Genomic DNA, 101,535 nt, shown 5'->3' with positions numbered 1-101,535 from the left:
TCCTGGGTCAAGCTGATCTGCCCAGGGTAAGTCGGGACCTAAGGCGAGGCCGACAGGCGTAGTCGATGGATAACCGGTTGATATTCCGGTACCCGCTGTGAAGCGTCAAACATCGAGCCCATTAATGCTAAGGCCGTGAAGCTGTTCCGGACCCTTCGGGGAAAGGAAAGTGGTGGAGCCGCCAGCCCAAGGTGGTAGTAGGTGAGTGATGGGGTGACGCAGGAAGGTAGTCCAGCCCGGGCGGTGGTTGTCCCGGGGTAAGGGTGTAGCCCGTCATCTAGGCAAATCCGGATGACATGAGGGTGAGACCTGATGCCGAGCCGATTGTGGTGAAGTGGATGATCCTATGCTGTCGAGAAAAGCCTCTAGCGAGTTTCATGGCGGCCCGTACCCTAAACCGACTCAGGTGGTCAGGTAGAGAATACCGAGGCGTTCGGGTGAACTATGGTTAAGGAACTCGGCAAAATGCCCCCGTAACTTCGGGAGAAGGGGGGCCATCACCGGTGATGAGTCTTGCACTCTGAGCTGGGGGTGGCCGCAGAGACCAGCGAGAAGCGACTGTTTACTAAAAACACAGGTCCGTGCGAAGCCGTAAGGCGATGTATACGGACTGACGCCTGCCCGGTGCTGGAACGTTAAGGGGACCGGTTAGTGCACTTTCGGGTGTGCGAAGCTGAGAACTTAAGCGCCAGTAAACGGCGGTGGTAACTATAACCATCCTAAGGTAGCGAAATTCCTTGTCGGGTAAGTTCCGACCTGCACGAATGGCGTAACGACTTCTCGACTGTCTCAACCATAGGCCCGGTGAAATTGCACTACGAGTAAAGATGCTCGTTTCGCGCAGAAGGACGGAAAGACCCCGGGACCTTTACTACAGTTTGATATTGGTGTTCGGTTCGGCTTGTGTAGGATAGGTGGGAGACTGTGAAGCATGCACGCCAGTGTGTGGAGTCGCCGTTGAAATACCACTCTGGTCGTGCTGGATGTCTAACCTCGGTCCGTGATCCGGATCAGGGACAGTGTCTGATGGGTAGTTTAACTGGGGCGGTTGCCTCCCAAAGAGTAACGGAGGCGCCCAAAGGTTCCCTCAGCCTGGTTGGTAATCAGGTGTTGAGTGTAAGTGCACAAGGGAGCTTGACTGTGAGACCGACGGGTCGAGCAGGGACGAAAGTCGGGACTAGTGATCCGGCGGTGGCTTGTGGAAGCGCCGTCGCTCAACGGATAAAAGGTACCCCGGGATAACAGGCTGATCTTCCCAAGAGTCCATATCGACGGGATGGTTTGGCACCTCGATGTCGGCTCGTCGCATCCTGGGGCTGGAGTCGGTCCCAAGGGTTGGGCTGTTCGCCCATTAAAGCGGTACGCGAGCTGGGTTTAGAACGTCGTGAGACAGTTCGGTCCCTATCCTCTGTGCGCGTAGGAATATTGAGAAGGGCTGTCCCTAGTACGAGAGGACCGGGACGGACGAACCTCTGGTGTGCCAGTTGTCCTGCCAAGGGCATGGCTGGTTGGCTACGTTCGGAAAGGATAACCGCTGAAAGCATCTAAGCGGGAAGCCTGCTTCGAGATGAGTATTCCACCCCTTTGAGGGTTAAGGCTCCCAGTAGACGACTGGGTTGATAGGCCAGATCTGGAAGCCCGGTAACGGGTGGAGGTGACTGGTACTAATAGGCCGAGGGCTTGTCCTCAGTTGCTCGCGTCCACTGTGTTGGTTCTGAAACCACGAACAACCCCATGTGTGGTCACGCATGGTGCGGTTGACAGTTTCATAGTGTTTCGGTGGTCATAGCGTGAGGGAAACGCCCGGTTACATTCCGAACCCGGAAGCTAAGCCTCACAGCGCCGATGGTACTGCAGGGGGGACCCTGTGGGAGAGTAGGACGCCGCCGAACTAATTTTGATAAAAGCCTCAGTCCCCGGACAATGTCCGGGGACTGAGGCTTTTTTGCGTTTGCCCCCCTGCTGTTTCCTTAAAGACGGCCTGCGGCTTTGAGGGAAAGGTAGGCGTCTGCCAGGGCGGGGGCCAAGTCATTTGGGGTCGCGTCCACGACTGTGACTCCGCGGCGTGTGAGTTGCTCCGCCGTATGCCGGCGTTCCGACTGGGACTGGGCGGCTGCTGCCGCTTCGTATACAGCCTCCACTGTTCCGCGGCCGGTCGTCATCTTTTCGATGTGCGGGTCGGCTACTGATGCGACCAAGACCTTGTGGCGCTTCGTGAGTCGAGAAAGCACGGGAAGCAGGCCTTCTTCGACGGGAGCCTTGTCGAGGCTGGTGAGCAACACGATCAGGGAACTGCGTGGCGCCGTGCGCAGGGCCGTCGATGTCAGGCCTCGTGCGTCCGTCTCGATGAGTTCGGGCTCCAGGGTCGCCAAGGCGTTGACCAGGGAGGGCAGGACGTCACCCGCTGACCGGCCTTGAACCAGGGCTCGTACTCGACGGTCGTACGCGAGGAGGTCCACGCGGTCGCCGGCGCGGGAAGCCAGGGCGGCGAGGAGCAGGGCGGCGTCCATGGAGGCGTCGAGGCGCGGGGTGTCGCCGACGCGGCCGGCTGAGGTCCGGCCGGTGTCGAGCACCACGAGGATGTGCCGGTCGCGTTCCGGACGCCAGGTGCGGATCGCGACGGTGGACCGGCGGGCCGTGGCTCGCCAGTCGATGGAGCGGGTGTCGTCGCCGGGTACGTAGTCGCGGAGGCTGTCGAACTCGGTGCCCTGGCCGCGTGTCAGGACGCTGGTGCGGCCGTCGAGTTCGCGCAGGCGGGCCAGTTTGGAGGGGAGGTGCTTTCGGCTGGCGAAGGGCGGCAGGACTCGTACGGTCCAGGGGACTCTGTGGGTGCCCTGGCGGGCGAAGAGGCGCAGGGGGCCGTACGAGCGGATGGTCACGCGGTCCGAGTGGTGGTCGCCGCGGCGGGTGGGGCGCAGGCGCGTCGTGAGCCGACGGCGTTCGCCGGGCGGGATCGTCAGGTGGTGGCGGGAGGCGGCCGTCTCGGTGCCGCGCTGCCAGCTGCTGGGCGGCCAGGCGTCGCGGAGGTCGGCGCGCAGGGGGCGGCCGGAGGGGTTGGTGACGGTGACCTCGACATCGGCGGTTTCTCCGAGGCGTACGGAGGTTTCGCCGGAGCGGGTCAGGCCGAGGCGGCGTACCGGCGCGGCCAGGGCGAAGTCGCAGGCGCAGGCCAGGGCCAGCGGGGTGTTGACGGCGAGGATGCCGGTCCAGCTGGGGTCCCAGAGGCCCACGGGGAGGGTGCCCAGGGCTGCCAGGAGGGCGGCGCGTCCGGTCAGGGCCATCAGCGGGGGACCGGGACGTGGGCGAGGATCGCGTTGATCACGGCGTCCGCCGTGACGCCTTCCATCTCGGCCTCCGGGCGGAGCTGGACGCGGTGGCGGAGTGTGGGGAGCGCCAGGGCTTTGACGTCGTCGGGGATGACGTAGTCGCGGCCGGTGAGCCAGGCCCAGGCGCGTGCGGTGGAGAGCAGCGCCGTGGCGCCTCGGGGGGAGACGCCCAGGGTGAGGGAGGGCGATTCGCGCGTGGCGCGGCATACGTCGACCACGTAGGCGGTGATCTCGGGGGAGATGGAGGTCTTGGCGACCGCGGCACGGGCGGCTTCGAGATCGGTGGGGCCCGCTACGGGGCGTACGCCGACGGCGCGCAGGTCGCGGGGGTTGAAGCCCTCGGCGTGGCGGGTGAGGACGTCGATCTCGTCCTGGCGGGAGGGGAGAGGGACCGTCAGCTTGAGGAGGAAGCGGTCCAGTTGGGCCTCGGGGAGGGGATAGGTGCCCTCGTACTCGACGGGGTTCTGGGTGGCCGCCACCAGGAAGGGCTCGGGGAGCGGGCGGGGCGTGCCGTCCACCGTGACCTGGCGTTCCTCCATTGCTTCGAGGAGGGAGGACTGGGTCTTGGGCGGGGTGCGGTTGATCTCGTCGGCGAGGAGGAGGTTCGTGAAGACCGGGCCGGGCTGGAAGGAGAACTCCGTGGTGCGGGCGTCGTAGACAAGGGAGCCCGTGACGTCGCTCGGCATGAGGTCGGGGGTGAACTGGACGCGTTTGGTGTCGAGTTCGAGACTCGCGGCGAGGGCTCGGACAAGCAGTGTCTTGGCCACGCCGGGGACGCCTTCCAGCAGGACATGGCCGCGGCAGAGGAGGGCGACGACGAGGCCGGTGACGGCGGGGTCTTGGCCGACCACGGCCTTGGAGATCTCGGCGCGCAGGGCTTCGAGGGAAGCGCGCGAGCTTCGGGGATCTCCGGTGGGCCCGTTGTCAGTGGTCGGGTCCATCATGAGTGGCGTACCTCTCTTTCGAGGGCGTCGAGTTGGTCGGCTAGGGCGATGAGCGCTGCGTCGTTGCCCGGGGGCGGCCCGAAGAGGAGGAGGTGCGGGTCTTGGCCGGGGGAGCGAAGTCTCGTGGACAGGGCGGGGATCAGGGTCTCGGGCGCGTGCGCCTGGGACGGGGGGACGCCGACGAGGGGGGCGAGGCGGTTGCGGGCGGCGGTGCGCAGGGCGGTGGCGGCGCGGTCGCGGGCGTTCGCCCTGCGATAGAGGCGGGCACGGCCCTCGACTGTCTCTGAGGCGCGGATGACCACGGGGAGACGTTCGGCTACGAGGGGGCCGAGGCGGCGGGCGCGCCACAGGGCGGCGAGCACGGCGGCGACGGCGAGTTGCAGCGTGCCCCATCGCCAGCCCGAGGGGATGAGGTCGAAGAAGCTGCGGCGCTCGGAGTCGGTTGCCGCTTGGTCGTCGGAGAGTGAGGGGAGGTACCAGACCAAGTGGGGGCGGGAGCCCAGGAGGTGCAGGGCGAGCGAGGCGTTGCCCTGCTTGTCGAGGCGGTCGTTGTAAAGGATGTCGGGGGCGCCGAGGACGACGGTGTCGCCTTTTCCGCGGGGGGCGGGGAGATGCAGAAGGCTGGGCAGGCCGGCGCTGAGGTAACAGGCCTCGGCGTCGGGAGCGAGGGTGTCGTAGCGGATGCCGCCCATGTCGGCGGTGCCGGCTCGTCGGGCGGCCGGGAGCGAGCAGGACGGGGAGAGCGCCGAGTCCGTGCTGGGGGTGGCGTCCGCGGTGACCCCTGGGGCGAGGTCGCCGACCGACGGGGTGCCGGGGGCGACGAGGACGGTGCGGCCCCCGGAGTCCTTGGCGACCGCGCGGAGGCGGGAGCGCTGGCCGTCGGTGAGCAGGTCGGGGTTGGCCACCAGGAGGGTGGTGTCGGTGCCGGCCGCGGAGCGGGCTTGTTCGGTGGTGGTCACCACACGGGTGGACACCCCTCGGTCGGCGAGGAGTTCGGCCACGGCGCGGCTGCCCTGAGGGTCGGCGGAGCGGGGGTCCAGGCGGCCGTGTTGGGCGCCGGTCCGGAGCGCGGCGATGGCGACGGCCGCCGCGAGCAGGACGACCACGGCGAGGGTGATGCCCCGGGAGCGGGTCCACAGCTGTCCGGGCGTCGGGGATACCGAAGTCGAGAGGGGCGGCGTGTCGGGCCGGCGCGTGGGGGAGGGCGGCGTGGGCTGGGGGGTCTTGCCCGGGCGGGGGGAGCCGGTCACTCGGCGGCTCCCTGGTGGCTGCTGCTGGGGGTGGTGTGGGCGGTGCTGGTCAGGACCGGTTTGGTGCGTTCCAGGTCGCGGTCGAGCTCGGCCAGGCGGAGGTATGCGGCTTCGTCCGCTGTGCGGCCGCCGTATGTGACGTCGTCGAAGTCGTGGGCGGCGGCGCGGAGTCGGCCGGTATGGGCGGGGAGGGTCCGGCCTGCCTCCGCCGCGGCTTCGTCGGCGGTGCGGCCGGGGCGGGGGTCCAGGAGCGCGCGTTCCTCCAGGGCGCGGACGACGGCACGCATGCGTTCCTGGACGGCTTGGTTCCAGTGGGCCTGGGCGGCGTGGGCCTCGGAGGCCGCGCGGTGCTCGGCGGCGCTGCGGGGGCGGTCGTCGAAGAGGGCCGGCGCCGATGCCAGGGTGCGCTGCGGGGTGCCCAGGCGCCACCAGAGGGCGACGCCCAGCAGTACTACGGCCAGGACGATGACGAGGAGTCCGAACCCGCCGCCGGGGGTGGCGCCCGCGGCGGCGGAGAACAGGTCGTCGACCCAGTCCCAGAAGCTGTTCAGGGCGCGCTGGAGGAGGCTGGGGTCGTGCTCGTGGTACATCGGCTTGGAGAGTTCGCGCTCGGCCGCCTCACGTGCCGGGTCGCGCGAGATCGTCACCGGTGGGTCGTCACCGGTCGGCGGCAGGAGCGGTGCCGCCCCGAACCCCACCATGAGCACTGCCCCCGCCGCGGTCACCGCATCAGCTCCCCGGCGTACCGGGCGGGTTGGACCCCTGGCCGGGGATACCGGCGGCGCGGGTGAGTTCGAGGTCGAGGGCCTCGCGCCGGATCCGCTGGTCGATGTAGAGGAGCACGGTGACCCCGGCCGTGATCGGGAACGTCAGCATGGAGCCGATCACCGATCCGACGCCGCTGACGATCAGGAATGTCCAGCCCAGGTCGCCGGAGCCGTTGAGGAAGCCGCTCACCCCTTCGCCGCTGAGCGCGCCGGCGAGGAAGGTGAACGGGATGACGATGATCGACGCCACGACGTTCGCGATGATCGCGGCGAGCAGCTGGATGCCGAAGACCCGCCACCAGGAGCCGTGGACCAGCTTGGCGGAGCGGGTCAGGGACTTCTTGACGCCCTGCTTCTCCAGCATGAGCGCGGGGGACGCGAGCGAGAAGCGGATCACGATCCAGATGGCGGCGATGCTCGCGGCGAGTCCGCCGAGTACGGCGAGGCTCGCGCCCGCGTCGGACGCGCCCCCCACCGCGACCAGGACGCCGGGCAGGATGCCGACGGCGATGACCGCGGCGCCGATGAGCGGGATGAGCAGGGTGAGGCCGAACAGCTTCGCCAGCCGGGGGCGGGAGTCGCGCCAGGCCTCGGTGATGGTCACCGGCTTGCCGAGCACCGCGCGGCTGGTGACCATCGTCAGCAGAGCCGTGGCGACGATCGTGCCGAGCAGGGTGATCACGAGGACCACTCCGGAGTTCAGCATGGTGTCGCCCAGGGCGCGGGTCAGCTCGCCGACGGTCGCGCTCGGGTCGTTGAGGGCATCGGTGTCCACGGACTCGTTCAGGACGAGCCCCTGAAGGAGGACGATGACGATTTCGGTGAGCACGGCCACGGTCAGGGAGATACCGAGGACGGTGCGCCAGTGGGTGCGCATCGTCGACACCGCGCCGTCGAGGATCTCGCCGATGCCGAGCGGGCGCAGCGGGATGACGCCGGGCTTGGCGGCGGGCGGCGGGCCCTGCCAGGCGCCCCAGCCGCGGTAGCCGCCGGGGCCGCCTGGGCCGCCGGGTCCCGGGGCTGGGCCGGGTGGTCCGCCCCAGCCCCAGCCGCCGCCCTGACTGGGCGGAGGGGGCGGCGGAGGCGGGGTCCGGCCGGGGTCCGAGAGGCCGGGCGGGGACCATTGGGCGGGCGGCGGCTGCTCCTTGGACCACTTGGACGGGCCGCCCTGGCGGCCGGCGTCCGCGGGCTCTGGGGCGTCCGGCTTGCCGGAGTCCTGTCCGTCGGAGGGGGCAGATCCGGGCGAAGCCCAGCCCGGAGTGTCGTTCATCGTCGCTCCTTCACGGTGCCCGTCCGCGGGTGCGGCGGCAGGTTGCCAGCCATCGTGCCACGGGGCACCGGCCGAGTGACCGGGTGCCGTAGAGGCAGGACACCTTCAATTGTCCGCCGGGTACGGGGCAGACTGGACGGATGGCTGATCAGTACGCGCAATCCAGCGAGGACATACGGCCGACCGGGATCCCGGCGATCCCCGCTATCCGTTGGGACGAGCCACCCGAAGGCCCCGTACTGGTCCTCCTCGACCAGACCAGGCTGCCGGGCGAGGAGAGCGAGCTGGTGTGCACCGACGCACAGGCTCTGGTGGAGGCGATTCGTACGCTCGCGGTGCGCGGGGCACCGCTCCTGGGCATCGCGGGGGCGTACGGCGTCGCGCTCGCCGCAGCCCGTGGGTTCGACGTGGACGAGGCGGCGGACTCGCTGGCGGGGGCGCGGCCCACCGCGGTCAACCTCGCGTACGGCGCGCGTCGGGCTCAGGCGGCGTACCGCACCGCGGTGGTGGACGGTGCGGGTCCCGAGCGGGCGGCCGGTGCCGCGCTTGAGGCGGCGCGGGCGCTGCACGCCGAGGACGCCAGGGCCAGCGCCAAGATGGCGGCGCACGGCCTGGCCCTGCTCGAGGAGCTGCTGCCCGGCGGTGGACACCGCATCCTGACGCACTGCAACACGGGGGCGCTGGTGTCCGGCGGGGAGGGCACGGCGTTCGCGGTGGCGCTCAAGTCCCATCGGGCGGGAAGTCTGCGCAGGCTGTGGGTGGACGAGACGCGGCCGCTGTTGCAGGGGGCAAGGCTCACCGCGTACGAGGCGGCGCGGAACGGTATGGCGTACACGCTGCTCACGGACAACGCGGCGGGGTCGCTCTTCGCGGCCGGGGAGGTGGACGCCGTGCTCATCGGCGCCGACCGCATCGCGGCCGACGGGTCGGTGGCGAACAAGGTGGGGAGCTATCCGCTCGCGGTGCTCGCCCGGTATCACCACGTGCCGTTCATCGTGGTGGCGCCGGTGACAACCGTGGACCTCGACACCCCGGACGGGGCGTCCATCGAGGTGGAGCAGCGGGCCAGTCATGAGGTCACGGAGGTCACGGCGCCGCATGTGCCGGTGCTCGGGATGGAGGCGGGGGGCGGTATCCCGGTGGCGCCTCTGGGGACGCAGGCGTACAACCCCGCGTTCGATGTGACGCCGCCGGAATTGGTGACGGCGATCGTGACGGAGGAGGGGGTGCTGTCGCCGGTGACGGCCGAGGGGGTCGCCGGACTGTGTGCCGAGTCCCGGGGCGGTCGAGTGCCTATTGACTGAGGCGGGTGCTCTGCGGCTGAGGCTGCGGGGTCGGGGATGAGGCCGGTGGGTGGTGCCGGCGGGCCGGGGCGGGGGGTGTCGTATGCGCGTGCCCCCGGTCCGGCTCCGGATCTGGGCTGAGGTGCTGGCGGTGTCCGGGTGGCCTGTACGGTGCAGCCGACGGAGGGGGAGCGGGGCGGGGGAGTGGGATCGGGGCCGGGACGACGACTCCGCGTATCTCCGGTCTCCGGGCATTCGAAGAGTGCTGTCAGTCGTCTCGGAGTGACGTGTCATGGGTGTCACCGCTCGGTGTCCGTTACCGCTGGGGGTCGGCGGTGGCCGCTGGGGATCACCGCAGACAGTGATGGCCCGATACGACTATCGTCACAGGTCAGTGACCTCTCTCACCAGCAGCCCAGTCACTGTTACGAGAATGGGATGATGTCAGGCATGAAGGGACGAGTCCTTGTCGTCGACGACGACACCGCACTGGCCGAGATGCTCGGGATTGTGCTGCGTGGTGAAGGTTTTGAGCCGTCGTTCGTAGCTGATGGCGACAAGGCGCTGGCCGCTTTCCGGGAGGCGAAGCCGGATCTTGTGCTGCTCGATTTGATGCTGCCCGGACGCGACGGCATCGAGGTGTGCCGCCTGATCAGGGCGGAGTCCGGGGTGCCGATCGTCATGCTCACCGCCAAGAGCGACACCGTGGATGTGGTGGTCGGTCTGGAGTCGGGAGCCGACGACTACATCGTCAAGCCGTTCAAGCCGAAGGAGCTCGTGGCCCGGATCAGGGCGCGGCTGCGGAGGTCGGAGGAGCCCGCGCCGGAGCAGCTGGCCATAGGTGACCTGGTCATCGATGTGGCAGGGCACTCCGTGAAGCGGGACGGGCAGTCGATCGCGCTGACGCCGCTGGAGTTCGATCTGCTGGTGGCGCTGGCGCGCAAGCCGTGGCAGGTGTTCACGCGTGAGGTGCTCCTGGAGCAGGTCTGGGGCTACCGGCACGCGGCGGACACCCGGCTGGTGAACGTGCACGTCCAGCGGCTGCGTTCCAAGGTCGAGCGGGACCCGGAGCGACCGGAGATCGTGGTGACCGTCCGAGGTGTCGGTTACAAGGCCGGACCGAGCTGACGTGTCCCGGGACAGTTCCTCCACGGCGTCCGGGGATCCGGGGGCTCGCTCGGGGCGGACTGGACCGGCGCGGCGCGCGTCCCGGTTCGGGCGGCTCGTCGACGGCGGGCTGCTGTTGCAGGGCGGCGTCCAAGGCAGCCCTGTGCTGCGTCTCTTCGTGCGCTGGGTGCGGCGGCCGCTGCTGCCCGCCGTGCGGTTGTGGCGGCGCAACATCCAGTTGAAGGTCGTGGTCACGACCTTGCTGATGTCGCTCGGCGTGGTCCTCATGCTGGGCTTCGCCGTCATGAGTTCGGTGAACAACGGCCTGCTCAAGGCCAAGGTGAAGGCGTCGCAGAGCCAGGCCGACGGAGGTTTCCGGGCGGCGCAGGACAGTGTCAACGCCGCGCGGCAGAGTACCGAGCAGGGTCAGGGGCAGGACGGCGGTGCCCTCGACGGGCGGAACGCCGCCGTGTGGATGTCGGACCTCGTCGAGCAGCTCTCCAGCGGCGGTCAGAACGCGTTCGCCGTGGTGACCCTTACGTCCACGAGCGACGCGGGGAGCGTGCGTGGTTCGCGGGCCTCGGGTGGCGTGGAGCCCATTCTGAGCGTGCCGGAGGAGCTGCGCGGCCGGGTCGACAAGGGCACGGAGGTCCTCCAGGCCAATACGCGCATCGTCTACGACGACGGACGTGAGCCGCAGCCGGGCCTGGTGATCGGCAAGCGGCTCAACGACCTCAACGGCGATCCGTACCAGCTCTACTACCTCTTCCCGCTGACGCAGGAGGAGGAGTCGCTCAACTTCGTCAGGACCACCCTCGCGACCGCCGGGCTCTTCGTCGTGGTGCTCCTGGGTGCCATCGCCTGGTTGGTGGTGCGCCAGGTGGTCACGCCCGTGCGCATGGCGGCGGGCATCGCCGAGCGGTTGTCCGCCGGGCGCCTTCAGGAACGTATGAAGGTGACCGGAGAGGACGACATCGCGCGCCTCGGTGAGGCCTTCAACAAGATGGCGCAGAACCTCCAGCTGAAGATCCAGCAGTTGGAGGAGCTGTCGCGGATGCAGCGGCGGTTCGTGTCCGACGTCTCGCACGAGCTGCGCACTCCGCTCACGACGGTGCGGATGGCCGCCGACGTCATCCATGAGGCGCGGGTGGACTTCGATCCGGTGACCGCGCGGTCGGCGGAGCTGCTCGCCGACCAGCTGGACCGGTTCGAGTCGCTGCTCGCGGACCTGCTGGAGATCAGCCGCTTCGACGCGGGGGCGGCGGCGCTGGAGGCGGAGGCGATAGATCTCCGTGAGGTCGTCCGCAGGGTCGTCGGCGGTGCGGAGATGCTCGCGGAGCGCAAGGGAACGCACATACGGGTCGTCGGGGACCAGCAGCCGGTGGTCGCCGAGGCCGATGCCCGGCGGGTGGAGCGGGTGCTGCGCAACCTCGTGGTCAACGCCGTGGAGCACGGTGAGGGCAAGGATGTCGTGGTGCGGCTCGCCGCCGCCGGTGGCGCGGTGGCCGTCGCGGTGCGGGACTACGGAGTGGGGCTCAAGCCCGGCGAGGCGACCCGGGTGTTCAGCCGCTTCTGGCGGGCGGACCCGGCACGCGCGCGTACGACGGGTGGTACGGGGCTCGGCCTCTCCATCGCCCTGGAGGACGCGCGGCTGCACGGCGGCTGGCTCCAGGCGTGGGGTGAGCCGGGGGGCGGCTCACAGTTCAGGCTTACGTTGCCGAGGACGGCGGACGAGCCGCTTCGGGGGTCGCCGATCCCCCTGGAGCCGGACGACTCCCGGCGTCACCGCGGGCTGAACGACGCGGGGCTGCCGGTCGGCGGCGGGAACAAGCTGGCGACGGTGCCCGCGCAGATGTCCGCGGGGTCCGAGAGGGTGCCGCCGCCCGTGCCGGCGAAGGGGCCGATAGCGCCGCGGCTGGCGCAGGCCGGGGCCGTGGATCCGGCGGCGTTGCCGGGCAGCGGGTCGCGGGTCGTGTCGCGCCGGCCGCTGGACGAGGAGCCGGAGAGTGACGTGGCGCTGCGTGGCGACGAGGTGCCGGGGGCCGGGCAGCCGGGCCCGGAGGCGCACACCCGGAGCGGGCCGCAGGCGCGGCTTTCGGAGGACGGGCACCCATCGGCGCGGGTCGAGTCAGCGGCTGGGGCGGAGGCTGGGTCTGCGGCTGAGCCGGTGGCTGGGGCGAGGGCCGGTTCGGAGGTCCGTCCAGAGGCGCGTTCCCGGGCAGGTTCAAAGGCGCGCCCGGAGGGCCGTTCGGAGGCCGGATCGGCGAGGGAAGGGGAGAGCACTCGTGGGCGCTGACCGGGAGGGACGCGGCCGTCGTGCGCGCCGTGGGCGTCCGCTGCGTACCGGACTGCTGCTGGGCGGGTGCGGGGCCCTCCTGGCCGGCTGCGCCTCGATGCCCGACAGCGGGAACCTGAAGACCGTCGACGCCTCGCAGCGGCCGGACTCGCAGTCACAGGTCCGGGTCTACGCGATGCCGCCGCGCGAGGGCGCGCGGCCCGTGGAGATCGTGCAGGGCTTCCTTGAGGCGCTGACCAGTGATGATCCGCAGTTCGCGATGGCCCGCAAGTATCTGACGAAGAGCGCGTCGAAGGCGTGGGAACCGGAAGCGTCCACGACCGTCCTGGCGGACGGCCCGAACACGGACGCGGGCAACGCCGGGAACGAGGTGGACGGCAGCCGCCGCTTCTCCCTGACGGGCCAGCAGGTCGCCACGGTCGACAGGCAGCACGCGTACCGGCCCCAAGAGGCGACCTACAGCCAGTCCGTGCACCTGAGCCTGGTGGGCGGCCCGGGCCGCAAGGAGTGGCGCATCGACAGGCCGCCGCCGGGCGTGGTGCTCGGCGAATCGGACTTCCAGCGCATCTACCGGTCCGTCAACAAGTACTACTACGCCGGGCCGTCGGGGGCGGGCGCGAGCGGCCGGGCGGGGCTCGTCGCCGATCCCATCTACATACGTCAGCGGATCGACCCGATGACGCAGACGGTGAAGGCGCTCCTGGAAGGGCCGACCAACTGGCTCGACCAGGTGGTCGATTCGAGGTTCGACAGCGGTACGCGGCTCAAGGACCCCGGCAAGTCGCTGACGCCGGACGACCAGAACCGGCTGACCGTGCAGCTCAACAGCCGGGCCGACGGCGCCAGCCAGACGCGGTGCCGGGAGATGGCGGCGCAACTGCTCTTCACGCTGCAGGACCTGACGCCTTCGGGGGTCGAGCAGGTGACGTTGCAGCGGTCCAACGGTTCGATGCTCTGCGTCCTGAGCCAGAGCCATGCCGAGAGTGTCGCGGTGCACCGCAATGCGGAGCGGCCCGGCTACCAGTACTTCATCGACGAGAAGCACCGGCTGGTGCGGATGCCGGCCAACGCCGGGAGCACCGCCGCCCCGGAGCCGGTGAACGGCATCCTGGGCACGGGGGACCAGCAGCTGCGCTCGGCGGCGGTCTCCCGGGACGAGAAGCGTGCGGCCGGGGTGTCGCGCGACGGGAAGTCGCTGTACACGGCGTCGCTGTTCGTGGAGGACACGCTCGGCAAGGCGCAGGTGCGCAGCAGGGCGAAGGCGGAGGAGGACCGTCTCTCCACGCCCAGTTGGGACGGCAGGGGTGACCTGTGGGTGGCCGACCGCGACCCGAAGCGGCCGCGGCTGCTCTGGCTCGACCAGGGCGAGGGCGAACCGGTCGAGGTCGAGGTGCCCGGTCTCGACGGGCGCATCGAGGCGGTGCGGGTGTCGGCCGACGGGGTCCGTATCGCGCTGCTGGTGAAGAAGGACGACAAGACGTCTCTGTGGATCGGCCGGGTCGAGCGGGGCGAGCGGGGCGAGCGGGGTGTGCAGGGCGAGCGGGAGCAGCCGCGGATCTCGGTGCTCGACCCCACCCAGGCGGCCCCGCGCATGGAGGAGGTCACCGCCATGTCGTGGGCGGGCGGCAGCCGCCTCGTGGTGGTCGGGCGCGAGTCCGGCGGGGTGCAGCAGATGCGGTACGTGCAGTGCGACGGCTCGGTGCTCTCGGGCACCACGCTGCCGGGGCTGACGGGCGTCAAGGAGATCGCGGCGTCCGAGAGCGAGCAGCAGCCGCTGGTGGCGCACTCGGACGACGGGATCGTGCGGCTGCCGACGGGTTCGCAGTGGCAGGCGGTGGTGAAGGAGGGGTCGTCCCCGGTCTATCCGGGGTGAGGCCGGGTCCCCTGCGGGCACCAGACCGTCGGTCTACGCCTCCCCACCGGTGACCTGGGGCGATGGCACGGGTCACGGCGCCGGGACCGGTTGTCCACAGGGGGTTTTCCACAGGGGTGGCCGCGCTGCCCGTGGCTTGGCACAGTGGGGGCATGCGGGGGTGGTGGCAGGACCTCACCGACCTGGTGCTGCCGGCCGAGTGCGGAGGCTGCGGGCGGCCTCGGGCGACGCTCTGTGCCGCGTGCCGGGCAGCCCTGTGCGGAAGCGCGCCACGCCGGGTGCGGCCGGTGCCCGAGCCGCCGGGGCTGCCGGTGGTGCATGCGGCGGCGCCGTACGAGGACGCGGTGCGGGCCGTGCTGCTCGCGCACAAGGAGCGGGGCGCCCTGGGGCTCGCCGGGCCGCTGGGGGCGGCGCTCGCCGAAGCCGTGCGTGCCGGTCTGCGGGGCGGGACGCCGGAAACGCCGCAGTGGGGTGATACGCGGGCCCGATCGTGGGTAGACGGCACACACGGCGGATCACAGGGGCGCACGGTGCCGTTGTCGCTCGTCCCCGTTCCGTCGTCGCGTGCCTCTGTGCGGGCGCGTGGTCAGGACCCGGCGCGGCGGATCGCGCTCGCCGCCGCGGGTGAGCTGCGGCGAGCGGGGATCCCGGCGCGGGTGCTCGCGGTGCTGCGTCAACGGCGTGCGGTGGCCGATCAGTCGGGGCTCGACTCCCGGCAGCGGCAGGCCAACCTGGCAGGCGCCCTGGAGGTGACCGCCGGGGGCGGCCGACTGCTGGCGGGAGCGGGCGCGGGCCGGATCGTGGTCGTGGACGACCTCATGACCACCGGCGCGTCGATGGTGGAGGCCGTGCGCGCGATACATGACGTAGACATGCAAGAGAAGACCCGCTCGGAGGCTGTGCGGGGCCGGGGAACGGATGCTGTGCGAAGGCGGCTATTGGGCCGCGAGAACGCGATCAGCGCGGCCGTTGTCGCCGCCCCACCGGATTCTTTCGAAATAAACCGGAACTGATGGAGAACTTGCGTCGTTGCAGGTGATGAGAGGGTTGATAGACCTGAATGGAGGTACGTCGCAGTAGAGGGTGACGACATCCGCCCGGGCGAGATATGTTCGGTTGTGAGGAATGGCGAACGCCGCGCCTCGCATATCGGAATTGAGGTTTTCCACAATCACCCGGGCCGGTGGGGTGGAGATCTTGCCCTCGGGGGAGGAGGAGGTGGAAGTCACCGAGTCCGAGGCTCCGGGAGTCACCGGGGTCTGGTGCAAAAGGGAGATGCTCCGCCACCGAAGCGGAGTGATCCGGGAACGGAGTTCTGCGTGGACATCGTCGTCAAGGGCCGCAAGACCGAGGTGCCCGAGCGGTTCCGCAAGCACGTGGCCGAGAAGCTGAAGCTGGACAAGATCCAGAGGCTCGACGGCAAGGTGATCAGCCTCGACGTCGAGGTGTCCAAGGAGACCAACCCGCGGCAGGCCGACCGTTCCGACCGCGTGGAGATCACTCTCCGCGGCCGTGGGCCCGTGATCCGCGCGGAAGCCTCGGCCGCCGATCCGTACGCGGCGCTCGACCTGGCCACGGCCAAGCTCGACGCCAGCCTGCGCAAGCAGCACGAGAAGCGCCACAACCGGCGCGGCACCGGCAGGCTCTCCGCCGCCGAGGTCGCCGAGCGAGTGCCGGACGCGGCGTACCTCAACGGAGACGGCACCATCGCGCGTGACGAAGAGCGCGACGGCGTACCGGTCAAGAAGATCGGCTCGCTGGAGATCCAGGGCGAAGGCCCCCTCGTGGTCCGCGAAAAGACGCACGTCGCGGCGCCCATGTCGCTCGACCAGGCCCTCTACGAGATGGAACTGGTCGGACACGACTTCTACTTGTTCGTCGACTCCGAATCCAAGGAACCGAGCGTCGTCTACCGGAGGCACGCCTACGACTACGGCGTCATCCGCCTCAACACCGACCCCATGGTCGCCAACGCCGAGACGGGTGGCGCGGGCGGGGCTCTCGGCGGCTGAGCGCCCGCCGGTCCCCCCCCGACCGCCGTAATGGTGCCCCTGGAGCGCGTGTGCGCCCCCAGGGGCACCATCGTGCGACCAGTGCGCGCACCGGAGCGGCGCCAGGCATGAAATCATGGGCGGGCCGGGCCAACCGGCGTGCTGCCGCCTCGGGTTGGCGCAGCAGAGGCACAACAGGCCACGGCCTTCATGGGGGAGGAACGATGGCGGACAGCTTCGGACCGATGCGTCACCAGGGTGCCGACGACGGCATCGGCATCGGCACGGACGCGGGCGCCCCACGCAAGGAGCCCATCCGGGTGCTTGTGGTGGATGACCACGCCCTTTTCCGCCGCGGCCTGGAGATCGTCCTCGCCGCCGAAGAGGACATCCAGGTCGTGGGTGAGGCGGGCGACGGCGCCGAGGCGGTGGACAAGGCCGCCGACCTGCTGCCCGACATCGTGCTCATGGACGTACGCATGCCCAAGCGCGGCGGCATCGAGGCGTGCACCTCCATCAAGGAGGTGGCGCCCAGCGCCAAGATCATCATGCTGACGATCAGCGACGAGGAGGCCGACCTCTACGACGCGATCAAGGCCGGCGCCACCGGATATCTCCTCAAGGAGATCTCCACGGACGAGGTGGCCACCGCGATTCGCGCGGTGGCCGACGGCCAGTCGCAGATCAGCCCCTCGATGGCCTCCAAGCTGCTCACGGAGTTCAAGTCGATGATCCAGCGCACCGACGAGCGCAGGCTGGTGCCCGCGCCCCGGCTGACGGATCGCGAGCTGGAAGTGCTGAAGCTGGTCGCCACCGGGATGAACAACCGCGATATCGCCAAGGAGTTGTTCATCTCCGAGAACACCGTGAAGAACCACGTGCGCAACATCCTGGAGAAGCTCCAGCTGCATTCCCGGATGGAAGCCGTGGTCTACGCGATGCGGGAGAAGATCCTGGAGATCAGGTAAGGGCGCGCACCAGGGCGGCCGTCAGCTCCGGGCGGTTCACCCGCTCCACCCGTACGGAGTCGCAGCCGACCCAGGACGCCGCCTCCATCAGCGCCCGGGCCATCGGCTCGACCGCCTTCGGGGTGTCGAGCGTGACCTGCTTGGCCACCAGCGTGGCGCCCTCGCGCGCGGGGTCGACCCGGCCGAGGAGCCGGCCGCCGGCGAGCAGCGGCATCGCGAAATAGCCGTGTATCCGCTTCGGCTTGGGCACGTACGCCTCCAGGCGGTGGGTGAAGCCGAAGATCCGCTCCGTGCGCGCCCGCTCCCAGATCAGGGAGTCGAACGGGGACAACAGCGTCGTGCGGTGCCGGCCGCGCGGCGTCGTCTCCAGGGCCTTCGGGTCCGCCCAGGCGGGCTTGTCCCAGCCCTGGACCGTCACCGGCACCAGGCCCGAGTCCGCGACCACCGCGTCGAACTGCTCGCCCTTGAGGCGGTGGTAGTCGGCGATGTCCGCGCGCGTGCCGACGCCCAGCGCCTCACCGGCCAGGCGCACCAGGCGGCGCAGGCACTCCGCGTCGCTCAGGTCGTCGTGGAGCAGCACGTCCGGGATGGCGCGCTCCGCCAGGTCGTACACCCGCTTCCAGGAGCGGCGCTCGGTGCAGACCACCTCGCCGTACATCAGCGCGCGCTCTACGGCGATCTTCGACTCGGACCAGTCCCACCACTCGCCCTTGTTCTTCGCGCCGCCCAACTCCGTGGCCGTGAGCGGGCCTTCGGCGCGCAGCTGCTTGATGACCTGGTCGTACGCGCCGTCGGGCAGGTCGTGGTGCCAGTGCGGGCGGGAGCGGTAGGCGCGGCGGCGGAAGGCGAAGTGCGGCCACTCCTCGACGGGCAGGATGCACGCGGCGTGCGACCAGTATTCAAAGGCGTGGGTCTCGGTCCAGTACGCGGCCTCGACGGTGTCGCGGCCCACCGCGCCCAGGCGTGCGTACGGAATGAGTTCGTGCGAGCGGGCCAGCACCGAGATGGTGTCGAGCTGGACCGCGCCGAGGTGCCGCAGGACGCCCCGCACACCGGATCTGCGGTCCGGAGCGCCGAGGAAACCCTGGGCCCGCAGCGCGATGCGGCGGGCCTCGTCGGCGGAGAGTTCGATGGCGGGGCGCGGCAGGCTCGTCATGGTCGAAACGATAGGTGGCGGCACTGACAGCGGGGGCGCAATCGCCTTGGCCTCAGGGCCGCGCGGGCAGGTACGGCAGCGGTGACTCCATGCCGATATCGGAGGGCAACAGGGCGCCCACCCAGCAGTCACGGAGGGTGCCCTTGTTCAGCAGGCCCGCGCGGTGCACGCCCTCCACCCTGAAGCCGGCCTTCTCCGCGACCGCCCGGGAGCCCGTGTTGCCGACCTCCGCGCGCCACTCCAGGCGGGTGCAGCGCAGGTCCGTGAACGCCCAGCGGGCGAGGCCGAGCACGGTCTCCGTCATATAGCCGCGGCCCCTCTGCTCCTTGGCCGTCCAGTAACCGACCTCCCAGGTGCCCGAGCGCGGGTGGTGCAGGCTGGCGGCGGCGACCAGGGGGCCGCCGCCGCGCAGACGTACGGCGAAGGTGTACTCGGAGTCGGCCTGCCACTGACTCGGCACGACGCGCGCAATGAAGGTCTCGGCGTCCACGCGCGCGTACGGCGAGGGAATCGAGGTCCAGCGCTGGATGTCGGGGTCCTGACAGGCCTCGTGGACCTCGTCGATGTCCTCGGCCGCGAAGACGCGCAGGCACAGGCGTTCGGTGGTGAGTGTGACGGGCTCCATCAAGCGATGATGCGGGGGCGCTGTTCCGGGGGCCAGTGTTTTTACCGGCCCGTCGCGACCACCTCAAGCGCACGACCCGGCACCTTCGGCGCCCCTCGCCCGTTGACCTCATGGCAGACCTCCCGGCGCAGCCGGGTCCTCGCATACGATGGCCGTTGCCCGACGAGTACAACCGACCATGCCAGGCCCGACCGGCAAGGAGACCAACCCCCGTGTCCGTCCTCTCAAAGATCATGCGTGCAGGCGAAGGCAAGATCCTGCGCAAGCTGCACCGCATCGCGGACCAGGTCAACTCCATCGAAGAGGACTTCGTCAGCCTCTCCGACGCCGAGCTGCGCGCACTGACCCAGGAGTACAAGGAGCGTTACGCCGACGGCGAGACGCTCGACGACCTCCTCCCCGAGGCCTTCGCGACGGTCCGTGAGGCCGCCAAGCGCGTCCTGGGCCAGCGCCACTACGACGTCCAGATGATGGGCGGCGCCGCGCTGCACATGGGCTATGTCGCCGAGATGAAGACCGGTGAGGGCAAGACCCTCGTCGGCACCCTGCCCGCGTATCTGAACGCCCTCTCCGGCAAGGGCGTCCACCTGATCACGGTCAACGACTACCTGGCCGAGCGCGACTCCGAGATGATGGGCCGCGTCCACAAGTTCCTGGGCCTGAGCGTCGGCTGCATCCTGGCCAACATGACGCCGGCCCAGCGCCGCGAGCAGTACAACTGCGACATCACGTACGGCACGAACAACGAGTTCGGCTTCGACTACCTCCGCGACAACATGGCGTGGTCGCAGGACGAGCTCGTGCAGCGCGGCCACAACTTCGCGATCGTCGACGAGGTCGACTCGATCCTCGTCGACGAGGCCCGTACGCCGCTGATCATCTCCGGCCCCGCCGACCAGGCCACCAAGTGGTACGGCGACTTCGCCAAGCTGGTCACCCGCCTCACCAAGGGTGAGCCCGGCAACCCCCTCAAGGGCATCGAGGAGACCGGCGACTACGAGGTCGACGAGAAGAAGCGCACCGTCGCCATCCATGAGTCCGGCGTGAGCAAGGTCGAGGACTGGCTCGGCATCGACAACCTCTACGAGTCGGTGAACACGCCCCTCGTGGGCTACCTCAACAACGCCATCAAGGCCAAGGAACTCTTCAAGAAGGACAAGGACTACGTCGTCATCGACGGCGAAGTCATGATCGTCGACGAGCACACCGGCCGTATCCTCGCCGGCCGCCGCTACAACGAGGGCATGCACCAGGCGATCGAGGCGAAGGAAGGGGTGGACATCAAGGACGAGAACCAGACCCTGGCGACCATCACCCTCCAGAACTTCTTCCGCCTCTACAAGCGCGACGGCTACGACAGTGGCCTCTCCGGCATGACCGGTACGGCCATGACCGAGGCCGCCGAGTTCCACCAGATCTACAAGCTGGGCGTCGTGCCGATCCCGACGAACCGGCCGATGGTCCGCGTCGACCAGTCCGACCTGATCTACCGCACCGAGGTCGCGAAGTTCGCCGCCGTCGTCGACGACATCGCGGAGAAGCACGAGAAGGGGCAGCCGATCCTGGTCGGCACGACTTCCGTGGAGAAGTCCGAGTACCTCTCGCAGCAGCTCTCCAAGCGCGGCATCCAGCACGAGGTGCTCAACGCCAAGCAGCACGACCGTGAGGCGACCATCGTCGCCCAGGCCGGCCGCAAGGGCGCCGTGACGGTGGCCACGAACATGGCCGGTCGTGGTACGGACATCAAGCTCGGCGGCAACCCCGACGACCTCGCCGAGGCGGAGCTGCGCCAGCGCGGTCTCGACCCCGTCGAGCACGTCGAGGAGTGGGCCGCCGCGCTGCCCGCCGCCCTGGAGAAGGCCGAGCGGGCCGTCAAGGAGGAGTTCGAGGAGGTCAAGGCCCTCGGTGGTCTGTACGTCCTCGGCACCGAGCGGCACGAGTCGCGCCGTATCGACAACCAGCTGCGCGGTCGCTCCGGCCGTCAGGGCGACCCGGGCGAGTCCCGCTTCTACCTGTCGCTCGGCGACGACCTGATGCGGCTCTTCAAGGCGCAGATGGTCGAGCGCGTCATGTCGATGGCCAACGTCCCCGACGACGTGCCGATCGAGAACAAGATGGTGACGCGTGCCATCGCCTCCGCCCAGTCGCAGGTGGAGCAGCAGAACTTCGAGACCCGTAAGAACGTCCTCAAGTACGACGAGGTCCTCAACCGGCAGCGCGAGGTCATCTACGGAGAGCGTCGCCGGGTCCTGGAGGGCGAGGATCTGCACGAGCAGATCGCGCACTTCATGGACGACACCATCGACGCGTACATCGCCGCCGAGACCGCCGAGGGCTTCGCCGAGGAGTGGGACCTGGACCGGCTGTGGGGCGCCTTCAAGCAGCTCTACCCCGTCAAGGTCACCATCGAGGAGCTGGAGGACGCGGCGGGCGACCGCGCGGGTCTGACCGCCGAGTTCATCTCCGAGTCCATCAAGGACGACATCCACGAGCAGTACGCGACGCGTGAGGAGCAGCTCGGCTCCGAGATCATGCGTGAGCTGGAGCGGCGGGTCGTCCTGTCGGTGCTCGACCGCAAGTGGCGTGAGCACCTCTACGAGATGGACTACCTCCAGGAGGGCATCGGCCTCCGTGCCATGGCGCAGAAGGACCCGCTGGTCGAGTACCAGCGCGAGGGCTTCGACATGTTCAACGCCATGATGGACGGCATCAAGGAGGAGTCCGTCGGCTACCTGTTCAACCTGGAGGTCCAGGTCGAGCAGCAGGTCGAGGAGGTCCCGGTCGAGGACGCGGCGGCCACCTCGCTCGCCAAGGGCGGCGTGCAGGACGCGGTTCCGGCGGGTGCGGGTGCCGGGTCGCGGCCCGAGATCCGGGCCAAGGGGCTTGAGGCTCCGCAGCGGCCCGACCGGCTGCACTTCCAGGCGCCGAACGCCGAGGGCGGCGTCGACGAGGGTGACTTCACCACGGATGGTTCGGGTGTGCGATCCGAGGCGGACGGCATGACTCGGGCGGAGCGGCGCAAGGCCCAGAAGGGTGGGCGGCGTCGCAAGAAGTAGTTGCGCAGCGCAGCGCGGCGTGGCGGGGCGTTAGGTGTCTCGTGACGTAGGTGGAGGGGCCGGGATTGCTTCCGGCCCCTTTCGCTTGGGTCGGTGCGGTGCGGTGCGGTGCGCGGTCGGGCGCGGTTTGTCAGTGCCTTTTGGGGTCTGTTTCCACCGCCGTGCAGCGCCACTTCCTGTCCGCCCCCAGGGCGAGGCGGAACGCCAGCGCGCGCAGCCTCGGGCCCGTCGCCACGCGGGCGAAGACCTCGTACGCCTCGGGGTGCGGCTGGTAGTGGCCGATGCGGTGGATCGTGGGGCGGTGGCCGCCCGTGCGGAGCGGGCTGAGCTCCGCCAGGCGGGCCAGGTCGTCGTACGCCGTGTTGGCGATGTGGCGGGCCGCCCAGTGCAGGGGGCGTTGGCCGCTGAGGACGAGCAGGAGGCGTTCCGCGAAGACCTCTGTGGGGTGCGGGGGTGGTTGGGCCGGGACCGTCAGTGGGCGGCGGTCCGTGGGGCGGCGTGAGTCCCTGCGGGTCGGTGGGCGGCCCGCGGGTGGGCGGGACGCGGTCGGACGTGGGCGGGGCCTGGTCATCACCTTGCGCATGTGGTGCCTCCTTCGTCGCCTGTGGCGCCGGTTGGTACCGATGAGTAACTTCGTGTTGGGGATCTTGTACGGGGGTGGGGGGTCGGTGCGCAAGGGGTGGAGGACCGGCCGGGGGTGGGGGTCCGGGTTCACCTATCAGGGGGGTGGAGGCCCTTGGGGCGTGGTGTTTCCGGGGGTGTGCCGGGTGAATCCGTGGACGGGGGTGGACGGCTCCGCGGGTGGTGGGGGGACCTCGATCGGGGACTCCCGCACGTATCCTGAAGGTCTTCTACGGCCACGAAGGTCCGTCTCGGCGGACGCGAGCGAAAGCGGTCCCGTATATGCGCGTCTACGTTCCTCTGACCCTGCCCCGGCTCGCTGAGGCGTACAAGGCGGGGGAGGTGGGGCCCGGGCCGCTGGTCGCTTACGCCGTGACCCCCGCTCTGCGGGAGTGGTACGTCTCGGACGACATCGAGGAGCTGGAGTACGCGGCGTTGAACCGGGCGGCGGCGGCGTCGCTGCGGTTGGTGGCGGGGGATCCGTCGGCGGCGCGGCGGCGGGTCGTGCTTGCGGCGGATGTGCCGGATGGGGCGGCTGTGGCGGATCCTGACCGGGGGCTCGATCGAGGGGCGCTCGGGGAGGTGCGGGTTGCCGGGGGGCTGTCCCTGGGGAAGGTGGCGGCGGTGCATGTGGACTCGGGGGACGCGGAGGGGGATGTGGGCGCGGCTGCGGCGGCGTTGGGGGCGGCGGATATGGGGGACGAGGATGCGCGGTTCGTGGTGGACGGGGCGGAGGATCATGAGCTGCTGTGGTTTGCGACGCAGGAGATTCCTGGGTTGATCGGCTGAGGGGGGCTCGCGCGGTGGGTGCGTCTTGGGTGTCCCGGGGTGCGCCTGGGGTCGTCTTGGGGGCGGGGCCGCGGGGGTAGGTCCGTGCTCGCCATCTTGGTGCGGGGCCTTTGTTGCTTCGGGGCCCTGGTGACCACCACTGTGCTCCGCGCGCACCTACCCCCACGTCCCCTCCGGCGCGTGGGCGACTGCGGGCCGTCGTCAGCTGTGCGCCTCCAGGTTTCCGGCCGACGTCCCCTCGCGTGCGCTCGCGGGTGCGGGGGGTGGGCCCTCTGCGTTGGCTCTGTTGTCGGTGGGGGCGGGTACGTTTTGGGGATGGGGAAAACGGGGCGCGGGGCGCACATCGTCTGGGACTGGAATGGGACCCTCCTGCATGACATTCATGCGGTGATCGAGGCCACGAACGCCTCCTTCGCGGAGATCGGGCTCGAGTCGATCACTCTGGAGCGGTACCGCGAGCTGTACTGCGTGCCGATCCCGCGGTTCTACGAGCGGCTCATGGGGCGGCTGCCGAGTGACACGGAGTGGCGGCTCATGGATGCCGTCTTCCACAAGCACTACTGGGCGCGGGCCGAGGCCTGCGGGCTCGCCGAAGGGGCCGCGCGGCTGCTCGCCGAGCGGCGGGCCGACGGGCGTACGCAGTCGTTGCTGTCGCTGGCTCCGCACGAGCACCTCGTGCCGATCGTGCGGCGGCACGGGATCCACGAGCACTTCGTGCGGATCGACGGGCGGACCGACGACTCGCACGCCGGCAAGGCCGAGCGGATGGTGCGGCACCTGGCCGCGCTGGAGGGTGTCGCCGCCGCCGTCGAGCGGGTCGTCGTGATCGGGGACGCCGTCGACGACGCGGTCGCCGCCGCGCACGTGGGCGCGCGGGCCGTCCTCTACACCGGCGGCTCGCACAGCCGGGCGAGCCTGGAGAGCGCCGGGGTGCCCGTCGTGGACAGCCTGGAGGAGGCCGTGGCCGAGGCGGAGCGGCTCGCCGCCTGAGGTGCGGGGGTTGCCGGATTCGCGTTCACCCTCCGCGCCGTTCTGCGTACGCTGAGGTGTGATCCTCGGCGGATGAGCTGTGCCGGACGACGTGACGGGGGCGGTAGCGCGATGGGTTTCGGCTTCGGGCAGCGGCGGGGCGGGCAACTCCCCGCCGAGTTGACCTCGTTCGTCGGACGGGCGGACGAACTGGCGCAGGTACGGGCGGCGTTCGAGTACGCGCGGCTCGTCACGCTGGTCGGGCCGGGAGGTGTCGGCAAGAGCCGCACCGCGCTGAGGGCCGCCGCGGGGCTGGGGGAAAGGTTTCCCGACGGCGTGTGGCTCGCCGAGCTGTCGGCGCTGCGGGACCCCGAGCTGATACCCGCCACGCTCGCCGCCGTCCTCGAACTGCCCGAGCAGTCCGGGATGGCGCCGCTCGACGCGGTCGTGGCGCACCTCCAGGGGCGGCGGCTGCTCATCGTGCTGGACACGTGCGAGCACCTGGTCGACGCCTGCGCGATGCTCTCGGACATCCTGTTGCGCGAGGCCGCCGACGTGAGTGTGCTCGCCACCAGCCGGCAGCCGTTGGACGTGCCCGGGGAGCACTGCTGCCCCGTCTCGCCGCTGGCGCCCGGCGACGCGGTCGAGCTGTTCGCGCAGCGCGCCGCCGGTGTGGTGCCCGGCTTCGCGGTGCACGACGGGAACCGCGAGCAGCTGTTCGCGCTGGCCCACCGGCTCGACTGCATACCGCTGGCGCTGGAGCTCGCCGCGGTGCGGCTGCGGGCCGTGTCGACGGAGGAGCTCGTGGCGCGGCTCGACGACCGTTTCCAGGTGCTGACCGGAGGGCGGCGCACCGCTCTCTCGCGGCACCAGACCCTGCGTACGGCCATCGACTGGTCGCATGAGCTGTGCACTCCGGAGGAGCAGCTGTTGTGGGCGCGGCTGTCCGTGTTCGCCGGGTCCTTCGAGCTGAGCGCCGCCGAACAGGTCTGTGGAGGTGGGCAGTTGCCCGTCGCGGAGGTGCTGGGGCAGCTCATCGGACTCGTCGACAAGTCCGTGGTGCAGCGGATCGGCGAGTCGGGCAGCCGCTACCGGCTGCTCGACACGCTCAGGGAGTACGGGGCCGAGCGGCTAGGCGTGGTCGAGGCGGACGGCGGCGCGGCGCTGCGGGCGCGGCACTTCGCGTACTACCGCGATCTCGGGCGGCGTTTCGAGGAGGGGTTCCTCGGCGCCGGACAGGCGGAGCTGCACCGCACGGTCCGGGCGGAGATCGCCGACCTGCGGGCCGCTCTGGAGTACGCGTACGAGACCGACGGACGGGCGGCGCAGGGGCTGCGGCTCGCGGCCCGGCTGTGGCCGCACTGGCGGGCCTCCGGGGCGCTCTCCGAGGGCGGGTACTGGATCGACAAGGGGCTCGCCCGCGTCCCCGAGGACTGCTCGGCGCGGGCGTGGGGGCTGCTCGGGACCGGTGTCTTCGCGGTGTGGACGGCGGATCTGGCGACGGCCGTCGAGCAGATGGAGCTGGCGCGGGTGTCCGCGGTGGCGGCCGGCGACGAGGAGGTGGCGCAGTTCGCCGAGGGGTACGCCGACGGTCTGGCCGCGCTGTGCGGGGACGAGGAGGGGCTGGCCCGGCTCGCGGACGTGCGGCGGCGGATGCAGGAGAGCGACAACCTCCTCGGCCTGGTGGTGATGGGCTACGAAGCGGCCCTGCTGCGGGCCGTGCTCGGCGACACCGAGGGCGCGCTGGAGCTGTGCGCGCAGGGCCTCGGCCTGCTGGAGGGCACGGGCGAGCGGCAGCTCTACGGCTCCACGCTCATGGCGCAGGGCCTCGTGCGGTGGCTCGCGGGCGACCGGGAGGGCGGCGTCGCGTCGCTGTGCGGGGCCCTGGAGGCGGCCGGCGAGGTCGACGAGATCCTGGTCGCAGCGATGTGCTGCCACGGCCTCGCCTGGGCGGCGGCGCAGGCCGGGCGGCAGGTGCGGGCCGCCTGGCTGCTCGGGTACGCGGAGAACGCGCGGCGGCTCGGCGGCGACCCCATCGCCATGCTGCCCTCGCTCCTGGAGCACCAGGAGGCGGTGCGCGAGGCCGTGCGGGACGCGCTGGGCGGCAAGCAGTTCGACCGGTGGCACGCGGTGGGGGCACGGCTGTCCGGCCGCCAGGTCCTGCACGCGGTGCGCGCCGACGCGGACGTTCCCGGCAGGCCGCCGGCCCAGCGGTCCGGGCGGCGGGCGGCCGGTGACGTACTGACCCGGCGGGAGCGGGAGGTGGCCGCCCTGGTCGGCCAGGGCCTGTCCAACCGGGAGATCGCGGAGCGCCTGGTCATCTCGAAGCGGACCGCGGACGCGCATGTCGAGCACATCCTGGCGAAGCTGGGCGTGGGCTCCCGTACGGAGATCGCGAGCGCCACGGAGGACCGGGGGAGCGGCGTGGCGGGATAGCGGCGCAGGGGCGTGGCGGTGTCCGCGTCCCCGGAGGAGCGGCGCCTGCCCTCGCCGACAAGGGCAGGCGCCGCGTCGGCCGCTTCGCCGGGGCCGCGGGGGCGGGCCGGATGCCTTGCCATGACAGCCGTGGGGGAGATGACCAGGCACTGCCGGGCACCCTGGCGCCCGTTCCCGCATCCTCGGACCAGGCGGCGCACGGAAGAGACTGCCCTTCGCGCCCCCCTCCCGGCATCGGTATCCCCGAGGATCGGCATACCGATGTGGGACGGATACGCGCAGCTCCGTATACCTAACGGATGATCAGCCTCCGCTACCCGGGCCGCCACGGGACCTTCCGCTACCGGCCCCTCACGTCACGGGTGCCTTCGCCCTCAGCACGGTCAGGAACTCCCGCATCCAGCCCGAGTGATCCGTCCACGCGCGGGCCGAGACCAGCGTGCCGTCGACCACCACCTCCGCGTCCTGGAAGGTCGCGCCCGCCGCCTGCATGTCCATCTCCAGGGCCGGGTACGCCGTGACGCGGCGGCCGCTCAGGCCGTCGATCGCGGCGGTGAGGAGCGGGCCGTGGCAGATCTGGGCCACCGGCTTGTCCGCGTCGAAGAAGGACTTGAGGATCTTGCGGAGCTCCGGGTCGTTGCGCAGATACTCCGGGGCCCGGCCGCCCGGGATCACCAGGGCGGCGTACTGGCCGGGTTCCACTTCGGCGAAGGCGAGGTCCGCGGGCCAGGTGTAGCCCGGCTTCTCCGTGTACGTGTCGAAGCCCGGTTCGAAGTCGTGCACCACGAACCGCAGCGTCTTGCGGGCCGGGGCGGCGATGTGGACGTCGTATCCTTCCTCGCGCAGGCGCTGGTAGGGGTAGAGGACCTCCAGCGACTCCGCCGCGTCGCCGGTCACTATCAGGATCTTGGCTGCCATCGGTGCTCGCTTCCCGAGTCCGTCACGCATGTCCGTCGTCCGTCACGCATGTCCGTTGTCCGTCCCGCTCAACGTGCATCCCCGCGTCCGGTTTGCCAAGAGGGCCGACAGCAGGGCCGCGCCCCGGACGCACTGTGCAGACTGTCCAGGTTCTGCCCCCGCTTTTGTACACATACGGCTCATGACGGTTCCCGGGCGCGGAGCGATAGCCTTGACCCGTGATCAGCGCGATAGCCCGCGGAGGCATAGGTGCCTCCGCCCTGCGCCCGGGGAACACGGAGGACATCCGTGCCCGGGCCCTCGCTGACGCTTCTTCGCGGTGCGGCCGACCGGCCCGGGCAAGCCATCTGTCAGTGGAAGCGCTGAAAATGGCGGAAAGCCGACCGCTCTTCCCGCACCGCGGCATAACGTCGACTCCGGCAGGAGACCCCGTGCCGCGGCGTTACGTCACATCACTTCCTTCTACGTCACGCAACGGCGCGCGACAGGAGTCAGAGGACAATGCAGACCAAGCTGGACGAAGCCAAGACCGAGCTGCTCGCGCGGGCCGCCCGGGTAGCTGAGAACAGCCCGGTCGGGGGGCGCCTACCGAGTGGTGCACCGACCGGGACGACGAGCGAGGCCACGCCGGACCAGGCCACGGCACTCGCGTTCCTCCAGCGCTACTACCTGCACACCGCCCCCGAGGACCTGGCCGACCGCGACCCGGTCGACGTCTTCGGCGCCGCCTTCTCCCACTACCGGCTCGCCGAGAACCGCCCCCAGGGGACGGCGAACGTACGGGTCCACACCCCGACGGTCGAGGAGAACGGCTGGACGTGCAGTCACTCCGTCGTCGAGGTGGTCACCGACGACATGCCCTTCCTCGTCGACTCCGTCACCAACGAGCTCTCCCGCCAGGGCCGCGGCATCCACGTGGTGATCCACCCCCAGGTGGTCGTACGCCGTGACGTGACCGGCAAGCTCCTGGAGGTCCTGCCCACGGAGCCGGTCAGCGAGCGCCCGCACGACGCGCTCGTCGAGTCGTGGATCCACGTCGAGATGGACCGCGAGACCGACCGCGCCGACCTGAAGCAGATCACCGCCGATCTGCTCCGGATCCTCTCCGACGTACGCGAGACGGTCGAGGACTGGGAGAAGATGCGCGACGCCGCGCTGCGCATCGCCGACGAGCTGCCCTCCGAGCCCACCGCCGACGACCTGCGCGACCAGGAGGTGGAGGAGGCCCGCGAGCTGCTGCGCTGGCTCGCCGACAACCACTTCACCTTCCTGGGCTTCCGCGAGTACAACCTCACCGAGGACGACTCCCTCGCCGCCGTCCCCGGCACCGGCCTCGGCATCCTGCGCGCCGACCCGCACCACGGCGACGACCACCACCCGGTCAGCCCCTCCTTCAACCGGCTGCCCGCCGACGCGCGCGCCAAGGCCCGCGAGCACAAGCTGCTCGTCCTGACCAAGGCCAACAGCCGCGCGACCGTGCACCGCCCCAGCTACCTCGACTACGTCGGCGTGAAGAAGTTCGACGCCGAGGGCAACGTCGTGGGTGAGCGGCGCTTCCTCGGGCTCTTCTCGTCCGCCGCGTACACCGAGTCCGTGCGGCGCGTGCCGGTCATCCGCCGCAAGGTGGAGGAGGTGCTCAAGGGCGCCGGGTTCTCGGCCAACAGCCACGACGGGCGCGACCTGCTCCAGATCCTGGAGACCTACCCGCGCGACGAGCTGTTCCAGACGCCCGCCGACGAGCTGCGGGCCATCGTCACGAGTGTCCTCTACCTCCAGGAGCGGCGCCGGCTGCGGCTCTACCTGCGCAAGGACGAGTACGGGCGCTACTACTCCGCGCTCGTCTACCTGCCGCGCGACCGCTACACCACCGGCGTCCGGCTGCGGATCATCGACATCCTCAAGGAAGAGCTGAACGGCGCCAGCGTCGACTTCACCGCCTGGAACACCGAGTCGATCCTCTCCCGCATCCACTTCGTGGTGCGCGTTCCCAAGGGCGGCGAGGTCCCCGACCTCTCCGACACCGACGTCGAGCGCATCGAGGCGCGGCTCGTCGACGCCGCCCGCTCCTGGGCCGACGGCTTCGCCGAGGCGCTGACCGCCGAGTGCGGCGAGGAGCGCGCCGCCGAACTCCTGCGCCGGTACGGGACCGCCTTCCCCGAGGGGTACAAGGCCGACCACACGCCGCGCGCCGCCGTCGCCGACCTCCAGCACCTGGAGCAGCTCAGCCAGGGCGACAAGGACTTCGCGCTCTCCCTGTACGAGCCGGTGGGCGCCGCCCCCGGTGAGCGCCGCTTCAAGATCTACCGCTCGGGCGAGCAGGTCTCCCTCTCCGCGGTGCTTCCCGTCCTCCAGCGGCTCGGCGTCGAGGTCACCGACGAGCGTCCGTACGAGCTGCGCTGCTCGGACCGTACGCACGCGTGGATCTACGACTTCGGGCTGCGCATGCCCAAGTCCCCGAACGGCAGCGGCGACTACCTCGCCGACGACGGCCGCGAGCGCTTCCAGGAGGCCTTCGCCGCCGCCTGGACCGGCGCCGCCGAGGTCGACGGCTTCAACTCGCTGGTGCTGCGCGCGGGCCTCAACTGGCGCCAGGCGATGGTCCTGCGGGCCTACGCCAAGTACCTGCGCCAGGCGGGTGCCACCTTCAGCCAGGACTACATGGAGGACACCCTCCGCAACAACGTCCACACCACCCGGCTGCTCGTCTCGCTCTTCGAGGCGCGCATGTCGCCGGACCACCAGCGCGCCGGCACCGAGCTGACCGACGGCCTCCTGGAGGAGTTGGACGGCGCGCTCGACCAGGTCGCGTCGCTGGACGAGGACCGCATCCTGCGGTCGTTCCTCACCGTCATCAAGGCGACCCTGCGGACGAACTTCTTCCAGAAGACGGAGAGCGGCCGGCCGCACACCTACGTCTCCATGAAGTTCGACCCGCAGGCCATCCCCGACCTGCCCGCGCCCCGCCCCGCGTACGAGATCTGGGTGTACTCGCCCCGCGTCGAGGGCGTCCACCTGCGCTTCGGCAAGGTCGCGCGCGGCGGTCTGCGCTGGTCCGACCGGCGCGAGGACTTCCGTACCGAGATCCTCGGCCTGGTCAAGGCGCAGATGGTGAAGAACACCGTCATCGTGCCCGTCGGTGCCAAGGGCGGCTTCGTCGCCAAGCAGCTGCCCGACCCGTCGGTGGACCGCGACGCGTGGCTGGCGGAGGGCGTCGCCTGCTACAAGACGTTCATCTCCGCCCTCCTCGACATCACCGACAACCTGGTCGCCGGTGAGGTCGTGCCGCCCGTGGACGTGGTGCGCCACGACGAGGACGACACCTACCTCGTCGTCGCCGCCGACAAGGGCACGGCGACGTTCTCGGACATCGCCAACAAGGTCGCCGAGGACTACGACTTCTGGCTCGGCGACGCGTTCGCCTCCGGCGGCTCCGCCGGGTACGACCACAAGGGCATGGGCATCACCGCCCGCGGCGCCTGGGAGTCCGTCAAGCGGCACTTCCGTGAGCTGGGCTGCGACACCCAGTCCGAGGACTTCACGGTCGTCGGCGTCGGTGACATGAGCGGTGACGTCTTCGGCAACGGCATGCTGCTCAGTGAGCACATCCGGCTGGTCGCCGCATTCGATCACCGGCACATCTTCATCGACCCGAAGCCGGACGCCGCGACCTCCTACGCCGAGCGCCGCCGCCTCTTCGAGCTGCCGCGCTCCTCGTGGGCCGACTACGACAAGAAGCTCCTCTCCAACGGCGGCGGGATCTTCCCCCGCTCCGCCAAGGCGATCCAGCTCAACGCCCACATCCGCGGGGCCCTCGGCATCGAGACCGGCGTCGCCAAGATGACCCCGGCCGACCTGATGCGGGCCATCCTCCAGGCCCCCGTGGACCTGCTGTGGAACGGCGGCATCGGTACGTACGTGAAGTCGTCCGCCGAGTCGAACGCCGACGTCGGCGACAAGGCGAACGACTCGATCCGCGTCAACGGCTCCGACCTGCGCGTGAAGGTCGTCGGCGAGGGCGGCAACCTCGGCCTGACCCAGCTGGGACGCATCGAGTTCGCGCGCGCCGGCGGCCGCATCAACACCGACGCCATCGACAACAGCGCGGGCGTGGACACCTCCGACCACGAGGTGAACATCAAGATCCTGCTCAACGCGGTCGTCACCGACGGCGACATGACCGTCAAGCAGCGCAACAAGCTGCTCGCCGAGATGACCGACGAGGTCGGGCAGCTCGTGCTGCGCAACAACTACGCGCAGAACACCGCCCTGGGCAACGCGGTGGCCCAGTCGCCGTCCCTGCTCCACGCCCACCAGCGCTTCATGCGCCGCCTCGGCAAGCAGGGCCACCTCGACCGGAGCCTGGAGTTCCTGCCCAACGACCGGCAGATCCGCGAGCTGCTCAACGCCGGGCGTGGCCTGTCCCAGCCCGAGCTTGCCGTCCTCCTCGCCTACACGAAGATCACGGCCGCCGACGAGCTGATCCAGACGACGCTGCCCGACGACCCGTACCTGCGGCGCCTGCTGCACGCGTACTTCCCGAAGGCGCTGCGCGAGAGGTTCCCCGACCAGGTCGACGGGCACGCGCTGCGCCGGGAGATCATCACCACCGTCCTGGTCAACGACACGGTGAACGCCGGTGGTTCGACCTTCCTGCACCGGCTGCGGGAGGAGACGGGCGCCTCGCTGGAGGAGATCGTGCGGGCCCAGCTGGCCGCGCGGGAGATCTTCGGGCTCAGCGAGGTCTGGGACGCCGTCGAAGCGCTCGACAATGTCGTCGCCGCCGACGTCCAGACCCGCGTACGGCTGCACTCGCGCCGTCTCGTCGAGCGCGGCGCGCGTTGGCTGCTCAACAACCGGCCGCAGCCGCTCCAGCTCGCCGAGACCATCGCCTTCTTCGGCGAGGGCGTCGCCCAGGTCTGGGACGAGCTGCCGAACCTGCTGCGCGGCTCGGACCTGGAGTGGTACCAGGGCATCCGCGACGAGCTGACGGCCGCGGGCGTCCCCGACGAACTCGCGCAGCGCGTCGCCGGGTTCTCGTCCGCCTTCCCGACGCTCGACATCGTCGCCGTCGCCGACCGGGTGGGCAAGGATCCGATGGCCGTCTCCGAGGTCTACTACGACCTCGCCGACCGGCTGCGCATCACCCAGCTCATGGACCGCATCATCGAACTGCCGCGGGCCGACCGCTGGCAGTCCATGGCGCGCGCCTCCATCCGCGAGGACCTGTACGCGGCGCACGCCGCGCTGACGGCGGACGTCCTCGCCGCCGGGAACGGCGCGGCCACGCCCGAGGAGCGCTTCAAGGCGTGGGAGGAGAAGAACGCGCCGATCCTGAGCCGGGCGCGGGCGACGCTGGAGGAGATCCAGAGTTCGGACGCGTTCGACCTGGCGAACCTGTCGGTGGCGATGCGGACGATGCGGACTCTGCTGCGTACGCATTCATAGGGGCGTTCATAGGCGTCTTCGGCGGTACGTGAAAGGGGGGCGCCCCGGGCCTTGCGGCTCGGGGCGCCCCCCTTCTGCCTGTGCGGAGTCGGCGGAGTCAGTCGCTGATCTTCCAGAGGGTGACCTTGCCGGTGACCGTGGGGACGTCTGAGTCGTACTTGCCCGGGGTCATGCCGTTGATCTCGTACATGGCGAGGTTGCCGTCCCGGGTGACCGTGCACAGGCGCGTGCCCTTGGTGACGAGGCCGCGCTCGCCGAAGTCGTCGGCGCCGACCTGGGCGGGCAGCGCGTCGGTCTCGGCGCCCGCCCTGCACTGCTCCGCGGTCGTCCCCGCGCTCTTGCCCACCGTGGACTCGAACTCCCACAGGGAGTCCCTGATGATCATGTCCCGCAGGTCGGAGTCCATGGTGGCCCCGGTGTCCGCCTTGGGCTCGTCGAGGTCGACGTACGTCGTGTCGAGTGAGCCGGGCGTGCGGACGGTGAACGGCTTGTCCTTGAAGAGCACGGTGTAGGACGCCTCGGCGGGCGGCGGTGGCGCGGCGCTTCCGGTGGGGTCGCCCGTCGGGTCCACGGGGTCCTTCTGGGTGGGGTCCTCGTGGGGGTCCGCCGACGCCGAGGTCTGCTTGTCGTGGTTCTTCTTGCCTTCGTCGTCGCCGCCCTTGTCGTTCTTGTTCACCACCCACACCGCGGCGGCCGCGCCCGCGCCGACCGCGATGACCAGGGCGGCGGCGATCAGGACGAGGCGGGCGCGGCCGCGGGGCTTGGGGGCGGGGGCCGTGGGCTGCGGGGCCAGGTCGAACGTGTGGGGGCCGGTCTGCGGGGGCTGGGTGCCGGGGGCCTGCGGGTAGCCGTAGCCGGTGGCCGGCGGGGGCGGGGCCGTGGGGGGCGCGGCCGGGGCCTGCGGGGGTGTCGGCGGCGGCGGATTCTGGGCCCACTGCTCGCGACGGGCGATCTCGGCGGTGAGGGGCTGCGGGAGCCAGCCGTCGAACTGGGCCAGGGGCCGTCCCGCCGCACGCTCGCACCACTCGGCCAGCTCGGCCGCCCCGATCCGGTCCGCCGGGTCCGCGGCCAGGCAGCGCTCCACAAGGGTGCGCAACTCTTCGTCGTACGAGGCGAGTTGCGGCGGCCGGTGAGCCGTGTTCGCGATCTGCGCGGCGATGGTGATGGCGCCGCCGTCGCCGTAGGGGTGGCGTCCGGTGGCCGCGACGGCCGCGATCAGGCCGAGCGAGAAGACGTCGGTGGCCGGGCCGACCTGCTCCCCGAGCGCGTGCTCGGGCGACATGTACTGCGGGGTGCCGATCAGGCCGCCGGACTGGGTGAGCTGGGTGGCGTCGGCCGCGCGGGCGATGCCGAAGTCGATGACGTACGGACCTCCGGAGCCCAGCAGGATGTTGCTGGGCTTGAGGTCGCGGTGGATGACGCCCGCGGCGTGGATCGCGGTCAGGGCGCGGGCCGCGCAGCCGATCAGCTGGAAGACGGCGGGCAGGGGCAGCGGGCCGTACGCGGCGAGGGCGTCGTGCAGGGGGATGCCGGGGATGAACGCGGAGGCGAGCCACGGGAGTTCGCCGGAGGTGTCGTGGTCCACGACCGGGACCAGGTGGTAGCCCTGGACGCGCCGGGCCGCCTGGACCTCCTGCTCGAAGCGGCGGCGGAAGTCGGCGTCCTGGCCGTACTCGCGGCGGATCACCTTGAGCGCGACGGGCTGGCCGCCGCGGGTGCGGGAGAGGTAGACGGTGCCCATGCCGCCCTCGCCGATCCTGGCGAGGAGGCTGTAGCCCGCGGCCTCTCTCGGGTCCTGGGGCCCCAGGGGGCTGAGGATTTCGGTGCTGCTCATGGTGGTTGGGAGCCTCCCCCGGTGGATGCGCGACGCCTGCGGCGCGTGAAGCGTTCAGAGCTTACGACACGCTTATGCCGGGGGAAGTTCCGTGATCCGGAGTTCATGTGTCGCGGCATCAACTATTGGAAAATAAAGGCTTGTTGAGCCAACCAAGGCCTGCCGAGCACAGAAGGCCTGTCGAGTACAGCGGGTTCCGGGCACGTCCGTCAGCGTCATTTCCCCCCCACTGGAGGAAACCTCATGCGTCGTCGAATCGCCGCCCTTGCCGTGGGCGCCGCTTCCCTCACCCTCGGGCTGGGGGTCACCGCCGCCCCGGCGGCCGCCGTGCCGGCCGACAAGGCGCAGGTGCTCAGCCGCTGGACCCAGACCGACGTGGCCAGTTACCAGGCCTGGGTCTCGGCCGACGCGAACCGGGGCGCCTGGAGCGCGTACGGGTTCAACTGGACCACCGACTACTGCTCCACCTCGCCCGACAACCCCCTCGGCTTCCCCTTCAAGACCTCCTGCGCCCGGCACGACTTCGGCTACCGCAACTACAAGGAAGCGGGCACCTTCAGCGCCAACAAGGCGCGGCTCGACAGCGCCTTTTACGCGGACCTGAAGAGGGTGTGCGCGCGGTACAGCGGCACGACGAAGGCCACGTGCGACGGGACGGCGTGGACGTACTACCAGGCCGTCGACAAGCTCGGCTGACCCGGTGCGCGGGCCCCGCGTCTCACGTCTCGCGGCGTACGCGGCGTGACCACTCCTCGTCCCGCACCGTCAGCGGCGCCGTGGGCGGCAGGGCGCGGACCGTCTCCGCCTCCGCCAATGCCACGCCCCCGCCCGGCGGCCGGGCCGACGCCGCCTCGATGCGCCGCACGTCCTCGGCCACGGGCGCCGGGAGCCATCCGGTGAAGTCGCGCAGGGGGCGCGGGGTCACCGCCTCGGCCTCGCAGAGGCGGGCCGTCTCGGCGGCCGTCGGGCGGTCCTCGGGGCGCGGCGCCAGGCAGTGGGCGGCGATGGTGCGCAGCGGTTCGGGCACGTCGTCGAGGACCGGGGGCTCGCGGTCCGTGCCCGCGATGCGCGCGGCGATGGCCAGGCCGTTGCCCCGGCCGTAGGGGTGGTGGCCGCAGGCGGCCTCGGCGATGATCAGGCCCAGGGTGAACACGTCGGAGGCGGGCGTGACCTCGTGGCCCAGCGCGTGTTCGGGCGACATGTGGCGGGGCGTGCCGACGAGGCGGCCGACGGTGGTGAGCGTGGCGGCGCCCGCGGCCCGCGCGATGCCGAAGTCGAGCAGCCAGGGCCCGTCGGAGGCCAGCAGGATGTTGCCCGGCTTCACGTCGCGGTGGATGACGCCCGCGGTGTGCACGGCGTCCAGGGCGTACGCCGTGCAGGCGGCGAGCCGCAGCGCGGTGGGGACGGGCAGCGGGCCGTGGTCCCTGAGGGCGTCGTCGAGCGGGAGGCCGGGGACGTAGCGGGTGGCGAGCCAGGGGAGCTCCGCCTCGGCGTCGTGGTCGACGACGGGGATGAGGTGGTAGCCGTAGACGCGGCGGGCCGTGGCCACCTCGCGGGCGAAGCGCGCGCGGAAGGCGGGGCCCTGCGGTTCTCGGGTGTACTCGGCGCGGATCAGCTTCAGCGCGACGGGCTGGCCGCCGCGGGTGCGGGAGAGGTAGACGGTGCCCATGCCGCCCTGGCCGATCCGCGCGAGCAGTGGATACCCGGACACGTCCCGCGGGTCGTCGTCCCGCAGCGGCTTCGGAACCGCGAGTGGCCTCGGAACCGCGCCCCGCATGTGCCGCCCCCCTCTGCCCCCTGGCCTGCCCCCCTGGCCCGGCCGGTGTGATGGGCGAGCGTATCGCGCGGTGGCGCGGTCGCGCCGCCGGGCAACGTGGCCGCGCTTCCCGGCGTCTTCGGTGGCGGAGCCCGTGTCGCCGATCGGCTCTCGTGGGGGTAGGGGCCGCAGGGGCCACCCCGGGCCGAGTTCTCCGTGGCCTGATTGGTTGCCTCCGTGGCGCGGAATGGGTGATGAGATTCGCCATACCATTCCAATTCGGGCATTTGGTCTAAGGTGGGTGAGATTGTCTGACGGAGGTACGAGATCCACAGCGCAGGTAACCGGACCACCCATCGACCGCGGACCACCGAAGGGCTCCAGCCATGACCGTGAACACCCCCGAGAACCTCTCCCAGGACCTCGCCGCACGGCTGCCCGAAGCCTGGGCCGCCACTCCGTTGACCGTCGTCATGCCGACGTACAACGAGGCGGGGAACCTGCCCGGCATGGCCGAGGCCCTGATGGCGCTCCCGCTGACCGGCCTGCGCCTCCTCGTCGTCGACGACTCCAGCCCGGACGGCACCGGTGAGATCGCCGAGCGCTTCGCCGAGCGGTACGGCAGCGCCCGCATGAGCGTCCTGCACCGCACGGAGAAGGACGGCCTCGGCCGGGCCTACGCCGCGGGCATGGCGCGGGCCGTCGCCGAGGGCGCGCACTACGTACTCCAGATGGACGCGGACGGCAGCCACCCCGTGGCCAAGGTCGCCGAGCTGCTCGGGGTCGCCCTCGCCACCGACGCGGGGGTCGTCATGGGCAGCCGGTACGTCCAGGGCGGCACGCTCTCGGACGCCTGGGGCGCCCACCGCAAGCTGCTCTCCCGCTGGGCCAACGCCTACGCGGGCACCATCCTCGGCACCCGCGTCCGCGACATCACCGGCGGCTTCAACCTCTGGCGCGCGGACGCCCTGCGCGCCATCGACCTGGCCTCCGTGGACAGCGCGGGCTACAGCTTCCAGGTCGAGATGAAGTACCGCGCGCTGCGCCGCGGCTTCGGTGTCATGGAGGTGCCGATCCACTTCGAGGACCGCACGGTCGGCGAGTCGAAGATGAACCTGATGGTGCAGCTGGAGTCGATCGTCATGCCGTGGAAGCTGCGGCTCGACGCGAGAGCGTCCGCGCGCGGCTCGGGGGCGCGCGGATGACGGCGCCCACGCTCCAGGAGGCGCCGCCCGCCGCCCCGCCCGCCCTGCCGGCGTCGCCGCCCGCCGCGCCCGCCTCGACCTCGCGCGGCTGCGCAGGCTGGCCCTGGAGCTGGTGAAGTTCGGTGTGGTCGGCGGCAGCGGGGTCGCCGTCAACCTCCTCGTCTTCAACCTCCTCCTGCACGGCTTCGGTTCGCCTCCGATGACGGCGACGGTCCTGGCCAGCTGCGTGGCCATGGGCACCAACTACCTCGGCTTCCGCTTCTTCGCCTACCGCGACCGCGCCTCGCGCACCAAGCGGCAGATCGCCCTCTTCTTCGTCTTCAGCGGGATCGGCGTCGCGATGGAGAGCGTCCTGTTCTACGCGGCGTACCACGGCGCGGACATGAGCGGACCGATCGGCTCGAACATCGCCAAGGCGCTGTCGATCGTCCTGGCCTCGGCGTTCCGCTTCCTGGTCTACCGGACGTGGGTCTTCCAGCACGATGCGCGTCGCCACTAAGGGGGGCATACGGGCCCCGCTGCGTGTTCTCGTACCGCACGCCTTCGCCCTGCTGCTTGTCGCCCTGCTCCTCCTGGTTATCGTCCGGCTGCCCTGGGCGGGCGACCTCGGCATCCACGCGGCGACGATCGAACGCCTGCGCAACGACCCACTGCACCCCGGCAACCCCCTGGTCGACGCCGACACCCCGAGCCCTTACTACTCGCCCTGGACCCTGCTGCTCGGCTGCCTGGCGAAGGCGACCGGGCTCGGCACGTTCGTGGTGCTGCGGGTGGCGGCGGCGGCGGGGCTGGGGCTGCTGGCGACGGGCGTCGGCCACTTCGTACGTACGTTCAGTACGCGCCGCGGGGTGATGCCGCTGGCGGTGCTGTGCCTGCTGCTGCTCTGGGGCCCGGGGCTGTTCAACTGGAGCGGTTTCCTGGGGTTGAATTCCCTGGCGCTGACGGTCTCGTATCCGAGTACGTTCGCGCTCGGACTCTCCTTCCACTTCTGGGCGCTGCTGCGGAAGGCGTTGCGCTCGGCCGCGGGGTGGCGGGTGTTCCTGGGGCTCGGGGCGCTGTGGGCGGTGATTCTCCTGTCCCACCAGTTCACGGGCGTGGTCGCGTCGTTCGGGGCGCTGGCGATGGTGCTCGGGGCGCGGCCGTGGCCGGGGCGGGCGGTGCTGCTGCGGGTGGCGGGCGGCCTGGCGCTCGGGTTCGGGGTGTTGGCGCTCTGGCCGTACTACTCCTTCTTCGACCTGTTCGGTGCGGGTGGCCTGGAGGAGATCCACCGCTCCCTGTACCGGAACCTGCTGCCGCACTTCGGCCTCGCGCTGCTGGGCGTGGCGGCGCTGGCGGTGCGGTGGCGCAGGGATCGCCGCGACCCCCTGGCCCTCTTCTTCGCGCTCGGCACGCTGATGTTCGCGGCGGGCGGCCTGACCGGCCACTACTCGTGGGGCAGGGTGCTGCCCGCCGCCCTGCTCCCGGCGCAGGTGGCGGCGGCGCTGGAGGTCTTCGAGGCGGGCGCTCTACGCAGGGCCTTCGCCGCCCTGCTGGGCGCGGCGCTGCTGCTGGGCGCGTGGACGCAGGCGGGAACGCTGGGGTATGTGGTGCCGCGGGGGGTGCTGCCGGGTCCGGTGGCCGCGAAGTACCGGCCGCCGTGGACGGGTTACCACTGGCTGACGTCGTCGCGGGTGCGGGTGCGTTACGGCGACGTGGTCATGGCGAAGACGTTCCCTGCCCGCCAGATCCCGGCGTACGGGCCCTACACGGTGGCCCCAGGCTATCCGGACTTCTTCCTGCCGGATGAGGGGGAGCGGGTGGCTGCGGTACGGGAGTACTTCGCGCCGGGCACGGCACGGGCGGAGCGGCTGGGCATTCTGCGGCGGTACGGGGTGCGGTGGGTTGTGGCGTATCCGGGGGACGGGGGGTTGCGCGCCGACGATCCCGCGCTGCGGGAGGCGGGGGTGGGGCCTAGGGGGCAGGTGTTGTATGAGGTGATGGGGTGAAGCGGGGCGGTCGACCGGCGTGCGCACTGCAGCCGTGAGGACGGTCGGGGTGCGCCTCGGTCATTCGATCCTGATCTCGTAGCGGAGCCGCTGGCGGTGGGCCGGCATGAGGATCATGTCGGCCTGGATCGGTCGGTCGTCGCCGTCCAGGGTGACCCTGTTCAGCCGGAGGACCGGTTCGTCGCCGCCCAGGCGCAAGGTCTCGCGCTCGCCCGCCGTGGGCATGCGGGCGGTGACGTCCTCGCGGACGCGTACGCCGACGTGTCCGAGTTCGGCGAGGAGCGTGACGGCTCCACCCCGGATCTTGCCTGTCCCGGCGAGGCGGGTGCCGCGGGCGATCTCCACGGGGTAGTAGGTGTCCGTCAACTCGCAGGGCAGGACGTCGTATTCGATGACCCTGCGGCGCACGACGACTGGTTCCCCGGCGGCCACACCGAGCAGGGCGGCGACCTCCTCCGGCGCGGGCACCTCACCGGCATACACGATGCGCTGGCTGCCCTTGCCGCCCCGGGAGGCGGCCTCTTCGCCCCAGGCGTCGGGCTGCCCCTGCTCCCGGGGCGTCAGGTACGGCATCGAGGTACTGACCCAGGTGGGGTCGCTCATGGCATTCTCCTGCTGGCCGATAGCGGCGGACTTGCTCGTCCACACGGTAAGGAAACGACTGCACGACGCCCGGCTCTACGTCTCCGAACTCGCCACGAACACCGTGCTGCACGGTGTCCGGCCTGGGCGGGAGTTCAGTCTGTGCCTTGTCCTGGACGTCCCGCTCGTCCGTGTCGAGGTGGCGGACCGGATGATCATCGTGCGTCGTCGTTCGTCTCACGCGCCAGGCCCCCGAGGCTTTGGAGCGTCCCCCGGGAGCCGTAAGGCGCCCGGGGGCTTCAGTGCTTGGCCGGTGCTTCCAGCTCTGCCCAGACGACCTTGCCCCAGCGCTTCCGGTCGTAGCCCCATCTCCGGCTCAGCGCCTCGACGAGGAACAGGCCGCGCCCCTCCTCGGAGTCGTCGTCGGGGTCTCCCCTCTCGGGTACGTCCTTGCACTTGTCGGCCACGCCGATACGGACCACGCCATCCGCGGGCCGGGTCACTAGGACGCGGACCACTCGGCACCGGGTGTGGTCGATGGCGTTGTTGACCAGCTCGGCGACGATCAGCACTCCGACCTCGGCCAGTTCGCCTATCCCCCAGGCGTGCAGGGCGGTGGAGACGAGCAGACGCGCCCGGCGAGCGGACGCAGGCTTGCACGGCATCGTCTCGGTGTATCCGGGGTTGCCGGTCGCGGTAGGGCTGGCCGCGCTCATGGTCACAGGAACATCCCCTCCGGGGTGAACGCCCGCCCCCGCGCCAGGGTGGCGTCGTGACGGGCTCTCCTCCATGCCGTCGAGGGAAGGGCAACCAGACCTCGACGAGCTGATACCCAGTCAACGGCCGACGGCTGTCGCGGAACAGGAAAGGCCGGGCTCTCGCCGACTCCCTCGAACCGGAAGACTTTGCGTACCCGTTACAAGGGGTCTGGCTCGGTCATGTCCGCACGTCTACCGTCGACGGCATGGGAGCGAACGTCGTCCTGAAGAGCCGGATGGACGAACTCGGGCTCACCCAGGAAGAATTGGCCGGTCGGATGAACGCTGCGTTGGCAGGGATCACCGGCAGGCCCGGTGACGTCTCCGCCCGCACGATCCGCAATCTGCTGAACGGGACGTCCCGCCGCCCCATCGGGCGTACATGCGCAGCTCTTGAGCGGGTGTTCGGATGCCCTGTCGAGCACCTGGGGCTCAGCGCACCACGCACCATGCACCACCCGCAGGAGGACCCCGTGCGGCGCCGCACCTTCATCGCCTCGGCCACCGGGACCGCGGCCGCCACGGTTCCGCTGGTGGCCCAGCGCCGGGCGGTCGGCATGGCGGACGTGGCCCGGGCCGCTGCCGGGCTGCACGCGCTCGTCACGACTGACCAGCGGCAAGGCGGGCACACCGATCTGGAGGAAGCCGCCCTCAAAGGCCGCGACAGCGTGCTGGAACTGCAGCGGCGCAACGCCGGCGAACGCGTCCGCCGAGCCCTGTACGCGCTGGCCGCCGACTACACGTATGCGGCCGCATGGTCCTGCATCGACGCCCGCGACCTCGACCAGGCGCAGAGATATCTGAACGAAGCCACGACGTACGCCGGACTTTCCCAGGACGGCCCCACAGAAGTGAGCGTGTGGGTCAGCATGGCGAGTCTCGCCGCGCAGCGTCACGACTGGCACGAAGCCTTCGCGGCCGCTCAGGCGGCACAAGCCTCTCAAGCGGCCCGCCGCGACCCGTTCTTCGATTCTTTGGGACGCATCCGCGCCGCTCTCGCGTACGCGGCGCTCGGCGACAGCCGCGGTGCCCTCCGCTCACTGGGGTCTGCCCAGGACGCTCTCGCGAAGGCCCCGGAGCGCGAACGCCCCCAGTGGACGGCCTTCTACAGCCAAGCCGAACTCGACCATCTCGGCGCCATCGTCAACAACCGCAGCCGACGCCACGCCCACGCCGAAGCCATGGCGCACCGTGCGCTGGCCAGAATCCCGCCCGGCTTCCGCCGAAACCGATCCCTCGCGACCGCACAACTTGCCCTCGCGCAGCTGCACCAGGGAGACGTCGAACAGGCCACAGCCACTGCCGCCGACGTCTTCACGATCATGGACGGCGATCCGCTTCCAGGGCGCCTGCGCATCCTCATCGGCGACTTCCACCGGGACCTTTTCGCCCTGGCCCCCTCCACCGCCTGCGCACGCGACTGGGCGGACCGCATGCGAACCGAATGGAGCTGAGCGTGATCAACCTGCGGCACTTCGAGTACGGACACCTCTCCGACGGCTTCCGGGAACTGCTCGTCGACGTCCACGCCGACGCCTATGCCGACGCCATGGACGACCCGTTCAACCAGCGCTTCCCTTGGTTCGTCGACCACTGGTCGAGCAGGGAGGGTTTTACCTGCGTCGTGGCGTACGACGAGGACGAACCGACCGGTTTCGCCTACGGCGCCCCGCTCGCCCCCGGCCGCGAATGGTGGCGCTCCACCGGATACCGGCCAAAGGACGGCCGCTCCTCCACCTACGCCGTGTCCGAGGTGATGGTGCGCCCGCGCTGGCGCAAACGCGGCATCTCCGAGCGCCTGCACGGAGCACTGTTGAAGGAGCGCACGGAAGACCTCGCCGTGCTCCTGGTCGACGTGACCCACCCCAAGGTACGGGCCCTCTACGAGTCGTGGGGGTACACCGGGGTCGGCGAGCAGCAACCGTTCGCCGACTCCCCGGTGTTCGCGGTCATGGTCAAGGACCTTCGAGCACCCTGCGGTACCTCCACGAGGCCCGAGAGCTGAAGGACTGCAAGGTCACCGCGCCACGCTCGCCACCAACCGCACAACCCCCCGCACCCGCGCCCCCGCCTTCCTCCCCGCCCTGTGCGCCAGGGGGCGTACGACCTTCGCCGTCACGCCCACCGGTGTCCAGCGCAGCTGGAGGCGGCCCGAGGCGCGGCCTTCCGGTTCCACCGTGACCTCGTGGGGGAGCGCGCCACCCCGGTAGTCGATGCGGGCCCGCAGGGTGGGGAACGTCAGGGGAGCCAGGAGCAGGGACGTGTTGCGCAGGGTGCCCGAGGTCAGTTGCAGGACCGGGTGGCGGGTGCCCTCGAAGCCGTTGAGGGGGAGGGGGGCCGCCGTCAGGTCCAAGTGGGCCGTGCCTTCGAAGACGCCGGGGCGGACCGGGTCCAGGCGGAAGGGGGTCTTCATGCGGCGGTGGCCCGGGGCCAGGAGGAGCGTGGCCACCTGGGGGCCCACCGGCAGCCGCAGGCCCGGGTCGTACGTGCGGATCGTGAGGACGACCGTGGCTCCCGGGCCGCGGTCGACCCGGGTGATCTCGTGGCGGAACTGGGCGCTGGGGAAGGGACGGGAGTCCAGGCCCTGGTCCGTCAGGTCCAGTTCGGCGCGGGACCTCTCCGACTCCGGGACGTACGCGCCCCAGTACACCCGGCCCTCCGCGTCCATCGACGTCTCCCGTGGCGCCACCCCGTGGCCCAGGCCCCGCGCCGCCAGTCGCGCGTCCGCCAGGCGGTTGTCGCGGATCAGCTGGAGGACGACCCGCTCGGCGCGGGGCAGGCGGGCGTACGCACCGGGGGACAGTTCCGCCAGGTACGGGTTCACAAGGTCCGCGAAGCCCGTCAGCCACTCCTCGTCACGGAACGGCAGGTCACCCGCGTACATCCGGAAGTCGTGCTTCAGGAACTTGTAGTCCTTCGCTTCCTTGATGCCCTCGTGGCCGCTCGTCTGCAAGAAAGCGTCTATCAGGCGCTGTACGTGGATGCGGTCCCGTACGTTCGTCAGCTTGTGGCGCTGGTTCGAGATCGATGCCGACTCCGCCGCCTCGTAGGGGGCTATGTACCAGCGGTAGACGGGGTCCGGGATCACCGTGAAGGACTTCGCCAGGCAGTACGCCTGCGCCGAGAACAGCTGGTCCTCGTAGTGGATGCCCTCCGGGAAGCGCAGGTCGTTGCGGTCCAGGAACTCCCGGCGGTACATCTTGCTCGTGGACAAGTGCTCGAAAAGCAGAGCCGGTTCCACCTCGATTCCCTCCACCGTGCGGTGCTCCGCCACCAAGTGCGGCATCCACGTCGACGTGCGGCCCGTGTCCACCCGGACCCGCTCCACCGCCCCCATCGCGAAGTCCACCTCGCGCTCGCGGTGCGCCGCGAGCAGCAACTCCACCGCTCGCTCCGGGAGTTCGTCGTCGCTGTCCAGGAACATCAGGTACGGGGCGCGCGCGATGTCCAGGGCGCGGTTGCGCGGCGCGCTGCATCCGCCGCTGTTCTCCGGGAGGCGCAGATACGTGATGCGGTCGTCCTGCGCCGCCAACCGCCGTGCCACGGACGGCGTGTCGTCCGTCGAGTGGTCGTCGCTGATGACGATCTCGATGTTCTCGTGCGTCTGGCGGCGCAGGGACGCCACCGCGCGCGGCAGCCGTTCCGCGTCGTTGTAGACGATCACCGTCACGGTGACATCGGGTGTCCACGTCATCGGGTCGTCGCCTCCTCGGGCGTCGGGGCCGGGGTGCGCTCGTCCACCGGGGTCACGGGCGGCAGCGACTCCTCGCTCTCGCCGAGGAAGACGCGGCGCACGACCCGCTCGGCGGCGCGCCCGTCGTCGTACTCGCAGAAGCGCTCGCGGAACGCCTTGCGTGCCTTGGCGGCCGACTCGTCGTGCCACGCCTCGGACGTGAACACCTCCGTCAGCTCCTCCTGCGTGCGCGCCACCTTGCCCGGCGCCTCCACCATCAGGTCGAAGTAGACGCCGCGCGTCTTCGCGTACGTCTCCCAGTCGTCGGCGTAGACGACGATCGGTCGGTCCAGGTTGGCGTAGTCGAACATGATCGAGGAGTAGTCCGTGATCAGGGCGTCCGCCGCGAGGGAGAGGTCCTCCACCGGGTCGTACGACGAGACGTCGATGATCCGGCCGCTCTTGCGCAGACCCGCCAGCGGCGACGTCGCGCCGCCGTAGAAGTAGTGGCCGCGCACGAGCAGGACCGTGTCCTCGCCGAGGCGGTCGGCGAGCGTGGCCAGGTCGAGGCGCGGGGTCCAGGCCGCCTCGTAGTCGCGGTGGGTCGGCGCGTAGAGGATCGCCCGCTTGCCCGGCGCGATGCCGAGCCGCTCGCGGATCGCGCGGATGTCGGCGGCCGTCGCGCTGTAGAAGACGTCGTTGCGCGGATAGCCGTAGTCGAGGGACTCGTAACGCGAGGGGTAGGCGCGTTCCCACATCTGTGTGGAGTGGCTGTTCGCGGAGACGCTGTACGTCCACTTGTCGACGCGCTCCAGCAGGCTGTGGAAGTTCAGGCCCTTGGCCGCCGCCGGGTAGTCGAGCTGGTCGAGGCCCATCCGCTTGAGCGGCGTGCCGTGGTGGGTCTGGACGTGGATGGCGTCGGGGCGCTTGACGACCGCGTTGGGGAAGTTGACGTTGTTCACCAGGTACTTGGCGCGCGCCAGCACCTCCCAGTAGCGGCGCGTGCCGGGCACGACGTGGTCGGTGCCGGGCGGCAGCAGCGGGACGTTCGCCGCCGAGACGACCCACACCGGGTGGATGTGCGGGGCGAGTTCGGCGAGCTTCGCCGCGATGGCGGCCGGGTTGCACGCCACGCCCCGGTCCCAGTAGGCCGTGAAGACCGCGAGGCCGGGGTCGACGGGGCGCTCCAGCTCCCTGCGGTAGCGCAGGTCGCGGACCTTCACGCCCACCTTGTGCTTGCGCGCCACGACCGCCGAACGCAGCTTGCGGCGCTGCTGGTTGGCGGTCTGGAAGGTGCGGTACTTCGTGTACGCGTCCTCTTCGAGGATGCGGCGCCGCACGCCCTCCAGGCCGCCCGGCCGACGGTACCCCTCGGGCCGCCACGCGACGGCGGCCTTCGAGGCGCGGTGGAAGAACTCCCTGCGGACGGGGTCGGGCAGCTTCTCGCGGGCGATCACCCGCAGGCAGTCGCCGGCCATCACGTCGTAGAGCGCGGCGCGGGGAGCGGCCGGCAGGCCGAGGTCCGCGGTGAGGGCGAGCAGCGACTCATAGCGGTCGATGACGCCGAAGCGCTCCTCGGGGCGGCCGGTGGGCAGGCTCTCGGCGCGCAACTCCCGTACGTTCAACGCCACTTGGTCCAGCGTCGCGATACGGCCTGCCAGGAGCAGCGCCGCGTACGCCGCGTACGTCTCGTCATGCCCCGCCAGGTGCTCCGCGTGCTCCCGCCAGAACTCCGCCCGCAGCACGCGGTTGCCGAGCAGCGGCGTGACGCGCAGCAGGTCCGGGCAGTCCGCCGGCGGCAGATCGCGGCGGCCCTGCCTGGCGAGGTGCTTGCCGTCGGGGCTCGGCATGCCCTGGTGGCGCCACGTCGAGCGGACGTGGTCGGCCACGAGTACGTCCACGCCGGCGGGGAGATCCAGCACGCGGTCCGCCACCGTACGCGGCGCGCCCGTCGGCACGGTGTCCTTGCTGCGCACGAAGTGCAGCCACCGGCCGCCCGCCCGCTCGGCGCCCGCCACCCGCGCCGCCGCGTCGTCCGTGCCCTCGGGCAGCGGGACGACGGTGACGCCCGGCCGGCCGGCCGCGGTGTCCCGCGCGGAGCCACCCACCGCGGCGACGATCACCTCGACGCCCGGCGAGGCCTGCGCGGCGAGGGCGTCCAGGCCGGCGGCCAGGTGGCCCTGGACGTTGCGGCCGTACACGACCACGCTCAGCACGGGCCCGGCGGTGACGGCGCTCTGTTCCTCGGGCATGGCGGTGCTCCCCTCCTGCGTACTCATGCGGTGGTCGTCCCTCGGTGGGCCAGCATCCGGTCCACGACGCGGCGCGCGGCCTGCCCGTCGTCCAGGTCGCAGAACTCGGCGCGGAAGTCGTCGTACGCCCGTCCGTACGGCGCACTCATCGCGTCCACGTCGCGCAGTGCCGCGATCAGTTCGTCGGAGGTCGGGAGCAGCGGGCCCGGCGCGCGCTCGACGAAGTCGAAGTAGAAGCCGCGCAGCCGGTCGCGGTAGTGCTCCAGGTCGTACGTGAAGAACAGCATCGGACGGCCCGTCACGGCGAAGTCGAACATCACCGAGGAGTAGTCGGTGACCAGGACGTCGGCGATCAGGAGCAGGTCCATGATGTCGGGGTAGCCGGCCACGTCCCACACGAAGCCGTCGCCCGCGCCCGGTACCGGCTCCACGATGTGCGCGTGCGGGCGGATCAGCAGGACGTGGTCGTCGCCCAGTTCGTGCCGCGCCTTCTCCAGGTCGATGCGCAGGTCGAGCAGGAAGCCGCCGCGGTGGCGCTGCTTGTCCTCGCGCCACGTCGGGGCGTAGAGGACCACCTTCTTGCCCTCGGGCAGGCCGAGCGCGCGGCGTACGCGGGCGGCGCGCTCGGCGCGGTCGGGGGCGAGCAGCACGTCGTTGCGGGGGTAGCCCGCCTCCAGGAGTTCGCCCTCCACGTCGCCGCCGAACCGGAAGGCGCTGCGCATGATCGGCGTGCTGAACCGGTTGGGGGAGAGCAGCATCGTCCACTGGTGGCGCTCGCGGTCCAGGTCCATCAGGTACTGGGTGCTCGCGAAGTGGTCGTTGTCGAAGTCGAAGCCGATCCGCTTGAGCGGCGTGCCGTGCCAGGTCTGGACGATCTGCTGGCCCTCGCGCCGCTCCAGCCAGCGCGGGAAGTGCGTGTTGCCGACGATGTAGCGGGAGCGGGCCATCGCCTCGTAGTACTCGGGGCTGTGCACGCGCACCGCCTTGGCGGTGGCCGGGACCTGGCACTGGCCGTCCTTGACGACCCACAGGTGCTCGACCGGCAGGCCCCGGCGGACCATCTCCTCGTGGATCGCGCGCGGCGAGTCGCCGTACATGCGGCCGCCGAAGACGTCGTACAGGACGGCCTCGCGCAGCGGCTCGTGGCGGGCGGCCGGGTAGGCCTCGGTGCGCAGCCTCGTCTGGCGGTAGCGGCTGCGCTCGTCGGGGCGCAGTTCGGAGTGGGCCATCAGGGCCAGCTGGTCGTACTGCCGGACCTGAAGCTCGACGCGCTTGCCGTGCGCCACGACCTCCAGGGGCAGGTGCGCGTGGACGGGCGGGGCGAGCTGCACGGCGGTGCGGGAGCCGTCCGGCTTCTGCACGGACGGCCACCAGAAGCCGGCCCGCAGGGGGGTGGCGCCCGCGTGGGCGTGGGTGGGGGCGGGGACGAAGCGCGCTGTGAAGCGGCCGCCCTCGGCGCGGGCGGGGAACGTGTACTCGTGGCCCGACCAGGTCTGGCGCAGGACCAGTTCGAGGTCGCAGGCGCCCTGGGCCGGATAGCTGCCGGTGAGGGTGACAGTGCCGTCGGGGGCCACGGAGACGCGGTCGACCAGCGGCTGCGCGGGCTGGTCGCAGAGCTGGAGGTAGCCGCCGGGGCTGCGGCGGGCGTACATCGCGCGGTCGCCGTGCGGGAACTGGGCGCCGGAGAAGCCTTCGCGGTCGTCCAGGATGAGGGCGAGGCGGGTCGACCTGGCCCCAGCCTCAGCCCCGGCCTCGGTCCCGGTCCCGGTGACGATCTCCACCGACATGTCCCACCGGCCGATCGACCGCTCCGCCTGCGTCGGCCGCAGGCGCTCGTGGTCCTCGCGGACCTCCGTCAGGGCCGCCGTGTCCACCTGGGCGGTGAACGGGACGTGGCCCTCGCGCGGGACGCCGAGGTCCAGCGGGACCGTGCGGATCGTGCCGGACTCGCGGTGGCGCATGCGCAGCCGGGCCGCGCCGTCGGGTGCCGTGCGCAGCACACCGCGTACGAGGAGGCCGCTGCCCTCGGCGCGGACCTCCAGGGCGCGCGCGTGCGCCGTCTCCACGCGGATGGCCAGTTCGCCGTCCTGGATCTGCGGGGCGACGCGGACGTCCTCGGTGACCCAGTGCGCGGGCGGCGTCTGCCCGGAGCCCGTGCCCGCGCCGTACAGCGGCCCGCGCCGCGGCGTCGAGCCCGTGCCGGCCACGGCGACACGCACGTACCACAGGCCGTCCACCCACTTGCCGCGGTGCCGCAGCCGCGCCGGGTTCACCAGCGCCCCGAAGCCCGCCCAGTCGGCGTGCCGGAACTCGGCGCCCGAGGCCACGGTGGCCTCCGGGTCGAGATGGGCGCGGGCAGGCACGAGGACCCTGCGGCGGCTGCCCTTCTCCTTCAGGATCAGCGACTTCAGCGCCTTGCTCCGCGACTCGGCGCCGAGCTGGCGCGGGAACGCCCAGCCGGACAGCCACAGCTTGCCGTCGTGCCAGGCGGCCTCATCGAGGCGGCTGCGCAGCCGCAGCTCGGGGCCGAGGCGCAGCACCGCGTCCGGCACCGGGGCGGCCGGGTCGAGGAAGGGGTAGTCGGCCTTCGGGTGCAGCGTCCCGGTGACCGGGATCGAGCCGCCGTGCTCCTTCTCGAACTCCAGCTGCGCGATCAGCTCGTCCAGGCGCCGGTGCACGGTCAGATACAGCTTCAGCTTGTGCGGCACGTGCAGCGCGCGCACCGCGTCCTGCCCGATCTCCCGGACGAGGCGGCCCACGTGCTCCAGGAACGCCTCCTGGTACGCGGCGTCCGAGCCGGGCAGGACCCGCCAGAAGAGCGGGATCTCCTCGGCGAGGGCGTTGTTGTCGTAGACCCGCAGGTGTTCGGCGTACATCGGATCGTCGCCGACGCGTGCCAGCAGGAACTCGCGCACCATGCGGATCGACTTCACGCGGTCGATGAGCCCTTGCGGGTTGGTGCGGTTCTGCGTGATGGACCGCTCGCCGATCTCGCGCTCGCGCCAGTTGTAGATCGGCTCGCTCAGGACGTCCACGGCGTCCGCGAGGTAGTGCGCGGGGACGCTGACGGGGGCGTCCTCGTAGAGCATGGCCTCGGGGTACGCGAGCCGGTGCTTCTCCCAGAAGGAGCGGCGGTAGACCTTGTTCCACGCGGTGCGGTCGGTCAGCAGCGGGCGGAACTTCGAGACGTGCGTACGCAGCCGGGTCGCCGCGAACGGCACGCGGTGCACGGGCGACTGGACGTACCCGGCGGAGCGGAAGCGGGTGACGTTGCCCGCCGCGAAGTCCGAGCCGGTGGCGTCGAGCGTCTCGATGAGCAGGGCGTACGCCGTCGCGGGCAGCGTGTCGTCACTGTCCACGAACGCGAGGTACTCGCTGCCCGGGGACATCTCCCGCACGCCGGTGTTGCGCGCCGCGCCGAGGCCCTTGTTCTCCTGGGATATCAGGCGGAAGCGGGGGTCGGCCGCCGCGAAGGCCTCGGCGATGGCCGCGCTGCCGTCCGTCGACCCGTCGTCGACCATGACCACTTCGAAGTCCGTGAAGGTCTGGGCCGCCAGGGACTCCAGGCACTCGTCGAGGTAGAGCTCGACGTTGTAGACGGGGACGACAACACTCAGCCGTGGCTGCACGCGCACTCCTTCTGTTGCTAAACGCTCCCATAGTGTAAGGATGCGCATATTGATGCGACAAAAGGGCTACCTGTCCGGTTTTGAGCCGCGCGGTCACGCGAACCTCTCGTACTCCTTCAGTACGTCCGCCGTGGGGCCGTCCATCCGCAGCTCGCCGCGCTCCAGCCATAGCACCCGGTCGCAGGTGTCGCGGATCGACTTGTTGTTGTGGCTGACCAGGAAGACCGTGCCCGCGCGCTCGCGCAGCTCGCGGATGCGGGCCTCGGAGCGCTTCTGGAAGGAGCGGTCGCCGGTGGCCAGCGCCTCGTCGATGAGCAGGACGTCGTGGTCCTTGGCGGCCGCGATGGAGAAGCGCAGGCGGGCCGCCATGCCGGAGGAGTACGTACGCATCGGCAACGTGATGAAGTCGCCCTTCTCGTTGATGCCGGAGAAGCCGACGATGTCGTCGTAGCGCTCCGCCACCTGCTCGCGGCTCATGCCCATCGCGAGCCCGCCGAGGCGTACGTTGCGCTCACCCGTCAGGTCGTTCATCATCGCGGCGTTCACGCCGAGCAGGGAGGGCTGGCCGTCGGTGAAGATACGCCCGCGCTCCACGGGGAGCAGTCCCGCGACCGCCTTGAGCAGCGTCGACTTGCCCGAGCCGTTGGTGCCGATCAGGCCGATCGCCTCGCCCTTGAAGGCCGTGAAGGACACGTTCCTGACGGCGTGCACCGTGCGCGTGCCCGCGCGTGCCTCGGCCCTCCCGCGGCCGCCGATGATCCGGTTGAGCGCGGCGGTGGCGGTGCCGCGGCCCGCGCCGGTGCCGTGCACGCGGTAGACGATGTCGACCTGGTCGACGATGACGGTGGGGGCGGGGGTCCGCTCTGTCTCAGCCACGGCCGTACGTCTCCTCTGCCTTCCAGAAGTAGATGAACCCGCCGATCCCGGCGAGCAGCGCCCAGCCCAGCGCCCAGGCCCACACGTGGTGCGGGAGCTGGTCCGCCCGGAAGGTGTCGATCAGGGCGAACCGCATCAGGTCGATGTAGACGGCGGCCGGATTGCACTCCAGGAGGACCTGGACGGCGTGCGGCAGGCCCCGGTCCTTCAGGACCGCGTCGATGCTCCACATCACCCCGGATCCGTACATCCACGTCCGCAGCACGAACGGCATCAGCTGCGCGATGTCCGGCGTCCTGCTGCCGAGCCGGGCCATGACGAGCGCCAGGCCCGTGTTGAACGTGAACTGGAGTACGAGGACCGGGATCACCAGGAGCCAGGACGGCGCGGGCGGGACGCCGAAGCAGAGCAGGATCACGACGAGCGCGGCCATGGAGAACAGCAGCTGCTGGAGCTGTTGCAGGCAGTACGAGATGGGCAGCGACGCCCGCGGGAAGTGCAGGGCGCGGACCAGGCCGAGGCTGCCCGATATGGCACGGGTGCCGGCCATGACGGACGCTTGCGTGAACGTGAAGACGAAGACGCCGGTGACCAGGAACGGGACGTAGTCCTCCACGTCCCGCTTGGTGTCCATCAGGACGCCGAAGACGAAGTAGTAGACCGCCGCGTTCAGGAGCGGGGTCATCACCTGCCAGAGCTGGCCGAGCTTGGCCTGGCTGTACTGGGCCGTCAGCTTGGCCGTCGCGAAGGCGGTGATGAAGTGGCGGCGCCGCCACAGCTGCCGGACGTACGCGGGCAGGGAGGGGCGGGCGCCGCTGACGGTCAGGCCGTGCCGGGCGGCGAGTTCGGCGGGGGAGAGGGGGGCCGCCTGGGTGGGGGGTGCGGGCGGTGGTGCGTCGAGGTCCTGGCTCACATCCGTGGCTTTCGCTCGGGGAGGCTGCGGAGGGCTGCGGCGTACGTCGGGACGGTCCCGTATCGTCGCAACGCCGAGCGTAGGACCTCGTGACGTCGGAACGCAACCGTATCGTCGTGACGCCAGGCCCTGCTTATGCTGTCCGTATGACGACGAGCAGGCCAGAGGGTGAACAGGCGGGCGGGCCGGAGGGCGAGCAGCAGGGCGCGCCCACGGGGGCACGGCCGCGCCGCAGGGCGCCCGCCGGAGCGGCCGTGCTCCGCGAGGACGTGACCGAGGCCATCCGGGCCGCCGTCTTCGAGGAACTGGCCTCCGTCGGGTACGCGCGCATGTCCATCGAGGGCATCGCCCGCCGCGCGGGCGTCGGCAAGACCGCCGTCTACCGCCGCTGGCGCTCCAAGCTGCACCTCGTGCTCGACCTGGTGTCGGCCATAGCGGTCCAGGGGCTCCCCGCGCCGGACACCGGCTCCCTGGAGGGCGATCTGCGGCTGCTGTACGAGGTGACCTCACGCGCCCTGCGGCACCCCGTCGCCTCGCAGATCATCCCCGACCTCCAGGCCGAGGCGGCCCGCAATCCCGAGATCGCCGAGGCGCTCCAGAAGGCGCTGCGCGAAGGGCAGCACGGAGTCGCGAGCGGCATCGTGCGGGCCGCCGTCGAGCGGGGCGAGCTGCGGGAGGGGGCCGACGAGGAGCTGGCCCTCGACCTGGTGTCGGGGCCGCTCTACTGGCGCTCGGTGGTGGTGCGGGCCCAGCTGCCCAAGGGGTACCTGGGCCGGCTCGCGGCGGCCACGGCCGCCGGGCTGCGGGCGCTCTGAGCGGCGTCGGCCGTTGAAAGCGGCTGCTCAGGCGTCGCGGCGCCGCGTCACGTACAGCGTCACCGCCGTGCCGAGCGCCACGGCGCCCGTGGCGACGCTGATCAGGACCTGCTGGACGCCGTCGAAGACGAGGCTGGTCGAGACGTTGACGGCGACAGCGGCGGCCAGGACGAGCCAGAGCAGGGCCTTCATGGGGTGATTCCTTCCGGGGGCGGGTGGCCGGCGCGCCGTGCGGCGGCCCGGCACCCACGCTGTCACCGGTCGGCCGCCGCAACGACGGGGCGCTCCCCCGGACCGATGGTGGGGCCTGCTACACCCCCGGGCGGGCGCCCGCCTCCGGATGCAGCCGCACCCACCCCGCCCACGCCGAGGTGATCATGTCGCGCACGTCGCGCTTGGCCGTCCAGCCCAGTTCCGTGGCGACGCGGTCCGCCGCGGCCACCACGCGGGCCGGGTCGCCGGGGCGGCGGCCGGTGACCTCGGCGGGGATGGCGTACCCCGTCACGTCGTTGATGAGGTCCGTCATCTCGCGCACCGAGACGCCCTCGCCCCGGCCGACGTTGAGGGTCAGGTCCGTGCCGGGCGCCGCCGCCGCGAGCCTGCGGGCCGTCGCCACATGGGCCTCGGCCACGTCGACGACGTGGATGTAGTCGCGTACGCAGGTGCCGTCCGGGGTGGCGTAGTCCGCGCCGAAGACGCGGGGGGACTCACCGGCGGTGAGCTTCTCGAAGACCATCGGGACGAGGTTGTAGACGCCGGTGTCCGCCAGCTCGGGCGAGGCCGCCCCCGCCACGTTGAAGTAGCGCAAGGACGCCGTCGCCAGGCCGTGCGCGCGGCCGGTGGCCCGCACCAGCCACTCGCCCGCCAGCTTCGTCTCGCCGTAGGGGCTCATCGGCAGGCACGGTGTCTCCTCGGTGACGAGGTCGACATCCGGCATGCCGTACACCGCGGCGGAGGAGGAGAGGACGAAGGACGGGACCCCGGCCTCCACCACCGCTTCGAGGAGGACCCGCAGGCCTTCCACGTTCTCGCGGTAGTAGCGCAGGGGCTGTTCCACCGACTCGCCGACCTGCTTCTTCGCCGCCAGGTGGATGACGCCGGTGATGGCGTGGTCCTTCAGGGCGCGGGCGACGAGCTCCGCGTCCAGCGTCGAGCCGGTCACGAGCGGGACGCCCGCCGGGAGGCGTTCGGCGATGCCGGTGGACAGGTCGTCGTAGACCACGGCCCGCTCGCCCGCCTCCGTCATGGCGCGGACGACGTGCGCCCCGATGTATCCGGCGCCGCCGGTGATCAGCCAGGTCATGGTCGTCCTTGTCCCGTCTTGTCGCGCGTGTTCCGTGAAGGTGCAGTGTCGCAGAGCCGGTGTACGGGCCGTGTCAGCGGCCGGAAGCGCGCCCCAGGGAGACTCCGAGGGAACCCCTGAGGGAGCCCTTGAGGGAGTCGGCCAGCCGCGTGAGGCGCCGCTTCGCGACCCCGGCGACACCCCGCACGCCGGGGGCGAGCCGCACCGAGAGGTTCCCCGCCTGGGTGGCGTACGGCTGGACGAGCAGGACGCCGTGCCGCCCGTTCGGCACCACCGTGCGGCGCAGCAGCCCGGGTCCCGCGACGGCGTGGGCGGTGGACTCGCGCGTCGTCCCGTCGGCGAAGCGGACCCGCAGCCGCAGGTCCCACACGCCGCCGTCCAGTGACCCGAGGTCGAGCAGGACCTCCGCGGTCCAGGTCTCGCCGGGCCGCTCGGGGCCGAACGCCGCGGTCCTGCGCAGGCCCGGCAGGCCGCTGTGCCGGTGCACCAGTTCGACGTCGACGGTGTCGGGGCCCGCGGCCGCGACCCGCCCGTACAGCTCGCGCAGCCGCAGCGTGAGCCGGCTGCCGCCCGCGCGGGGCCGCAGCTCGCCGTCGACCGCGAGGGGGAGCAGCCGCACGGGGCGTACCAGCAGGTGCTCCAGGGTGACCTGGGGCAGGTCCGCCGCCCACACGGGCGTGCCGTCGGCCGCCCTCGGATACGGCGGCGCGAGCCGCGCGGGGCGCGCCGCCACCTGCTTGAGGCGGCCCAGGTCGCGCGGCTGTTCGGAGGCGAGGACGACGCGCGCGATGACGCGGCCCGGAGCGGGCGCGGCGTCGAGGTCGGCGGCGTCGAACGTCTCCAGGTACGCCCGCGTGAGCGCCCACCACTCGCGCCGGTACTCCTCGCCGCGCGCGGTCAGTTCACGGGCGTACATGCGCAGCCCGTGGTCGATGAACTTGGCGCGGGCCGCCCGCGCCAGCCGCTTGCCGCCGGGCCCCGGCGCGTCCCGCAGGATCTCCACGGCCTGGCGGTGGGCCTCCATGCGGGCCTGCCAGTTGGTGATTCCCGAGCGGTCCAGGGAGATGGAGAGTTTGGCGGCGGCGCGCCGCACGTGCCACACGTACACCGTGTCGGGGACGAGCGCGATGCGCGGGCCCGCGGCGAGCACGCGCGCGGTGAAGACGAAGTCCTCGTAGACGAAGCGGCCTTCGGGGAAGCGGATGCCGTGTTCGCGCAGGAAGCCGGTGCGGTAGAGCTTGTTGACGCAGAGCGTGTCGTGGACGAGGCGGGTGCGCAGCTCGGGCCGGGCGACGAGCCGGGCCTTGGCGTAGAGCTCCGGCTGCCAGGGCACCTCGCGGCCCGAGGGCAGTTCGCGGCGCACGCACAGCCCCGACGCGACCTCGGCGCCGTGCCGTTCGGCCGCGGCGAGCAGCGCGGCCGCCGCGCCGGGCGGCAGCACGTCGTCGCTGTCCAGGAACATCACGTACGGCGCCGACGCGGCGTCGATCCCGTCGTTGCGGGGGGTGCCGCAGCCGCCGCTGTTGCTCGCGCGGCGGATCACCCGCACGCGCCGGTCCCGCTCCGCGAGGCCGGCGAGGACCGCGTCGCTGCCGTCCGTCGAGCAGTCGTCGACGGCGATCACCTCGCGGACGACGGGGCCCTGGGCCAGCGCGGAGCGCACCGCGTCCGCGACATGGGCGGCGTCGTCGTAGCCGATCACGACGACGGAGACCTGGTCGGCGGACGGGTTAGGGGCGGATGGGTTCTGGGCAGTCGGGTGAGGCGGGATGCGGTCCACGGGGGAAATATTAGTGGTTTCTCGTAATTATCCGATTAGGGGGGTATTCCGGGGTGCCGCACCGTCCCGGTTCGGGTGCTTCGGACCGCCGACCCGCGCCAGCACCTCGCCGGTGTGCCGGCTCCAGTCGACGACCACCGCCTCGTGCGGCACCTTCTGGCCGGGGGAGAGCAGCAGCCACCGCACCTCGTAGCGGCGCACGATCGCCGCGCGCTCCTCGCGTGTCGAGTCGGGGGAGAGGTACGCGCGCACGGCGGCCAGACGGCGGCCCCGGACGTCCTCGTCCAGCGAGGCGTCCGGCCAGGCCGGGGCGACGAGGTTGGCGCCGTACGCGGGCACGGACCGGGTGGGGCGGTAGCCGTCGGTCAGCACGACGTCGCCGCGCCGCATGTGGCCGACCGCCCAGCCGTAGTCCGGCCAGCGCGGCGGCTGGTCGAACCCGATGGGATCCAGCGCCCGCGGCACCACCGCCCCCGCCTGGATCTGGAAGAACCCCACGCAGGCCCCGAGCGCCGCCGCCCCCGCGAGCGCGCCCCGCCGCCACCCCCAGGGCCGCGGCGCCGCAAGCTCGATGGCCAGGGCGAACTGCAGGGGCACCAGCGTCAGTCCAAGGATGCGGCCGTAGGTGTAGTGGCCGCTGACCCAGCCGTACGCGACGACCGCGCACTCCAGGGCGAACATCAGCACCAGCGGGTCCGCGCGGTCCCTGCGGAAGCGCAGCCACAGGGCGGGCAGACCGAGCAGCGCCAGCCAGAAGCGCTGGGGCATCTCGGTGTAGAGCTGGCGGTGGATCCAGTCGACGCTGCCGTCGCCGACCAGGGAGAAGACGCTGTAGTACGGCCAGAGCGACGCGATCAGGGCCGCGGTCGCGCCGGTCGCCGCCCACATCCACACCTTCCGGCCGGACGCCGCGAACGCGACCACGCCGATCACCGCCGCCACCGACGAGATCGGATGGATGAGCAGGACGGTCCCGCACAGGGCGCCCAGACCGACGTACGCCCCAAGGCCCCTTCTGCGCGGGCCCCGTGCCAGCGAACCGGCCCACGCCCACGCCCAGAACGCCAGGCCGATCGCGAACGTCGACGGGTAGCCGAGGTTCCCCGTCATCGACATCAGGCCCAGATAGCCGCTCCACCACGCCATGCGCGTGCCCCAGAGCAGCACCATCGCGAACAGCGCGAGGACGGGGGCCCATGGGCGGGGCGTCAGGAGCCGCACGAACCGGCCGATGCCGGTGAGCAGGACGATGAGGTTGAGCGGGCCCGAGATCTTGACGACCTGCCAGCCCGCCAGGTCGGTCGCCTTGGCGAACAGGCCCTGGGCGACCGCGTACGGCGAGTAGTACGCGCTGCCGTCGCCCGGCAGGTCGGCCATCGGGTGCGCGGGGTGCAGGAGGTCGTCCTTGAGGCGCTCCACGACCGCCGCGTGCTGCCCGAAGTCGCAGCACATCGGCACCCGCCAGAACGCCAGCGACATCACCAGCCAGAACAGTCCGCCGAACACCGCGTAGGGGGAGGGGCGCCACCGGGGGCCGCCCCCCAAAGCCGTCGCGCCGTGGACGGTCCTGCGCACGAGGAGCGTGCCGCTCACCGCATCAGCCTCTCCGCGACGCGGGCCGCGGCCCGGCCGTCGTCCAGGTCGCAGTACGCCTCACGGAAGGCCGTGTACGCGTCCGTGTGCCGGGCCGCGATGGCGTCCAGGTCGCGCAGCGCCTCGACGACCTCATCGGTGGAGGCGAGCAGCGGCCCCGGCGCGCTCGTCTCGAAGTCGAGGTAGAAGCCGCGCACGGTGTCGCGGTAGTGCTCCAGGTCGTAGGCGTGGAAGAGCATCGGGCGCCCGGTGTGCGCGAAGTCGAACATCAGCGAGGAGTAGTCCGTCACCAGCACGTCGGCGATGAGCAGGAGTTCGGCGGCCCGGGGATGGGCCGACACGTCCCGCACGAACGGCGCGCGGGCGCCCGGAAGCCGGCCCGCCGTCAACGGGTGCTTGCGCACCAGCAGGACGTGGTCGTCGCCGAGCACCGACTCGGCGGCGCGGAAGTCGAGCGCCGGCTCGTAGCGGAACCGGCCGGGGGCGTACGCGAGATGGTCCCGGTAGGTCGGCGCGTACAGCACGACCCGCTTGTCCGGCGTGACGCCCAGCTCGTGGCGCACCCGCTCGGCGACCTTCTGGCGGTCGTCGCCGAACAGCACGTCGTTGCGGGGCGAGCCCGCCTCCAGGACCTCGCCGTCGTAGGCGAGGGCGCGGCCCAGGTGCGGGGTGGAGAAGCGATTCGGCGAGACCAGGACGTCCCACTGGCGGGACAGGCGCGGCAGGGCGTCGAGATGTCCGTGGTCGGCGTAGAGGGAGTCGGTGAGGTCGGTGCCGATGCGCTTGAGCGGGGCGCCGTTCCAGGTCTGTACGACGGTCTGGCCCTCGCGGCGCTCGAAGAAGTCGGGCAGGTGGCCCGCGGTGACGATGCGACGGCAGCGGGCCAGCGCCTCGTACCAGGCGGCGCTGTGCTCCTCCACGCCCTTCGCCCCGGCGGGCACGCGGGTCTGCTGGTCGTGCGTGACCCACAGGTGCTCGACGTCGGCGCCGCGCCGCACCAGCTCCTCGTGGACGGCGCGCGGCGAGTCCCCGTCGAGGTACAGCACGGCGTCGGTGAGCGGCTGCCCGCGGTGGCGCGGGTAGTGGGTGGTGCGCAGCCGGTGCTGGCGGTAGGCGCCGCGTTCGGTGCGCGCGAGCACGGAGCCCGCCTCGACGAGGAGCCGGTCGCCGAACCGCCGGTCGACGGTGAACTCCCGCCCCTCGACGCCCCGGTGGAGCGGCAGCCCGGCCGCCACGGAGGCGAGCAGCCGCACCGGCATGCCGATCTCGGCCTGCCCGGCCTGCCCGGCCTGCCCGGGGGCGCTCCCGGTGTCCCGCAGGAACGCGTACCACCGCCCCTCGCGCAGCGCCCCGCCGCCCGGCGCGACCACCGCGCGCAGCCGGTCGTCCGCGACGCGTTCGGCGGGGACCGTCAGCTCCTCGTCGCGGCCGCTGTGCCGCAGGACCAGTTCGGCCTCGGGCCAGGCGGCCTCGGAGGCGAGCATCTCGACGGTCAGCGTGCCGTCCGCGCCCCACGCCACGCGGTCGGCGACCGGCTGCCGCGTCACCTCGACGACCAGCTCGCCCCGGTCGTTGGCCGTGGCGCACAGCTCGCGGCCGTCGTCCGACGCGTACCGCCCCGGCGCCAGGGCGAGAGCGGCGGCCAGCGACTTCAGCGTGCCGTCGGGCAGGACGAGGTTGGCCTGCCAGCGGTCGCCGTGCGGCGGCTCGACCTCCTTCGGCGCGAGGTGCGGGGTGGGCGCCACTCCCGTCAGGTCCGCGAGCCGCACGCGGACCTCGAAGCGGTCGTCGGCGAGCGCCACCGGGTAGTCGACGTCGGTCCCGGAGTGCTTGTGGGTGAGGCGCAGGGCCCGGGGGCGCACCCGGCCGGGCAGGCCGCCGCTCAGCACCACGTCGCCCCCGTCGCGCCGGTGGGCCTCGACGCGCGCCGCGTACTCCTGGACCCGCAGGACCAGGCGCCCCTTGCTGTGGCCGAGGACCAGGCGCAGCCCGTCGCCCAGCTCGCGCACCAGGGACTGCGCGGACGCCCCCTCGGCGGCCCGCACGGCCGCGCGCCGCACCGTGCCGTGACCCGCGACGACCACGCCGAGCAGCCAGTTCCCGGGCCGCCACGCCCCGCCCGTCCGCAACTGCTCCGGGTCGACGGTCATCTCGAAGCCGGCCAGGTCGTAGCAGTGCAGGCGCTGCCGTGACTGCTCGGTGGCCTGCGGGGCGGCGACCGTCCGCGTCGGCACGCGGCGCAGCCGCCCCTTGCTCCGGGTCGACCGCAGAAGGCCCGCCTTGACGGAGTGCCCGGGGCGGGTCGCCTCCAGATTGCGCACGTACGCGTATCCGCTGATCCGCAGTTTCCCGTCGTCGCCCCACCGGGCCTCGCCGGCCCGCGCCACGACGGGCAGTTCGCCCCGCCCGACGCGCGTCAGCTTCTCCGGGACGCGGCCGATGCCCGGGTAGGCGGCCCGGCGGCGCAGAGCGCCGCGCACGTGGAAGGCGGTGCCGTTGGCCCGCTCGAAGGCGAGCAGATCGATGAGTTCGGCGGTGCGCGCCTCACGGACGAGGTGCCACTTGACGCGCAGGTCGACGGGGAGTCCGGTGATGACGGCGGGGTCGGCGCGGCGCAGGAAGGCGGCGGCGTCCGTCATGAAGGCCGTGCGGTACTCGGGGCCGCCCATCGGCAGCCCCTCCAGGAAGTACACGAAGTCGTCGCGCAGACAGGAGGCGTCGTACGTCTTCTTCATCTCCGGCGCGTGCCGGGCGAGGAAGCCGCTGACGTGCGCGCAGGCCGCGATCCGGTCCCGCACACCCTTGACGTCGGTGCGCCGCCGGGTGATGGAGCCCTCGCGGATCCGCCAGTAGTAGACGTGGTCGCTGAGCACGTCCACGGAGTGGGCGAGGAAGTGCGCGGGGATCATCACGGGCGTGTCCTCGTAGAGCTTGCCCTCGGGGAAGGCGAAGCGGTGCCGGTCCCAGAAGGAGCGGCGGAACACCTTGTTCCAGGCCACGCGGTCGGAGAGCAGGTCCAGGTCGCGCGAGATGTGCGTACGGGTGCGCGGCTCGGTCAGCCACTTGTACTGCCAGGCCTGCGAGCGGCCGCGCTCGGTCAGCCGCCAGACGTTGCCGGTCGCGAAGTCGGAGCCGGTCTCGTCCAGGCTCGCGATCATCCGCTCGTACGCGTCGTGCGGCACGACGTCGTCGCTGTCGACGAAGGTCAGGAACTCGGCGGTGGGCGACGCCTTGCGCACACCCGTGTTGCGGGCGGCGCTCAGCCCGGCGTTGCGCTGGCGGACGTAGACGAACCGCGGGTCGCGGGCGGCGAACTCACGGGCGATGAGCGGGCTGCCGTCGGTCGAGCCGTCGTCGACCATGACGCACTCCAGACCACGGGGGCCGTCCGGCCCGTCCGGACCGTCATGCCGTCCCGGTCCGGCCACGCCGTTGACGGTCTGCCGGGCGATCGATTCCAGGCACTCCTCCAGAAACTCCTCGACGTTGTAGATGGGCACGACGACGCTGAGACGGGGCTGCACGGCGACCGGCCTTTCATGGGAGTACGGGCATATTTAGCCCCCTTTGCCCGTTCGCGGTCGGTGCCGGTCAGTTTCTCTGGCGTGTGTCACCCCAATGAGTGAGGTGAGGTCTTCGACAGGCGGTGTCCGGCTGACTACCGTCGGTTGCTATGTCGCGCTTCTCGGTTGTCGTCCCCGCCCACCGCGTCCAGGGCTACCTGCGGGAATGCCTGGACTCAGTGCTCACCCAGTCCTTCGGCGACCTCGAGCTGACCGTCGTCGACGACGCTTCGCCCGACGCCTGCGCCGCGATCGCCGCCGAATACGCGGAGCGCGACCCGCGCGTGCGCCTGATCCGCCTCCCCGTCCGGGCGGGCACCGGCCCCGCGCGCAACATCGGCGCCGACCGCGCCACCGGCGGCCACCTCCTCTTCCTCGACGGCGACGACCTGCTGCTGCCGGGCGCCCTCGAAGCCCTCGACGCGGCCCTGACGGCCCACGGCGATCCGGACGTCCTGCTCTTCGCGCACGACCGCGTCGACTGGTGGGATACCGTCCGCCCCGGCGGCACCCTCCTCACGGGCGATCCGCTGGGCGCCGCCCCGGCCGCCTGGAACCGCCTCTTCCGCCGCGACTTCTGGTGCGCGCAGCGGCTCGCCTTCTCCGACGGCGCGTACGAGGACGTGGTGCCCGTCCACACCGCGACCCTGCGCGCGGGCGAGCGCCTCGCCACCTGCGACCGGACCTGCGTGCGCTGGCGGGAGCGGCGCGGCGGCAGCTTCTCCAAGACGCCGGGCCGCCACCACTTCGCCGTCATCGGGCGGTACGGGGAGCTGCTCGCCGCCGCCGGGCCCGCCGACCGCGCCCGGCTCCTTCCGCACGCCGCCGCGCACCTCCTCGCCGTCCTCGACGACCCCGGCCGGATCCGCACGGGCGACCGGCGCGACTTCTTCCGCGAGGCGGCCCGCGTCCACCGCACGTACGCGCCCGAGGGCACCGAGCCCCGCGGCCCCGGCGAGAAGGCCCTCGCCACCGCCTCCTACGCGGCCTATGAAAGTCTGCGCAAGGCCGAGTCGCGGCGCCTGCGCCTCACCCGGCACCTGAAGCGGCAGAAGAAGAAGCTGCGTGCCCGTGCCATGCGCGCCGCCTACCGCGCCGACCTGCACCGCGCCCTGGACCCGCACCTCGCGGTCTACGGCGCCTACTGGAACCGCGCGGTCTCCTGCAACCCGGCCGCGATCCACGCCAAGGCCCGCGAACTCGCGCCGCACATCCGGGGCGTGTGGGTGGTCTCCGGACGCCACAGGGACAAGGTGCCCGCCGGGATCGAGTACGTCGTCGAAGGCTCCCGGCGCTACTGGGAGGCGATGGCCAGAGCGACGTACCTCATCAACAACTCCAGCTTCCCCGGCGGCTTCACCAAGCGCCCCGGGCAGGTCTACCTCCAGACCCACCACGGCACCCCGCTGAAGAAGATGGGCCTGGACCAGCGCCGCTACCCGGCCGGCACGCACGGCATCAGCTTCCAGAAGGTCCTCGACCACACCGACCAGTGGGACTTCAGCCTCTCCGCCAACCCGCACTCCACGGAGATCTGGGAACGCGTCTACCCCTCTCCCGCGTACGAGGCCCTGGAGGCGGGCTATCCGCGCAACGACGTGTACTTCACGACGGGCGGCGAGGAGATCGCCCGCATCCGCGCGGAGCTGGGCGTCGAGGACGGTCAGACCGTGCTGCTGTACGCGCCCACCCACCGCGACTACCAGAAGGGCTTCCTGCCCCACCTGGACCTCAGGCGCTTCGCCGACCGGCTCGGCCCCGCCTACGTCGTCCTCGTGCGCGCCCACTACTTCTACGGCGCCGACGCCGGGCTCGACGCCCACCCGCGGATCGTCGACGCCACCGGCCACGCGCGCGTGGAAGACCTCTGCCTCGCCGCCGACGCGCTCGTCACCGACTATTCGTCCCTGATGTTCGACTACGCCTGCCTGGACCGCCCGATCGTGACGTACGCCCCCGACTGGCAGGCCTACCGCCTCGCCCGCGGCACCTACTTCGACCTGCTCTCCGGGCAGCCGGGCGAGACGCCAGGGGCGGTGGCCACCACCGAGGACGAACTGGCGGAGCTGTTCCGGGGCGGCGCCTGGGACTCCCCACAGGCGGCGAAGCTGCGGTCGGCGTTCCGGTCCCGCTTCTGCCCCTACGACGACGGGAAGGCCGCCGAACGCGTCGTACGGCGGCTCTTCCTGCCCGCCGCTCACAGCTCATAGGGCGAACGCACCGGGAAGTACGCCGTCAGGAACGACCTGATGGCCAGCGCCATCTCCTCGTCCGCCATGCCGCTGTCGGGCGACTCCCCGATGCAGAACGCCGTCCTGTCGCGGTTCTGCAGCAGCCGCCCGAGCCGCGCGTGGTCGGCGCGGTCGCCGATGTCCACGAAGTCGTACGAGATGGTGCCCGGCACCGCGCGCCCGGTGAGGTACGCGTAGTGCTGGTAGAGCGACGAGACGAGGGAGTGGTCGCCGACGGAGCGGAAGCGGCTGCGGGCCGTGGCCGCCAGCTGCTCGGGGAAGCGCTCGGTGATCTCCGTCAGGACGCTGCGGCGCAGCGCGTACGGCACGTGGAAGAAGCTGTGGGTCGTGGTCCTGCCGAACGTGTGGCGCAGCAGCTCGCGGTTGTTCTTCGCCGCCGCCAGATAGCCCTCGTCGTCCGGCGAGAGCGGCAGCGCGGGCACCGACTCCGAGGACCAGAAGAAGCGGGGCAGGCCGTTGCTGAGGAAGAACGTGTCCGGGTTGGTGGGGCGGCCGAGGAACATGTCGTCGTTGAAGTACAGGAAGTGCTCCGACAGCCCCTCGACACGGTGCAGTTGGCTTTCGATGGAGTGCGAGTTGAAGGTGGGCAGACACTCCTCGGGTTCGGCGAACAGGTCGCGGTGGTCGACGACCGTCAGGCCGGGATGCTCCCGGTCGAGCCAGTCCGGCACCTGCCCGGCCGTGACGAGGAAGACATGCCGGACCCACGGCGCGTACATCGCCAGCGAGCGCAGGCTGAAGCGGAGTTCGTCGCGGTTGCGGAAGCGCACCGCCCCGTCGTCCGCCGACTCCTGCCGGTTGCCGCCGCGGGTCGCGTCCCGGCGGGCGCGCCACTCGGGGTCGGAGTCGTCGACCCAGGTGTAGACGGCGTCGATGGGGAAGTCGATGTCCCTGACGAGGAGTTCGGTGAACACCTGGAGGGTCGGGTAGTCCCGGTCCCCCACCCGCAGGGTCGCCGTCGGGGTCAGCGAGGGCAGCACCGAGCCGGCCAGCGTCGTCCCGAACGGCGCGCGGAAGCCGTCCTCGGCGGTGGGCGCGCCCCGGGGCGTGCGGGGCCAGAACGCCACCGTGCAGCCGAGGCCCGCGCCGTGCCGCAGCGACAGGGTGGTCGTGGTCACCGGCTTGAAGACCTTGACGCCGGACAGGTCGCCGATGGAGTCCAGGCGTTCGGCGAGGACGACTCCGGGCGCCGCGTCACGCGGGTTGACCAGCTCGGCGTAGACCGGCTGCCCGCGCAGCGCCGCGGCCAGGGCCTTCAGCGCCCGGTCTTGGTCGTCGGCGGCCACCGCCAGGGTGTGGGCGGTGCCGTCGGCGGTGCGCACCAGCACGTAGGGCACGTCCTGGGCCTCCAGGGCGGACGCGGTGAGCCGCAGGTTCCACTCCGCCATGCGCGGGGCGAGCACGTCGTCGCGCCGCTCGGCGAGGCGGCCCACCGAGCGGATGACGCGGCCCGTCGGATCGGCGGCGATGATCTCGTCCTCGCGGGCCCGCTCGTCGGTGGCGGCCGCGGCGTCGAAGGTGTGCGGCGCGGTGGGCCGGAAGCCGCAGCCGCCGGAGGCGACACCGAGCGCCACGCGGTCCGCGCGCCCGCGCAGCCGCTCCGGCCGCTCCCGCCCGGCCACGAGCCGCGTGTACAGCTCCTCCCAGCGCGCGGTGACGTCCGCCGAGGAGAAACGGGCGTAGACGCCTTCACGGGCGGCACGGCCGTAAGCGCGCCGAGCAACACCATCACCCATCAACGCGGCCATGGCACAGGCGAGTTCTTCCACCTCCCCGGGTGGGACGAGCAGCCCGTCGACGCGGTGCCGCACGATCTCGGCGGGCCCGGTCAGCACGTCGTACGCGATGACGGGCACCCCGGCGGCGAGCGCTTCCAGGAGCACGAGCGGGAACGCCTCGTTGTGCCCGGCGGTCATCAGGCTCAGCCCCGCCTTGGCCCACTCGGCGGCCATGTCCTGGCAGGGGCCGAGCAGTTCGACCCGGTCGTGCAGGCCGAAGCCGTCGACCAGGCGGCGCAGATGCTGCTCGCGGTGGCCGCTGCCGAAGATCCGCAGCGTCCACTCGGGGTACGCCTCGGCGACCTGGGCGAAGGCCCGCACGGCATGGTCGACGCGCTTCTCGCCGGTCAGCCGCGCCGCCATGACGATGACCTTGCTCTCGCCGTCCGCGCGCGGCCGGAAGCCGTCCGGCACGGCGTTCGGAATGACCGCCAGCTCCGGCGCGGTGGGCCCGAGGGACTCCGCGATCCAGTCGCGGGTGCGTTCGGTCAGCGTGACCAGGGCGTCCAGGCGGGGCGCGTGCAGGAGCAGCGGTTCGCCGGAGGGGCCGCGCCGCTGGGTGGGGCGGTGCTCCTGGTGGACGGTGATCACCCGCGCGGGCGCGAGCGTCACGGCGGCGGCGAGCAGCGCGGGCGTGGTGGTGACCAGCACGTCGGTGTCGATCGCGGAGAGCGCGGCGGTCATCTCGATGTCGGAGAGCCGGTCGAAGGTGTCCTCCCAGGCGGGCCTGATCAGCTCGCTGGGCAGCGCGGCGAGGGTGCGGCACGCGGAAGCGTCCAACTCGGTCTCTCGCACAGGCCGTTCGGGCGACGCCGTACGATTTACGAGATACCGCACGGGCACAGCGCGCGCCTCCGCGAAGAACGGCTCGGCGCGGGTCCGGAAGACGGAGACGACCTCGACCTCGATCCCGGGCCGCTCGGCGAGATGTGCGGCCTGGGTGTAGGTGGCCAACTCGGTGCCACCCATCTCGTCCCCCCAACCGAGCAGGTACGTGATCTTCATGAGGTCTCCTTAGCGGGCTCCCGCGTGAGGTCGGTGATGTCCCGGCACGTCACCGCGAAGGCGCCGGTGCCGGTGAAGTGGGCGTGTGCCCGGACCAGCGCCCCTTCCGGCAGCGCGAAGACGCGGAAGGGCGTGGGGTAGGCGGCCGAGGGGTCCCGCACGTCCGTCAGCCACCGCCCGAGCGGCAGCCCCGCCACCCGGAAGTCCCACACCCACTGCCCGGCCCCGGCCCCGGTCATGGCACCGAGCGGCACCCGCAGCATGAACGCGCCGCCCGGTCCGCCCACGACGTCGGCCGGCACGACGACCTTGTCCCTGCGCCGCACGGCCTCCGCGCGCACCGGCGCGAGGGCCGCCCCGACCAGCCGCCCGTGCACGGTGATCCCGTCCCCGCGCGGCTCGAAGCGCACCAGTTCCGCGCGGGGCCGCGGCCGCGTGGCCTGGAGCACGGCCCGCCCGGTGCGGGAGCGGACGACCCGCACGAGCGTCCCGGTCCGCGGGTCGGGGGCGTGCGGCAGGGTGGGCGTCGCGGGAGACGCGCCCTGCCCGGCGGGCGTGATCCCCCGACGCCGTACGCGGCCGTCGGCGTCCCGCGTCTCGACGGTGAGCCGCCACACGCCGTCCCGCATGTCCCGCAGGGTGGCCGTGGCGGTCAGGAGGGGCGTCCCGGCCGTGTGCCGCTCGAGGACGAGAGGGACGGTGAGCCTGCGGCGGCCGCGCGTGATCAGCAGCCGGGCCCGGTCCGGGGGCGCGGCGCTCCCCGCCGCGAGGGCGAGGTTCAGGGTGCGGCTGTCACGGAGCGAGAGATGCACGGGCGTCAGCGGCGGCTCGGCGCGGGACACACCGCCGTGCGGCCGCCCGGCGGCGACCCGCTCCAGCCGGAACCGCGTGCTGCGCACGGTGGCACGCAGCCGCCGGACGAGGCGTGGCCGAGGCCCGACGAGGCGGAGTGGCGTGAAACCAATGCGGTCCATTTATCCACTTTGCCCATTTTGAGACCGCGACTCGCACTCCGCCCCCCGTTTCGCCCCCACAATCGCCCCGCACGGAGCAGCGGAACGCGTCCCGCGAGGAAGCGAGACGTTGCGGCCGGTGCCCGGAGCCACATGGCCGCCGCCGGGAGCGCACCGGAGGGGACGTCGGCCGGAGGCCCTGAGGCACATGAGCCCGACGCCGGCCCGCACCCGCGAGCGCACGCGAGGGGACGTGGGGGTAGGTGCGCGCGGAGCACAGTGGTGGTCACCAGGGCCCCGAAGCAACAAAGGCCCCGCACCAAGATGGCGAGCACGGACCTACCCCCGCGGCCCCGCCCCCAAGACGACCCCAGGCGCCCCCGGCCCACACCCGCGAGCGCACGCCGGCCGCGAACCTGGAGGCGCACAGCCGACACCGGCCCGCACCCGCGAGCGCGCCGGAGGGGACGTCGGCCGGGGGGGCTGAGGCACATGAGCCCGACGCCGGCCCGCACCCGCGAGCGCACGCGAGGGGACGTGGGGGTAGGTGCGCGCGGAGCACAGTGGTGGTCACCAGGGCCCCGAAGCAGCAAAGGCCCCGCACCAAGAGGGCGAGCACGGACCTACCCCCGCGGCCCCGCCCCCAAGACGCCCCGAGGCGCCCCGCAACGAAACGGGACGGCCCAACCACGGGCCGCCCCATTCACCGTACGTACGGACGGACGTTCCACGCCACGCGGCGGCTACTTCACCGCACCCGCCATCACCCCCGACACGAACTGCCGCTGGAACGCGAAGAACACCGCCAGCGGAATCACCATCGAGATGAACGCCCCCGGCGCCAGAATGTGCACGTTGTCGCCGAAGAACCGCACCTGCTGCTGGAGCGCCACCGTGATCGGCGGATTCTGCGAATCGGCGAAGATCAGCGCGATCAGCATGTCGTTCCAGACCCACAGGAACTGGAAGATGCCGAGCGAGGCGATCGCCGGCGCCCCCAGCGGCATCACGACCCGCAGGAAGAGCCGCAGCTCACCCGCCCCGTCCAGCCGCGCCGCCTCCAGCAGTTCGCGGGGGATCTCCGCGAAGAAGTTCCGCAGCAGGAAGATCGCGAACGGCAGACCGAACGCCACGTGGAAGATGACCACGCCCACCGTCGTCTCGAAGATGCCGATCTTGCCGAAGAGATCGGCGATCGGCACCAGCGCCACCTGCACCGGCACGACGAGCAGCCCGACCACGGCGATGAACCACCAGTCACGCCCAGGGAAGTCCATCCACGCGAACGCGTACCCCGCGAGCGAGCCGAGGATCACGACGAGCAGGGTCGCCGGCACGGTGATCGTGACGCTGGCCAGGAGCGAGTCGGTGATCGTCTCGTCCTTGAGGAGGTTCGCGTAGTTGTCCAGCGTCATCTGCGAGGGCGCGCCGAAGACCTTCCACCAGCCGCTCTCGCTCATGTCGGCGGAGGACCGCAGCGAGCCGATGAGCAGCCCGATCGTCGGCATCAGCCAGAACAGACCCACCAGCACCAGGAACACGCGCAGCGCGGTCCCGCCCAGCGCGGAGGCGATCCGCCCGCCCAGGGACTGCTTGGCCTTGACGATCTCCACCCGGTTCGTCGTCATCGCCGTGCCTCCCGCCGCATGCGCCGGATATTGAACAGCATCACCGGGATCACCAGCAGGAAGAGAAGCATCGCGATGGCGCTCGCCACGCCCGTGTCACGGTCGCCGAAAGCCGAGTTGTAGAGCTGGAGCGCCAGGACGTTCGCATCGTCCTTCGACGAGCCCGGCGGGATCACGAAGACCAGGTCGAAGATCTTCAGTACGTTGATCATGAGCGTGACCAGCACCACCGCGAGGACCGGCGCGAGCAGCGGCACCGTCACCCGCCGGAACACCTGCCACTCGTTGGCACCGTCCACCCGCGCCGCCTCAAGCAGCTCACGCGGCACGCTCGCGAGCCCCGCCGCGATCAGGACCATCGCGAAACCGGCCCACATCCACAGGTACGAGCCGATGACCGCCGGTGTGATCAGGGACGGCCCGAGCCAGTCGACGCCGTTGTACGGCTCGCGGAAGTTCGATGCGGGGAACCGCAGTTGGGCACCGTCGGCCTCCTTCGGCAGCGCGAAGGTGCCGTCCGCCGCCGCCTCGGTGGACGCGACCACCTCGCCGCCCTTGACGGCCTCGATCCGGATGCCCGCGTAACCGAACTCGGAGGTGTCGGGCGCGTTGGGCTCGCCCCGGCCCTTGCCGCGCGTGAAGTCCTGCCAGGTCGCACCGGTGACCCGGTCCGGATCGGCCTGCGCGGGCTTCGCGGCCTTCGCTTCGTCCGGCATCTCGTTCGGCGGTACGCCCGTCAGCGGCAGCGCCACCGGCTCGCCCGCCCGCACCGGCTCCTTGGTGATGAACGCGCCGCCGTCGGCCGCCTTCAGGGGCGAGTTCATGGCGGGATGCGCCTGCGGGAACGCCGACGACTCGGCGAACGTGTCGTGCACGCTCACCGCGACGGCGTTGGCGACACCGCGGTCGGGATCCGACTCGTACACGAGCCGGAAGATGATGCCCGCGGCGAGCATCGAGATCGCCATCGGCATGAAGATGACGAGCTTGAACGCCGTGCCCCAGCGCACCCGTTCGGTCAGCACCGCGAAGATCAGGCCGAGCGCGGTCGCCACCGTGGGCGCCACGACCACCCAGATCGCGTTGTTCTTGATGGCGGTCAGAATGCTGTCGTCCGTGAACAGCGTCTTGTAGTTGCCGAACGCCGTGAAGTCGCCCGACTCGTCGAAGAAGCTGCGGAACAGCGAGTACCCGATGGGGTAGAGGACGAGCGCGCCGAGCAGCACCAGGGCGGGCAGCAGGAAGAGCACCGCCACGGCCTTGCGGGTGCCGGTCACGCTCTTGCGCGGAGTCGTGGCCGGGGGCACGACCTTGGGGGTGCCCCCGGCGTTCGCGGACGCCACCGCGTCAGTCCTTGTAGGCCTTGGCGGCGGCCGTCTCCAGCGTCTTCTGTGTCCCCTCGACGTCCTTCGGGTTCTTCAGGAAGTCCTGCAGCGCCTTCCACTCGCCCTTGCCCGGCGTGCCGCCGAAGGACTGCGGGGCCTGGTCGGACATGTCGAAGCGGATGTCGTCGCCCGCCGCGATGAGCGCCTTGGCGATGTCGCGCTGCACGTCGTTCGGGTACGCCGCCAGGTCCAGGTTCTTGTTCGGCGAGATGAAGCCGCCCGCCTCGGCCCAGATCCTCGCGGCGTCCGGCGAGGCCAGATAGGTCAGCAGCGCCTGCGCGCCCTTGCTGTCCTTCAGCGCGACGGCCGCGTCACCGCCGACCACCGCCGGGGACTCCTCGCCGACCGCCGGGAAGGGGAACACCTTGGCGTCCTTGCCGACCTCGGCCTTGGTCTCGGAGATCGGCAGGGAGACCATGTCGCCCTCGAAGACCATGCCGGCCTTGGGCTGGTCGCCGCCCTTGAACGTCTGCTTCACGGACGCCGGGAACTCCGTCTGCAACGCGCCGTCCGCGCCGCCCGCGACGAAGCCCTTCTTCCCGAACAGCTCACCGAGCGTGGTCAGCGCCTCCTTGACCGACGGGTCCGTCCACTTGATCTTGTGCTGCGCGAGCTGGTCGTACTTCTCCGGCCCCGCCTGCGACAGGTAGATGTTCTCGAACCAGTCGGTGAGGGTCCACGCCTCGGCGCCCGCCACCGATACCGGCGGCACCCCGGAGTCGTAGACCGTCTGGGCCGTCTTCATGAAGTCGTCCCAGGTCTTCGGCTCGCTCACGCCCGCGTTCTCGAAGACCCGCGTGTTGTACCAGATCAGCGACTTGTTGGCGGCCTTGAAGTACACGCCGTACTGCTTGCCGTCGACCGCGCCGAGGTTCTGCCACCCCTTGGCGTAGTTCTTCTCCAGCTCCTTCTGCGCCTCGGGGCCGACCGGCTTGGCCCACTTGTTCGCCACGGCCTGCTGGATCGCACCGACCTGCGGCAGCATCGCGACGTCCGGCGGCTGCCCGCCCGCCACCTTCGACTCCAGGAAGCTGATGATGGGGTCCTGTGCGGGGACGAAGGAGACCTTGGCGCCCGTCCTCTCCTCGAACTCGTCGAGAACCTTCAGGAAGACCTTGCGCTCCGAGCCGCCCCACACGGCGGACACCGAGACGGTCTGCCCGTCCAGCTCGGGCAGCTGGACCGTCGCCCCGCCGTCCTTGCCCCCGCCCTCGTCCGACTTGTCCCCGTCGTCGCTGTCGCCGCCGCACGCGGTGACGGTGAGCGCGAGCGTGCCCGCGACGAGGGCCGCGGTGAACCTGGCGGTGGCACGCCGGCGTTGCCGCGACCCTGGTGTCCTGCGTGTCCTGCGAAGAGTGCTGCGCATCACTGCCCCGTTCTCTTCCTGGCATGTCCCGTGCGCTCTGGTCTACGCCGTCGCGGGGAGGGGCGGCAAGATGGCCTGCGGTGTCAACTCGTGGATCGTGATGGCGTTGTGACGTGCCGTCATCGTCCCTTGCCACGCCTTGTCACACCACTGGTGGGAATAGGCACCACCCGACGCCGGTTGGCCCCGGCATGACTGACGCAACCGACGGCTCCTTCGACCCGCACGCGCTGCTCGCCGAGAGCCGCCTCGGAGTCCTCGCCACGATCAAGTCCGACGGCCGCCCCCAGCTCTCCCCGGTCCTGCCGACGTACGACCGCGCCACCGGCCGCCTCCAGGTGTCGACCACCGCGGGCACCGCCAAGACCACCAACCTGCGCAGGGACCCGCGCGCAGCCCTGGAGGTCACCCACCCCGACGGCATGGCCTGGGCCACCGCCGAGGGCACGGTCACCCTCACCGGCCCCGGCACCGACCCGCACGGCCCCGAGGCCGAGGCCCTGGTGGAGTACTACCGCAACGCCGCGGGCGAACACCCCGACTGGGACGAGTACCGCGCGGTGATGGTCGCGGAGCGCCGCGTGCTGATCACCATGGAGGTGGAGAGGGTCTACGGAGCAACGATCCGCTAACACGCACCCCAGGTCGGCGCCCCGTAAGGGGCGCGGGGAACTGCGCGCCCAGCCACAACGCACCCGCAGCCGAACAACGAGGCCAGTCCCCCGAACCAAGGCCACCGCACACCCAACCCCGCCCGCCTACAAAAGCGACGGCACCTGATCCGCCGACACCGACCGCGCCGCCCTCTCCAGAGCACTGGCCAGCAGCGCCAGATCCGTCGGCCCGTTCCCCAACTCCCGCACGGGCCGCCGAGCCGGCGGATCCCCCATCCGCTCCCACTCCAGCGGCACAACCGTGGGCCGCAGCGTCGCCGTCCGGGGAATCCGGCCGGTGACCCGCCCCGCCTGGAACGCCGTGGCCCTGCCGTCCGGGGACCGCAGCTCGCCCCGGCCCGGCGCGGGCTCCTCCGGCCCCGCCGTCACCGCGTCGAGGACCACCCGCAGCGAGGCCCGCTGCCCCAGCTCGGTCTCCGGTATCCGCTCACTGCGCCCCGTGGTCGCCACCAGGTGCACGCCGAGCCGCTCACCGTCCCGCGCGACCGCCTCCAGGGCGCGTACGACCGAACCGGCCGCGGGCCGCCCCGGAGAGCCGAGGGCGGGCGCGAGCAGGGCGTCGAAGTCGTCGACGAGCACCACGAGCCGGGGCAGCGGAGGCCCGGGCTCGGCCCGCTGCCGCGCCGCCATGGGCCGCAGCCGCATCGTGGAACTCGGCGGCGCCTCCAGATCCCCGTCGGACGGCCGGCCGGGCGCGGCGGCGGAACCACCCGCACCGCCCGCCCCGGAGACCGCCCCGGAGGACGCCCCGCCCGCCCCGGAGGACGACGGCGACCGCTGCGCCACCATCCGCCCCGAGACCTCCCGCCGCGTGTGCCACTCGGCGAACCCGAGCACGCCGAGCAGCTCGGCCCGCCGCTTCAGCTCGGCGGTCAGGGACTGCGCGAACTCCCGCATCCGCACCGGGTCGTTGGCCACCAGATGGGTCGTGACATGCGGGAGGTCCGTGCAGACACCGAGCCCCGCGCCCTGCCGCCCCGCGCCGCCGCCACCGCTGTCGCGGCCGTCGACGAGCACGATGCCGAGCCGGTCGGGCCGCTCCGCGGCGGCCAGCGACGCGGCGACGGAACGCAGCAGCTCCGTGCGCCCGCTGCCCGCGGGACCTCGGCGAGCAGATGCGGCCCGTCGGCCGCGAGGTCGGCGACGACGGGTCCGCGCGGCCCCGCCCCGAGCACGGCGACGGCGCGCCCGCCGAGCGCCTCGGGATCGTCCGCGGCCGCCGCCCACCGCGCCATCAGCGAGGCGGGTGTGGCCCGGGCGAGGCCCAACTCGTCCAGCAGCCTGGCTGCCTGGGGCAGCGGCGCGGACACGCGCGCGTGCCCTCACCGGCCGTGCCGTCCGTCCGCAGCGGCGCCAGCGCCCGTGCGAACCGTTCGGCCCAGGCAGGCGACACCGCGTCCAGCGCGGCGACGGTGCCATGCCCCGCGGGGCGGCCGCCCGCCGTCCGCATCAGCCGCAGCGCGGTCGCCACGTCACCGCTGAGCAGAGCGACGGCACCGCACGCCCGGAAGGGGGGCGAGACCGAGCAGGCGGCCTCGTACGTGTCCAGGACGGGCGACGCCGGCGAGGCGGCCTCCGTCTCGGCGAGGCACACGACGTGGATCCCGGCCCGCGCGCCCTCACCGGCGAGCCGGACCGTGGCGTCGCGCAGCCCGGCCGAACCGGGGTCGCCGTCGACGATGACGACGGTGCGCGACGCGGGCTCCGCGGCGGGCGTACCGCCACTGTCCGTGCCGCCCGTGCTGTCGGCGCTGTCGGCGATGCGGTCCTCCAGGCGGCGGATCAGCTCGTCCGTGCGCGCGGCCGCCTGGTCGCGGTCGTAGGCGAGCAGGAGGCGGCAGTCCTGGCCGTGCGTGGGCCGCAGATGGGGGAGCCACCCGAGCCACGCCCACTCCGCGGTGCGCTCCTCGGTGGTGCGCGCGCGGTCCGTGCTGATCAGCACGATCTCCAGGCAGTCGGGGGAGTGCAGCGCGCCGAGCTGGGCGACGACCGCCCTGGCCAGGCCGGTCAGCCGCTCCCGGGGCCCGGCGAGGCCGAGCGCGCCCACCTCGCGCAGACTCACGGTGACGGGCACGGCGGGCAGCAGCCCCCGGTCGTCGGGGCCCGCCCGGTCGACCGTGCCGAGCCGCACCGCGAGGGACTCCGGGTGGGCCGGACCGCGCTCCCAGAGGCGGGGCCCCGGGCCGAGCGCGGTGAGCAGCAGGGCGGCGGGATCCGGCCACGACTCGGGCGTCCGCGCGGCGGCGGCCACGGCGAGTTCCTCCGGAGTGGGCTCCGACGCTCCGAAGCCCCCGTCACCGCCGCCCGCGTGTCCCGTCTGTCCCTCGTAGCCGTCGTGCGCGTCGTACCGGTCGTACACCTCGTACCCGTCGTGCGCGTCCTGGCCCTGCCCGCCGTCCCTGCCGCCGGTCAGCCGGCGGGCCCAGGCCGAGAGGCCGCCGCGTCGACGCAGGCCGCGCGGCACCGCCGTGCCCCGCAGAGGTGTCCCGAGACGGGTCTGCTCGGCGTCCGGCGCGCCGCCCCGCACCGGTACGACACCGGGGTCGCCGCCGGCCGGGCCGTACACCCCATGGCCACCGCCGTGGGTCTGCGCACTCCCGTACGCCCCCTGAGCGCCGTACGCCCCTGAGGTTCCCTGCACACCGGCAGCGCCCACAGCACCCACAGCACCCGCAGTGCCGTCCCCGCCCGCCGCTCCCCAGTTCGCCGAGCCGTACGCGTGATGACCGGGCGTCTCCTGGGAGTGCGAGGGGGCGAGGAAGGCGGGCTGCGGGGTCGCGGCGGCCCGCACGCGCACGTGGCCCTCACCGTCCGGGGCCGTCGAGAGGGCGCCGCCCGCGCCGGACGCCGGGCCGAGGCCGCCGTCCGTCAGGCGGAGCGCCGATTCGCCGATGCGCAGCAGGGAGCCGGGGGCGAGCCGCACGGGGCGGTCGGTGACCTCCCTGCCGTCCACGGACGTGCCGTTCGTCGAACCGAGGTCCGTGACCGTGACGCGGCCGTCCGCCGCGAGCGTGACCGCGCAGTGCATCCGCGAGACATCGGGGTCGTCCAGCGAGACGTCCGCCTCCGCCGAGCGGCCGACCCGGATCTGGCCGCCGTGCAGCAGATGAACGCCGCCCGCGTCGGGGCCCGCCACCACGTGCAACTGGGCGGCCGCCCCGGCCGGTTCGGGCCCCGGCTCGGCGGGCGCCCCCAGCGAGAGCACGGCGCCGTCGATCAAGGGGGGCTCACCGAGCGTGCACCGCTGGGCGTCCAGGCGCTCCGGGCCCGCGTACAGCACGAGGGGGCTCTCGCTGCCCGCGACGGCCGTGGCGAGGCCGGAGGCGACGGCGGCGAGCGCGGTCCCCGCGGGGGCGGTGACCAGGACGTCACACGAGCCGTGCGCCCCCGCCGCACCCGTGGGGCGGCCTTGCTGCTCGGTCTGGCCGCTGCGCGGCCCGAGGACGGTCAGCCGGATCTGCATCGCCGTCAGCGGTCCCTTCTGCGCTGGGCGCCCGGCACGGGGACTCGCGCTGTGTTTCCCCCCACCGCACACGGGCACGTCGGCCAGTACTGGGGGCATCCTCGCACCTGCCACTGACAACACGCCCGGCGGCCACCCGTAAGTGATCTTGATTGGTCGGCTCTGCTCGGAAAAGTGCCTGCTTGGACCGTTGGGGACAGGGGCCGGAGCCCGTGGAAGAAGCTCACATCGGGAACTCGGCGGCAACCAATGGCCACGGGAGAGCGTCTCCCTCCCAGGCGGGCGAACGGTCGGCTTCCGTTCGGCCGGTGGCCCCTCCGGCGGCACTACAGTGGGTCGGAACACCTTCGTACAGCCCCCCGGACAGGACCAGACGGGACCAGCGTCCGGCGGGGGCCAGTCAGATCAGCAGGGAGCGCATGACGTGCGGCCGGTAGGCAGCAAGTACCTGCTCGAGGAGCCGCTCGGACGCGGCGCCACGGGCACCGTCTGGCGAGCCCGCCAGCGGGAGACCGCCGGGGCCGAGGCGGCCGTCGCCGGCCAGCCCGGCGAGACCGTAGCGATCAAGGTCCTCAAGGAAGAGCTCGCCAACGACGCGGACGTCGTGATGCGCTTCCTCAGGGAGCGGTCCGTCCTGCTCAGGCTGACGCACGAGAACATCGTCAGGACGCGCGACCTGGTCGTCGAGGGTGACCTCCTCGCCCTGGTCATGGACCTGATCGACGGTCCCGACCTGCACCGCTACCTGCGCGAGAACGGCCCGTTCACGCCGGTCGCGGCGGCCCTGCTGACCGCCCAGATCGCCGACGCGCTCGCCGCGAGCCACGCCGACGGCGTCGTGCACCGCGACCTGAAGCCGGCGAACGTCCTGCTCAAGCAGGACGGCCAGGGCATGCACCCGATGCTCACCGACTTCGGCATCGCGCGCCTCGCCGACTCCCCGGGGCTCACCCGTACCCAGGAGTTCGTCGGCACGCCCGCGTACGTCGCGCCGGAGTCCGCCGAGGGCCGCCCGCAGACCAGCGCCGTCGACATCTACGGCGCCGGGATCCTGCTGTACGAGCTGGTCACCGGCCGGCCGCCGTTCGGCGGGGGCTCGGCCCTCGAGGTCCTGCACCAGCACCTCAGCGCCGAACCGCGCCGCCCCTCGACCGTCCCCGATCCGCTGTGGACGGTCATAGAGCGCTGCCTGGACAAGAACCCGGACCGCCGCCCCAGCGCCGAGAACCTCGCCCGGGCCCTGCGCGTCGTCGCCGACGGCATCGGCGTGCACTCCAGCCCGGCGCAGATCGCCGCCGCGGAGGGCGTGGGCGCGCTGCTCATGCCCGACCCGGCCCCGGCCCCCGTGCCGGACGCCCCCGGCGCCGCCGACCCCACGCAGGTCCTGCCGAACACCGCTGGCTCGTACGACCCGAACGCGGCGACGAGCGTCATGCGGAACACCGGCGGCCCCGGCCAGGGCACGGGCGACGCCGACCCGACGTCCGTCCTGCCGAGCACCGGCGCCGCCGACCCGACCGCGGTCATGCCGCCGGTCCCGCCGGGCGCCCCCGGGGCGGACCCGAACGAGCCGCACCCCTGGCAGAACCAGATGCGCGCGGCCCGCGACCGCAACGACCAGACCCAGGTCCAGTACCTCGACCCCAGTGAGGACCCGCTGCGCCGGCGCCCCCAGCGCCAGGTGGCCCGCCCCGAGCCGCAGCAGCCGCGCGCCCGGCGTCAGCAGCCCCCCGCGCCGCAGCCGTACCAGCAGCCCCAGCACCAGCCGCAGCAGTACGCCGCGCCCCGCAGGCGCCGCCGCCCCAGCAGCCCGCCCCGCGCCCGGCGCGCGAGCCGAGGCAGCCGCGTCAGCGCAGCGCCAACCCGATGAAGATCCCCGGGCTCGGCTGCCTCAAGGGCTGCCTGTTCACGCTGCTCATCCTCTTCGTGGCGAGCTGGCTGGTCTGGGAGTTCAGCCCGCTCCAGGAGTGGATCGGCACGACGAAGGGTTACTGGGAGCAGCTGACGTCCTGGTACGACACGGTCAGCGGCTGGATCGGAAAGCTCGGCGCGAACTAGCGCGCGGACGGTTCTGGGGATTTGTCGACATCGGCAGGGTGATTTCTGCTCCCGGAGTGAAGGTTGGCGGCAATGCCGCGTAGCTTTGTCGCCAACACGCATCCGTAGGAGCAGTCTTGACGCGCAAGATCGGCAGCCGGTACACCGCCCACCAGATCCTGGGCCGTGGCAGCGCCGGCACGGTGTGGCTCGGCGAGGGGCCCGAAGGCGCCGTCGCCATCAAGCTGCTGCGCGAGGACCTGGCGTCCGACCAGGAACTCGTCGGCCGCTTCGTCCAGGAGCGCACGGCCCTGCTCAGCCTCGACCACCCGCGCGTCGTCGGCGTCCACGACCTGGTGGTCGACGGCAACGACCTGGCCCTGGTCATGGACCTCGTACGCGGCACGGACCTGCGCACCCGCCTCGACCGCGAGCGCCGCATGGCCCCCGAGGCCGCCGTCGCCATCGTCGCGGACGTCGCCGACGGCCTCGCCGCCGCGCACGCCGCGGGCATCGTGCACCGTGACGTCAAGCCCGAGAACGTCCTGCTGGACATGCAGGGCCCGCTCGGCCCCGGCGGGGCGCATCCGGCTCTGCTCACCGACTTCGGCGTCGCCAAGCTGATCGACTCCCCGCGGCGCACCCGCGCCACGAAGATCATCGGCACCCCGGACTACCTCGCCCCCGAGATCATCGAGGGGCTGCCGCCGCGCGCGGCCGTCGACATCTACGCCCTCGCGACGGTCCTGTACGAGCTGCTCGCGGGCTTCACGCCGTTCGGCGGCGGACACCCCGGCGCGGTCCTGCGGCGCCACGTCACCGAGACGGTGGTGCCGCTCCCCGGCATCCCCGAGGAGCTGTGGCAGCTCCTCGTCCAGTGCCTGGCCAAGGCCCCGGCGTCCCGGCTGCGCGCCTCCGAGCTGGCAGCGCGCCTGCGGGAGCTGCTGCCGCTGGTCGCGGGCATGCCGCCGCTGGACGTCGACGAACCGGACCCGGAGACCTCCCCCGCCGAGGAGGCGTACGACGACTCCGCCGCCGCCCCCGAGACGCGCGCCTCCGCCCCCAGGCGGGGAGCGGTGCCCCTGGTGCCGGGCTCGGCGTCCGCGGACTCCAACCGCGACACCCACACGTCCATGCGGGTCCCCGGCCCCGACGAACTGGCGGCGCCCGCGGCACGGCCGCGCGCCGCCGGCGCGGCCAGGCCCGGCTCCGCCAAGCACCGCGCCTCCGCCCGGCGCGCGGATCACGCTGGGCGTGGCGGGAGTGGTGCTGGTCGCGGCGGCGGGCGTCGGCACCTGGGTGGCCACGTCGGGTGACGACACACCCCCGGACAGCGGCAACTCCGCCCCTCCGACCCCCTGACCCCCGGGCACTGGGGTCAGGAGGCCCCACGCGGGCGGGGACGGTTGCCGTAGCCGTTACGCTGGAGTCGTGGCAGTCGTCGATGTATCCGAAGAGCTCAAGTCCCTCTCCTCGACCATGGAGTCGATCGAGGCCGTCCTGGACCTCGACAAGATGAGGGCCGATATCGCCGTGCTCGAGGAGCAGGCGGCCGCCCCGTCCCTGTGGGACGACCCGGAGGCGGCGCAGAAGATCACCAGCAAGCTGAGCCACCTCCAGGCGGAGGTCAGGAAGGCCGAGGCGCTGCGCGGGCGCATCGACGACCTCAGCGTGCTCTTCGAGATGGCCGAGGAGGAGGACGACCCGGACACCCGTGCCGAGGCCGAGTCCGAGCTCACCGCCGTCAAGAAGGCCCTCGACGAGATGGAGGTGCGCACCCTCCTCTCCGGTGAGTACGACTCCCGCGAGGCCGTCGTCACCATCCGCGCGGAGGCCGGCGGTGTCGACGCCTCCGACTTCGCCGAGAAGCTCCAGCGCATGTACCTGCGCTGGGCCGAGCGCCACGGCTACAAGACGGAGCTCTACGAGACCTCGTACGCGGAAGAGGCCGGCATCAAGTCGACCACCTTCGCCGTCAATGTCCCGTACGCCTACGGCACGCTCTCCGTGGAGCAGGGCACCCACCGCCTGGTCCGCATCTCGCCGTTCGACAACCAGGGCCGCCGCCAGACCTCCTTCGCCGGCGTCGAGATCCTCCCCGTGGTCGAGCAGACCGACCACATCGAGATCGACGAGAGCGAGCTGCGCGTCGACGTGTACCGCTCCTCGGGCCCCGGCGGCCAGGGCGTCAACACCACCGACTCGGCGGTCCGGCTGACCCACCTGCCGACCGGCATCGTCGTCTCCTGTCAGAACGAGCGCTCGCAGATCCAGAACAAGGCGACCGCGATGAACGTCCTCCAGGCGAAGCTCCTCGAGCGCCGCCGCCAGGAGGAGCAGGCGAAGATGAACGCGCTCAAGGGTGACGGCGGCAACTCCTGGGGCAACCAGATGCGTTCGTACGTCCTGCACCCGTACCAGATGGTCAAGGACCTCCGTACGGAGTACGAGGTCGGAAACCCGGAGTCCGTCTTCAACGGCGAGATCGACGGTTTCCTGGAGGCCGGAATTCGCTGGCGCAAGCAGCAGGAGAAGTAAAAAACCGCTTCAAGCGGCTTTATCGACAAGGCAACTGCCGCCCAAGAGGCGGCAGTTGCCTTTTACGTCACAGTCACATGTCCCTACGACGGCCAACTGCCCTGATTTCGGACATTGCGCCCGCAATGACCTTGACGCTGCCATGAAAAGTGGAAAGGCTAGCGCGCGGTACGCGTATTACCGGGGCGCATGGGATCCGTGGGGGCCGATCGAACGCCCCCGGCGAATGCCGCCCCGGACGCTGCCTCACTGACATTTCAGCTACTGGGGGTAGCAGCCTGATGACCAAGAAGACGCGCATCCGTATCGCGCGGATAGCCGCGGGCGCCGTGATCGCCGCCGGTGCCTCGCTGACCGCCGCGGGTGCCGCCTCGGCCCTCGACGTCGGCGTCGACCTCGGCGGGGTGGGCGCGGGCGCCCACGCGGACGAGACCGGCGTCGGCGTGGACGTGGACGTGAACGCCCCGCAGGTCGACCCGACGACGATCCCCGACCCCACGCAGACGCCTCCCACGGAGCCCGACCCGACGGACCCGCCGGAGCCCACCACGGAGCCGACGGAGCCGCCCGAGCCGACGGACCCGCCCGTGCCCACCTCGGACCCGACCGCCCCGGGTAACGGGAACGGCGGCAACAACGGCAACGGTGGCAACAACGGCAACGGCAACGGCGGCCACAACGGCAACGGCGGCCACAACGGCAACGGCGGCCACAACGGCAATGGCGGCGGCAACGGCGGCGGCAACGACACCGGCCCCGACGGCGGCGGCTCCGTCCCCGTCGAGCAGGGCAAGGCCAAGGACAGCCTGACCGACACCGGCTCCGCCCCGGTCGAGCAGGCCGGCGCCAAGGGCGGCGACCAGGCCGGCAAGGGCGAGCTGGCCGAGACCGGCGCCGCCGAGACCACCTTCCTCGTGATCGGCGCCGCCACGATGATCGCCGGCGGCATCGGCTTCCGCATCCTGCCGCGCCTCGTCGGCAACCGCGGCGCCGCCGCCTGATCCCGGGCGCCGACGCATGCGACGTAGACGGATGTACGTCACGTACGCGCCGTACCGGCCGTACGTGACGTAGCCGCCGTACGGAACGTACGGAAGAAGGGCCCGGAACTCATCGGAGCTCCGGGCCCTTCTTCCGTGTCTGCCTTACGCGGACTGGTGCGCCAGCAGCGCGACCGCCGCGATCAGTACCACGAGCAGGGCTATCAGTGCCGCGGGGTTGAGGCCCGCGAAGGGCCCCTCCTGCTGCATGCGCTCGCGATTGGCCCGGCACACGGGGCAGCGGCCTTCATTCACGGGCGCTGCGCAGTTCGCGCATACCAACCGATCCAGGGTCATGCGCTTCTCCTCCCGCACAGTCTCAGCCTGCCCAACGCTACGGGGAACCCAATCGTTCCCCTTACCACTGTGCCAGCTTCCGCGGATTTCGGCGCGGCCCGCCCTCTCGCGACGGTTTCGGCAGGTTCCCCGCCTCGCCACTTCCGTGACAAAACGCGCAACTCCGGACGTCGACTGCGCTCGCGTACCGCCTTCGCGTATGGTCACGCACACCTACCCCCGGCAACCCGTGGTGCATCCGTGATCCGTTTCGACAACGTCTCCAAGGCCTACCCCAAGCAGACCCGCCCCGCTCTGAGGGACGTCTCCCTCGAGATCGAGAAGGGCGAGTTCGTCTTCCTGGTGGGGTCCTCCGGCTCCGGAAAGTCCACTTTCCTGCGGCTCGTCCTGCGCGAGGAGCGCACCAGCCACGGCCAGGTGCACGTCCTCGGCAAGGACCTCGCGCGCCTGTCCAACTTCAAGGTGCCGCACATGCGCCGCCAGTTGGGCACCGTCTTCCAGGACTTCCGCCTCCTGCCCAACAAGACCGTCGGCGAGAACGTGGCCTTCGCGCAGGAGGTCATCGGCAAGTCCCGCGGCGAGATCCGCAAGTCCGTCCCGCAGGTCCTCGACCTCGTGGGGCTCGGCGGCAAGGAGGACCGGATGCCCGGCGAGCTCTCCGGTGGTGAGCAGCAACGCGTGGCGATCGCGCGCGCGTTCGTCAACCGGCCGAAGCTCCTCATCGCCGACGAGCCCACCGGCAACCTCGACCCGCAGACCTCCGTCGGCATCATGAAGCTGCTCGACCGGATCAACCGGACCGGCACCACCGTCGTGATGGCCACGCACGATCAGCAGATCGTGGACCAGATGCGCAAGCGGGTCATCGAGCTGGAGAAGGGCCGTCTCGTGCGCGACCAGTCGCGCGGCGTGTACGGCTACCAGCACTGACGCCCCGTATCCCCACTGCCTTCTGTTCCACCAGATCCACCGAAAGGCCGCCATGCGCGCCCAGTTCGTCCTGTCGGAGATCGGCGTCGGCCTCCGTCGCAATCTCACGATGACCTTCGCGGTCGTCGTCTCCGTAGCGCTCTCGCTCGCCCTGTTCGGCGGCTCGCTGCTCATGCGCGACCAGGTGAGCACGATGAAGGGCTACTGGTACGACAAGGTCAACGTCTCGATCTTCCTGTGCAACAAGGCCGACGCCGAGCAGGACCCCAAGTGCGCCAAGGGCGCCGTCACGAACGAGCAGAAGGACCGGATCCTCGGCGATCTGAAGAAGATGCCCGTCGTGGACACGGTCCAGCACGAGACGGCGGACGAGGCGTACAAGCACTACAAGGAGCAGTTCGGCGACTCCCCGCTCTCCAGCTCCCTCACGCCGGACCAGATGCAGGAGTCGTTCCGCGTCAAGCTGAAGGACCCGGAGAAGTACCAGGTGGTCGCGACGGCCTTCTCGGGCCGTGACGGCGTGCAGTCCGTCGAGGACCAGAAGGACTACCTGGAGAACCTCTTCGAACTCCTCAACGGCATGAACTGGGCGGCGATCGCGGTGATGGCGCTGATGCTCGTCGTCGCCCTGATGCTGATCGTCAACACCGTGCGCGTCTCGGCGTTCAGCCGCAGACGGGAGACCGGCATCATGCGGCTGGTCGGCGCGTCCAGCTTCTACATCCAGATGCCGTTCATCATGGAGGCCGCCGTCGCCGGTCTCATCGGCGGCGCGCTCGCCTGCGGAATGCTGCTCGTGGGCCGCTACTTCATGATCGACCACGGACTCGCGCTCTCCGAGAAGATCAACCTCATCAACTTCATCGGCTGGGACGCCGTTCTGGCCAAGCTGCCGCTGGTGCTCGCGATCGGCCTCCTGATGCCCGCGCTTGCCGCGTTCTTCGCGTTGCGCAAGTACCTCAAGGTGTGACAAGTACCCTCCGCGTTCCAGGGCGCCGTACGGTCCAACGGACCGTACGGCGCCTTTCGTTGTCCTAGACTCACCGGCATGTCAGGTCTCGACCGGTTCGCCGATCGGCTCGTCGTGCCCCGCCGCGTACGCCGCGGGGCGGCCCTGACGTTGGTCTTCGCGAGCGTGCTGGTCACCGGGGCCGCCACCGGTTCCTGGAGCGAGGCGGCGGGCGACGGCCGGAAAACGCCTCCTGGGTCGGTGCGTTCGGACGCCGTGGCCCCCCTTGGCGATGCCGGCCACACCGCCGAGCGGGCATCCGAGGCCGCCGCCGAGGCCATGGCCGACGGCAAGTCCGCCGAGAAGGCCGCCGAAGAGGCCGTCAGCCGCAGCGGGGACCGCTGGGGCTCGGTGTACTCCCACGGCGAGTACCGGGAGTTCGAGGAGGCCCTCGACGGCGCCTACACCGGCGTCGGGCTGTGGGCCCGGCGCGGCGCCGACGGCCGCATGGAGGTCTCCCGGGTCCAGAAGGGCGGGCCCGCCGACCGCGCCGGGATCCGCAAGGGCGACCGACTGCGCTCCATCGACGGCGAGCGCGTCACCGGCCGCCCCGTCACGGAGGTCGTCGCCCTGCTGCGCGGCGACCGCGCCGGCACCCCGGTGCGGCTGGGCCTGGAGCGCGCCACGCGCGCGTGGAGCGAGACGCTGCGCAGGGCGCGGCTGTCCACGGACTCCGTCACCGTGACCAAGCTCTCCGGCGGGGCCGTCATGATCAAGGTCGCCGCGTTCACCAAGGGCTCCGGAGAGGCCGTGCGCTCCGCGGTGCGCGAGGCGCCCGAGGGCGCGGGGATCCTGCTCGACCTGCGCGGGAACTCCGGAGGTCTGGTCTCGGAGGCGGTCACCGCCTCGTCCGCGCTGGTCGACGGCGGTCTCGTGGCGACGTACGACGTACGGGGCGAGCAGAAGGCCCTGCACGCCGAGCGCGGTGGTGACACCGAGCGACCGGTGGTCACGCTGGTCGACGGCGGCACCATGAGCGCGGCCGAGCTCCTCACCGGCGCCCTCCAGGACCGCGGCCGCGCGGTCGTCGTGGGCTCCCGGACCTTCGGCAAGGGATCCGTCCAGATGCCGAGCCGCCTTCCCGACGGCTCCGTCGCCGAGCTGACCGTCGGCCACTACCGCACCCCGTCGGGCCGGACCGTGGACGGGCGGGGCATCACGCCGGACCTGGAGGTCGAGCACGGGGCCGAGGCCAGGGCCGAGACAGTATTGACTGGCCTCGGACCCCCTTCGTAGTGCGAAAATGGGCGGACTATGGCGAAGGAAAAGGTAAAGCGCAAGGCCGCGAAGGCCAATGAGAAGGCCCCCGCCCGCAAGATGGTCGCGCAGAACAAGAAGGCGCGGCACGACTACACCATCCTGGACACCTACGAGTGCGGCCTGGTGCTGATGGGCACCGAGGTGAAGTCGCTGCGCCTGGGCCGGGCCTCCCTGGTGGACGGCTTCGTGCAGATCGACCGCGGCGAGGCGTGGCTGCACAACATCCACGTCCCGGAGTACGTGCAGGGCACCTGGACCAACCACTCCGCCACCCGCAAGCGCAAGCTCCTGCTGCACCGGGCGGAGATCGACAAGCTGGAGTCCAAGTCCCAGGAGACGGGTCACACGATCGTGCCCCTGTCGCTGTACTTCAAGGACAGCCGCGTCAAGGTCGAGATCGCGCTGGCCAAGGGCAAGAAGGAGTACGACAAGCGGCAGACGCTGCGCGAGAAGCAGGACACGCGTGAGACGAACCGCGCGATCTCGGCGGTCCGGCGCCGGCAGGGCATCGCGTAGCGGCGAGGTTCGCGGGAATGGGCTGGCACCCGTCGGCGTTGGTCACGTACGATGGGTCGTGCTCCGCAGGTGACGGGGCGCGGTTTGAAAAATCAACATGGGGATGATCGGTTTCGACAGCGGATGTCGAAGCAGGGGAAGCGTGTCGAGGAAGCGGCAATGATCTCGTAAACCATATGTCGCAACCAATAATCGCCAACACCAAGCGCGATTCCTTCGCCCTCGCTGCCTAAGTAGCGACTCGGTGAAGTGTCAGCCCGGGGCTGTTCCCGACCCGGATCCTGGCATCAGCTAGGGAACTAAACTTCTGGACCCGGTCACGGGGTCCAGGAGGAAATCAAACAGTGACTGGGCCCGTCGGCGACTTGTTCGCGGGATCGCCGGGGCCGAGAAAATCGCAGCGAACTGCACACGGAGAAGCCCTGATTCCGCACCGTTGGACGCGGGTTCGATTCCCGCCATCTCCACAATTCCCATGTGAGGTTGAAGCCCTCTGGCCCCCGGCCAGGGGGCTTCTTCCGTGCCGCGAGGTTTTTCGTGCGGGTCCGGAGTGGGGTCTGTCGCCCGGCCGCGCCCTCGGGGATGCTCCAGGGTCATGAGTAGACCCGTGAGACGCGTCAACCACCGCATGCGCCACTGGATCTGGCCCGCCGTCCTCGGCCTCGCCGCGGCCACCCTCTCCGTCAGCTCACCGGCCGGGGCGGACGCCGACCCGTCGGGGCTGCCCGAAGCCATCGACACCGTCCTCGGCGACCCCCGTATGGAGGGCGGCGTGGCCAGTGTCGTGGTCGCCGACGCCGCGTCCGGCGACGTCCTGTACCGGCATCGCCCCAGCGGGCGCCTCATGCCCGCCTCCAACACCAAGCTGCTCACCTCGGCCGCCGCCATGGAGCTCCTGGGCCCCGGCCACCGCTTCACCACCGACGTCCTGACCGACGGCGAACGGCGCGGCCCCGTCCTGCGCGGTGACCTGTACCTGCGCGGCACGGGTGATCCGACGACGCTCGCCGAGGACTACGACCGGCTCGCCGCGAAGATCGCCGGCTCGGGCGTCCGCCGCGTCTCCGGACGGCTGATCGCCGACGACACCCGCTTCGACGACCACCGCGTCGGCGACACCTGGAGCGCCGACGACGAGTCCGCGTACTACGCGGCGCAGATCAGCGCCCTGAGCGTCGCCCCCGACACCGACTACGACACCGGCACCGTCATCGTCGAGGTCACGCCCGGGGCGAAGGCAGGTGACAAGCCGCGGGTCGGCGTGACGCCGAAGACCGGCTACGTGGACATCGACCTGCGCGCGAGCACCGTCGCCGCGGGCGGCGCGGACACCATCGCCGTGGAGCGGCGGCACGGGCAGAACACCATCACCGTCAGCGGCACGGTCCCGGTCGGCGGGTCCGCCACCAAGGAGTGGGTCACCGTCTGGGAGCCGACGGGGTACGCCGCCGCCGTCTTCCGGGACGCGCTCGCCGCGCACGGTGTGCGGGTCAGCGGCCCGACCAGGGCCGGGATCGCCACGCCCGAGGGCGCACGGCGGCTGGCGTCGCACGACTCCATGGAGCTCAAGGACCTCATGGTCCCGTTCATGAAGCTCTCCAACAACATGCACGCCGAGAGCCTCACCAAGGCCATGGGTCACAAGGCGACCGGGCGGCCCGGCAGTTGGCGCGACGGCATCGCCGCCATCAGCGGCTATCTGAAGACCGCAGGCGTCGACCCCGGGAAGCTGCGCCAGGTCGACGGCTCGGGGCTCTCGCGCAAGGACAACGCCCCCGCCGACCAGTACATCGAGCTGCTGCGGGCGGCCAAGGGCGAGCCGTGGTTCGCCGACTGGTACGCGTCCCTGCCGGTGGCCTGCGGGCCGGGCAAGTCCGTCGGCGGCACGCTGCGGTCACGGATGTGCGGCACACCGGCGGCCCTGAACGTCCGTGCCAAGACAGGCACGCTGACGGGGGCCTCCGCGCTGTCCGGTTACGTGACGGACAAGGACGGCCGCGAACTGGTCTTCAGCATCATCCTCAACAACCACCTGGCCCCCTCGGTGAAGGGGCTCGAGGACGCGATCGTGGTGACCCTCGCCTCGTCGACCAGGGACAAGGCGGTGCCGGTCATGCCTCGCTCGACGCGTGTCGCCGAGCGAGGCGGCGACGTGGAGTGCTCGTGGCGCAAGCCTGCGCGCTGCTGAGCAGCACGGCGGCGCAGGCGGCGGCGACCGGCACCCAGTAGCCCGCGGCGGGGCCCAGCCGCTCCACCGCCCAGCCGCCGCCCGCGGCGCCGCACGCGATGCCCCCGAGGAGGCCGGTCACGGCGAGGGTCATGCCCTCGTTCAGGCGCCCCTCGGGGGTGTACCGCTGGACCAGGGTCATCCCGGTGACCATCGTGGGCGCCGTCGCCATGCCCGCGACCAGCAGGGCCCCGGCCAGGGCGACCAGCGAGCCCGTGACCGTCACCGCGAGCAGCGGCAGCGTCATCAGGGCCGCCATCGCGGCGCCGCACAGCAGGTGGCGGCGCACGAGCGGGGCGCGCGGTTTCGCGGCCCCGTAGACCAGGCCCGCCGCGCAGGAGCCCGCGGCCTGGAGGGCGAGGATCGCGCCCGCGGCCGCCTTGTGCCCCTGCGCGTCGGCGAAGGCGATCGTGACGACCTCCAGGGAGCCGAAGACGGCGCCGGTGGCGAGGAAGCCGACCAGCAGGGTGGGCATCCCGGGCGCGCGGAGGGGCGACGCGGCTTTCCTCGCGGCGTCGTCCGTACGTCCCTGGGGCGGCGGTTCCGTGGCGCGCTGCGCCGTGAAGAGCAGCACGCCCGTCAGCAGCAGGACCACGCCGATCAGGGTGCCCGCCTGCGGGAAGAGCGCCGCGCAGAGGAAGGCGGCGAGGACGGGACCGAGCATGAAGCACAGCTCGTCGACGGCCTGTTCGAAGGAGTTGGCGGTGTGCGCGGCCGCGTCGTCGCCCTTGAGGAGGTGGGCCCAGCGCGCCCGGGACATGCCTCCGGTGTTGGGCGTCGTGGCCGTGGCCGCGTACGACGCGAAGAGGGTCCAGTCGGGCGCTCCGTACCGCACGCAGAGCAGCAGCGAGAGCGAGCCGAGCGCCGCGATCGCGGTGGCGGGCACGGCGACGCGCGCCTGGCCGTGGCGGTCGACGAGCCGGGCCGTCCAGGGCGCCACGACGGCGGTCGCCGCGAGGCCGGTCGCGGTGACGGCGCCGGCCAGCGCGTACGAGCCGCGGGCGCCGGAGATCATGATGACGGCGCTCACGCTGAACATGCCCATGGGCAGCCGTGCGATGAGGTTGCCGAGGGTGAAGGCGGTGGCGCCGGGTATCGCGAAGAGGCGGGCGTATGGGTTGTGGGGCTTGTGGGGCATGGGCTCACCCTCGTGGCGGGCGGTCCGCGGGGTCCAACACCTTCTCGGGTGCCATTCACGCGTACGCGTTGTAAATTCCTGCGGTGACGCGACCTCCAGCCCCGTTCCGTGACGTGGATCCCCGCCTGCTGCGCGCGTTCCTCGCCGTCGCCGAGGAACTGCACTTCACCCGGGCCGCCGCCAGGCTGTACGTGGCGCAGCAGGCCCTGAGCCGTGATGTGCGGCGCCTGGAGCGGGAGTTGGGCGCCGAGCTCTTCTCGCGCACGACGCGGCAGGTCATGCTCACCGCCGACGGCGAGCGGCTCCTGCCGTACGCGCGACGGGTCCTGGAGGCGCAGGACGAGCTGGTCGCCGCGTTCACGGGGGCCGCACGGCCGCTGCTCGTCGATCTGAACAGCCCCGGGCTCGTCAGCGGGCGGATCCTGGAGCGGGCCCGGGAACTCGCCCCGGAGTGCGAGCTGATGGCCCGCTTCGAGAGCGGCCTGACCGGAGCCGCCGTCGAGATGATCGCCGGCCGCCTCGACATGTCCTTCGGGCGGTACGCCGGACTGGACCCGGCCCTGAGGGCCTCGCTCGCCCAACAGCCCGTGCGGTACGAGCCGATGGCGGTACTGCTGCCGTACGGCCATCCGCTGACCGGGCTCGACGCCGTGCCGCTGGACGCGCTCGCGGGGGAGACCGTGTACGCGGGGGCGGGCAACCCGAGGACGCCGGAGTGGACCGACCTCGCGCACCGGCTCTTCGAGGGGCGCGGCATCGGCGTCGCACCGCCCGCGCCACTCGCCGTGGGCCGGGAGGAGTTCGGGCGGCTCATGGCGAAGAACCGTCACCCGGTCCTGGTCGTCGTGGACTTTCCGGCCATGCCGGGCGCCGAGCTGCGGCCCCTTGTCGACCCCGTTCCGCTGTCGCCCGTGTCGCTGGTGTGGCGGAAGGGGCTGGCTCACCCGGGTGTCGCCGCGGTCCGGGCCGCCGCCGCGGAGCTGTCGGCCGACGAAGGGTGGCTGGAGAGGCCCGCGGGAGGATGGGTTCCGGCCGCAGATGCACTCATCATGATGAGTCGTCACTGACCTAAAACAATCCCTGTGGCCGCTGCGCTACGTTCGTTCTCCGGGCCCGGTGTGGCAGGGGGAGCGCTCGGACCGGGTGGGGGCCCGGTCCGCACGGCAGGGGCCCGGGGTCGTACGCGCACCCGAAATCTCTGACGTGGGGGGTTGTGCGTACGCATGGAAACGTGGCGAGAAGATGCCCTGCCAGGACAGACCCACGATGCGGACGAGGTCACCGTCCGGAGCGACGGCCTGGGGAGCGGCCCGGCGGAGACGTCGGCGGGAGACCTCGGGGGGCCGGCCGACGGCCCCGTCTTCGTCGACGAGACGGGCCGCCGCAGCCGGAGGTACCGCCGGATCGGCGTGGGCGTCGGGGTCGCCTGCGGCGTCTACGCCCTGGTCATCGTGGGCACGCTGCTCTCGGGCAACTCCAGCGCGCCCTGGCTGCCGGTGCGGGGCCCCAAGGACGACGGACCGGCGAGCAAGGTGGAGACCTCCGACCGCGAGGCGGGCCCCGCCCCGTCTGATCCCTCTCATCCCTCTCATTCCTCTGATCCCTCCGATGCGTCCCGTACGCCGTCGGCCTCGGACGGCGCGGACGGCCACGGCGGCAAGGGGAAGTCCGGCGACGGGCCCCGCCCCTCGGGGGAGCGGGACAGCCGTGGGATGCCGGGCGCGCCTCCCGGCGGTGACGGTGCCGACCGGGCGCCGGACGGCGGCGCACCACCCGCCACCGGCCCGCACGCCCCGGGCCCGGTCCCCGCACCGGGCCCGACCAGCGGCACGACGGCCCCGTTCCCACCCCGGCCCCGCTTACCGATCCGCCCCCTTCCGATCCGCCCACGCAGTCACCGGACCCCGGCGGGACCACGGGCGGAGGCGGCGGCGACGTCCCCGCCGGGTACACCCCGCCCGCCCAGCAGCCCCCCGCGGAGACCCCGCCGCCCCGGGAGGCCGCCGAGTGATGAACTCCCGCACCGACGAGGGCCGTTGCGGCGGACCCCAGGACAGCCGTGCCCGGAAGGGGAGCGGGGCCAAGCGGCGGACCGGCGGCGGGCGGCGCGGCGAGGCGACGCGCACCGCCCGGCGGCGCAGGCTCCTGTCACTGCGCCATCTGCTGCCCGCGCTGCTGCTCGGCGCGCTGCTCGCCATGCTGATGCTGCGCGGCTACGTACACAGCGAGATCCTCGCCGACCACCGCGTCAGGCCTCCCGCGCCCACCGACCGCGTACCGCGCGAGATCCTGCGCGGCGGCCCCGTCATCGACACCCGCGGCGGGCGCGAGACCACCCTGAGCGTGCCGGACCACCGGCTGGTCCTGACGTTCGACGACGGCCCCGACCCCGAGTGGACCCCCAAGATCCTCGACGTCCTCGGGAAGCACCGGGCGCACGGCGTCTTCTTCGTCACCGGCACCATGGCCTCGCGCCATCCCGGCCTCGTGCGGCGCATGGTCGACGAGGGCCACGAGATCGGCCTGCACACCTTCAACCACCCCGACCTCTCCTACCAGTCCACCGGGCGCATCGACTGGGAGCTCTCGCAGAACCAACTCGCGCTCGCCGGGGCGGCAGGGATCCGGACCTCCCTCTTCCGGCCCCCGTACTCCTCCTTCTCCCACGCCATGGACGACCGGTCGTACCCGGTGGCCCGGCACATCGGTGCGCGCGGCTACCTCACCGTCGTCAACGACACCGACAGCGAGGACTGGAAGCGCCCCGGCGTCGACGAGATCATCCGCCGCGCCACGCCCGAGGACGGCGCGGGCGCCGTCGTCCTCATGCACGACTCCGGCGGCGACCGTTCGCAGACCGTCGCCGCGCTCGACCGCTTACTGCCCGAGATGCGGGAGCGGGGCTATACGTTCGGCAACCTCACCGAGGCCCTGGACGCGCCGAGCGCACACACCCCGGTCAGCGGCATCGAGCTGTGGAAGGGCAGGTCCTGGGTCCTCCTCGTCGGCGCGGCCGAGCGGATCACCGACTGCCTCGTCGTGGCCCTCGCCGTCGTCGGCGTCCTCGTCTTCGCCCGGTTCGGCCTGATGCTGCTGCTCTCGGGCGCGCACGCCCGCCGGGTGCGACGGCGCGACTTCCGCTGGGGGGCGCCCGTCACCGAGCCCGTCTCGGTCCTGGTGCCCGCGTACAACGAAGCCAAGTGCATCGAGGCCACGGTCCGTTCCCTGATGGCGAGCGACCATCCCATCGAGGTCATCGTCGTCGACGACGGCTCGTCGGACGGCACCGCGGAGCTCGCGGAGGGCCTGGGCCTGCCGAACGTACGCGTCCTGCGCCAGCCCAACGCGGGCAAACCGGCCGCCCTCAACAGAGGCCTGGCGGGTGCCCGGCACGACATCGTCGTGATGATGGACGGCGACACGGTCTTCGAGGAGTCCACCGTCCGTGAGCTGGCGCAGCCCTTCGGCGACCCGCGCGTCGGCGCCGTCGCGGGCAACGCGAAGGTCGGCAACAGGGACTCGCTCATCGGTGCCTGGCAGCACATCGAGTACGTGATGGGCTTCAACCTCGACCGCCGGATGTACGACGTGCTGCGCTGCATGCCGACGATCCCGGGCGCGGTCGGTGCGTTCCGGCGCTCCGCCCTGGAGCGGGCCGGCGGCATGAGCGACGACACGCTCGCCGAGGACACCGACATCACCATGACCCTGCACCGCGACGGCTGGCGGGTCGTGTACGCGGAGCGGGCGCGCGCCTGGACCGAGGCCCCGGAGTCCGTCCAGCAGCTCTGGTCCCAGCGCTACCGCTGGTCGTACGGCACGATGCAGGCCATCTGGAAGCACCGCCGCGCCTTCGTCGAGTCCGGCCCCTCCGGACGGTTCGGCCGTGTGGGGCTGCCGCTGGTGTCGCTGTTCATGGTCCTGGCACCGCTTCTCGCCCCGCTCATCGACGTGTTCCTGCTGTACGGCCTCGTCTTCGGCCCGACCCGGAAGACCGTCGCCGCCTGGCTCGGCGTGCTCGCGGTGCAGGGGTTCTGTGCCGCGTACGCCTTCCGGCTCGACCGCGAACGCATGACCCATCTCATCTCGCTGCCCCTCCAGCAGCTCCTCTACCGGCAGTTGATGTACGTCGTGCTCTTGCAGTCCTGGATCACGGCGCTCACCGGGGGCCGCCTGCGCTGGCAGAAGCTGCGGCGCACGGGAGTGGTGGAGGCGCCCGGCTCCCTTCCGCGACCGCGGACGGACGAGTACGAACGGAGGCCCGTCGCATGAGCCGGAGCCTGCTGATCCCCGAGGCCCCCGCCGCCGCGCGCGAGCCCGGCAGGGACCGCTATCTCGACGTGCTGCGCTCCCTCGCGCTCGTCCGCGTCGTCGTCTACCACCTCTTCGGCTGGGCGTGGCTGACGATCGCCTTCCCCTCGATGGGCGTGATGTTCGCGCTGGCGGGCTCGCTCATGGCGCGCTCGCTGGACCGCCCGGCATGGGACGTGATCAAGGGCCGCGTCCGCCGGCTGCTGCCTCCGCTGTGGGTGTTCAGCGCGGTGGTGCTCTGCCTGCTCCTCGCGGGCGGCTGGAACGTCTCCGAGGACCCCGACCACGGCGGCGCCTGGTCCCCGCTGGCTCTGCTCACCTACGTGGTTCCGGTGGGCGCGCCACCCTTCCCGTGGCATCTGGGCGACGAGGCGGGGCTCCTGGAGGACACCTGGCCGGTGCAGGCGGCGGGGCCGCTGTGGTACCTCCGCGCCTATCTGTGGTTCGTCATCGCCTCGCCCCTTCTGCTGTGGGCGTTCCGCAGGGCGCCGTGGGTAACGCTGTTCGCGCCGCTCGCGCTGACCTCGGTGGTCGGTACGGGCCTTGTCACGATCCCCGGTGAGGTGGGCGACGCGGTCACGGACTTCGCGGTGTACGGCGGCTGCTGGGTCCTCGGCTTCGCCCACCGGAGCGGCCTGCTCGCCCGCGTCCCGCGCTATCTGGCGGTGTCGGGCGCGTCGCTGCTCATGGCCGTCGGCCTGTGGTGGGCGTCGGGTCATCTGGGCCCGGACGGCTGGGACCTGAACGACATCCCGGCGGCGCAGGCGGCCTGGTCCTTCGGCTTCGTCGTCATCCTGCTCCAGTACGCGCCGTCGTGGCCGTCGTGGCCGTCGGGCCCCTCGGGGCCGCGGCAGCCGGGCAGGTTCGCGAAGTGGGACAGGCTGGTCACGCTCTCCAACAACCGAGCCGTGACGATCTACCTCTGGCACAACCTCCTGATCATGGCGACGGTGCCGGTCGTCGACATGGCGTACGACCTGCCGTTCATGGCGGACGCGCGCTGGGACGCCGCGCTGGACGCCACGTACGGGCTGTGGATGGCCGTGCTGGTCTGGCCGCTGCTGGGCGTGACGATCGTGGTGGTGGGCTGGGTGGAGGACCTGGCGGCGGGGCGGCGGCCGAGGCTGTGGCCGGACGGCGTGGAGGTGTCGCGGAGGAAGGGTGGACGTTCTTCGTGGCCCCGGCGGGGGTTCAGCGGCGAAGCGGACTGATTGCCGGAAGGGTCGTGATCGTTCCGTTGCATCGCGTGATCGTCAGCGCGACCGACTCCTAAGCTGGCGGTTCTTCCTGCCGCTCGCACGGGGTGGAACTGAGCTGAGCGGCAGGCCCATCACTGCCAGGAGATCGCTTTGCTCTGCAAGAAGACCGCGCTGCGCTTCGCCGCGCCCGTCGCCGTACTCGCCCTCGCACTGACCGCCTGCGGCGGCGGAGACGACAAGAAGTCGGAGGACAAGTCGAAGGCGGACGCCCCCAAGTCCCCGACCAAGCCCGCGGAGCCGGCCGCGCTGGCGGCCGGCGAGAGCACCACGGGGAAGGTCAAGGAGGGCGACGCCACCGTCACGTACGACGTCGCCGCGCAGAAGGTCGACGTGGGCACGGAGGCCGAGACCAAGAAGCTGGTCTCGGACCCGAAGCAGGCCAAGGGCCTGGTCGCCGCGGTCGCCCACGTGAAGTACACGCACAAGGCGGGCGCCCCGCTCGCGGACGTCCCGGACGTGGGTGACGGCGCGGAGGTCTACGCCGACGGCACCCGCGGCGGCCTGCTGATCGGCGCCTCCGAGGACGCGCCGGGCTGCGAGGACGAGCTGGAGCTGGAGGGCTGGAAGAAGGGCGAGAGCCACGTCATCTGCCAGACCTACCTGGTGCCCGTCGGCACGAAGGAGCTGGAGGTCCACTGGGCCCCCGAGGACAGCGAGGGCGAGCCGGCCGTGTGGAAGTTCCCGGCGAAGTGACGAAGCGGGCGGGGCGGGGCGGGCCCGCCTTCCGTCTTCGCGCCCCCAACCGTGAACGCGGGTGGGGGAGGCGCCGTTTGGTGACGGCTCGGTGGCGTGGAGCGACGGCGGCGCGCCGACACGGCTGGCGTCGCCCCTTGCCGCATGGATAGCTTGGTTCGCTCCCGAGAACCGGATAACCCGAAGAACCCACGCCCCACCAGGAGCTGACCGTGAACCGCCGCCCCACTCTGCTCGTAGCGGCCGCCTTGACCGCCGCCGCGGCCCTTTCGCTCTCCGCCTGCGGAAGCGGCGACGAGGGCGCCAGGGACAACGAGAAGATCGCGGGGGCGGACGCGGGGGGCAAGGAGGGGGAGTCGCCGTCGCCGAAGGCTTCGGATGACGGGATCGAGCGGCCCAAGGTGACCTTGCCGAAGGGCGACGAGATCGTCTTTACGCCCGAGACGACAGGCGAGGCCAGGACGGACGCGGTGCTGCGCGACAACGCGGAGTATCTCCGCGCCATCGACGAGGCCATCGAGAAGCAGGACCCGAAGTCCGAGGCCATCGTCTTCTACAGCAAGGACTCGGCCCTGCTCGGGACCGTGGACTGGGTCAGCGGCTTCATCAAGGACGGCACGACGGTGACGGGCACCGTGCGCTACTTCAACCGCAAGGTCGTCTTCAGCAAGGACGGTTCGGCCGGACTCACGTACTGCGCCGACGAGTCCAAGGGCTACACGAAGGACCGTAAGACGCAGAAGGTCAACGTCACCAAGCCCACGAAGAACTCGTACGTGTTCTACAACGACCGGCTCCGCAAGAACGCCAAGGGTGTGTGGCAGGTGACCAAGAGCACCTCCGAGCGCGGGAGCGAGGTCTGCCAGCTGTGACGCGCAGAGGAACAGCCCTGGCCATATGCGCCGCCTTGCTGCTCACCGTGCAGGCCGCGCCGGTGGCGTGGGCGGACCGGACGAACACCGCGGGCACCACCGAGGACGCCAAGGGCGGCAAGAACGGCCGCACCATCACCGTGCAGACCAAGGTGCGGACGTCCGTCAACGGCGATGCGAAGTCCGCGACGACCGGCAATCTCTCGTCGGCGGACAGCAACGGGACTCCGCCCGCCTGCTGGTACGAACCCGCCTTCTCCCCCAGGGAGATCGAGAAGACCGCGCATCGCGAGGACGACCTGGAGGCCAGCGCCTGCGACAAGCAGCCCTTCTGGGTCGATGAGGGCAAGACGCCGGACGAGCCGCTCGCCGTGACCCCGCGGATCCTCGCCGAGTAAGAGTACGACGAACTGCCCGTCCCGGACACCGAGATCAGGATGGCCCCCGACGGCGAGACCAAGGGCACGCCGGCGGACACGGAGCCGCCGTGCGGTGTGCGGTACCTGCGGTCTTCGGCCAAGGGCGGGGCGTACCAGCTGAAGGCCACCCTCACCTGGAAGATCAGCTGGAGCAGCACCGATCGTGACGGAGGCGACCTCCCGGACGGCGTCTATGGGGCGGCCCAAGACGTCGTGGTGCGGGAGGTGCAGGCCGTCAACCGGTGACGGCGGGTGGGGGCCCGGGGCTCTCAGTACCCGGCCGTGAAACGCCCCCGGTGGTGACGCGGGTTCTCTGTCTCGTTCAGGAGTGCTATCGCCGCGTCCTCCATGGAGAGGGACGAGGTGCCGTCGGGAGCCACCAGTAGTTCGTCCTTGCCGAGGCGGAACCGGCCCGTGCGGGTGCCCGGTTCGAAGAGGGCCGCGGGGCTGAAGTAGGCCCAGTCCACGGCCGTGTTCGCGGTGCGGAGTGCCTCGTACTGGGCGTTGGAGGCCGCGGCTATGTGGCGCCAGGCCTCGGGGACGTAGCGCGGGTCGTCGATCGCCGGGGTTCCCCGTGTGCCGGGCACCGTCAGGCTGCCCGCGCCGCCGATCACCAGGAGGCGGACGCCGGGGGTGCGGGCGAGGCCCGCCAGGAGGGCTTCGACGACGGCCGCGTGGTCGCCCTCGCTGCCGGGGGCCGGTCTCGTCGCGTTGACCACGACGTCCTGCCCGGCGGCCAGCTCCGCCACGTGGTCCGGGTTTCCCGCGTCGCCCGTGCGGGGCGTGGCGCCGGGGTGCAGTTCCGCGTGGCGGGCCGCGTCGCGGACCACGGCGGTGACCTCGTGGCCGCGGGCCAGGGCCTCGGTGACGACGCGGCTGCCCGCGTTACCGGCCGCTCCGAAGACGGTGATGCGCATGGGGGTGCTGCTCCTTGCGTTCAGTGCGTTCAGTGCGTTCAGTGGAGGTGGAGCGGGCGGATGCGGTCACCGTCGCTGCCGGCGGCGGGAGTTTTGGCCGAGGAGGACACTCGCCACCACCAGGACCAGGCCGCCGACCTGCCAGGGCGTCAGCGTCTGGCCGAGGAGCAGCAGGCCCGCCAGCGTGGCGACGACCGGGTTGGTCAGGCCGAGGAAGGACACCGAGGACGCGGGCAGGCGTTCGATGCCGCGGAACCACAGGGCGTACGCGAGGGCCGTGCCGATGATGCCGAGGTAGGCGTACCCGACGGCGTTGGCCCCGGTGAAGTGGTCGGGCAGGCCCTCGGCGGTCAGGGCGACGGGTGCCAGGACCAGGCCGCCCGCGGTCAGTTGCCATCCCGTGAGCGCGAGCAGCGAGACCCCTTCCGGGCGGCCCCAGCGCTTGCTGAGCACCACGGCCAGGGCCATCAGTGTCGTGGCGGCCAGCATCGCGGTGATCCCGGCGGCGTCGACCGCCGCGCTGCCGCGCAGGACCAGCAGGGCGACGCCGATGACGCCGACGAGGCCCGCGATCAGCGTACGGCGGGTGGGCCGGACCTTCAGGACGCCGATCCCGAAGCCCGCCACGAGCAGCGGCATGACCGCGCTGATCGTCGAGGCGACGCCGCCGGGCAGGTGGTAGGCGCCGAAGAAGAGCAGCGGGAAGAACGCGCCGAAGTTGAGCAGTCCGAGCACGGCCGCCTTCCACCACCAGTCGCCGCGCGGCAGCCGCCGGGTGAGTGCGAGCAGGATCAGCCCGGCGGGCAGGGCGCGCAGGGCCGCGGCGAGCAACGGCCGGTCCGGGGGCAGGAGTTCGGTGGTCGTGACGTAGGTGGTGCCCCAGGTCGCGGGGCCGATGGCGGCGAGCGCGGCGATGCCCGCGGCGGCCTTGGCGGAGTCACGCGGCGTGGCGCTCCCGCCCGGGGTACTCCCACCCTGCGCGGTAGCGGTGCTGACGGACGCGGACACGGACATGACGCTCCCCCTCGTGATTCCCTCAACGCTGTTATTCTCAACGTTGAGGTAAATATGGGCCCCAGGTCCGCGAACGTCAAGTATCTGAACGTTGAGAGAATCGGGCAGGGATCACACATGACCGAGAATCAGCCGCCGGCCGGGCCGCGCCCCGACGCCATCGACGAGCTGCGCGGCCAGTGGCGCCGCGAGCGCCCCGACCTCGACCCCGCGCACCTGGACGCGATGGCCCTGGTGGGCCGCATCAAGCGCGCCGACCACCTGCTGAGCAAGGGCATGAAGAAGGTCTTCACCGAATACGGCCTGGAGTTCGCGGAGTTCGACGTCCTCGCCACCCTGCGCCGCGTCGGCGCCCCGCACGAGCTGACCGCGGGCGGCCTCCTCAAGACCGCGATGGTGACCTCCGGCGCCATCACCAACCGCCTCGACAAACTCGAACGCAAGGGCCTGATCGAACGCCGCCCCGACCCCGCCGACCGCCGCGCCATCCGCGTCCGCCTCACCGAGGCCGGCCGCGAGCTGGTCGACCGCGCCGTCGTCGACCACATCGCCAACGAGGAACGCATGTTGGCCGCGCTGACCCCCGCCGACCGCGAGGCACTCGACCGGGCGCTGAGCCGCCTGCTGGTCTCGCTCGGCGACACCCACCTGGGCTGACCCGCCCGACGCCCTCACCACCCGGCCCCGCCCCCGGTGAGAGCAACGTTCCCCGCCGGTCACTGGGCGCCACAGGGCCGAAACGCGTGATCCCTACCTTCGGAAGCGTCAGCAGTGGGTGTGGATGTGGACGTGGACCAGTGGACTGGCCGTGGAGGCACGCGATGTGGATCGAACGGTGGGACCCGGAGGACGAGAAGTTCTGGAAGGAGGAGGGAGGGGAGCGGGTCGCCCGGCGGAACCTGGCGTTCTCGGTGCTCTCCGAGCACATCGGGTTCTCCGTCTGGAGCCTGTGGTCCGTGATGGTCCTGTTCATGGGGCCCGAGTACGGGATCGACCCGGCCGGGAAGTTCTTCCTGGTGTCGATGGCGACCCTGGTGGGAGCCGTCGTCCGTGTCCCCTACACCTTCGCCGTCGCCCGCTTCGGCGGGCGCAACTGGACCGTCATCGCCGCCTCCCTCCTGCTCCTGCCGACCGTCGCCGCCTTCCTCGTCATGGAGCCGGGAACCTCGTACACCACCTTCATGGTGTGCGCGCTGCTCACCGGCGTCGGCGGCGGCAACTTCGCCTCCAGCATGACCAACATCAACTCCTTCTTCCCGCTGCGGGAGAAGGGCTGGGCGCTCGGCCTCAACGCCGGGGGCGGCAACATCGGCGTACCCGTCGTGCAGCTCGTCGGGCTCGCCGTCATCGGGGCGAGCGGCGGGCCGCGGGTGGTGCTCGGGATCTACATCCCACTGATCCTGCTCTCCGTCCTCTGCGCCGCCCGCTACATGGACAGCATCTCGTCCGTGCGCAACGACACGGGGGCCGTCAGGGCCGCCGTCCGGGACGCGCACACGTGGATCATGGCGTTCCTGTACGTGGGGACGTTCGGCTCCTTCATCGGCTACAGCTTCGCCTTCGGGCTCGTGCTCCAGACGCAGTTCGGACGTACGCCGCTGGAGGCCGCCCAGCTGACCTTCATCGGGCCGCTGCTCGGCTCGCTGATCCGGCCCGTGGGCGGGCGGCTCGCCGACCGGCACGGCGGGGCGCGCATCACCCTCGGCAACTTCGTCGGCATGGGCGCCGCGACCGGCGTCGTCGTGGTCGCCTCGGTCAGGGAGTCGCTGCCGCTGTTCGTCGGCGCCTTCATCGCCCTGTTCGTGCTCACCGGGCTCGGCAACGGATCCACGTACAAGATGATCCCCGGGATCTTCCAGGCCAAGGCCGAGCGCAAGGGACTGGCGGGGGAGGAGGCCGCGGCGTACGGGCGGCGGCTGTCCGGGGCCTCGATGGGGCTGATCGGGGCGGTCGGCGCGCTCGGCGGGCTCGGCATCAACCTCGCCCTGCGGCAGTCCTTCCAGACCGTGGGGTCGGGCACGGGGGCGTTCGTGGCGTTCCTCGGCTTCTACGGGGTGTGCTCGGTGGTCACCTGGGCCGTATACCTTCGCGGCAAGGCGGTCCGCCGTACGGCCGCCGGGGCCGATGCGGACGTGAAGTCGCAGCTCAGCTACGCCGAGGTGTGACGTAACACGGCGGACATCGTCGTGAACCGGGCCTGTCACGCACCCTTGGCAGGCTCGGTCGTCCGCCGCCGGCCACGAGCGGGAAGAAACGAGACGAGACAGCCGGGACGAGACAGCCGAGACGGTCGACGAGACAGCCGAGACGAGACAGACCTATGCACGCGCCCCCATCGAACTCCCCGACAGCGCACGGACCCCTCGCCGGATTCACCGTCGGCGTGACCGCGGCCCGGCGCGCCGACGAGCTCGGCGCGCTGCTCCAGCGGCGCGGCGCCTCGGTGCTGCACGCCCCGGCGCTGCGCATCGTGCCGCTCGCCGACGACAGCGAACTCCTCGCGGCGACCAAGGAACTGATCGACCACGCCCCGGACGTCGTGATCGCCACCACCGCCATCGGGTTCCGCGGCTGGATCGAGGCCGCCGACGGCTGGGGGTACGGCGAGGCGCTGCTCGGCTGCCTGCGCGGGGTCGAGCTGCTCGCCCGCGGCCCGAAGGTGAAGGGCGCGGTGCGTGCCGCCGGGCTCACCGAGGAGTGGTCGCCCTCGTCCGAGTCCATGGCGGAGGTGCTCGACCGGCTGCTCGGCGAGGGCGTCGCCGGGCGCCGCATCGCACTGCAACTGCACGGCGAACCGTTGCCCGGCTTCGTCGAGGCGCTGCGGGCGGCGGGGGCGGAGGTCGTCGGCGTGCCCGTCTACCGGTGGCTGCCGCCGGAGGACCTCGCGCCCGTGGACCGGCTGCTCGACGCGACGGTGGGGCGGGGCGTCGACGCCCTCACGTTCACC

70 protein-coding genes, 2 rRNA genes, 1 other RNA gene and 4 pseudogenes (2 of these 77 cut by a window edge) are annotated in these 101,535 nt (G+C 71.7%); 44 read left to right on the top strand and 33 right to left on the bottom strand.

Annotated elements, in window-relative coordinates:
* Both KKZ08_RS15250 and rrf read left to right on the top strand, forming a co-directional pair.
* Window positions 1-1,688, top strand: a 23S ribosomal RNA gene (locus KKZ08_RS15250) (it extends 1,418 nt beyond the left edge of the window).
* Window positions 1,689-1,775: 87 nt separating this feature from the next.
* Window positions 1,776-1,892, top strand: a 5S ribosomal RNA gene (gene rrf, locus KKZ08_RS15245).
* Between the two features lie 78 nt (window positions 1,893-1,970).
* Here the strand turns inward: rrf and KKZ08_RS15240 are convergent.
* From KKZ08_RS15240 to KKZ08_RS15220, 5 genes are all read right to left on the bottom strand, one after another.
* Window positions 1,971-3,281: a DUF58 domain-containing protein gene (locus KKZ08_RS15240; RefSeq protein ID WP_223774965.1), complete on the bottom strand. Its 1,311-nt coding sequence runs from the start codon at window positions 3,279-3,281 to the stop codon at window positions 1,971-1,973.
* Window positions 3,281-4,267 (bottom strand): MoxR family ATPase, encoded by a 987-nt coding sequence (locus KKZ08_RS15235; protein WP_223774964.1) that lies wholly within the window; start codon window positions 4,265-4,267, stop codon window positions 3,281-3,283. The genes KKZ08_RS15240 and KKZ08_RS15235 overlap by 1 nt, the downstream gene beginning before the upstream one ends.
* Window positions 4,267-5,409 carry a DUF4350 domain-containing protein gene (locus tag KKZ08_RS15230; protein WP_223779065.1) on the bottom strand — a complete coding sequence of 381 codons (1,143 nt, stop codon included), beginning with the start codon at window positions 5,407-5,409 and terminating at the stop codon, window positions 4,267-4,269. Before KKZ08_RS15230 ends, KKZ08_RS15235 begins: the two co-directional genes overlap by 1 nt.
* A 107-nt stretch (window positions 5,410-5,516) precedes the next feature.
* Entirely contained in the window at window positions 5,517-6,221 is a 705-nt protein-coding gene (locus KKZ08_RS15225) for a DUF4129 domain-containing protein (protein WP_223779064.1), read from the bottom strand.
* Window positions 6,222-6,249: 28 nt separating this feature from the next.
* The gene (locus KKZ08_RS15220) at window positions 6,250-7,557 is read right to left on the bottom strand and encodes a glycerophosphoryl diester phosphodiesterase membrane domain-containing protein (protein ID WP_223774963.1); all 1,308 of its coding nucleotides are present in this window, start codon (window positions 7,555-7,557) and stop codon (window positions 6,250-6,252) included.
* 140 nt (window positions 7,558-7,697) lie between these two features.
* Here KKZ08_RS15220 and mtnA point away from each other — a divergent pair, with 140 nt between their 5' ends.
* From mtnA to KKZ08_RS15185, 7 genes are all read left to right on the top strand, one after another.
* Window positions 7,698-8,861 (top strand): S-methyl-5-thioribose-1-phosphate isomerase, encoded by a 1,164-nt coding sequence (gene mtnA / locus KKZ08_RS15215; RefSeq protein WP_223774962.1) that lies wholly within the window; start codon window positions 7,698-7,700, stop codon window positions 8,859-8,861.
* Between the two features lie 417 nt (window positions 8,862-9,278).
* Complete coding sequence (gene mtrA / locus KKZ08_RS15210) at window positions 9,279-9,968, top strand: two-component system response regulator MtrA (RefSeq protein ID WP_189176211.1); 690 nt, start codon at window positions 9,279-9,281, stop codon at window positions 9,966-9,968.
* A gap of 1 nt (window position 9,969) precedes the next feature.
* Window positions 9,970-12,243 (top strand): MtrAB system histidine kinase MtrB, encoded by a 2,274-nt coding sequence (gene mtrB / locus KKZ08_RS15205; protein WP_223774961.1) that lies wholly within the window; start codon window positions 9,970-9,972, stop codon window positions 12,241-12,243.
* A complete protein-coding gene (locus tag KKZ08_RS15200) occupies window positions 12,233-14,116 on the top strand; it encodes an LpqB family beta-propeller domain-containing protein (RefSeq protein WP_223774960.1) in 1,884 nt (627 codons plus the stop codon). The genes mtrB and KKZ08_RS15200 overlap by 11 nt, the downstream gene beginning before the upstream one ends.
* Window positions 14,117-14,268: 152 nt before the next feature.
* Window positions 14,269-15,129, top strand: coding sequence for a ComF family protein (locus KKZ08_RS15195; RefSeq protein ID WP_223774959.1), 861 nt, complete (start codon window positions 14,269-14,271; stop codon window positions 15,127-15,129).
* 249 nt (window positions 15,130-15,378) lie between these two features.
* On the top strand, window positions 15,379-16,128 hold the full coding sequence (gene raiA, locus KKZ08_RS15190) for a ribosome-associated translation inhibitor RaiA (RefSeq protein ID WP_223774958.1): 750 nt from the start codon (window positions 15,379-15,381) through the stop codon (window positions 16,126-16,128).
* A gap of 203 nt (window positions 16,129-16,331) precedes the next feature.
* On the top strand, window positions 16,332-17,075 hold the full coding sequence (locus KKZ08_RS15185) for a response regulator transcription factor (RefSeq protein WP_223774957.1): 744 nt from the start codon (window positions 16,332-16,334) through the stop codon (window positions 17,073-17,075).
* On the opposite strand, the gene KKZ08_RS15180 is transcribed toward KKZ08_RS15185, so the two are convergent.
* Both KKZ08_RS15180 and KKZ08_RS15175 read right to left on the bottom strand, forming a co-directional pair.
* Window positions 17,068-18,231 (bottom strand): crosslink repair DNA glycosylase YcaQ family protein, encoded by a 1,164-nt coding sequence (locus KKZ08_RS15180; RefSeq protein WP_223774956.1) that lies wholly within the window; start codon window positions 18,229-18,231, stop codon window positions 17,068-17,070. The genes KKZ08_RS15185 and KKZ08_RS15180 overlap by 8 nt on opposite strands.
* A gap of 52 nt (window positions 18,232-18,283) precedes the next feature.
* Window positions 18,284-18,856, bottom strand: a complete 573-nt coding sequence (locus KKZ08_RS15175; RefSeq protein ID WP_223774955.1) for a GNAT family N-acetyltransferase — start codon at window positions 18,854-18,856, stop codon at window positions 18,284-18,286.
* 212 nt (window positions 18,857-19,068) lie between these two features.
* Between KKZ08_RS15175 and secA the strand changes: the two genes are divergently transcribed.
* A complete protein-coding gene (secA, locus tag KKZ08_RS15170; RefSeq protein WP_223774954.1) occupies window positions 19,069-21,912 on the top strand; it encodes a preprotein translocase subunit SecA in 2,844 nt (947 codons plus the stop codon).
* A gap of 130 nt (window positions 21,913-22,042) precedes the next feature.
* Here the strand turns inward: secA and KKZ08_RS15165 are convergent, their stop codons facing one another.
* The gene (locus KKZ08_RS15165) at window positions 22,043-22,495 is read right to left on the bottom strand and encodes an Rv3235 family protein (protein ID WP_223774953.1); all 453 of its coding nucleotides are present in this window, start codon (window positions 22,493-22,495) and stop codon (window positions 22,043-22,045) included.
* A gap of 320 nt (window positions 22,496-22,815) precedes the next feature.
* Between KKZ08_RS15165 and KKZ08_RS15160 the strand changes: the two genes are divergently transcribed.
* The 3 genes from KKZ08_RS15160 to KKZ08_RS15150 all read left to right on the top strand — a co-directional run bounded on the left by KKZ08_RS15160 (window position 22,816) and on the right by KKZ08_RS15150 (window position 26,727).
* Window positions 22,816-23,322 carry a hypothetical protein gene (locus KKZ08_RS15160; protein ID WP_223774952.1) on the top strand — a complete coding sequence of 169 codons (507 nt, stop codon included), beginning with the start codon at window positions 22,816-22,818 and terminating at the stop codon, window positions 23,320-23,322.
* Between the two features lie 315 nt (window positions 23,323-23,637).
* Complete coding sequence (locus tag KKZ08_RS15155; RefSeq protein WP_223774951.1) at window positions 23,638-24,312, top strand: HAD family hydrolase; 675 nt, start codon at window positions 23,638-23,640, stop codon at window positions 24,310-24,312.
* A 111-nt stretch (window positions 24,313-24,423) separates the two neighbouring features.
* Window positions 24,424-26,727, top strand: coding sequence for a LuxR C-terminal-related transcriptional regulator (locus KKZ08_RS15150; protein WP_223774950.1), 2,304 nt, complete (start codon window positions 24,424-24,426; stop codon window positions 26,725-26,727).
* A 351-nt stretch (window positions 26,728-27,078) separates the two neighbouring features.
* Here the strand turns inward: KKZ08_RS15150 and KKZ08_RS15145 are convergent, their stop codons facing one another.
* Window positions 27,079-27,645, bottom strand: coding sequence for a DJ-1/PfpI family protein (locus tag KKZ08_RS15145; protein WP_223774949.1), 567 nt, complete (start codon window positions 27,643-27,645; stop codon window positions 27,079-27,081).
* A 501-nt stretch (window positions 27,646-28,146) separates the two neighbouring features.
* Here KKZ08_RS15145 and KKZ08_RS15140 point away from each other — a divergent pair.
* Window positions 28,147-33,090 (top strand): NAD-glutamate dehydrogenase, encoded by a 4,944-nt coding sequence (locus KKZ08_RS15140; RefSeq protein ID WP_223774948.1) that lies wholly within the window; start codon window positions 28,147-28,149, stop codon window positions 33,088-33,090.
* Window positions 33,091-33,187: 97 nt separating this feature from the next.
* Here KKZ08_RS15140 and KKZ08_RS15135 read toward each other — a convergent pair whose 3' ends face one another.
* Window positions 33,188-34,924, bottom strand: a complete 1,737-nt coding sequence (locus KKZ08_RS15135) for a serine/threonine-protein kinase (protein WP_223774947.1) — start codon at window positions 34,922-34,924, stop codon at window positions 33,188-33,190.
* Window positions 34,925-35,167: 243 nt separating this feature from the next.
* Here KKZ08_RS15135 and KKZ08_RS15130 point away from each other — a divergent pair, with 243 nt between their 5' ends.
* A complete protein-coding gene (locus tag KKZ08_RS15130; protein ID WP_223774946.1) occupies window positions 35,168-35,620 on the top strand; it encodes a phospholipase in 453 nt (150 codons plus the stop codon).
* A 22-nt stretch (window positions 35,621-35,642) separates the two neighbouring features.
* On the opposite strand, the gene KKZ08_RS15125 is transcribed toward KKZ08_RS15130, so the two are convergent.
* Window positions 35,643-36,701: a serine/threonine-protein kinase gene (locus KKZ08_RS15125; protein ID WP_223774945.1), complete on the bottom strand. Its 1,059-nt coding sequence runs from the start codon at window positions 36,699-36,701 to the stop codon at window positions 35,643-35,645.
* A gap of 365 nt (window positions 36,702-37,066) precedes the next feature.
* On the opposite strand from KKZ08_RS15125, the gene KKZ08_RS15120 reads away from it, so the two are divergent.
* From KKZ08_RS15120 to KKZ08_RS15110, 3 genes are all read left to right on the top strand, one after another.
* Window positions 37,067-37,885 carry a polyprenol monophosphomannose synthase gene (locus KKZ08_RS15120; protein WP_223774944.1) on the top strand — a complete coding sequence of 273 codons (819 nt, stop codon included), beginning with the start codon at window positions 37,067-37,069 and terminating at the stop codon, window positions 37,883-37,885.
* Window positions 37,886-37,997: 112 nt separating this feature from the next.
* On the top strand, window positions 37,998-38,384 hold the full coding sequence (locus KKZ08_RS15115) for a GtrA family protein (protein ID WP_223774943.1): 387 nt from the start codon (window positions 37,998-38,000) through the stop codon (window positions 38,382-38,384).
* The gene (locus KKZ08_RS15110) at window positions 38,368-39,870 is read left to right on the top strand and encodes a hypothetical protein (RefSeq protein ID WP_223774942.1); all 1,503 of its coding nucleotides are present in this window, start codon (window positions 38,368-38,370) and stop codon (window positions 39,868-39,870) included. Before KKZ08_RS15115 ends, KKZ08_RS15110 begins: the two co-directional genes overlap by 17 nt.
* A gap of 60 nt (window positions 39,871-39,930) precedes the next feature.
* Here KKZ08_RS15110 and KKZ08_RS15105 read toward each other — a convergent pair whose 3' ends face one another.
* The gene (locus KKZ08_RS15105) at window positions 39,931-40,473 is read right to left on the bottom strand and encodes a UTRA domain-containing protein (RefSeq protein WP_223774941.1); all 543 of its coding nucleotides are present in this window, start codon (window positions 40,471-40,473) and stop codon (window positions 39,931-39,933) included.
* On the opposite strand from KKZ08_RS15105, the pseudogene KKZ08_RS15100 reads away from it, so the two are divergent.
* Window positions 40,472-40,660: pseudogene (locus KKZ08_RS15100) on the top strand (ATP-binding protein); the annotation flags it as partial. The gene KKZ08_RS15105 and the pseudogene KKZ08_RS15100 overlap by 2 nt on opposite strands.
* Before the next feature lie 91 nt (window positions 40,661-40,751).
* On the opposite strand, the gene KKZ08_RS15095 reads toward KKZ08_RS15100, so the two are convergent.
* On the bottom strand, window positions 40,752-41,168 hold the full coding sequence (locus KKZ08_RS15095; RefSeq protein WP_127912532.1) for an ATP-binding protein: 417 nt from the start codon (window positions 41,166-41,168) through the stop codon (window positions 40,752-40,754).
* Between the two features lie 248 nt (window positions 41,169-41,416).
* Here KKZ08_RS15095 and KKZ08_RS15090 point away from each other — a divergent pair, with 248 nt between their 5' ends.
* Together KKZ08_RS15090 and KKZ08_RS15085 are read left to right on the top strand one after the other, a co-directional pair.
* Window positions 41,417-42,664, top strand: coding sequence for a helix-turn-helix transcriptional regulator (locus KKZ08_RS15090; RefSeq protein ID WP_223774940.1), 1,248 nt, complete (start codon window positions 41,417-41,419; stop codon window positions 42,662-42,664).
* Entirely contained in the window at window positions 42,655-43,215 is a 561-nt protein-coding gene (locus KKZ08_RS15085; protein WP_223774939.1) for a GNAT family N-acetyltransferase, read from the top strand. The genes KKZ08_RS15090 and KKZ08_RS15085 overlap by 10 nt, the downstream gene beginning before the upstream one ends.
* 12 nt (window positions 43,216-43,227) lie before the next feature.
* On the opposite strand, the gene KKZ08_RS15080 is transcribed toward KKZ08_RS15085, so the two are convergent.
* From KKZ08_RS15080 to KKZ08_RS15060, 5 genes are all read right to left on the bottom strand, one after another.
* A complete protein-coding gene (locus KKZ08_RS15080) occupies window positions 43,228-44,904 on the bottom strand; it encodes a glycosyltransferase family 2 protein (RefSeq protein ID WP_223774938.1) in 1,677 nt (558 codons plus the stop codon).
* Window positions 44,901-47,135, bottom strand: coding sequence for a CDP-glycerol glycerophosphotransferase family protein (locus tag KKZ08_RS15075; protein ID WP_223779063.1), 2,235 nt, complete (start codon window positions 47,133-47,135; stop codon window positions 44,901-44,903). The genes KKZ08_RS15080 and KKZ08_RS15075 overlap by 4 nt, the downstream gene beginning before the upstream one ends.
* Before the next feature lie 23 nt (window positions 47,136-47,158).
* Window positions 47,159-50,764: a bifunctional glycosyltransferase family 2 protein/CDP-glycerol:glycerophosphate glycerophosphotransferase gene (locus KKZ08_RS15070; RefSeq protein ID WP_223774937.1), complete on the bottom strand. Its 3,606-nt coding sequence runs from the start codon at window positions 50,762-50,764 to the stop codon at window positions 47,159-47,161.
* A 93-nt stretch (window positions 50,765-50,857) separates the two neighbouring features.
* Entirely contained in the window at window positions 50,858-51,640 is a 783-nt protein-coding gene (locus KKZ08_RS15065; RefSeq protein WP_223774936.1) for an ABC transporter ATP-binding protein, read from the bottom strand.
* The gene (locus tag KKZ08_RS15060; RefSeq protein ID WP_223774935.1) at window positions 51,633-52,553 is read right to left on the bottom strand and encodes an ABC transporter permease; all 921 of its coding nucleotides are present in this window, start codon (window positions 52,551-52,553) and stop codon (window positions 51,633-51,635) included. Before KKZ08_RS15060 ends, KKZ08_RS15065 begins: the two co-directional genes overlap by 8 nt.
* A 146-nt stretch (window positions 52,554-52,699) precedes the next feature.
* On the opposite strand from KKZ08_RS15060, the gene KKZ08_RS15055 reads away from it, so the two are divergent.
* Entirely contained in the window at window positions 52,700-53,368 is a 669-nt protein-coding gene (locus KKZ08_RS15055; protein WP_223774934.1) for a TetR/AcrR family transcriptional regulator, read from the top strand.
* A 27-nt stretch (window positions 53,369-53,395) separates the two neighbouring features.
* Here the strand turns inward: KKZ08_RS15055 and KKZ08_RS15050 are convergent, their stop codons facing one another.
* The 5 genes from KKZ08_RS15050 to KKZ08_RS15030 form a co-directional block, all read right to left on the bottom strand.
* A complete protein-coding gene (locus tag KKZ08_RS15050; protein WP_223774933.1) occupies window positions 53,396-53,560 on the bottom strand; it encodes a hypothetical protein in 165 nt (54 codons plus the stop codon).
* Between the two features lie 118 nt (window positions 53,561-53,678).
* A complete protein-coding gene (gene galE / locus KKZ08_RS15045; protein ID WP_223774932.1) occupies window positions 53,679-54,671 on the bottom strand; it encodes a UDP-glucose 4-epimerase GalE in 993 nt (330 codons plus the stop codon).
* 73 nt (window positions 54,672-54,744) lie between these two features.
* Window positions 54,745-56,442, bottom strand: coding sequence for a glycosyltransferase family A protein (locus KKZ08_RS15040; RefSeq protein ID WP_223779062.1), 1,698 nt, complete (start codon window positions 56,440-56,442; stop codon window positions 54,745-54,747).
* A gap of 36 nt (window positions 56,443-56,478) precedes the next feature.
* Window positions 56,479-58,044, bottom strand: coding sequence for a hypothetical protein (locus KKZ08_RS15035; RefSeq protein WP_223774931.1), 1,566 nt, complete (start codon window positions 58,042-58,044; stop codon window positions 56,479-56,481).
* On the bottom strand, window positions 58,041-61,568 hold the full coding sequence (locus KKZ08_RS15030) for a CDP-glycerol glycerophosphotransferase family protein (protein ID WP_223774930.1): 3,528 nt from the start codon (window positions 61,566-61,568) through the stop codon (window positions 58,041-58,043). The genes KKZ08_RS15035 and KKZ08_RS15030 overlap by 4 nt, the downstream gene beginning before the upstream one ends.
* A gap of 149 nt (window positions 61,569-61,717) precedes the next feature.
* Here KKZ08_RS15030 and KKZ08_RS38840 point away from each other — a divergent pair, with 149 nt between their 5' ends.
* Window positions 61,718-63,817: a CDP-glycerol:glycerophosphate glycerophosphotransferase gene (locus KKZ08_RS38840; protein ID WP_276573894.1), complete on the top strand. Its 2,100-nt coding sequence runs from the start codon at window positions 61,718-61,720 to the stop codon at window positions 63,815-63,817.
* Here KKZ08_RS38840 and KKZ08_RS15015 read toward each other — a convergent pair.
* The 5 genes from KKZ08_RS15015 to KKZ08_RS14995 all read right to left on the bottom strand — a co-directional run bounded on the left by KKZ08_RS15015 (window position 63,805) and on the right by KKZ08_RS14995 (window position 71,974).
* Window positions 63,805-66,642: a stealth conserved region 3 domain-containing protein gene (locus KKZ08_RS15015; protein ID WP_223774929.1), complete on the bottom strand. Its 2,838-nt coding sequence runs from the start codon at window positions 66,640-66,642 to the stop codon at window positions 63,805-63,807. The two genes, KKZ08_RS38840 and KKZ08_RS15015, sit on opposite strands and share 13 nt — an antisense overlap.
* Entirely contained in the window at window positions 66,639-67,616 is a 978-nt protein-coding gene (locus KKZ08_RS15010) for a hypothetical protein (RefSeq protein WP_223774928.1), read from the bottom strand. The genes KKZ08_RS15015 and KKZ08_RS15010 overlap by 4 nt, the downstream gene beginning before the upstream one ends.
* 722 nt (window positions 67,617-68,338) lie before the next feature.
* Entirely contained in the window at window positions 68,339-69,223 is an 885-nt protein-coding gene (locus KKZ08_RS15005) for a carbohydrate ABC transporter permease (RefSeq protein ID WP_223774927.1), read from the bottom strand.
* Window positions 69,220-70,500, bottom strand: a complete 1,281-nt coding sequence (locus KKZ08_RS15000) for a sugar ABC transporter permease (RefSeq protein WP_320591978.1) — start codon at window positions 70,498-70,500, stop codon at window positions 69,220-69,222. Before KKZ08_RS15000 ends, KKZ08_RS15005 begins: the two co-directional genes overlap by 4 nt.
* Before the next feature lie 70 nt (window positions 70,501-70,570).
* The gene (locus KKZ08_RS14995; RefSeq protein ID WP_223774925.1) at window positions 70,571-71,974 is read right to left on the bottom strand and encodes an ABC transporter substrate-binding protein; all 1,404 of its coding nucleotides are present in this window, start codon (window positions 71,972-71,974) and stop codon (window positions 70,571-70,573) included.
* Window positions 71,975-72,165: 191 nt separating this feature from the next.
* On the opposite strand from KKZ08_RS14995, the gene KKZ08_RS14990 reads away from it, so the two are divergent.
* A complete protein-coding gene (locus KKZ08_RS14990; protein ID WP_223774924.1) occupies window positions 72,166-72,606 on the top strand; it encodes a PPOX class F420-dependent oxidoreductase in 441 nt (146 codons plus the stop codon).
* Window positions 72,607-72,732: 126 nt separating this feature from the next.
* Here KKZ08_RS14990 and KKZ08_RS14985 read toward each other — a convergent pair.
* Window positions 72,733-76,111: pseudogene (locus tag KKZ08_RS14985) on the bottom strand (FHA domain-containing protein).
* A 424-nt stretch (window positions 76,112-76,535) separates the two neighbouring features.
* Between KKZ08_RS14985 and KKZ08_RS14980 the strand changes: the two are divergent.
* The 4 genes and pseudogenes from KKZ08_RS14980 (at window position 76,536) to KKZ08_RS14965 (ending at window position 81,687) form a co-directional block, all read left to right on the top strand.
* Window positions 76,536-78,169, top strand: a pseudogene (locus tag KKZ08_RS14980) (serine/threonine-protein kinase).
* A gap of 116 nt (window positions 78,170-78,285) precedes the next feature.
* A pseudogene (locus KKZ08_RS14975) lies at window positions 78,286-79,510 on the top strand (serine/threonine-protein kinase).
* 69 nt (window positions 79,511-79,579) lie between these two features.
* Entirely contained in the window at window positions 79,580-80,686 is a 1,107-nt protein-coding gene (gene prfB, locus KKZ08_RS14970) for a peptide chain release factor 2 (RefSeq protein WP_223774923.1), read from the top strand.
* Between the two features lie 281 nt (window positions 80,687-80,967).
* Window positions 80,968-81,687, top strand: coding sequence for a hypothetical protein (locus KKZ08_RS14965; RefSeq protein ID WP_223774922.1), 720 nt, complete (start codon window positions 80,968-80,970; stop codon window positions 81,685-81,687).
* A gap of 144 nt (window positions 81,688-81,831) precedes the next feature.
* On the opposite strand, the gene KKZ08_RS14960 is transcribed toward KKZ08_RS14965, so the two are convergent.
* The gene (locus KKZ08_RS14960) at window positions 81,832-82,023 is read right to left on the bottom strand and encodes a hypothetical protein (protein ID WP_223774921.1); all 192 of its coding nucleotides are present in this window, start codon (window positions 82,021-82,023) and stop codon (window positions 81,832-81,834) included.
* A 240-nt stretch (window positions 82,024-82,263) separates the two neighbouring features.
* On the opposite strand from KKZ08_RS14960, the gene ftsE reads away from it, so the two are divergent.
* The 6 genes from ftsE (at window position 82,264) to dacB (ending at window position 87,926) form a co-directional block, all read left to right on the top strand.
* Window positions 82,264-82,953 carry a cell division ATP-binding protein FtsE gene (ftsE, locus tag KKZ08_RS14955; RefSeq protein WP_030788113.1) on the top strand — a complete coding sequence of 230 codons (690 nt, stop codon included), beginning with the start codon at window positions 82,264-82,266 and terminating at the stop codon, window positions 82,951-82,953.
* A gap of 52 nt (window positions 82,954-83,005) precedes the next feature.
* Window positions 83,006-83,923, top strand: coding sequence for a permease-like cell division protein FtsX (ftsX, locus tag KKZ08_RS14950; RefSeq protein ID WP_223774920.1), 918 nt, complete (start codon window positions 83,006-83,008; stop codon window positions 83,921-83,923).
* A 78-nt stretch (window positions 83,924-84,001) separates the two neighbouring features.
* Window positions 84,002-85,198: a S41 family peptidase gene (locus KKZ08_RS14945; protein WP_223774919.1), complete on the top strand. Its 1,197-nt coding sequence runs from the start codon at window positions 84,002-84,004 to the stop codon at window positions 85,196-85,198.
* 18 nt (window positions 85,199-85,216) lie between these two features.
* On the top strand, window positions 85,217-85,738 hold the full coding sequence (gene smpB, locus KKZ08_RS14940; RefSeq protein WP_223774918.1) for an SsrA-binding protein SmpB: 522 nt from the start codon (window positions 85,217-85,219) through the stop codon (window positions 85,736-85,738).
* 99 nt (window positions 85,739-85,837) lie between these two features.
* Window positions 85,838-86,208, top strand: a transfer-messenger RNA (tmRNA) gene (gene ssrA / locus KKZ08_RS14935).
* Window positions 86,209-86,333: 125 nt separating this feature from the next.
* The gene (gene dacB, locus KKZ08_RS14930) at window positions 86,334-87,926 is read left to right on the top strand and encodes a D-alanyl-D-alanine carboxypeptidase/D-alanyl-D-alanine-endopeptidase (RefSeq protein WP_223774917.1); all 1,593 of its coding nucleotides are present in this window, start codon (window positions 86,334-86,336) and stop codon (window positions 87,924-87,926) included.
* Here dacB and KKZ08_RS14925 read toward each other — a convergent pair.
* Window positions 87,850-89,103: an MFS transporter gene (locus KKZ08_RS14925; RefSeq protein WP_223774916.1), complete on the bottom strand. Its 1,254-nt coding sequence runs from the start codon at window positions 89,101-89,103 to the stop codon at window positions 87,850-87,852. The genes dacB and KKZ08_RS14925 overlap by 77 nt on opposite strands.
* Window positions 89,104-89,186: 83 nt before the next feature.
* Here KKZ08_RS14925 and KKZ08_RS14920 point away from each other — a divergent pair, with 83 nt between their 5' ends.
* From KKZ08_RS14920 to KKZ08_RS14890, 7 genes are all read left to right on the top strand, one after another.
* Window positions 89,187-90,170: a LysR family transcriptional regulator gene (locus KKZ08_RS14920; protein ID WP_223774915.1), complete on the top strand. Its 984-nt coding sequence runs from the start codon at window positions 89,187-89,189 to the stop codon at window positions 90,168-90,170.
* Window positions 90,171-91,299: 1,129 nt separating this feature from the next.
* Window positions 91,300-93,375, top strand: coding sequence for a glycosyltransferase (locus KKZ08_RS14915; RefSeq protein WP_223779060.1), 2,076 nt, complete (start codon window positions 91,300-91,302; stop codon window positions 93,373-93,375).
* Window positions 93,372-94,625 carry an acyltransferase gene (locus tag KKZ08_RS14910; protein ID WP_223774914.1) on the top strand — a complete coding sequence of 418 codons (1,254 nt, stop codon included), beginning with the start codon at window positions 93,372-93,374 and terminating at the stop codon, window positions 94,623-94,625. The genes KKZ08_RS14915 and KKZ08_RS14910 overlap by 4 nt, the downstream gene beginning before the upstream one ends.
* A 138-nt stretch (window positions 94,626-94,763) precedes the next feature.
* Window positions 94,764-95,366: a hypothetical protein gene (locus KKZ08_RS14905; protein WP_223774913.1), complete on the top strand. Its 603-nt coding sequence runs from the start codon at window positions 94,764-94,766 to the stop codon at window positions 95,364-95,366.
* A 212-nt stretch (window positions 95,367-95,578) separates the two neighbouring features.
* A complete protein-coding gene (locus KKZ08_RS14900) occupies window positions 95,579-96,238 on the top strand; it encodes a hypothetical protein (RefSeq protein WP_223774912.1) in 660 nt (219 codons plus the stop codon).
* Window positions 96,235-96,636 carry a hypothetical protein gene (locus tag KKZ08_RS14895; protein WP_223774911.1) on the top strand — a complete coding sequence of 134 codons (402 nt, stop codon included), beginning with the start codon at window positions 96,235-96,237 and terminating at the stop codon, window positions 96,634-96,636. Before KKZ08_RS14900 ends, KKZ08_RS14895 begins: the two co-directional genes overlap by 4 nt.
* 39 nt (window positions 96,637-96,675) lie before the next feature.
* Complete coding sequence (locus tag KKZ08_RS14890; RefSeq protein ID WP_223774910.1) at window positions 96,676-96,903, top strand: hypothetical protein; 228 nt, start codon at window positions 96,676-96,678, stop codon at window positions 96,901-96,903.
* Window positions 96,904-96,926: 23 nt separating this feature from the next.
* Here KKZ08_RS14890 and KKZ08_RS14885 read toward each other — a convergent pair whose 3' ends face one another.
* The gene (locus KKZ08_RS14885) at window positions 96,927-97,574 is read right to left on the bottom strand and encodes an NAD(P)H-binding protein (RefSeq protein WP_223774909.1); all 648 of its coding nucleotides are present in this window, start codon (window positions 97,572-97,574) and stop codon (window positions 96,927-96,929) included.
* 66 nt (window positions 97,575-97,640) lie between these two features.
* Window positions 97,641-98,588, bottom strand: a complete 948-nt coding sequence (locus tag KKZ08_RS14880) for an EamA family transporter (RefSeq protein WP_223774908.1) — start codon at window positions 98,586-98,588, stop codon at window positions 97,641-97,643.
* A gap of 117 nt (window positions 98,589-98,705) precedes the next feature.
* On the opposite strand from KKZ08_RS14880, the gene KKZ08_RS14875 reads away from it, so the two are divergent.
* The 3 genes from KKZ08_RS14875 to KKZ08_RS14865 all read left to right on the top strand — a co-directional run.
* The gene (locus KKZ08_RS14875; RefSeq protein WP_223774907.1) at window positions 98,706-99,245 is read left to right on the top strand and encodes a MarR family transcriptional regulator; all 540 of its coding nucleotides are present in this window, start codon (window positions 98,706-98,708) and stop codon (window positions 99,243-99,245) included.
* 164 nt (window positions 99,246-99,409) lie between these two features.
* Window positions 99,410-100,753, top strand: a complete 1,344-nt coding sequence (locus tag KKZ08_RS14870; protein WP_223774906.1) for a nitrate/nitrite transporter — start codon at window positions 99,410-99,412, stop codon at window positions 100,751-100,753.
* A 155-nt stretch (window positions 100,754-100,908) separates the two neighbouring features.
* Window positions 100,909-101,535, top strand: partial view of a uroporphyrinogen-III synthase gene (locus KKZ08_RS14865; RefSeq protein WP_223774905.1) — the 5' portion only. The gene runs 528 nt beyond the window's last position; the window shows 627 of its 1,155 coding nt (coding positions 1-627); it begins with the start codon at window positions 100,909-100,911; the stop codon falls past the right edge of the window.

Origin of the sequence: Streptomyces sp. 135 (assembly GCF_020026305.1) — a bacterium.
Taxonomy (GTDB): Bacteria; Actinomycetota; Actinomycetes; order Streptomycetales; family Streptomycetaceae; genus Streptomyces.
The sequence above is the reverse complement of the archived record's forward strand: the minus strand, read 5'-3'. Positions and strand labels throughout refer to the sequence as shown.

What these genes read in the sequence shown, in the direction of transcription:
- KKZ08_RS14875 (WP_223774907.1), top strand. Translation starts at nt 98,706, where the DNA reads ATGACCGAGAATCAGCCGCCGGCCGGGCCGCGCCCCGACGCCATCGAC.
- KKZ08_RS15125 (WP_223774945.1), bottom strand. Translation starts at nt 36,701, where the DNA reads ATGCGGGGCGCGGTTCCGAGGCCACTCGCGGTTCCGAAGCCGCTGCGG.
- KKZ08_RS38840 (WP_276573894.1), top strand. Translation starts at nt 61,718, where the DNA reads ATGTCGCGCTTCTCGGTTGTCGTCCCCGCCCACCGCGTCCAGGGCTAC.
- KKZ08_RS14880 (WP_223774908.1), bottom strand. Translation starts at nt 98,588, where the DNA reads ATGTCCGTGTCCGCGTCCGTCAGCACCGCTACCGCGCAGGGTGGGAGT.
- KKZ08_RS15075 (WP_223779063.1), bottom strand. Translation starts at nt 47,135, where the DNA reads ATGCCCGAGGAACAGAGCGCCGTCACCGCCGGGCCCGTGCTGAGCGTG.
- KKZ08_RS15225 (WP_223779064.1), bottom strand. Translation starts at nt 6,221, where the DNA reads ATGGTGGGGTTCGGGGCGGCACCGCTCCTGCCGCCGACCGGTGACGAC.
- KKZ08_RS15220 (WP_223774963.1), bottom strand. Translation starts at nt 7,557, where the DNA reads ATGAACGACACTCCGGGCTGGGCTTCGCCCGGATCTGCCCCCTCCGAC.
- KKZ08_RS15155 (WP_223774951.1), top strand. Translation starts at nt 23,638, where the DNA reads ATGGGGAAAACGGGGCGCGGGGCGCACATCGTCTGGGACTGGAATGGG.
- KKZ08_RS15145 (WP_223774949.1), bottom strand. Translation starts at nt 27,645, where the DNA reads ATGGCAGCCAAGATCCTGATAGTGACCGGCGACGCGGCGGAGTCGCTG.
- KKZ08_RS14885 (WP_223774909.1), bottom strand. Translation starts at nt 97,574, where the DNA reads ATGCGCATCACCGTCTTCGGAGCGGCCGGTAACGCGGGCAGCCGCGTC.
- KKZ08_RS14890 (WP_223774910.1), top strand. Translation starts at nt 96,676, where the DNA reads ATGGCCCCCGACGGCGAGACCAAGGGCACGCCGGCGGACACGGAGCCG.
- mtrA (WP_189176211.1), top strand. Translation starts at nt 9,279, where the DNA reads ATGATGTCAGGCATGAAGGGACGAGTCCTTGTCGTCGACGACGACACC.
- KKZ08_RS15010 (WP_223774928.1), bottom strand. Translation starts at nt 67,616, where the DNA reads ATGGACCGCATTGGTTTCACGCCACTCCGCCTCGTCGGGCCTCGGCCA.
- KKZ08_RS14990 (WP_223774924.1), top strand. Translation starts at nt 72,166, where the DNA reads ATGACTGACGCAACCGACGGCTCCTTCGACCCGCACGCGCTGCTCGCC.
- KKZ08_RS15050 (WP_223774933.1), bottom strand. Translation starts at nt 53,560, where the DNA reads ATGAAGGCCCTGCTCTGGCTCGTCCTGGCCGCCGCTGTCGCCGTCAAC.
- KKZ08_RS14915 (WP_223779060.1), top strand. Translation starts at nt 91,300, where the DNA reads ATGCTGATGCTGCGCGGCTACGTACACAGCGAGATCCTCGCCGACCAC.
- KKZ08_RS15235 (WP_223774964.1), bottom strand. Translation starts at nt 4,267, where the DNA reads ATGGACCCGACCACTGACAACGGGCCCACCGGAGATCCCCGAAGCTCG.
- KKZ08_RS15055 (WP_223774934.1), top strand. Translation starts at nt 52,700, where the DNA reads ATGACGACGAGCAGGCCAGAGGGTGAACAGGCGGGCGGGCCGGAGGGC.
- dacB (WP_223774917.1), top strand. Translation starts at nt 86,334, where the DNA reads ATGAGTAGACCCGTGAGACGCGTCAACCACCGCATGCGCCACTGGATC.
- KKZ08_RS15015 (WP_223774929.1), bottom strand. Translation starts at nt 66,642, where the DNA reads ATGAAGATCACGTACCTGCTCGGTTGGGGGGACGAGATGGGTGGCACC.
- ftsX (WP_223774920.1), top strand. Translation starts at nt 83,006, where the DNA reads ATGCGCGCCCAGTTCGTCCTGTCGGAGATCGGCGTCGGCCTCCGTCGC.
- KKZ08_RS15090 (WP_223774940.1), top strand. Translation starts at nt 41,417, where the DNA reads ATGGGAGCGAACGTCGTCCTGAAGAGCCGGATGGACGAACTCGGGCTC.
- KKZ08_RS15165 (WP_223774953.1), bottom strand. Translation starts at nt 22,495, where the DNA reads ATGCGCAAGGTGATGACCAGGCCCCGCCCACGTCCGACCGCGTCCCGC.
- KKZ08_RS15095 (WP_127912532.1), bottom strand. Translation starts at nt 41,168, where the DNA reads ATGAGCGCGGCCAGCCCTACCGCGACCGGCAACCCCGGATACACCGAG.
- KKZ08_RS15160 (WP_223774952.1), top strand. Translation starts at nt 22,816, where the DNA reads ATGCGCGTCTACGTTCCTCTGACCCTGCCCCGGCTCGCTGAGGCGTAC.
- KKZ08_RS15180 (WP_223774956.1), bottom strand. Translation starts at nt 18,231, where the DNA reads ATGACGAGCCTGCCGCGCCCCGCCATCGAACTCTCCGCCGACGAGGCC.
- KKZ08_RS15085 (WP_223774939.1), top strand. Translation starts at nt 42,655, where the DNA reads ATGGAGCTGAGCGTGATCAACCTGCGGCACTTCGAGTACGGACACCTC.
- KKZ08_RS14995 (WP_223774925.1), bottom strand. Translation starts at nt 71,974, where the DNA reads ATGCGCAGCACTCTTCGCAGGACACGCAGGACACCAGGGTCGCGGCAA.
- KKZ08_RS14965 (WP_223774922.1), top strand. Translation starts at nt 80,968, where the DNA reads ATGACCAAGAAGACGCGCATCCGTATCGCGCGGATAGCCGCGGGCGCC.
- KKZ08_RS14870 (WP_223774906.1), top strand. Translation starts at nt 99,410, where the DNA reads ATGTGGATCGAACGGTGGGACCCGGAGGACGAGAAGTTCTGGAAGGAG.
- KKZ08_RS15175 (WP_223774955.1), bottom strand. Translation starts at nt 18,856, where the DNA reads ATGGAGCCCGTCACACTCACCACCGAACGCCTGTGCCTGCGCGTCTTC.
- KKZ08_RS15140 (WP_223774948.1), top strand. Translation starts at nt 28,147, where the DNA reads ATGCAGACCAAGCTGGACGAAGCCAAGACCGAGCTGCTCGCGCGGGCC.
- mtnA (WP_223774962.1), top strand. Translation starts at nt 7,698, where the DNA reads ATGGCTGATCAGTACGCGCAATCCAGCGAGGACATACGGCCGACCGGG.
- KKZ08_RS15005 (WP_223774927.1), bottom strand. Translation starts at nt 69,223, where the DNA reads ATGACGACGAACCGGGTGGAGATCGTCAAGGCCAAGCAGTCCCTGGGC.
- KKZ08_RS15240 (WP_223774965.1), bottom strand. Translation starts at nt 3,281, where the DNA reads ATGGCCCTGACCGGACGCGCCGCCCTCCTGGCAGCCCTGGGCACCCTC.
- smpB (WP_223774918.1), top strand. Translation starts at nt 85,217, where the DNA reads ATGGCGAAGGAAAAGGTAAAGCGCAAGGCCGCGAAGGCCAATGAGAAG.
- KKZ08_RS14925 (WP_223774916.1), bottom strand. Translation starts at nt 89,103, where the DNA reads ATGCCCCACAAGCCCCACAACCCATACGCCCGCCTCTTCGCGATACCC.
- KKZ08_RS15185 (WP_223774957.1), top strand. Translation starts at nt 16,332, where the DNA reads ATGGCGGACAGCTTCGGACCGATGCGTCACCAGGGTGCCGACGACGGC.
- KKZ08_RS15135 (WP_223774947.1), bottom strand. Translation starts at nt 34,924, where the DNA reads ATGAGCAGCACCGAAATCCTCAGCCCCCTGGGGCCCCAGGACCCGAGA.
- KKZ08_RS15080 (WP_223774938.1), bottom strand. Translation starts at nt 44,904, where the DNA reads ATGACGTGGACACCCGATGTCACCGTGACGGTGATCGTCTACAACGAC.
- KKZ08_RS14960 (WP_223774921.1), bottom strand. Translation starts at nt 82,023, where the DNA reads ATGACCCTGGATCGGTTGGTATGCGCGAACTGCGCAGCGCCCGTGAAT.
- KKZ08_RS15120 (WP_223774944.1), top strand. Translation starts at nt 37,067, where the DNA reads ATGACCGTGAACACCCCCGAGAACCTCTCCCAGGACCTCGCCGCACGG.
- KKZ08_RS15130 (WP_223774946.1), top strand. Translation starts at nt 35,168, where the DNA reads ATGCGTCGTCGAATCGCCGCCCTTGCCGTGGGCGCCGCTTCCCTCACC.
- KKZ08_RS15195 (WP_223774959.1), top strand. Translation starts at nt 14,269, where the DNA reads ATGCGGGGGTGGTGGCAGGACCTCACCGACCTGGTGCTGCCGGCCGAG.
- KKZ08_RS14910 (WP_223774914.1), top strand. Translation starts at nt 93,372, where the DNA reads ATGAGCCGGAGCCTGCTGATCCCCGAGGCCCCCGCCGCCGCGCGCGAG.
- galE (WP_223774932.1), bottom strand. Translation starts at nt 54,671, where the DNA reads ATGACCTGGCTGATCACCGGCGGCGCCGGATACATCGGGGCGCACGTC.
- KKZ08_RS15150 (WP_223774950.1), top strand. Translation starts at nt 24,424, where the DNA reads ATGGGTTTCGGCTTCGGGCAGCGGCGGGGCGGGCAACTCCCCGCCGAG.
- KKZ08_RS15110 (WP_223774942.1), top strand. Translation starts at nt 38,368, where the DNA reads ATGCGCGTCGCCACTAAGGGGGGCATACGGGCCCCGCTGCGTGTTCTC.
- KKZ08_RS14945 (WP_223774919.1), top strand. Translation starts at nt 84,002, where the DNA reads ATGTCAGGTCTCGACCGGTTCGCCGATCGGCTCGTCGTGCCCCGCCGC.
- KKZ08_RS15105 (WP_223774941.1), bottom strand. Translation starts at nt 40,473, where the DNA reads ATGAGCGACCCCACCTGGGTCAGTACCTCGATGCCGTACCTGACGCCC.